The organism is Rhodoplanes sp. (assembly GCF_013377085.1).
In the GTDB taxonomy this organism is placed as follows: Bacteria; Pseudomonadota; Alphaproteobacteria; order Rhizobiales; family Xanthobacteraceae; genus Rhodoplanes.
Genome location: NZ_JACAAX010000017.1, coordinates 1 through 114,399, shown reverse-complemented (window position 1 = coordinate 114,399; position 114,399 = coordinate 1). Strand labels below are relative to the sequence as shown.

The window sequence follows — 114,399 nt, the reverse complement described above, 5'->3', positions numbered from 1 at the left end:
GTCGTCGGGCCGGGCGAAGTGGTCGAGGCCGATCGGCACGTAGCCATAGCTCGCCAGCGTGCGCGAGGCGGCCCGCGCCTGCTCGATGCGCTCGCCCGGGCCGGCCAGGGCGGCGACGTCGATGAGCTTCTGGTTGCCCTTGAACCACGGCACATGGGCGTAGCCGAACAGCGCCAGGCGGCCCGGATCGAGCGAGGCGGCGAGGCTGGCGCTGCGCTCCACATCGGCGATGGTCTGGCGCGGCAGGCCGTACATCAGGTCGATATTGATGCGGTCGATGCCGGCCTTGCGCAGCATCGCGGCGGCGTCATGCACCACCTCGAAGGGCTGGTTGCGGCCGATCGCCTCCTGGACATGGGGCGAGAAGTCCTGGACGCCGAGGCTCGCCCGGCTGACGCCGATCGCGACGAGCGCATTGGCGAGCTCCTGGTCGAGGCGGCGCGGATCGAGCTCGATGGCGTGCTCGACCAGCGACGCGAGGTCGAACTGCTCCTTGATGGCGCCGACGATGCGGGCGAGGCGGTCCTTGCCCAGGATCGACGGCGTGCCGCCGCCCCAGTGGATGTGCACCACCTTGCGGGTGCCGACCGAGGCGGACACCAGGCCGATCTCCTGGATCAGCCGCTCCGTGTAGGCGTCGAGCGGCTCCGCCCGCCGGACCGCCTTGGTGTGGCAGCCGCAATACAGGCAGATGTCCGTGCAGAAGGGCACGTGCAGGTAGAGCGAAAGCGTGGAGCCTGACGGCATGGCGGCGAGCCATCCGGCATAGGTCTTGGCATCGACGACCGGCGTGAAGTGCGGCGCGGTCGGATACGAGGTGTACCGGGGAACGTTTCGTTCGGCGAGCGCGATGACACTGTTCATGGGATCGAAGTGTAAAGTAAGATTGACGTTCGGAACCTTGATCAAGGTCAAACTGCGGGACGATGACGGCGCCCGAGTGGCCTGGCCGGGACCGTGGGTCGGAATCCCCTCGTGCCTGCGCGGTTGGTCCGACGCGCCGCGACCCGGTGTCCGGGGCCGGCACCCGGCGAGAGGTCCGGCGCAGCCGCGGCATCGCCCGGCCCCGTTTCCGCTCCCAACCCAGCCGCCACAGGACGACGACGGATGGGCATTTTCTCCAAGGACATCCGCACGATGGACGATCTCTTCGTGCACATGCTGCGAGACATCCGGTGCGCCGAGAACCGCATCGTGAAGGCAGGTCCGGAGATGATCGACAAGGCCGGCGACCCGCAGCTCGAACAGGCCGTCAAGGCGCATCTCGGCGAGACCGAGGACCACATCGCCTGCCTCCAGGAGATGTTCCGGATGCATAGCGTCGAGGTGCGCGGGATCTACGGCCCGGCGATCGATGGCCTCATCGAGGAAAGCGACGGCGTGGCCGGCGAGATGGACGACCCGATGGTGCTGGATGCTGTCCCGATCGCCGCCGCCCGGGCGGTCGAGCATGACGAGATGACCCGCTACGGCACCCTGGTGGCGTGGGACAAGCAGCTCGGCCGCAACGACTCGCCCAGGTGATGGAGAAGACCCTCGATGAGGAGAGGGCGGCCGACCGCAAGCTCACCGCGATGGCCGAGGGCGGCCTCGACACCAAGGCCCGCGCGGCCGGGTGATCTCGTGCGGGCTCCGGATGATCAATTCCTGGTCATCCCGGGGGGCAACGGAGGTGCAAACCCGGACTCCAGCCGTGAACCGGGAGGCCCCGGCTGGAGTCTTGTGTCTCGGGTCGGTCACCGGCCAGCGGTGGGAGAACGGGGGTCGCTCAGGTCACGGGTGCCGGATTGAACAGGGCCAGGCTGTTGTGGAGGCCCCAACGGTCGGACCAGGGCTTCTTCTCGCCCGAGGCGACGTCGAGGATCAGGCGGAAGAGCTCCCAGCCGACCTCCTCCACGGTCGCCTCGCCGGTGGCGATGCGGCCGGCGTCGAGGTCCATCAGGTCGTGCCAGCGGGCCGCGAGATTGCTGCGCGTCGCCACCTTGATCACCGGCGCCGCGGCGAGCCCGTAGGGCGTGCCGCGGCCCGTGGTGAAGACCTGCAACGTCATGCCGGAGGCGAGCTGCAGCGTGCCGCAGACGAAGTCGGAGGCTGGCGTCGCAGCGAAGATGAGGCCCTTGGTCGTCGCCTTCTCGCCCGGCGCCAGCACGGCGGAGATCGGGCTGCGGCCCGACTTGGCGATCGAGCCGAGCGCCTTCTCGACGACGTTGGCGAGCCCGCCCTTCTTGTTGCCGGGCGAGGGATTGGCCGAGCGGTCGGTCTCGCCTTCGGCGAGATAGCGGTCGTACCAGGCCATCTCGCGCAGGATCGCCCGCCCGACATCGGCGTTTACGGCACGCGGCGTCATCAGATGGACGGCGTCGCGGACCTCGGTCACTTCCGAGAACATCACGGTGCCGCCGGCCCTGACGATGAGGTCCGTCGCGAAGCCGACCGCCGGATTGGCGGTGACGCCGGAAAACGCGTCGGAGCCGCCGCACTGGACGCCGACCACCAGATCGGAGGCCGGGCAGGTCTCGCGGCGGCGCGCGTTCAGACGCTTCAGCCGCTCTTCCGCCATCTCCAGGATGCCGTCGACCATCGCCTGGAAGCCGACGAACCGCTCGTCCTGCAGGCTCAGAATGTCGCGGGACACCTCGGCGGCGGGCCTGCCGGCGAGGAGGCGATCCGGCTGGAGCTTCTCGCAGCCGAGGCCGATCACCAGGATCTCGCCGCCGAAGTTCGGGTTCAGCGTCAGGTTCTGGACGGTGCGGATCGGCACGATCGCGGCGGGTGCATTGATGGCGACGCCGCAGCCGTAAATGTGCTCGAGGCCGACGACGTCGTCGACGTTCGGGTAGTTCGGCAGGAGGCGGTCCTTGACGATGCGGACGACGTGGTCGACGACCCCGGCGACGCATTGGACGCTCGTCGATATTGCGAGGATGTTCCGGGTGCCGACCGAGCCGTCGGCGTTGCGGTAGCCCTGGAAGGTGTAACCGTCGAGCGGCGGCAGGTCGGGGGCCGGCCGGGTGGCGAGCGGCAGGCTGTCGAGCGCCGGCGGCGCCGGCAGGTCGACGAGGAACTCGCTGATCCAGGAGCCGCGCGGCAGCTCTTTGACGGCGAGGCCGATGACCTCGCCATAGCGGATCACCTCGCCGCCCTTCGGAATGTCGACGAGCGCCACCTTGTGGCCCTGCGGCACAGCGTCGACGAGAGCGAGGCCATCGTCGAAGACGGTGCCGGCCGGCAGACCACCGGAATTGGCGACGATGGCGACGTTGTCGCGCTCGTCGAGCTGGATGCGGAGCGGCCTGGTGGCCGTGACAGTGTTCATCGGTTCGTCCTCTCTGACCCGAGGCTCTCGGCGGATCACGGTGTGTCGCGGAGCGCCGGAGGCGGTCACGCGGTGGTCTTCTCGGGAGACGGGCGAGGGGCCGGGCCGGCCGCGGCGTGCCCGGGATCGGGGCAGGCCATCGCCGGCGCAGCGCAGGCACCGACGAGGCCGGGAAGCTCGAACCGTTCGATCTTGCCGACGATCAGCCAATAGCTGAGGACCGCCATGATCCCGTGCAGTCCGACGAACAGCAGAGCGTATTCGAAGGAATTGGTTCCGGCGAGGATGTAGCCGATCACCAACGGGGTGACGATGCCGGCGGAATTGCCGATCGCGCTGAAGACACCGCCGGTCAGGCCGATGACCTGCTTCGGCGCCGTGTCGGCGACCACGGTCCATCCGAGCGAGCCGAAGCCTTTGCCGAAGAAGGCCGCCGACATCAGGAAGATGACCAGCGTTTCCGAGCGCGTGTAGTTGCAGCCGATCATCAGCGCGCTCATGAAGAGACCGATCGTGATCGGTACCTTGCGCGCGATGCTGAGGGAGCCGGTCTTCTTCAGGAGATAGTCGGAGAAGAAGCCGGAGATCACGGCACCGACGACCCCGCATACCGCCGGAAGGGCGGCGAGGAAGCCGGCCTGGAGTATGGTGAAGCCGAGTCCCTTGACCAGATAGGTCGGAAACCAGGAGACGAAGAACCAGGTGATCGCGTTGATGCCGTACTGGGCGATGAAGATGCCGACCAGCATTCGGCTCCCGAAGAGGGCGGCGAGCGCCTGCAGCACCGGGACGTGTGCCGTCTTCTCGGCGCCGCCGGTCGCAGCCGTTCGGCCGGTGTCTGCGTCGACATCGATCAGCGCTCCGCCGGCCGCGATATAGGAGATTTCCGCGGGATTGGGGCGGGGATGCCGGGCGGGCACGAAGAACCCGAGATTCCAGACGAAGGCGAGCAGTAGCCCGATCGACCCCATGACGGTGAAGACCGATTCCCATCCGAAGCGATGCGAAAGCCATCCCATCAACGGGCTGAACAGGACGAGCGCGATATACTGGGCCGAGTTGAAGATGGAGCCAGCCATTCCGCGCTCGCCGGACGGGAACCAAGCCGCGAGGACGCGGGCCGATCCGGGCGTGACCGGCGATTCGCAGATGCCGAGAACGAACCGCATGATCATCAGCATTACGAACGGGGCGGCGAACCAGGGTGCGAACCCCATCCCGAAGGTGACCAGCGACCACAGGATCAGGCCCCACATGAGGGAGCGCTTGACGCCGAGGCGATCGACGATCCAACCGCCCGGAATCTGGCCCAGGGCATAGGCCCAGGCGAATGACGAGAACAACCAGCCCATCCCGATCGGGCTGATCCCCAAAGCCTTGGACATTTCAGGGCCGGCGACCGAAAGGGTCGCGCGGTCTCCGACGCTCAGCGCCAGGACGATCGTGATGAATGCGAGAGCGATGTATCGATAGGAACCCGCCCGCGGTGGCGTCGGTGTCATCATGGCATTCTCTCGTCTATCTGTTCTTCTCGCGGGTATCGGTCGTGATCGAGCGCGACCGCCTGCCTTTGGGGAGTTTTCTTGTAGACGGGGACGGCGGAGTGCCGGCCCAATTCCGATCTCGAGCGCCTTCGGGCGATCCGGCGCCGCGTCGGCGACCGATGGTGAACGCATGGGTTCTCAAAGGAGCGACATGACGAGAGCCGAAGCGTCTGACGCGGTAGTCTCGACCGATCCCTACTGGAGTCGGGCGTCGTCGCGGATGGCCGGCCGCAGATCGGAGGCGCGGCCTCGCAGCCAAGTCAGGCCCTCCAGCGTCGAATTTTTCGGCTTGTACTCGCAGCCGACCCAGCCGTCGTATCCGATCCGGTCGAGCAACCGGAACAGGAAATCGAAATTGATCTCTCCGGTCCCCGGTTCGCCGCGCCCTGGATTGTCTGCGACCTGGATGTGGCCGATCCGGTCGATGTTCTTCTCGATGGTGCTGGACAGCTCGCCCTCGCTCCTCTGCATGTGGTAGATGTCGTATTGAAGCTTCAGATTGTCGCTGCCGACCTCGTCGATCAGAGCCAGGGCATCGGCCGATCCACTCAGTTGAAAGCCGGCCATATCGAAGCGGTTGATCGGTTCGACGAGCAGGAGCACGCCGTCGCCTTGCAGCGCTTCGGCCGCGTGGCGCAGATTGTCGACCAGGGTGCGATGGGCCGTTTCGGCGGCGACCCCGACCGGCGGAAAGCCGACGAGACAATTCACGCGCGGACATTCCAGTGCATGCGCAAAGGTCGCTGCCGCCCGAACGCCGTTCCGGAACTCCGCAACCCTGTCGGGGTGACCGGCGATGCCGCGTTCGCCCCGCGCCCAGTCACCGGCCGGCAGGTTGAACAGAATCTGACTCAAGTGATTTCTGCGGAGAGCCGCGGCCAACTGATCCGGCGTGTAGTCGTACGGGAACATGTATTCGACCGCCTCGAAGCCGGCGCTCGCGGCAGCGGCGAACCGGTCGAGGAAGGGCAGCTCGGTGAATAGCATTGAGAGATTGGCAGAAAATCTCGGCATGGTGACCTCGCGAGGATCGAAGCACGGGCGTCGGGAGCGGGTCGTTCAGGCCGCGGGCTTGAACTTGCGGACCAGGAGATCGCTGCCCTGCGTCAACAGGCCGATGTCGGAGCCGACGGCGACGAATGTGCAGCCTCGATCGATGACGTGCCGAGCCAGGTCGGAATTGCCGGTGAGGAAGCCGGCCGGAACACCGCAGGCCCGGATGCGATCGATCGTCTCGTCGAACACCGCGAGCACGTCCGGATGAGAGGGGTTGCCCAGGTATCCGAGGTCGGCCGAGAGGTCGCCGGGGCCGATGAAGAGTCCGTCGACGCCGTCCACCGCGGCAATTCGCTCCAGATTGGCGAGCGCCTGCCGAGTCTCGATCTGGACGAGGACGCAGATCTCCGAGCCGCACAGGTTGAAGTAGTCGGCGATGCGGCCGAAGCCGGAAGCCCGGGCCGAGGTGGAGAAGCCGCGCACACCGACCGGCGGATAGTGCGCGGCGGCGACCGCTCGTCGGGCTTCCTCTTCGTTCTGAACCATGGGCACGAGCAGCGTCTGTGCCCCGGCGTCGAGGAACCGCTTGATCATCACCGTGTCGTTCCAAGGCGGTCGCACGACGGGATGCGCAGTGCCGCCGACACTCGCCTGCAACTGGCGGCAGACCATCGGCAATTCGTTGGGGGCGTGCTCGGTGTCGATGAGGATCCAGTCGAAGCCGGCGCCAGCCAGGATCTCGACCGACAGGCCGTCGGAGAGACTGCTCCACAGCCCGATCTGCAGCTTCTTTTCTGCAAGGGCGCGTTTGAACTTGTTCACACGCAATTCCACCGCTCACATCCCCCGCTGTGGTGTCGCCGACGTTCCGCAATCGCTTCGCCCTGCCGGGCGTCGCGGTTGCCAACCTAGCTCGATAAGTAAAAATTAGTCTATACCGGTAAATACGGGTATCCCGACGCAGGGTGGCCGGCCACAACGTTCCGGGGGGTCTTCGAGTGGCAAAAGCATCGGTTGAGGTCCCGCCGCCCCCGGCGACCGTGCCGCTGCTCCGGTAGGGGGAACGCGCCGACCGTGTCACCGTCGATGACAGCCGGGTGTCGCTGGCGCTACAGTTCGCCACAACGCGGTCGGCGGCCGACTGCTTCTTCCTCGAAGTCGCTGGCATGGCAGAAGAAAATTCAAAGAACGACGACTATTCGCTGAGCGACGTGGCCTATGAAAGGTTGATGTCGGCGATCATCGAGGGGCGATACCCGATCAACTCGAGATTGCCGCCGGAAGTCGAATTGGCGCGGCAGGTCGGCGTATCGCGTCCGGTGTTGCGAACCGCCTTGCAGCGGCTGCGGACCGACGGCGTCCTCAAGTCGCGGCGCGGTTCCGGCAACTTCCTGATCCGCCAGCCTCACCAGACGGTGTTGCGCATGGTTCGGCTCAGCCAGATCGCCGACATTCAGAACTGCTTCAAGTTCCGCATCGGGGTGGAAGGAGAAGCGGCCTATTACGCAGCCTTGAACCGAGATCATGTGTCGATCGAGGAGATCAAGAAATCACTCGATCTTCTGACGTCTGCTTCAGCGAGCAATTCGCTCGGCGTGGACGCCGATTTCGATTTTCACCTGAACATCGCGAAGGCCAGTCGGAATCCGTATTTCATATCGAGCTTGGAGGAGATCAAATCACATTTCTTGTTCGGGATTTCCGTGACTCACAATTTGTCCCTTCACCGATCGCGAGAACGGCTTGCGGTCGTCCAAGCCGAACACCGAGCAATTTGCGAATACATCGTGGGGTCCGAACCGGATGCCGCTCGGACGGCGATGCGGTCGCATCTCGAAAACGCGAGGCGGAGACTGTTCGAGGGAGATCTGGTCGCGGAGCTCGACGTTTGACGGCCGGCGTCCGACCGAGAAACCGGCGGTGACTATGGCGGCTTGTGGGAAACAGCGGCGAATGTCGGCCCCCACTCGGTCCCGTCCCTGGTGGTGTATCGGGTGGTGATGGCGCCGCTCGGGAGCGCTCCCCACAACGCCGTGGCGGCCGAGCGGCGTTCGTAAGCGGTCATCGGCGGTCCGCCGGGGCCGGATCGGGTTGTGACCCACGACCCTGACCAGGGAGCCACCGATGGGCAACGACATGTTGTCCCTTTGCGCCCTCGTCGAGACGAGCGAGAACGCGGCTTTCTGCGCGAGACGATCGGCAAGCCCGGGCCGGTGATGGTGCAGACGAGCAGCCGCGACATGGTCTACGCTTCCGCCGCCACCCCGTTCGTCCGCCAGCCGAAAGCCGCCGTGACCGCTCCGACGCATTCCGCCGCCGCGCCGTCCCTGTTGCGGCAGTCTGCCTTCGCCTGCTTCCTCGGCTCGCGGGTGCTCAGCGTCACGGCCTACCAGATGCAGACCGTGGCGATCGGCTGGCAGATCTACGAGATCACCGGCAGCGCGCTCGATCTCGGCCTGGTCGGCCTCGTCCAGTTCGTGCCCTTCGTGCTGCTGTCTCTCCTGGTCGGGCACTTCGCCGACGGCTACGACCGCCGCAGCGTGGTGCGCCTGTGCCAGGCCGGCATGGGCATTCTGGGCTTGGCGCTGGCGCTCGGCACCGCCTCGGGCGTCATCGGCCGCAGCCTGATGTTCACGGTGCTGCTGATGATCGGCACGGCCCGGACCTTCGAGATCCCGACCATGCATTCGCTGCTGCCGGGGCTGGTGCCGACAGACATCCTGCCCCGCGCCATCGCGGCCTCGGCGAGCGCCAACCAGGCCGCGACCATCTGCGGGCCGGCGCTGGGCGGGCTGATCTACGCGCTCGGGCCGACCACGGTCTACGCCACCTGCGCGGTGCTGTTCGCCACCGCGACGACGCTCTCCAGCCTGATCCCGAAAGCCATGCGCACGACGGCGCGCCAAAAGCTCACGCTGGACTCGCTCACCGCCGGCCTCGTCTATCTGCGCGGCCAGCCGGTGCTGCTCGGCGTCGTCACGCTCGATCTGTTCGTGGTGCTGTTCGGCGGCGTCACGGCGCTGCTGCCGATTTTTGCCCGCGACATTCTGGAGACGGGTCCGTGGGGCCTCGGCCTGCTGCGCGCTGCGCCGGCCGTCGGGGCACTCGCCGTGACGGCCGTGCTGGCCCGCCGGGCGCCGGACGGTCGGTTGGGCGTAAAGCTGTTCGCCGCGACAGCCGTGTTCGGCGCCGCGACCATCGTGTTCGCGCTGTCGACCTCGCTCGCTCTGTCGCTCGCCGCGCTCGCCGTCTACGGCGCCGCCGACGCCGTCAGCGTGGTGATCCGCATGGGGCTGATCCAGACCCGCACGCCCAACGAGGTTTTGGGCCGGGTGCTGGCCGTGAACTCGATGTTCACGGGCACCACCGGGACCTTGGGAGATTTCCGCGCCGGCGTGGTCGCGGCGGCGACCGGTCCGGTCGCCTCGGTCGTGATCGGCGGCATCGGGGCGATCGCCGTGACGCTCGCCTGGATACGACTCGTCCCGCCGCTCGCCAGGATCGAGCGGTTCTCGCCGGACGGCGACGGATCAGACGCGTGATACGATATTCGGCTGATCGGTTTCTCTGTCATTCCGGGGCGCACCGAAGGTGCGAGCCCGGAATCCAGCGACATACGCGGCGTCATCGGCTGGATTCCGGGTCCTGCGCTTTGCGCCGTCCCGGAATGAACACCGAAGGAACAACCGGATCTGGAATGCGGATCGGCGATCGGGCGGTCAGCGGCGCTCGGCGGTCCACCGGCCGGAGCACTGGCCCGCCGAGCCGTTGCCGGCCCAGGTGCCGCCACCATAGGCCTGGCTGAGGCGGCCGCGCCCATCGGCGCGCGAGCCGCCGGACGCCACGCTGACGGCAACGGCACCGTTGCGGGCCACCCGGCCGCGGAAATCCAGGCCCATCTCGCCGGTGTAGCGCACGATGCCGTCGGTGATCTGGATGCTGTAGCGATAGGCGCGATCGCAGGTTCCGCGATCCGTGATGATCACGACGCTCCAGGCGCCGTCATAGGGTGTCCGTGCCGACGCCGGCTGGGACGAGAAAGCGGCGAGAGCGAGCAGCACCGCGGCCGACGTCATTGCGAACCGAGTCATGGGAACCTCGTGGCTGAAAGAGCTTCGAGCGGGAAGCCTTGCGACGATGAGTCCAAACACCGAAAACCCGACAACAAATCGGCGGCCGCCAAGGACGTCCGCCGCACAGCAATCACGATGTCTGGAGTTTTAGCCGATTCGACCGGAGCGCGCGACCATCGCCACGATTCGCGCCCGGAGCAGGCCATGCGGTCACGAGCGGTCCACCACCCACCACGGCCGGTAGGGCGGATCGTCGTCGGTCGGCTGCGGCAGCTTGTCGAGCTCGCGCGTGTCGAACGGCATCGAGACCGGCCGCGGCACGTCGCTGCACTCCAGCTCGCGGCTCTCCTCGAAGGGGGGATGGTCCATCTTTAGGGTCATATCGCAGCAGCCACCGGAACGGTTTGAGCACGGAGACAACGCGGTCGAGGCGCCGTGGTTCCATCGTTGCGCCCGGAGCGCCTCGAAATAGCCGCGCCGGGCTTTGCCACGCGCGATCACTCCGACATGGTGGTCTGAACGTCGCCTTGCCAGGGCGGGTTCCGGTTGCCGGAAGCCGTTCGGTCAAATCTGAGCAATCTCGCTTAACGAGCGGTAAATATTGGCTTCTGTCGCTTGCCGGGATCGGCGGCGCGGAACCGGCGCGGGGGGCGCCTCAGGTCACGCTGTGTCGTCCTCGAGGCTGCGAGGGCTGACGAACCGGTCGAGCCGGCCGCCCTGCGGATGCACCCCGTCCCAGGCGTCGACGGCGAAATCGATCACCACCAAGCCGCCGGTCGGCAGTTTTTCGCGCAGCCGCTCGCGCTGCTCGACGTCGCCGGCGGCGATCAGCAGGGTGGCGAGGTAGTGCAGTCCGGGATTGTGCCCGACGACCATGACGGAATGCGACTCCTCGGGTGCATCCTTCACGGCCGCCAGGATTTTCTCGGCCGATGCGTCGTAGAGGCGGCGCTCGAAGGCGGCCGCCGGCGGGTCGGTGAGCTGCTGGGCCACCCGAGCCCAGGTGTCGCGGGTGCGCTGGGCCGTCGAGCACACCACCGTGTCGGGAACCAGATGGTGCTTGGCCATATAGGCGCCGATCCGCTCCGCCGCCGTGGTGCCACGGGCGTTGAGCGGGCGGGCATGGTCGGACATCCCGGCTCCGGCGGGATCGGACTTGGTGTGGCGGAGCAGAATGAGGCGGCGCATGGGTTGCCAATTCGATGTGGCGGCGCACAAAGTCTAGGCTGCATCCGGCGGCGGGGGAAGCCGGACGTCGTCCGACTTTGGACGTGGCGGGGTGAACGGCTGGTATCGCGTCCGGTTCCCTCGTAGGACGGCGCGGTCGGGTGGCGGCACGGCCGGGGCGGCGAGACCGAAAAGCACCGGCCGGGCGGCGAGCGAGGCGGAATGGACGAGGCGGTGGCGGACGACTACGGACGGAGCTGGTACGCGGCGACCTCGGTCGCGGCGCCCGAGCGGTCGCCTTTGACCATCGATGTGGACGTCGATGTCTGCGTCATCGGGGCGGGCCTCGCCGGGCTCACCACGGCGCTCGAGGTCGCGCGACTCGGCTGGTCCGTGGTGGTGCTGGAGGCGAAGCGGGTCGCCTGGAGCGCCTCGGGGCGCAATTGCGGCTTCGTGCTGCCGGGCTTCGCCTGTGATCCGCGAAAGATCGTCGAGCGGGTCGGGCTCGAGCGGGCGCGCCGGCTGTGGGCGCTGTCCGAGGCCGGCGGCGCCTATGTGCGCACCCTAATCCGCGAGAACGACCTCGCCGCCGTGCATCCGAGCCGCGGCTGGCTCGACGTCTCCAAGACCGACGACGGCGACGACATGCAGGAGACCCTGGCGCTGATCGGCCAGGAGTTCGGCGCCGCCGTCGAGGGCTGGCCGACCGAGCAGGTGCGCGAGCTGTTGCGCACCGACGCCTATTTCCATGCGCTGCATTATCCCAATGCCTTCCACATCCACCCGCTCAACTACGCGCTCGGGCTCGCCGCCGTGGCCGAGGCGGCGGGCGTGCGCATCTTCGAGGGCACGCCCGCCCGCGAGATCGATCCGGCCGGGGTGCGCAAGCGGGTGGCGACCCCGCTGGCGATGGTGCGGGCCGGAAACGTGATCCTGGCCGGCAACGTCCACATGGGCGAGCTGATGCCGAAGCTCGCCGAGACGGTTCTGCCGGTGACGAGCTACACGGCCGTGACGGCGCCGCTCGGCGACCGCCTGCGGGAGGCGATCGGCTACACGGGCGCGGTCAGCGATTCGCGCTTCGCCAACCACCACTATCGGGTGGTAAACGGCGATCGGCTGATGTGGTGCGGGGCCGGGACCGCGTTCGAGCGCAACCCGCGAAAGGTCGCCGAGGGCTTCAAGGCGGCGATCGCCGCCGTCTATCCGCAGCTCGGGCCGGTCGAGTTCACCCATGCCTGGGCCGGCACCACGGCGTTCGCGGTCCACCGCATGCCGCAGATCGGCGAGATCTCGCCCGGCCTGTGGGTCGCCGGCGCGTTCGGCGGGCACGGCCTCAACACCACGGCGATCGCCGGCAACCTGATCGCCCGCGCCGTCGTCGAGGGCGACGACAACTGGCGGATGTTCGAGCCCTGGGATCTGGTCTGGGCCGGCGGGACCGCCGGCCGCATCGTCCACGGGGCGCGCGCCTTCGTGCGAAATCGCCGCGAGACCGTCGAGGCGCAGATCGCGCGGCGGCGGGACCGCAAGCGGCGCGCCATGGAGCCGCCGCTCTACGAACGCGCCGACGACGGTGCCGACGCGCCGCCGCCGCCCGACTGGGCGCAGGTGCGGGCCGTCGCGGCCGGGTCGCCGCGTGGGCCTCGTCGTGGCGCGGAACCGGGTTACGAGGACGAGCCGCCGATGCCGCCGGCCGTCTATGGACGGCGCGCCTATGCGGATCCCTCGTTCGGCGACGTCGCGGCGCCGGAGCCGCCCAATGCGCTCGACTGGCGCCGCGCCAAGGCGGTCGAGGCGCATCCGGACGACGTGCCGCAGCCGGCTCCGTCCAGCCGTCCCGAGCGGCCACCCGGCCGCGACGGCCGCCCGTCCGGGCGGTGAGGTCATACGAAGTCCGGCGGATCAGTTGACCGTCATTCCGGGACGGCGCGCAGCGCCGGACCCGGAATGACCACCGAAGAGATCGACCGGAGCCGGGATCACTCGTCCGGCGGGTCGTCCTCCGGGCCGGGGCGATACTCCAGTATGTCGCCGGGCTGGCAGTCGAGCACGGCGCAGATGCGCGCCAGCGTGTCGAAGCGCACGCCCTTCACCTTGCCGGACTTCAGCAGCGAGACGTTCTGCTCGGTGATGCGGATGCGCTCGGCGAGCTCCTTCGAGCGCATCTTCCGCCGCGCCAGCATGACGTCGAGATTGACCACGATCGCCATCACGGGCCTCACACGAACGCGGCGTTCTCGTCGGCGATCTGCACCGCCTCGCGCATGACGGCGGCGACCGCGACCAGCACACCGCCGACCACCAGCGCCACGTAGTCGTTGATCGAGACCGTGAGCACCAGGAGCCGTTGGCCCGGCGGGTTGGCGAGCGAGAGGGCGAGCGCCAGTGCCGTCGCGGTCAAAGGTCCGAGCGGGCCCTGCAGCATCACCGAGACGCCGAAGACCCGCAGGTGATGCGCCGCTGCCGCCGTGAACACGGCGCCGCGGGCGTAGTCGCGAAACAGCGCGCGCACGTGAAAGAGGCCCCACACCAGCACGCCGACCGGCACGGCCGTGATCAGCCCCGCGACGGCCTGCGCGACAGGGTCGAGCGGCAGCCGGGCGCCGGTTTCGCCGAGCCGCGCCATCAGGAGGTTGCGGGTCCAGCCCGGGATCACGAAGGCGAGCCCCATCAACGCCACGATCAGCACGATGCCGATGGTGGTGACCCACTCCATCCGCCACGACAGCCGGGCGAGCTTTTCGCGCCCCGGGGCCGGCGTTGCGCTTGCGTCGTCGGGACGAAGGGACTCGGACATAGGAGACCTCGTATTGATCGAAATGCGATGATGAATTATCGTAAAACAATAAGTCATTCTCGTCAATCGGGGTTATGTCATGCGTCGCAGCCGGTCCGTTCCGTTGTTTCGAAGCCTCCTCGCGGGGGCCATGCTCGCGTGTCTCGCCGGGTGCACGGCGATGCCGCTGACCTCGATGGTCAAGCTCGCCCGCACCGATTTCACCACGGTCGATCCCGCCGCCCTGCGGGTCGCCGTGCGGCTGCCGACCAGCGTGCGGCCGCGCCCGCGCAGCGTGACGCTGCGCCTGACCGTCTCGGTCGGGAGCGCCGCGCCGGTCGTGCAGGAGTTCGTGCTCGCCGATCTCGCCGACCTCTCCGAGCTGGTCGGGCGGCGCAGCGACGTGAAGGGCGGCACCGCGATCTACGCCTACCGGCTCGACCCGGCCGACGCGGCGCGCCTCGTCGCGCTGCGCAGCGACCTGATGGCGCGGAAAGGCCGCGGCGAGCGCGGCTCTCTCACGCTGGGGGTCGGGGCGGAGGCCTGCCGGGTCGGCGACGCGCCCGCGCGCGTGCTGCTGACGACCTATCTCAGGACCGAGGCGGGCGGCGACTTCTTCCCGCTGGTGCGCGACGTCGATCTGCGCGAGGTCGCCGGCCAGGCCGTCCCGGCCGAGCTGCCGCCTTGCGGTTAGGGCGCTGGACGTTTTCATCGGCGCGATCTAGAGCGCGTTCAATCGAACGCCTGGACCATGGTCATGCATGTTTCGATCGATCCCGCCGTCAAAGCCGCCTGTCCCGGGCTCGCGCTCGGGCTCATCGAGGCCGCCGTGACCAACGGGTCCGACAATCCCGGCCTGTGGGCCGAGATCGACGCCTGCGCCGAGGCGGTCCGCCGCACCATGGCGATCGAGGACATCGCCAAGCTGCCGGCCGTGCAGGCGCTGCGCCGCGCCTACCGGGCGCTCGGCAAGGACCCGACCCGCTATCGCGGCTCGCAGGAGGCGCTGCTCCGGCGCATTCTCAGAGGGCTCGGCCTCTACCGCATCAACACCGTGGTCGACATCAACAACCTGGTGTCGATCGAGAGCCGGCAGTCGCTCGGCGTCTTCGACCGCGACCGGATCGCGGACGACGTGGTGCTGCGGGTCGCCGGCCCGGGCGAGACCTACCGGGGCATCGGCAAGGATCTGCTGAATCTCGAAGGCCTGCCCGTCTATGCCGACGCGGCCGGCGCGTTCGGCAGCCCGACCAGCGATTCCGAGCGCGCCATGGTGACGGTCGCGACGCGGCGGATTTTTCTGGTGGTGACGGCCTTCGGCGGTGCCGGCGACTTGCAGGCGACGCTCGACCGCACCGCCGCGCTGCTGGAGCGTCATGCGCAGGCGGACGGGATCGAGATCGCGATCGCCGGATAGGCGCGCTGTTCTCGCTTGCAAGTTGCCCCCGCAGGGGATAACGGACAACAAACTAGATTAATTGCCTAAAGGGTCCGGAGAGGCCCGAGAGGAATACGCCGCGAACGAGCATCCGACGAGCTGATGTCGTGTCCCTCGACTGGGAAGCCTTCCCGGCTCGCCAGTCCGAGCGTCACGCACGGCTCGGGATGCACCGACGTTCGTGCCCATCGCCCGGCCGGAGCAGTGCGCTTCCGTCGCGGCGGCGGTGCCGCGAACTCGTCGGGACGTCCGATACGAGGAGGAAACGCTCATGCTGACGCGAAGGACCGCCCTGGGCATCGTCACGCTCGTCCCATTGGCCTCGGCTGCGCTGTCGCAGGACCGCTACCCGAGCCAGCCGGTCAAGCTGATCGTCCCGTTCCCGGCCGGCGGCCCGACCGACCTGATCGGCCGGCTGGTGGCGCGGCTGCTGCAGGACCGACTGAACGTGTCGTTCATCGTCGAGAACCGGACTGGCGCGGCCGGGACCATCGGGCTCGGCGCATTGGCGCAATCCCAGCCGGACGGCTACACGCTCGCGATCAGCGCCAGCGGCGCACTCGTCATGCTGCCGCACCTGATGCCGAAGATGCCGTTCGACTCGGAGAAGGACTTCACGCCCGTCACGGTGATCACCGCGGTGCCGCAGGTCCTGACGGTCAGGAAGAATCTCGGTGTCGGCACGGTGGGCGAGCTGGTCGCCATGGCGAAGGCGCGGCCCGGCAAGGTCAGCTTCGGCACGTCGGGCCACGGGACGTCGCTGCATCTCGCCGCCGAGCTGTTCCGGCTGCGCGCCGGCAAGATCGACATCGTCCACATTCCGTACCGGGGCGTGGCGCCGGCCCTCACCGACCTGATGGGCGGCCAGATCGACATGCTGTTCGGCGACATTCCGGTGATGCTGCCGCAGATCAGGGCCGGCACCATCGTGCCGCTCGCCGTGACGGCGCGCGAGCGCTCGCCGGTGCTGCCCGACGTTCCGACCATGGCGGAGGCCGGCGTGGCGGACGCCGAGGCCGAGACCATCTATGCCCTGCTGGCACCGGCGGGCCTTTCGGCCGATCGCGTCGGCCTGCTGCACGCGACCCTGGTGAAGGCGCTGCGCGAGCCGGACGCGGCCCGGGTGATCGCCGAACAGGGCGGCATCCTGGTTGCCAACACGCCCGAGGAGAGCCGCACCTTCATCGCCGCCGAATCCCGCAAATGGGCCGAGGTGGTTCGCCTCGCCGACGTGAAGATGCAGTAGGCCAGCGCCGGGCCGGCTGCGTGCGACGGCCCGACCTTCGGTCGTCGGCGGGGGACGGGATCGAGGTCTGTGGGGTCGGCGGTCAATCTCCGCCGCCGCCGCCACCACCGTCGCCTCCGCCGCAGCTTCCGCCGTCACTGCCGGAACTGTCGCTGCAACCGTCGGACGATCCGAACCAGGAGAAGAACCCGTCGTCGTTACCGCCGGCTCCGCCGCCGCTCGACCCTCCGTCGGAGCTGCCGGCCCGCGCCCGGCGTGCCTTGCGGGCCTCCGTCCAGCCAACCCACAGGGCACCGATCCCGAACGAGGCGGCGAGCACGAGAAATCCGGTCATGCAGCGTCCTTTCGTCCCGCAGGTCGGCTGGCAATTCTTCTTCGTGCGCCGAGGAGGGCGGGTGGTTCGGAACGCGGCCCATACGGCGACCGCCTCTCGCGTCGGGCCATGCGCAGGCCTGATCGGCCACTCGCCACTCGCTATCGTCACCGCCCGTCGCGTCTCGCCATGAAGGCGAGGCGCTCGAACAGGTGGACGTCCTGCTCGTTCTTGAGGAGGGCGCCGTGCAGCGGCGGGATGAGCTTCTTCGGATCGCGCTCGCGCAAAAGCTCGGGGCCGATGTCCTCGACCATCAGCAGCTTGAGCCAATCCAGGAGCTCCGACGTCGACGGCTTCTTCTTCATGCCCGGCACGTCGCGGATCTCGTAGAACAGCCGCATCGCCTCGGCCACCAGCCGCGGCTTGATGCCGGGGAAGTGCACGTCGACGATCGCCCGCATGGTGTCGGGGTCGGGGAAGCGGATGTAGTGGAAGAAGCAGCGGCGCAAAAAGGCGTCCGGCAGCTCTTTCTCGTTGTTGGAGGTGATGACCACGATGGGGCGGCGTCGCGCCCGAACCGTCTCGCCCGTCTCGTAGACGAAGAACTCCATCCGATCGAGCTCCTGCAGGAGGTCGTTCGGGAACTCGATGTCGGCCTTGTCGATCTCGTCGATCAGCAGCACCGGCCGCTCGTCGGCGACGAAGGCTTCCCACAGCTTGCCGCGCTTGATGTAGTTGCGGATGTCCTTGACCCGCTCGTCGCCGAGCTGGCTGTCGCGCAGGCGCGACACCGCGTCGTACTCGTAGAGGCCCTGCAGCGCCTTGGTGGTCGACTTGACGTGCCACTCGATCAGCGGTGCGCCGACGGCCTTGGCGATCTCGATCGCCAGCACGGTCTTGCCGGTGCCGGGCTCGCCCTTGACCAGCAGCGGCCGCTCGAGCGCGATGGCGGCATTGACGGCGACCTTGAGGTCGTCGGTGGCGACATAGCCGCTGGTGCCTTCGAAGCGCATGTCGGTCCTCTCGATGTCCGGATCACCGAAACAGTAGGGGGTCGCCGGAGGCTCGGCAAGCGAGGCGCCCGGGCGGCGTCGAGGGGCGTCCAGGCGCACCCGGGCACTCCCGGGCGGGCCGTCCGAAAAAAATCGCGGACACCCCAAAAAAATCCGCCTGGTTCCCGCCACACCGTCGTTCAAGGGACATGCGGCCGGAGGAGAGGCCTCCGCCCGCCTCGCGGACGCGCACTCGGGCAGCCGAGCGTGGCCGCGATTTCGCGTGGCCGAGACCGGAATCTTTTGCCGGACGGGGCCGGAATTGCCCCCTCGGGGCGGTGTCATGATCGCCCCGCCGAGACCTAAGTTATTGAAATTACGAGTCTCCAATCGCCGGCACGGGCCTTGCTGAAGATCCCGTGATGGTGCGGTGGCGCATGTGTACAGCGCCGGCCGCTCGGCCGAGTGGAGACGACCATGGGTATCTTTGGTGCGCTGACGACCGCAGTGACCGGCATGCAGGCGCAGTCCTTCGCGCTGCAGAACATCTCCGGCAACATCGCCAACTCGCAGACCACGGCCTACAAGCGCACCGACACCAGCTTCTCCGACCTGATCCAGGACAATCAGCCGGCCAAGCAGGTCTCGGGCAGCGTGATGGCCTCCTCGCGCGCCACCAACACGGTGTCGGGCGACATCCAGGGCACCTCGATCGGCACCTTCATGGCGGTCAACGGCGACGGCTTCTTCGTCGTCATGAAGCCGACCGGCATGACCGACAACAATCCGGTGTTCTCGGGCGTCAACCAGTTCACCCGGCGCGGCGACTTCCAGCCCAACAAGGACGGCTATCTGGTCAACGGCGCCGGCTACTATCTGATGGGCATCCCGGTCGACTCGACCACCGGCAACCTCGCCGGCAGCGTGCCGACGCTCTTGAAGTTCCAGAACGACTTCCTGCCGGCCCAGGCGACCACCCAGATCGACTACCGGGCCAACCTGGCGCGCTATCCGCTGACGCCCTCGCACGACACCTCGGTCGCCGGCTCCGAGCTGCTCAATCCGGTCGACTTCACGGCCAATCCGCTCGCCATCTCGCCGCAGCCGGCGAAGATCACCGGCTCGGGCGCGACCCTGAAGCCGGACGCCAACGCGACCCTGACCGGCACGGCCGTGATCCCGGGCTCGCTGACCAACAGCGGCACCTTCACGATCGACGGCACGATCATCACGATTCCGGCGGGCTGCACGCAGGCACAGCTCCTCACCGCCATCAACGCACCGATGACGCTCAACGGCGCCAGTGGCTTCACGGGCGGCAGCGGCACGGTGGGCGGCACGCCGGCCGCCATCACGATCCAGGCGCCGGGGCTCAACGGCGGCGTCGCCGTCTCGATCGGCACCATCACGTCGACCGACACGGCCGCGACGGTGGCCACCAAGATCAACGCGGCGCTGGCCGCGGCGCCCGGCGGCACCGGCGGCGTCACGGTGTCGGGCGCCTCCGGCCAGCTCGTGTTCAACTCCGCCAACGGCTCGGTGGTGACGCTCGCGGGCGACACCACCACCCTCGATTCGCTCGGCTTCGCCGCCGCCAACCGGGTCGGCATCATCGGCACGCCGCCGACCGGCCTGCAGGCCGCCAGCTTCGACGCGTCGAATCACCTCGTCCTGAAGGGCACCGACGCACGCACCCCGATCGTCGTCGGCGGTTCCAACGCCTCGCTGCTCACCGAGCTGGGCGTCTCGGTCGGCACCACCAACCCGACCAACCTGCTGACCCAGTCGGCGGCCGCCGCCGGCCAGACCCTGACCATCAAGGTCGGATCCAACCCCACCCTGACCGTGACGTTCGGCACCGGCGGTCCGCCAAATGTACAGACGCTCGCCGACCTCAACACCCAGCTCGCGACGCTCACGGGCGGCATCGCCTCGGTCAACTCGCTCAATGGCAACGTCACCATCACGGCGTCGAGCCCGACCGACACCATCGCGGTCGCCGGCACGGCCAATGCGCTGACCTTCGGCATGCACACCACCTCGGCGCTGCCGTCGAGCCAGACCGTGGTGGCCAACGACCTCTCGACCTTCGTGTCGCAGTCGATCGGCGGCGGCGCCATCACGGCCTACGACGTCTCCGGCTCGCCCGTGAACATGCAGGTCCGCTGGGCCAAGGTCGACAGCGCCTCGCTCGGCACCGGTCACACCGACACCTGGAACATGTTCTACCAGACGAGCTCGACGGCGACCGGCACGGCACCGGCCTGGAAGAACGTCGGCGCGACCTTCACGTTCGACGCCAACGGGCAGATGAACCCGCTGATCTCCACCCTGACGCTCAGCGGCGTGACGATCGACGGCGCCTCGCTCGGCAACGTCACCATGAGCTTCGGCTCGGGCGGCATCACCCAGTTCTCCGACCCGAACGGCAACGTGCAAGTCAATCTGCTCAAGCAGAACGGCTACGCCGCCGGCGCCCTGCAGACCATCGCGGTCAACGACAAGGGCCGGGTGGTCGGCTCCTACTCGAACGGCCGCACCATCGATCTCGCCCAGGTGACGCTCGCCAAGTTCTCGGGCGCCAACTACCTGAAACGGATGGACGGTGGTGCCTTCGAGGCGACCGACGAGTCCGGTGTCGCCATCTATGGCGCGTCCGGCAAGATCGTCGGGTCGTCGCTCGAGGGGTCGAACAGCGACATCGCCGATGAGTTCACCAAGCTGATCGTCACCCAGCAGGCCTATTCGGCCAACACGCGAGTGATCACGACCAGCAACCAGATGGTCCAGGATCTCCTGAACATGCTGCGTTGAGGACTGACCGCGCCAGAAAGGCGGAGGGCACGTCATGAGTCTCACCCAGTCGCTCGGAACAGCCGCCGCCGGTCTGCGGGTCGCGCAGAGCGGGCTGTCGGTCGTATCGGCCAATGTCGCCAACGCGCAGACGCCAGGCTACACCCGCAAGCGGGTCGAGACCTCGACCATCGCGGCCGGCGGCGACCTCGTCAGCGTGCGGGAAGCCGGCGTCAACCGCATCGTCGACACGTATGTGCAGCGCCAGCTCCGCACCGAGGCGTCGGGCGGCGCCTATGCGGATCTGCGCACCCAGTTCTACGACCGGCTGCAGAACATCTATGCGGACCCTAACTCGAAGACGTCGATCGAGACGGTCTACAACCAGTTCACCACGGCGCTGCAGTCGCTCACCACCAATTCGTCGGACTACTCGACGCGCGCCAATGTGCTGAGCACCGCCCAGGCGGTGACGCAGCAGCTCAACAACATGACGTCCGACATCCAGGCGCTGCGCGAGAATGCCGAGCAGGGCCTGAGCGACAGCGTGCGGACGGCCAACACCTATCTGCAGGGCCTCGCCCAGCTCAACTCGCAGCTCTCCGCCTCGCACAGCGACGACGCCTCCCGGGCCTCGCTGCTCGACCAGCGCGATTACTACCTCGACCAGCTCTCCAACCTGATGGACATCCGCGTCAACGAGGACGCCTACAACACCGTGTCGGTGTTCACCAGCTCGGGCATTCAGCTCGTCGGCACGTCGGCCTCGACGCTCTCCTTCGACGCCCAGGGCATGGTCACGCCCGGTTCGCAGTGGAGCGCGGACCCGACCAAGCGGCAGGTCGGCACCATCGCGGTCACCAACTCGACCGGCGCCAGCATCGACCTCATCAGCACCAAGTCGTTCCGCTCCGGCAAGATCGCCGCCTATCTGGAGATGCGCGACCAGATCCTGCCGCAGGCGCAGACGCAGCTCGACGAGCTCGCCGCCGCGATGTCCCGCTCGCTCTCCGACACGACGACGGCCGGCACGCCGGTGACGTCGGGCGCCCAATCCGGCTTCGACCTCGACATTTCGGGCCTGCAGGCCGGCAACTCCGTCAAGGTGAGCTGGACCGACACCCTCACGGGCAAGACCCGCTCGGCCACCATCGTCCGGGTCGACGATCCGAGTGCGCTGCCGCTGCCGAACACCCTGACGGCCGATCCCAACGACCGCGTCGTCGGGATCGACTTCTCGAAGGGGCTCACCGCCGCGCTCCAGCAGATGAACGATTCGTTCAACGGCCAGCTCCAGTTCTCCAATCCGTCCGGCACCACGCTTCGCGTGCTCGACGACGGCGCCGCCAGCACGTCCGACATCTCGTCCGCCTCGGTGACCAAGACGACCACGTCGCTCACCGGCGGCTCCGCCGAGCTGCCGTTCTTCATGGACGGCACGCAGTACTACACGGGCGCCAGCGCCGGCAGCTACAATCAGTCGGTCGGCTTCGCCGGGCGCATCACGGTCAATCCGGCGCTGCTCGCCAATCCGAGCAAGCTGGTCGCCTACACGGCCACCACGCCGTCCGCCGACCAGACGCGGCCGAACTTCCTCTACGCCAAGCTGAACACTGCGACCCAGACCTTCGCGCCGCAGACCGGGATCGGCTCGGAGACGGCGCCCTATACGGGAACGATCTCGTCCTATCTGCGCCAGGCGATGAGCCAGCAGGGCGAGAACGCCAGCGCCGCGACCAAGCTGTCCGAAGGCCAGAAGATGGTCGTCGATGCCCTGCAGCAGCGCCTCAACGAGGGCGCGGCCGTCAACATCGACGAGGAGATGACGACCCTGCTGACGCTGCAGACCGCCTACGGCGCCAATGCCCGGGTGTTCTCGGTCGTCAACGAGATGCTCAAGACCCTGCTGCAGATGATGTGAGTGACAGCCATGGCGATCTCCGGAATAGGAAGCCAGAGCATGCTCCAGGTCGAGCGGCTGGTGTCCATGCGTCACCAGCTCGACGACCTGCAGCGCCAGCTCGGCACGCAGAAGCGGTCGGATACCTATGCCGGCATCGGGCTCGATCGGGGCCTCACCATCGGGCTGCGCACCAAGCTGTCGACCGTGGCGGCCTTCGACGGCTCGATCGGCCAGCTCGGCACCCGCCTGAACCTCGCCCAGAACGCGCTCACCGACCTCGATGCCGCCGCCCGCACGGTCAAGAACTCGATCCCGAAGGCGACCTATGTGATCGATCAGACCGGCCGCACCCAGGACCAGATGACGGCCAAGGGTCAGCTCGACCGCATGCTGGGTGCGCTCAACACCCAGTATGGCGACCAGTACATCTTCTCCGGCCAGAGCCCCGACCTCGCCGCCGTCGAGACCACCGACCACATCCTCAACGGCCTCGGGCCGCTCGCCGGGCTGAACCAGCTCATCACCGAGCGCAACCAGGCCGACCTCGGGACCACCGGCCTCGGCCGTCTGGTCATCCCGGCGACGACCTCGACCACCTCGGGCCTCACCGGCACCACGGCGACGCTGCTGCCCGACGCGCCCGGTCTCACCACCGGCACGGCGGATCTCAGCGGACCCTACGCGTCGGCGGGCGGCACGCTCGACATCAACGGCGTCACGGTCACGATCAATCCGGGCGACAGCGGCACCGCGGTGCGCGACGCCATCAACACGGCCATGGCGGCGGCTGCGGCCCCCGCGACGCCGGCCGTGACGGCCTCGCTCGACGCCGGCAACCATCTGGTGCTGACCGGGGCGAATGCGGACACCTCGGTCACCATCGGGGCCGGCAGCACCGGGACGCTGCTGACCGAGCTCGGGGTCGCCGCCGGCACGGCGGCGCCGACCAATCTGCTCAACCAGGCGGGCGGCGTCACCGGGGGCCAGACGCTGACGGTGGCGATCGGCACGAGCAGCGTCTCGGTGACGTTCGGCAACGGCGTCGGCCAGGTCTCGACCATCGCCGAGCTGAACACGGCGCTTTCCGCGATCACGGGTGGCACCGCCAGCGTCAACCCCGCCAACGGCAATCTCACGGTCACGCCGTCGGGCAGCACCGGCGTCGTCACGGTCGGTGGCACCGTGCCGGCGGCGAAGTTCGGCCTCGCCACGACCACCGCGTCGCCCACCAATGTCACGTCGATCCAGGAGGACATCGCCGGCTCGGTGTTCGGCTTCAAGCTGTCGGCGATCGCCACCAACATCGCCGGCGCCAGCGTCACCCAGCCGGCCGGCACGCCGAAGTCCATGTCGGTCGATCTCGGCGGCACGCTGCCCAAGAACGGCGACACCGTCACGTTCAGCTTCACGTTGCCGGACGGCACCTCGGAGAACCTGGTGCTGACCGGCGTCGTCACGGCGAAGAGCCTGGTCGGCACCGGCGGCTTCGCGGCCCCCGGGTCGACGCTCGGCGGCACCCCCGGCAGCATCACGATCCAGGCGCCCAGCCTCAACGGCGGCACCGCCGTGACGATCTCGGGCCTGACGGCGAGCGACAGCGCCAGCACGGCCGTCAACAAGATCAGTGCCGCGCTCGGTGCGCTGCCGGGCGGCAATGCCGGCATCACGGTGTCGAACGTCGGGGGGCAGCTCGTCATCAAGTCAGCCAGCGGCGAGCAGGTGACCATGGGCGGCGATTCGCCGACCCTCGACGGGCTCGGCTTCGCCACCGGCAACCGCGTTGCAGCGGTGGTCAGCCCGCCGACCGGGACGAACCAGTTCGCCATCGGCGCGACCGAGGCCGAGACGCTGTCCAACCTGCACGCGCTGCTGACCTCCTCGGTCGGCACGCTGGCGAAGACGTCGCTCGCCGCCGCCTCGGCCGTGCAGGCCTCGAACGAGTTCTTCAATGCCGACGACGCCCATCCGGTGCAGCGGGTCAATGGCCCGCCCTTCGACACGGCGACGTCGCTTGTCGCCGGCACCAGCGCCAACACGCTGAAATGGTACACGGGCGAGGCCGGGTCGACGAGCGCGCGCGGCACCGCGGCGGCCCGCATCGATTCGGAGATCAACGTGTCCTACGGCATGCGGGCGAACGAGCAGGCGTTCCGCATCCCGCTCGCCAACATCGCCGTCATGGCGGCCGTGCAGTTCTCGTCGAGCGACGCCAACGGGCAGGGCCGGTTCACGGCGCTGATGCAGCGGGTCCAGTCCAATCTCGGCAACCAGCAGGGCGTGCAGAAGATCTCCGACGTCGCCACCGATCTCGGTGCGACCCAGTCGGCGATCGGCACCGCCAAGGATCGCCACACCCAGACTACCGCGGCGCTCACCGACATGCTGGACAGCGTCGAGGGCGTGCCGATGGAGGAATCGGCAGCGACCATCCTGGCACTGCAGACCAGCCTCCAGGCCTCGCTGCAGACGACGGCGCTGCTCTCCAAGCTCAACCTGGTGAACTTCCTGTAGCGTCGGCTGCGCTCAGCCGCACGCGACATACCGGCCGTCGACGGCCGCCACGCCGGTCAGCCCGAGCTGCGCCAGCGTGCCGCTCGCCTCGGCGATCAGGATGGCGATCGCATCGGCCGCCCCGGTCGGGCCCGACGCGGCGCCGTAGAGGAGCGGCCGCCCGACGAAGGTGAAGTCGGCGCCGAGCGCCAGCGCCTTGACGATGTCCTCGCCGGACCGGATGCCGCCGTCGAGCGCGAGCGGATAGTCCGGTCCGACCGCAGCGCGGATCTCCGGCAGCACGTCGAGGGTCGCCGGCGCGCCGTCGAGCTGCCGGCCGCCGTGGTTCGACACCATGATCGCATCGATGCCGGCGTTCTTCGCCAGCACGGCGTCGTCGGCGGACAGGATGCCCTTGAGAACCAGCCGGCGCGGCCAGCGCCGGCGGATTGTCTCGAGGAGCGACCAGTCGAGCCGTCCCGAGCTCTGCTCGGCCATCAGGGCGGCGAGCGACCGCGCCCCGGCGCCGGGCGGCGCGTATTTTTCGAGATTGGCGAAGCGCGGCGCGCCGTGCCGAAGCGTCGCCAGCGACCAGGCCGGATGCAGCGCGAGGTCGAGCGCCAACGAAAGGCTCGGCCGGAACGGCAGCGCAAAGCCGTTGCGCAGGTCGCGCCGCCGGCGGCCCGGGGCCGGCACGTCGACGGTGACGACCAGGACGTCGAACCCGGCCGCCTCGGCGCGGTCGATCAGGTCGTCGACGATCGCCTGCGAGCGGCCGACATAGAGCTGGAACCAGGCGTGGTGCGGCGCCAGCGCGGCGATCTCCTCGAGCGACGTGGTCGCCGGGGTCGACAGGACATAGGGGATGTCGGCGGCGACCGCCGCGGTGGCGGTGGCGCGCTCGGCCCCGGGCCAGACCAGGTTGCCGAGACCGACCGGCGCGGCGCCGACGGGAGCGGCCCAGGTTCGGCCCAGGAACGCGGTCGCGAGCGAGCGTGGCTCGACGTCGACCAGGGCACGCGGCCGGAACAGGACGCGGTCGAAGGCGGCTTGGTTCCGGGCGAGACCGGCTTCGCGGCCGGCGCCGCCGTCCAGAAAGTCGAACACGAACCGCGGCAGGCGGCGACGCGCGCTGTCGCGCAGATCCTCGATCGATGCGGCGGGCAAGTCGGGCTCCGTGAGATGGGAGGCGGTCTCGGGCCGATCCTCACGTCCCGCGAAACCCCGCGTCGCGCAAGTCGGAGAAGTGCGACATGGAAGGGCGCTGCGGCAGCGCGTCGAGGCCTCCTCGTCGACCGGCGGGCCGACGGCCGGCCTTCGCGGGATGAGACGGGGCCTCCCAAGAGGCCGGGAATCAGCCTTCGCCGAGCAGGCCGGCGGCGATCTCGCGGTTGATGCCGATCAGGGCGGTGAGGCGCTCGGGGCGCGGGTCGGCCGCGATGGCGCTGGTCTGGTTGGCGACGAACAGGCCGAGTGTCGCGATGGTCTGCCGGACCTCGTTCGGCAGCGCCGGCCGGTGCTCGCAGACCGAATCGAGGAAGTCGCTCCACAGGCGGCGGTTGTAGGACAGCGCCTCGTCGACGTCGCCCTTGCTGTTGTCCCAGGTCGCCTGGACGGCCTGCAGCCGCAGGGCGGCCTCGAGCAGGAGATGGGCTTCGAGCTCACGCGGAGCGGGCGGAGGGCTCGTCGGCGGGTTGCCCGTGGCTGCGCTTTGCATGGTCCACCAGCTCCTTCTCGTAGGCGATCAGCTTCTTGGCCTCTTTCAAGGCCTTGTACATCTCGCCTGCCAGGATGTGGTTGTTCACGCTTTCGATCAGCGGCGACGTGCTCGGGGCCGCATTGAGGATCTCGCTCAGGAGCCTGAAGTAGATCTCGTGATAGGCGCGCGCGTCCTTCGACGTGTACATGAGCTGGACGGCGAGATAGATGCGCTTGGCCGGCGTGTCGGCCGTCTCGGCCGTCAGGATGTCCTTCTCCCGCAGGATCGGCACCTCGCCGTCGATCAGCAGGCGGGCCCGCTGGTCCGAGTTGGTGATGACGCAATCCCCGAGGATGATGCGTTCGCCGGGCTTGAGTTCGACCTTCAGGGCCATGGACGCTCTCCGCGTGAGTCTCCATCAATCGTTAACCATACGCTTTAACGAACCGTTAAGGGCCTGAAATGACTCCAGGCCAGTTCGGACAGCGCAGGTCGGAGGGCCACGGGCGGGACGCCGGACGGGCAGGCGGGGGTGAAGAGTCGAGTCCGCGCGCGGCTCAGGCGAGCGCCCGGGTGGTCTCGTCGAACAGGGCGTCGACCGGCACCCGCTCCGGGATCAGCTTCTGGCGGAACGCGTAGTCGATCACCAGCTCGAGCGAGCGCCGATTCGGCTCGACGCCGAAGCGCAGCGCTGCGGTGGGGCCGGTCACGCCGGCGGCCGCCGCGCTGTCGCGGGCCAGGCGGAACAGCTCGCGCACCACGTCGGGCCGCGCCGCGGCGATCTCGTCGCGGATCACCAGCATGTGGTTGATCGGCACGCCGCCATGCGTCTCGGCCCAGCGGCGGTTCGCCGCCTCGGGATCGGGCACCAGCGGGGCGAGGCGCGGGTCGGGGAACTTGTCGCCGACGATCGCGGCATCGAGCTCGCCGGCGAGCAGCATCGGCACCAGCTCCTGGCCGGCTGCCGCCCGGGTCACGAAGGGCGGGTCCTGGTAGCCGGCCACATGGGCGTCCTCGAAGGTCGTCCAGCGGATGCTCGAAGGGTCGACACCGTAGAGCTCCTGCAGCATGCCGCGCAGCCAGACGCCGGTGGTCTGGCTGTAGGCCCGCACGCCGACCCGCTTGCCGTTGAGGTCGCCGGGGGCGAGGGGGCCGCGCTCGGGCGCATAGGCGATGGTGTGGAGCTGGCCGCGGCCCATCACGGTCGCCGGGATCAGGCGGTAGGGCGCGCCGGCGGCGCGGGCCATCAGGAAGGTGCCGATGGCGAGCTCGCCGAAGTCGTAGACGTGCTGGCGGACCATCGGCTTGAAGCCGCGGTTCGGCACCGGCACGTCGGCGAAGTCGAAATCGATCAGGGCGGAGGCGATCTCGCCGGACTTCAAGGCCTTGGTGGTGGGGTAGTTGCCCAGCAGCGTGTGAAGCCGGACTTTCGCGTCGTTGGCCATGGTGTCCTCCCGCGGCAGCCGGCCGGTAATGCCGAAATCGCCGCACGAAAGCAAATCCGCCCGGGGCGGGGCTGGGTTGCGGGCGGCTCGGGCCAGGCTCGTCCGACGTCGGCGAAGCCAGCGGGCGTGTCACGGCCGGGCGGGAGCGCATCCTGTCCGCAGCCGATTCGGACCGATACTCGGTCGGCGCGGGATACGCGTCATGAGGACAGCGTCGACTCAGGGCTGGCCGAGCAGGCCGGCCGCGATCTCGCGGTTGATATTGATCAGCGCGCCGAGGGCTTCGGGGCGCGGGTCGCGCGAGATCTCGATCGTGTGGTTCATCACGAAAAGACCGAGATTGGCGATGTTCTGCCGGATGGCGGCGGGCATCTCGTGGTCCGCGCTGGTGACCGAGGTGAGGAAGACGGTCCACAGCTTGCGATTATAGAGGAGCGCATCGGCGAGGTCGGAGCGGTCTTTTTCCCAGTCTTCGCGGACGTGCTGCAGGCGGGCCGCCGCCTTGAGCAACAGTCGGGCCTCGAGCTCGCGGGGATTCGCGATCTGTTGGGCCACCTGTCCGTAGGCTTTCGCCGCGCTGTGCATCTCGAGGAGCTCCCGCTGCCGCTATCCTGGGCACACTGTCGATCGGTTGTAGCGTCCTACCGTTAAGACATGCTTATTTTGGCCATCAGGAAGGATGCGGACCCCGCCCGATTTTGCAGGCTCGTGCGTAGCCGCGCCGGGCTGCGGGCGGCGATGCGGTGCCTCGTCGGACATGGCTGGCGTCTCGTGATGCTTCGGTGTCGCGGCGCGGCCGGGCGGCGACGGATCGGGCGCGCCGGCGGAGCCGCGGCTCCGCCGGCGACTCGGTCGTTCGGGGGGCGTGATCAGAACAGCTTGAGGACCGCCTGGTTCGCCTGGTTGGCGAGCGAGAGGGCCGTGGTGGAGAGCTGCTGGCGGGTCTGCAGGGCCAGCATGTTGGCGCCTTCCTCGTTCGAGTCGGCGAGCACGAGGCTGTCGGCGCCGGTCTGCAGGGTGTTGACCATCACCTTGGTGAAGTCCTGTCGCACCTGCACGGTGGAGAGGTTGGAGCCGAACTTCGAGGCCTGGGTCCGCAGCGTGGTCAGCGCCGTGTTGATCGAGTCGATGGCCTGATCGACCAGGGTGTTGTCCTGGAAGGCCGTGCCGTTCTGCTTGTTCAGGCCGAGATTCGAGGCGTTGTAGGTCACGCCCATGATGGTCAGCGTGCTGGTGCCCCGCTCGTTGAACGTGATCTTGAGGTCGTCGCCGTTGAGCAGGTTGATGCCGTTGTAGGAGGCGTCCTTGGACAGCCCGTCGATCTGGCTGAGGACGTCGTTGAAGTCCTTCTGCAGGCTCTCGCGGGTCGAGTTCGCCGTGCCCTCGTGCTTGACGCCCGTCTTGGTCTGGGCGCTGGTGCCGATCGCCGCCAGCGTGTTGGTGGCGCCCCCGATCGTCATCGTGGTCTGGCTCGATCCGGCGGCGACGCCGATCGTGTAGGCCGAGCCCGTGACGGTCGCGGTGACGCCCGACAGGCTGCCGATCGCCGCCGTGAACTCGGCGATCGTCGAGATCTTGCCGGAGCCGTTGCCGAAGGTCAGGGTCTGGGCCGCGCCGCCGTTGGCCGCCACCGTCATGGTGTCGTTGAGCGCGCCGCCGCCGACGATGAGCTGGTCCATCAGGCTGGTCGAGTTGTAGGAGCCGGCCGTCATGTTGAGGGCCGTGGTCGTCGAGCCGGCCGCGATCGAGAAGTCGACGTCGGCCGTCTTGGCGACCAGCTTCAGCTTGCCGGCCTGGTTGGAGATGTCGAGATTGGCGCCGAGCGTCGCATTGGCCTTCAGCTTGGTGATCACGTTGTTGAGATTGTCGGTGCCGGCCAGGCCGACCGTCTGGGTCTGCGCCCCGTTGCCGTCGTTGGCGTCGACCGTGATCGAGATGTTGGTGCCGTTGGCGAGGCTGGTGTCGAGCTCGCCCAGCGTCAGGTCGCTGTTGAACGACTTCGACAGCGCCGTGCCCATGCCGCCGCGCGCGCCGGTGCCGTAATTGTAGTTGGCCGTCGCCGCGTCCAGGCCGAGCGCCTTGGCGACGCCGACATCGGTGACGTTGAAGCCGACCGCGTTGCCGGTGCCGGCGGCCAGCCCGAGGCTGAAGGTGGTGCCGGCGATCGAGGCGGTGGCGGCGCCGCGGTTCGAGTTGATCCAGGTGTTGAGCTCGGCGATGGTCGAGACCTGGCCGCCGCTGTTGCCGAACGTGACGGTCTTGTCCGTCTGTCCGGAGACGCTGAGGATCAGGTTCGACGAGCCGAGCGAGCCGCCGTTGGCGACGACGTTGTCGAGCAGGCTGGTCGAGTTGGCGGTGACGCCGGCATTGCTGACGCCGAGTGCCGTCAGGGTGGCGGCGGTCGAGCCGGAGCCGGCGGCGCTGATCTGGATGTCGCTGTCGGCCGAGTTTGCCGTGAAGGTGAGGTGGTTGCCGGCGTCGTAGGTGGCCGTCACGCCGTAGCCGGCGAGCGTGTGGCCGTTACCGTCGCTGGCGGAGTTGAACGCGGCCAGCAGGCCTGCCTTCGTGGTGATGGCGGACGACAGCGCTACGTTGAACGTCTGTGCGACGCCGCTGGTCGTCACCCGGATCTGGACCGTCCCGTCGTTCGCGCCGCCGCCCGGCAGCGCGGCGGCCACGGCCGCATCGTTGGCGAACGCCGCCGTGCCGGACGTGGTGCCGATCGTCTCGGCCAGGTTGGTGAACGACAGGTTGACGGCCTTGGGGGAGAGATCGTTGGCGCCGCCCGCGATCGCCGAGCCGATCGTCTCGGTCGGCAGCGTGCCGGTGACGTTCAGGGCGTCGTAGGTGGCGGCCGAGGAGGTGGCCGAGCGGGCCTGCTGGGCGATCGACTTGGCCGACTGCACCAGCTTGGTCAGCGAGGTGATGCCGTTGTTGGCCGCCTCGATGGTCTTCACCGCCTGGCCGATCGAGTCGAGCAGCGAGTTGAGGTCGCCGGCCCGGTCGCCGAGCGATTGCGAGGCGAAGAAGTTCGACGGGTTGTCGAGCGCCGAGTTGACCTTCTTGCCGGTGGCGAGCCGGTTCTGGGTGGTCGCCATCATTTCGGCGGTGTTCTGCAGCGACAGCAGGTTCTGGCGGACGCCTGCAGACAACGTGATGTTGGAAGACATGGAAGCCTCTCCGTCGAGTCCCCGTGGCGCTGCAGCGTGATCCTGAATTGCGCCGATTCGAGCCCTGTGAGTTCGAGGCTAGGTTCAGTGTGTTAACGTTCTGATAACGACGTTGGAAGAATTCGCCCCCGGGGCCGGAATCTTCATTGTTTGTCAACCGACCGCGAGATGGGTTGCGGCGCCGCGAGCAGGGTCCGGCACGGCCTTTAGACGTGTCCCGCAACACATTGGAAATGTTCGGAAATGGGGCCTCGCTTGCGGGCGCGATGCGGGCGGTTTCAGGCGGGTCGGAGGGGTCAGCCGGCGGCGTGCCGACGGGCGGGCCGACGCGGTCGGCCTCGCGTAAATACTTAACGGCCGAATAAGGGCCGGTGACGGCCGGGCCCGGGTGGTCGCGTCGGCCACGACCGTTGCGCCGGGATCGCCCGGCGCGGGGCACGGGGCGCGGGACTCGCCCCGGCGTTGCGCCTTCGGCGGCGTCCCGAAACGAAAACGGCGGGGCCATTCTGGCCCCGCCGCTCGAAGACCCGGCCCGAAGGCCGGGGTGGTAGATCGATCAGAACAACCGCAGCACTGCCTGGTTGGCCTGGTTGGCCATCGACAGGGCCGTGGTGGAGAGCTGCTGGCGGGTCTGCAGGGCCAGCAGGTTGGCGCCTTCCTCGTTCGAGTCGGCGAGAACCAGGGCGTCGGCGCCGGTCTGCAGGGTGTTCACCATGCTCTTGGTGAAGTCCTGGCGGGTCTGCACCGTCGTCAGGTTCGAGCCGAACTTGGAGGCCTGGGTCCGCAGCGTCGTCAGGGCATTGTTGATCGAGTCGATGGTCGAGTCGATCTTCGTGTTGTCCTGGAAGGTCGAGCCGTTCTGCTTGTTCAGGCCGAGGTTCGACGCGCCGTAGGTGACGCCCGAGATGGTCAGCGAGGAGGTGCTCTTCTCGTTGAAGGAGACCTTGAGGTCGTCGCCGTTGAGCAGGTTGATGCCGTTGTAGGAGGCATCCTTGGACAGCGTGTCGATCTGGGCGAGGACGTTGTTGTAGTCGGTCTGCAGGCTGGAGCGGGTGGCGTTGTCCGTTCCCTCGTGCTTGACGCCCGTCTTGGTCTGGGCGCTGGTGCCGATGGCGGCCAGCGTGTTGGTGGCGCCGCCGATGGCCAGCGAGGTCTGGCTGGTGCCGGAGGCCACGCCGATCGTGAACGCCGACCCGGTGACGTTCGCCGTCACGCCGGACACGTTGTTCAGGGCCGTCGTGAACTCGGCGATCGTCGAGATCTGGCCCGTGCCCTTGCCGAAGGTCAGGGTCTGGGCCGCGCCGCCGTTGGCCGCCACCGTCATGGTGTCGCCGATGGCGCCGCCGCCGGCCACGACCTGGTCGAGCAGGCTGGTCGAGTTGTAGGACCCCGACGTCATGTTGAGGGCCGTGGTGGCGGAGCCGGCGGCGATCGAGAAGTCGACGTCGGCGGTCTTGGCGACCATCTTCAGCTTGCCGGCCTGATTGGAGATGTTCAGGTTGGCACTCAGGGTCGCGTTGCCCTGCAGCTTGGTGACGACCGAGCCCAGATTGTCGGTTCCGGACAGGCCGACCGTCTGGGTCTGCGAGCCGTTGCCGTCGTTGGCATCGACCGTGATCGAGATGCTGGTGCCGCTGGAGAGGGTCTTGTCGATCTCGCCGAGCGTCAGGTCGCTGTTGAACGACTTCGACAGCGCCGTGCCCATGCCGCCACGGGCGCCGGTGCCGAAGTTGTAGTTCGCGGTCGTCGCGTCGAGGCCGAGCGCCTTGGTGACGCCGGTATCGGTCGCGTTGAAGCCGATCGCATTGCCGCTGCCGGCCGCCAGGCTCATGGAGAACGTGGTGCCGGAGATCGAGCCGGTGGCGGCGCCACGGTTCGAGTTGACCCAGGTGTTGAGCTCGGCGACGGTCGAGACTTGGCCGCCCGAGTTGCCGAACGTGACGGTCTTGTCCGTCTGGCCGGAAACGCTGAGAACCAGGCTGGAGGTGCCGGCCGTGCCGCCGTTGGCGACCACTTGGTCGAGCAGGCTGGTCGAGTTGGCGGTGACGCCGGAGGTCGAAACGCCGAGCGCCGTCAGGGTGGCGGAGGTCGAGCCGGAGCCGCCGGCGCTGACCTGGATGTCGGTGTCGGCCGTGTTCGCCGTCAGGGTGAGGTGGTTGCCGCCGTCGAACGTGGCCGTCACGCCCTGCGCGGTGAGGGTATTGCCGCCGGAGTCGGTGGCGGTGTTGAAAGCGGCCAGCAGGCCGGCCTTCGTGGTGATGGCGGAGGACAGCGCGACGTTGAAGGTCGACGCGGTGCCGCCGGTGGTGACGCGAAGCTGGACGGTGCCGTCGTTCGTGCCGGCGCCCGGCAGTGCGGCGACCACGGCCGCGTCGTTGGCGAACGCCGCCGTGCCGGACGTGGTGCCGACCGTCTCGGCCAGGTTGGTGAACGACAGGTTGACGGCCTTGGCCGACAGGTCGTTGGCGCCGCCGGCGATGGTCGAGGCGACGGTCTCGGTCGGAAGCGTGCCGGTGACGTTGAGGGCGTCGTAGGTGGCTGTCGGCGCCGTCGCCGAACGGGCCTGCTGGGCGATCGACTTCGCCGACTGGACGAGCTGAGTCAGCGAGGTGATGCCGTTGTTGGCCGCGTCCAGGGTCTTCACCGCCTGGCCGATCGAGTCGAGCAGCGAGTTGAGGTCGCCGGCACGGTCGCTGAGCGAGGAGGAGGTGAAGAAGTTCGACGGATTGTCGAGAGCGGAGTTGACCTTCTTGCCAGTGGCAAGGCGGCTCTGGGTCGTCGCCATCATCGAAGCGGTGCTCTGCAGCGAGAGCAGGTTCTGGCGGACGCCGGCGGAAAGCGTGATACCGGAAGACATGGAATTCAACCTTTCTGGTTGTGAGCCGTACTGGCCTGACAATCGATCGTTCTCGACCGACGCCCTCCAGTTCGCATGGAGGACCGTAAAGGACCGTAAAAAACTCCGGTTAACATCCGGCTAACGGCAATTCCCGCCGGGTATTCCGGTGGATGATTAAAGTTTACTTCCCGTTTACCAGCCGCCGGCAGCCGTGCCGGCGGCGGCGTTTCACGATCTTTTAACGATCGTTCCGTCCCCACGAGCGTCGCTCGGCGGGGTGTCTGCAAAGCTGCATCATCGTGGTAAAGCGTTGTTAACCTGTGGCGTCCTACGGTCGCGCCAGAGCTGGCGCCAGAATGGATGCGGCCATGAGTACGATCAGCAGCACGTCGGCCTGGGCGAGCGCTCAGGACTGGCACACGAAGCAGAAGGCTTTGAACACCCAGGCGGTCAGCGACAGCGCGGACCTCAGTGACAGCGTCGGCAGCGCGATGGTCGTCGCCGGCCAGAGCTACAATACGATTGTCGGGCAGAAGGCGCTGGCGCGGGTCAAGGCCGAGGTCGCCGCGCAGAAGGCGAAGGCGAGCGCATCGACCTCGACGATCGGGGTGAGCGCCGAGGCGACCCGCAAGAGGCTCAACAGCATCGTCAACGGCACCCGCGACATGTCGCGGGTCGGCACCGGAACGCCGACCAGCGCGGCCGACATCAACAAGCAGATCTCGAATATCATCAGCGGTTTGCCGGCGGTGCCGAAAGCATCCAAATACACCCCGGAGATGGCGATGGCGCGCGCCGCTTACGGGCTCGATAAGCTGCCGAAGGCGAACATGGATTTGTCGGCGTAGGCGGGACGGTCCGGCCTGGATGGCCGACCTTAACGTCACAACGTCACACGAAATCCCGCTGATCAGTTCCGCGTCATTCCGGGGCGCACCGAAGATGCGTACCCGGAATCCAGCGACGGGCTCGGCTTTCGGGGCGGGATTCCGGGTTCGCAGCTCCGCGGCGCCCCGGAATGACCACCGTGGGGTTCAATCGGATTCGTCATCAGACCTGCATGTCGGCCCTGCTCATCACGTCGGCCGGCGTCTGTCCGTCCTGCACGGCCTTGTTGTAGGCGCGCATGCGCAGCAGCGCCTCGTCGGGCACCTGGCGGAGCACCTGGCGGGAGCGCGAGTCGACCACCCGGAAGATGACCTCGCGGGTCGCGGGGTCGAGCACGACCATCCGCATCGTCGTGTCGGCGGCCTGCTTGGCCTGGTACTGGGCGGGCTGGTCCTGGGCGGGCGGGTTGGCGTTGCGTGAGAGGTCGGGGTCCGTGCTCGTCGACGATCCGGCGCCGGGCGCCGACACGGTCTGGGTCGCGGGCAGGACCGTCGGGACGGCCGGGACCTCGATCGCCGCAGGCCGGGCATAGTCGGCGCTCGGAGCACCGGTTTGCGGCCTTATGGTGAGGCTCGTGTCCATATGAAATCCTGGCCCTTTACGGTCAGCCCCTCCGTGTCGATGTCCCGTTTCCACCTTCCGAACCTAGAGTCATAAAGGACACGCGTTAAGGCCTTGTTAGGAAAGATGGTTATCGAGAAATACTGTCTTTCGGACAATTTTAACGATTGCTTCGGCCCGGTGCCCGGTCTGCTGCCCGGACCGGCGGCGAGGTGGCGGGTGCCGGCCCTCAGGCGGCGGTCGCCTTGTCGGTCGTGGCGGCACCGCGTTGCGCCGCGGTCTCGTGCAGCGCCGTGTGCATGCGCGCCAGAACGCTCGTCCAGTCGCCGCGCCGGGGCTGCCGGAACAACCGCATGGTCGGGTACCAGGGGCTGTCGTCGCGGCCGGTGAGCCAGCGCCAGTCCGGCACGAAGGGCACCAGCGTCCACACCGGGCGGGCCAGCGCGCCGGCCAGATGCACGATCGCGGTGTCGACCGAGATCACCAGGTCGAGGGCCGCGACCGCCGCCGCCGTGTCGTGAAAGTCGCCGAGCTGCGGGGCGAGGTCGACGACGGCGCCGAACCGCCCCGCCAGCACGGCCCGGTCCGCCGGCCGCACGGCCTTCTGCAGGCTGTAGACGGCGACGCCGGGCACCTGCAGCGCGGCGAGGATAGGCTCGGCGGGAATCGAGCGCTGGCCGTCGTACTGGTGGTCGGGATTGCCGGACCACGCCAGGCCGACCGTGAAGGCGTCCGGATCGAGGCGCTCGCGCCACGCCGCGACAGCCGCCGGATCGACCGACAGATAGGGCACCTCGGCCGGAATGGTGTCGAGGCGGATGCCGAGCACGCGCGGCAGGCTCATCAGCGGCAAATGGACGTCGAAGGCGGGCAGCGGCGCGTCGTTCGGCAGGACGGTCACGCCGGGCAACGGCCGCAGCAGCCGTGCGAGCGGGCCCGGCACCACCAGGATCACGCGGCCGTTCATCCGTCCGGCGCGATCGAGATGGCGGACGAACTGCAGCGTGTCGCCGAAACCCTGCTCGGCATGGACCAGCAGGGTGCGCCCGGCGAGATCGTCGCCCTGCCACTGCGGCTGCGGGAAGCCCGGCGGCACCAGGGTCCGCACGCCGCCGCGCCAGCGCCACTCGTACTCGTCCCAGCCGGCCGCGAGATCGCCCTTGCGCAGCAGGTTGACGGCCAGATTGAAATGGATCGGGCCGGACTTCGGGGATTTCTCGACCGCGTCCCGCAGCACCCCGATGGCCGCCTCGGTGTCGCCCTGCTGCTCCAGCACCAAGGCCAGGTTGGACAAAGCCTGCGCCGACTCCGGCCGGATCGCCAGCGTGTGCCGGCACATCGCCAGCGCGGCGTCGAGGTCGTCGAGCCTGGTCAGCGCCACGGCGAGGTTGTTGTAGGACTCGACATGGTCGGGATCGAGGGCCAGCGCCCGGCAATAGGCCGCGACCGCCTCGTCGGTGTGCCCGAGCTCCTGGCAGGCCACGCCGAGATTGTTGTGCGCCTCGACCGACTGCGGGGAGAGCGTGATCGCGTATTTGAACGCGATTTTCGCGTCGGCGAAGCGCTGCATCGCCAGCAGGAGATTGCCGAAGGCGAGCGGCGCCTGCGGGTCGTCGGGATGGCGCCGCATCACGTCGCGCAGCACCGCGAGCGCGCGGTCGAGCTCGCCGACGCCCTGGTGACAGACCGCGAGCGCGATCCGCGCGGGGGGCTCTGCCCCGCTGATGCGGGCGGCGGTCTCGAAGGCGGCTTCGGCGCGCTCGCGTCGCCCGGTGCGGACGAGGGCGGCGCCGAGCCGGACATGGGCGATCGGATCGCGCGGGCGCCGGGCGATCGCAGCCTCGAAGGCCGCCGCGGCCGCCGCGTGATCGCCGGCGTCGCTCAGCACCACGCCGAGGTTGAAGTGCAGTCGCGCCGCGTCCGGGTCGCAGGCGACCGCCTTGCGCAAGGCGGCGATCGCCTCGTCGTGGCGGCCGCTGTCGTTGAAGGCGATGCCGAGCTTCGAATGCAGCCGCGCATCGGCGGGCGCATGCCCGATCGCCGTGCGGTAGGCGTCGATCGCCTCGTCGAGCCGGGCCTCGGCCGTCAGCGCATCGCCGAGGATGTCGAGCGCCTGGACGTCGCCGGGACGCAAGGCGAGGACCCGCCGCAGCAGATCGATCGCCTCGACGCGCCCGTCGTGCCGTTCGGACCGGCACAGCACGACGGCGAGCAGCGTCGTCGCGCCGGTGTGGCCGGGATCGTCGCCCAGCACGGAGCGGCACAGCGCCTCGGTCTCGGCCTGCCGACCGGCCTCGTAATGGCGGATGGCGGCGGCGAACCGATCCGCAGGACACGTGGCCGATGTCATGGAACGTCCTCGTCGATGATGGCTCTCGTCGATTCTGGAACGGTCCGGCCGAGGATTTCGGGCGGCCGCGCGGCGGCGGCCGTCATGGGCGGTTGGTCGCCGGCGGTTGGTCGCCGGGAGGCTCGGCGGCGGATCGGGACGGCGCCGTCGGCGCGCCACCGCTCATCCCGGTCTTCACAAACTCCGACTCGTCATGCGCGGGCTCGACCCGCGAATCCATCGCAAAATGGAGCTTCTTTCCAAGATCGCTGGAGGGCCGGGTCGAGCCCCACGGGCGCTCACTTGACGAGTGAGCCGATCCGGTCGACCCGACGTTATGAGTTCCTGGTGGCTGGAACCACGTAGGTCAGCGGCGTGTGCGGAAGCGGCGGCACTTCAATGGAGATCGCATCATCCGGCCTCACCTCACCGCCCTTGATCACGATGCTCATCACGCCGCACTTGCGTACCAAGCCCGTGGGCCTGCGTTCGACGAGATGTTCGATAAGCCCTCGTCGGAAATTCTCGATCTGCACGCAAGGGTTACGCAGGCCAGTCAGTTCGATCACGGCTTCAGGCCCAAGGTTCAATCGCGTGCCGGTCGGCAGCGCCAGCAAGTCCACGTTGCGGGTGCTGATGTTCTCTCCCAATTCGCCGGGTCGGACGATATGACCTTTGTTGCCCAACTCGTCCAGCGTCTCCGACTGGATCAGGTGCACCTGCCGCAGGTTCGGCGTCTGGCCAAAGCGCCTGATGTGATAGAGGTGCTGGTCGGTGAGGCCGGCGTGGGCGTCGCCCTCGACGCCCCAGTTCTCGATCAAGCGAATGGATTTGGCGTGGCCTTTGCTGAATGCATGCTCGTCGCCGACATGCACGGACAAGACGATTGGTCGAGCGGTCGCTTCAGTCATCACCGATAAGCTTCTGGTTGTTGGCCCACGCCACCATATCCTGGGCGCAACCCAACAGCTTCAGGAACCTGAAGCAGGACATCGCATACCGGCCATCTGGCCTGCTTGCCGCAGTGTTTTCCGTGTTGGTGGCCGGTCGTATCGGCGACCGGCGTCGTCTCACAGCGAGCGGCACACCGCGAGCGGGCGGGTATGGCGGGGGTCGGCCGCGGCGGTGCGGCCGGAGGCGCCGTAGGTCTGTGGCGCGGCGGTGCGGTTCATCTCGCCCGCGACCCCGCGCACGATCCCTTCCGAGACCGCGTGCGCCGTCGCCAGCGCCGTCAGGTTGCGCTGCAGCCGGTCCTGGAAGGCGGAATGGCGCGCCTTGACGCTGCCGAGGTCGCTGCCGAGCTCGCCGCGCAGGCGGGGCAGGCTGTCGCGCAGCCGCTGGCTGTCGGTGAGATAGGCGCGGGCATGGCTGGTCTTGGTCGCCGCGAGGCGGACCACCTCGGAGAGACGACCGGCGCGCACCAGCCGGTCTTCCTCCTCGATCACCTCGGCGAGCGCCGCGATGGTCTGGTCGAGCATGCGGATGACGTCGCGGGCCTCCTGGGCGGAAGCGATCGGGCGGGCCGGCGATTCGGCCGGGGACTCGGACGCGGGGACCGGGGCGGCGTGTGTCATTGGATGCTCGTTTTGGTGGGAGCGGCGGAGCGGGCTTCCTGCTGGCCGAGCAGCGTGCCGTAGACCTGGTTGGCGAGGCCGACGCCGCCGGCCTTGGCGAAGCTCTTGGCGTACTCGTCGATCATGAAGGAGCGCCACACGCCGGTGCTCGGCGAGTTGCCCATCGGGCCCTCGCTGCCGATGCCGGTGAACATGCTCTGCATCATGGTGTTGAGGAACATCGCCTCGAAGTCCTGCGCCTGCGCGCGGGCTTTCTCGGCGGCCGTCTTGGTGGAGGCATGGCTGCCGATCGGCGTGCCGGTGCTGGGCCGCGTGGTGCCGCGGGCGGCGTCGAGCGCCATGCTGGCGCTGGCCGGCAGGCCCGGCATGGTGCTGATGGTGCTCATCACATCACCTCCAGGTCGGCCTGGATGGCGCCCGCCGCCTTGACGGCTTGCAGGATGGCGATCAGGTCGCGCGGGCCGATGCCGAGCGCGTTGAGGCCGTCGACGAGTTGCTGCAGCGACACGCCTTCGCGCACCACGGCGAGCTTGTGGCCGTCCTCGGAGACGCCGACCGAGCTGCGCGGCACCGTCCTGGTCCGTCCGCGGGAAAACGGCGCCGGCTGGCTGACCTGCGGGGCCTCCGAGATGGTGACGGTGAGATTGCCCTGCGCCACCGCCACCATGGAGACGCGCACGTCGCGGCCCATCACGATGATGCCCGAGCGTTCGTCGACGATGATGCGGGCGAGCTGGTCGGGCTCGATCTGGAGTTGCTCGATCTCGGTGAGCATGCCGACCACGTTGCCGGTGTACTCCTTCGGCACGCTGAGCTGGACGGTCGCCGGATCGAGCGGCTCGGACACCGGCACGCCGAGGAAATCGTTGATGGCGGCGGCGATCCGCTTCGCCGTGGTGAAGTCGGGATTGCGCAGCGCCAGCCGCACCTGGGTCAGCCGGTTCAGCGCGAACTCGATCTCGCGCTCGATGATGGCGCCGTTGGCGATGCGGCCGACGGTCGGCACGCCGCGGGTGATCTTCGCGGCCTCGCCCTCGGCCATGAAGCCGCCGATGGCGAGCGAGCCCTGCGCCACCGCATAGACATTGCCGTCGGCGGCGAGCAGCGGGGTGATGACCAGGACGCCGCCCTGCAGGCTCTTGGCGTCGCCGAGCGCCGACACGGTGACGTCCATCCGGGTGCCCTGGGTCGAGAAGGGCGGCAGGTTCGCCGTCACCATCACGGCGGCGACGTTGCCGGTGCGCAGCGTCTGGCCGCGGATGTTGACGCCGAGGCGCTCGAGCATGGCCTGCAGCGATTGCTTGGTGAACGGCGAGTTGTTGATGGTGTCGCCGGTGCCGTTGAGGCCGACCACCAGGCCGTAGCCGATGAGCTGGTTCTGGCGCACGCCCTCGACATTGGCGAGATCCTTGATGCGCGACGTGGTCGCTCCGGCCGGCAGCCCTGCGAACAGGGTCGCGGCGACGGCGATCGCGGAAAGAGCGGTAGTGAAGATCGCCCGCATCTCGGACTCCCAGGACGGCGTGACGCGATCCCCACTGCGAGGACCGTGCCAGTCGGGCGAGCCCTGCACGGAGTTGCTTTTTCTGCATTATTTCCGCCGGGCGGCGGCCGGCTCGGGCAGGAAAGGGCCGTCCGGGGGCGCTACCCGGCAGACTTTGCCGGGTGTTTACGACTTGTTAACCGTCGCGGGTCTCAACTCCGGCACAGGGCGCCCGAAGGATTCCTCGCCATGCGCATCTACGGACCGAACGGAACCGCTGCGGCCGGCCCCGGGCCGAGCGCGCGGCGCACCAGCTCCGGCACCTTCGTGCTTCCCGAGGCCTCCAGCTCGCAACAGCCCGCCGCCACGTCCGCGCCGCGCTCGCTCACCGGCATCGACGCGCTGCTCGCCCTGCAGGGGGTGGAGGATCCGACCGAGCGGCGGAAGCGGGCCGTCACCCGCGGCCGCTCCGCCCTCGATATTCTGGACGAGATGAAGATGGCGCTGCTCGCCGGCGATCTCGACCCGGCGATCCTCGGCCGGCTCGCCGCTATCGCGGCCGGCCTCAAGGAGACGACCGGCGACCCCGGCCTCGACGGCGTGCTGGCCGAGATCGAGCTGCGGGTCGAGGTCGAGCTCGCCAAGATGAAGCCGCTCGGCACCGTCTGAGCGACACCATCGGGCACCTCCGCGCCGACGCCGCAGTCACCTGCGCGATTCGCACTCGGCTACCGTCAGCGCGATCCGGACCGGTAGCTCGATCCCGTCCCGCACCTGCGTTCGTCGGGCTGTCGACAGCCTCCAATGCTACCGCCAAATGGCCCAGTGCTCGGCCGGATCTGTGTATACTTTGATCATCGATAGGCGCCGGGATTAATCCATTCTGTTGTTGTCGTTATGTCGCAACGCTTGTATATAGCGTCCGCATCAAACGATGAATCGACCATAGAAGTCGATGCGGAATGAAACGGGACGGCCGCGTGGGAGTGAGCGTGTCATGCGCCTGGAGACCAACAGGATATATCGGCCAACGGACAAAGAACCCTTCATGAACGAGCGGCAGCGCGAGTATTTCCGTAACAAACTGCTTGCTTGGAAGGAGGACATCTTGCGGGAAGCGAAGGAAACACTTCAGCACCTGCAAGACGAGAACCAGAATCACCCAGACCTCGCCGACCGCGCCTCGTCGGAGACGGAGCGTGCCATCGAGCTTCGGGCCCGCGACCGCCAGCGCAAGCTGATCGCCAAGATCGATGCGGCGCTGCAGCGGATCGAGGACGGGACCTACGGCTACTGCGAGGAGACCGGCGAGCCGATCTCCATCAAGCGGCTCGAGGCCCGACCGATCGCCACCCTGTCGCTGGAAGCGCAGGAGCGGCACGAGCGGCGCGAGCGGGTCTACCGCGACAACTGAGGCGACCCGCGGTTCCGGCCTCCGGGACCGCGACGCCGACCAGACGCCACGCGATCGAAGCGCCTCGCCGGCCGGCGGGGCGCTTTTTGATTCGGGACGAGGCCGGCCGTCGGCAGCGGCCTCAGTTCTGCGGTCGGTACGGACGCACGCGCACGACCGGGGGTCGCGCGGCCCGCCGGACGACGACCGCGCCCGGTGTCGCGATGCTCGGGTCGTAGAACGTCGCGGTCGCCGAGGTCGCGACCGTGGGGGCCGTCCGCACGCAGTTCTTCACCGGCGCGCAGGTGCCGTCGGGTGCGCACACCGGGTAGCAATAGGTGCCGGGACGCGCATAGGTGTAGTCGTAGGCGCCGTAATAGTGCTGGTAGTCGCAGAACGGCGCGCAGCCGACGGCCGTCTGGGCCGAGGCCGTCCCGGGCAGGGCTGCCGGGACCAGCAGGCCGAGCAGGGCGGCGGCCAAGAATCTCGACATCGAAACCTCGCTGATTCGCATTGGCGGCGGACGCGCCGCAGACGTTAGCACGCCGCGTGCGGAGCGTAGAGCAGTGGCACGTGCCTCACCTCCGACGTCATCGCCGGGCTTGACCCGGCGATCCATCATACTGCGAACAAGACGCCTTTTCGAAGCGTGATGGATGCGCGGGTCGAGCCCGCGCATGACGGCCTGCCTGATGGCGTGCCGCGTGCAGCCGAAGAATCAGATCGTCAGCGTGCCGGCGGTCGCGGCGGCGTAGCGCTCGCCGACCTTGGGCCAGCTCACCACGTTCCACCAGGCGGCCAGGTAGTCGGGCCGGCGGTTCTGGTAGGTGAGGTAATAGGCGTGCTCCCACACGTCGTTGCCGAACAGCACGCGCTTGCCCTCCATCAGCGGCGTGTCCTGGTTGGGCTTCGATTCGATCGCCAGCTTGCCGTCGCGCGTCACCGTGACGAACACCCAGCCGGAGCCGAACACGCGGGTGCCGGCGCCGTTGAAGTCGGTCTTGAGCTTGTCGAGGCCGCCGAGGTCGCGGGTGATCGCCTCGGCGAGCGCCCCTGCCGGCGCGCTCCCGGGCGAGCCCGCGCCACCGGGACCCATCACCTGCCAGAACATCGTGTGGTTGGCGTGGCCGCCGCCATTGTTGCGGATCGCCGTGCGCACCGATTCCGGTACCTCGCCGAGCTTTGCGAGAATGTCCTGCAGCGGCATGGCAGCGACTTGGCCGTGGTCCTTCACGGCGGCGTTGAGGTTGTTGACGTAGGCCTGGTGGTGGCGGTCGTGGTGGATCTCCATGGTCTTGGCGTCGATATGCGGCTCCAGCGCGTTGGCCGCGTAGGGCAGCGGCGCGAGCGTGAACGGACCGGCGGCTGCCTGGGCGAAGGCGGCGCGGGGCGCCAGCGCGGCCGCGGCGAGGGCGGCGCTGCCGCGCATCAGGGTCCGGCGATCGAGGGGCATGAGAGTCTCCTGCTTGGGGGTACCGGCGATCGTCGCCGGCCGGGTGGCGCCGGCGACCGGCGCAGTGCTTCGATGGCGGCGGCAGGCTACCGGTTCGAACCGTCGTTCGCGAGGGCCGCCGCCATCCGAACACCGAAGCTTGATCGGCTCCGGTGAACGGGTTTCGGGAGAGGGTGCGATGGCGTCGTGACCCGATTGCGTCAGCGGCCGGAGAACGCCTGGAGCGCTTCGCCGAGCCGCGCGACGACGCTTCGCCAGTCGCCGGTCCGCGGCTGCCGGAACAGCCGGGCGGTCGGGTACCAGGGCGAGTCCTCGCGGTCGAGCATCCAGCGCCAGTCGGGCGAATAGGGCAGCAGGATCCACACCGGCTTGCCGAGCGCGCCGGCCAGATGCGCGACCGCGGTATCGACCGAGATCACCAGATCCAGCGCCGCGATCACGGCCGCCGTGTCGGCGAAGTCGCGCAGCTCCTCGCCGAGCTGAACCAGATTGGGAAGTCGTTGAAGCGCGGTCTCGTCACCGTGGCGCAGGTCGCGCTGGAGGCTGACGAATTGCACGCCGTCCGCGGCCAGCAGCGGGGCCAGGGTCGACAGCGGGATCGAGCGGTGGCGGTCGTTGGCGAAGCCCGGATTGCCGGCCCAGGCGATACCGACGCGCGGCCGCGGCAGTGCCGCGAGTCGGCCCTCCCAGGCGTTCACGCGGTCCGGCGGCGCAGCCAGATAGGGAACAGTGGCCGGAATGGTCTCGAGCGTCGTGCCGAAAGCCCGCGGCAGGCTGAGATACGGACAATGGAGGTCGTGCGCAGGCGGCGCGCTGCGGTCCCACACCACGGCCTCGATGTCGGGCATGCCGGCGAGGAGCGGCAGCAGCGGCGCCGTGACGGCGGCGATCACCCGGGCGCCCTGGGCGGCCAGCAGCGGGCCATAACGCATGCACTGGATAACGTCGCCCATGCCCTGCTCGGGATGCAGCAGCACGGTGCGGCCGGCGACCGGCGCTTCGCCGGTCCAGGCCGGCGTCGGAAAGCGGCCGCGCAGCTCGGCGAACTCCGGCTTGTCGAGGCGATGGTCGTAGCCGGCAAAGCCTTCGCGCAATGCTCCGGTCAGAAGCTGCGTCAGGGCGATGTTGAAGCGCACGTCGGAGCGCCCGGGCGCCAGCTCCAGCGCGCGCCGATAGGCGGCGAGCGCCTCGTCGTGACGGCGCAGCTCGCGCAGCGCATTGCCGAGGCCGTAGAGGCTCTCGGCGTCGTCCGGCTGAAGCGCCACGGCGCGGCCATGGGCGGCGGCGGCCTCCGCGTGGCGGTCGAGGTCGGCCAGCGCGTTGCCGCGATTGTGGTGGGCGGCGGCGTGGTTCGGGGCGATGGCGAGCGCCGCGTCGCAGGCCGCCACCGCCTCCTCGTGGCGCGTCAGCCCGTGCAGGGCGAGGCCGAGATTGCACAGCGCCTCCGCGGCGCGCGGCCGCACCTCGACCGCGGTCGCCAGGAGCAGCACGGCCTCGGCGTACTGCTTGCGGCCGCAGCAGATCAGGCCGAGCTGGTGGAGCGCGTAATAGTCGCGCCGGTCGCGGCGCAGCAGCGCCATGAAGACCTGCTCGGCCTCGGCGATGCGGCCGGCCTCCTGCAGGCCGTAGCCGCGCAGCACCTCGGGGCTGGGCGGCGGATAGCGGGTCTTGGACGTTGCTGTCGCCATGGTGTTCCGGGCGGTCGGCCGCGCGAGGAGCCTCCCGGCGCTGCCGGGGCTTCGATGGATGCCGGCGCAGGGCCGACGAATCATTGCCGGCCGGCACGGACCAGCTTGGCACGCGGGCGTGCCGGGATCATGCTGGCGTTTTATTGCCGACCCGCCACGCGCGCCGATCCCGTCCCTCCGCGCGCCGTCCATCTGCCCAGGGAGTGCCCATGTCGAAGCCCATGCTCCGCGGCCTTCTCGTCGCGGCCGGCGTGCTGTGTGCCGCCACGCTCGCGACCGCCCAGACGTTTCCGTCCCGCCCCGTCACCTTCGTGGTGCCGTTCGCGCCCGGCGGCTCGACCGACATGGTCGCCCGCATCGTCGCCCAGGCGGCGAGCCCCGGGCTCGGCGTGCCGACCGTGGTGGAGAACCGCACCGGCGGCGCCGGCGTGGTCGGCTGGAGCTCGGCGGCGCGCGCCGCGCCGGACGGCCAGACGCTGCTGACGCTGGAAATGTCCTACACGATCGCGGCCGGCCTGATCCCGACCCTGCCGTTCGATCCGGTGAAGGGTTTTGTCCAGGTGACGACCGCGGTCGAGAACCCGCACGTGATGGTGGTCAACCCCAACCTGCCGGCCAAGACCTTGGCCGAGCTGATCGCGCTCCTGAAGGCCAACCCCGGAAAATACTTCTTCGGCTCGGGCGGCACCGGCACCAACACCCATATGGGCGGCGAGCTGTTCAAGAGCCTGGCCGGCGTCGACCTGGTCCACGTGCCGTATCGCGGCGCCGGCGCCGTGCTGCAGGATCTGGTCGGCGGCCAGGTGCAGGTCCTGGTGACGTCGCTGCCGACCGCGCTGCCGCTGATCCAGTCGGGCCAGCTCCGGCCCCTGATGGTCGCGGCCGAGAAGCGCTCGCCGGTGCTGCCGGACGTGCCGGCGGCCGCCGAGGCCGGGCTGCCCGGCATGGTGATGAAGTTCTGGGTCGGCTTCGCGGCGCCGGCCGGCACGCCGCCGGCCGTGGTCGAGCGCCTCAACCGCGACATCGTCGCCGCGCTCGCTTTGCCGGACACCAAGAAGCGCCTCGCCGAGCTCGGCATGGACCCGGTCGGCAACACGCCGGCCGAGGCCCAGAAGCTGATCGAGAGCGAGATCGCCCGCTGGAGCGCGGTCGCCAAGGCGGCGGACATCAAGATGCAGTAGGGGGAGGCGGTAGGGGAAAAGGGCTGCGGCGGGGCGTGGCCCGTAGCCCGCATTGAGCGCGAGCGAAATGCGGGGCCGCGCTGCGCCGACGACGATCGTAGGGTAGGTAAAACCGCGCCGCCGGCGCGGCGTGCCCACGCGGGCGGTTTGTTCGGGAGGAGGAAGGGCGCGGGCGTCTGCGCGCGCCTACAGCCTCTACACATCGAGTGCACCATCCGCGTGATTCCGAAATTGAGTGCACTGTCACCGTAATCCGAAATTGCAGTTTAGTGCACTGTCACCGTAATTGCCAGTTTAGTGCACTGTCACCGTAATTGCCGCGCCGCCGCCTATGTGCAATGTCGTACTGCTGACGGCCGCGTGGCTTTCGGCGTGGGCATCGACACCAACGTTGCTACGGCATCGGTGCACGCGGTGCTTAGCGCGGCGAACCGTTTGGGATGACCATTCTCGCGGCCGAGCACCCCTGCCTCGGCGTAGGTAATGCCGGGGCAAGGGCGGGATTACGGTGACAGTGCACTAAACTCGCACCCCTGCCTCGGCGTAGGTAATGCCGGGGATTACGGTGACAGTGCACTTAACTCGGTTCGTTCCAGCGCGATCTGCTTTGCGTGCTGGAGGGTCGACGGGCGTGCTTCAATTCAGGGGGCTGTCACGCCGCAACGCGAAAATCCATTCGCCCGTCAGTTTAGTGCACTGTCACCGTAATTTCCGTAATTTCCCGTAATTTCCCGGAGACCAAGAAGCGCCTCGCCGAGCTCGGCATGGACCCGGTCGGCAACACCCCGGCAGAGGCCCAGAAGCTGATCGACAGCGAGATCGCCCGCTGGAGCGCCGTGGCCAAGGCGGCGGACATCAAGATGCAGTAGGGGGCCGGGACGGACCGCTCGGCGTACCCCTTTCGGGACGATCGCGCGCGGCCGTCTACAGCACAGCTTCGATCAGCCGCGGTCCGCGTGCCGCGACCGCGGCGGCAAACGCGTCCTCGAAGCCGCGGGTGTCGTCGACCCGCACCGCCTCGACCCCCATGCCCTCGGCGAGCCGCACCCAGTCGAGGGTCGGGTCGCCGAGATCGAACAACGCCCGCGCCTGGCCGCGCTCGACGGCGCCGACGAGGTGCAGCTCGTCCATCAGCACCTTGTAGGCGCGGTTGGCATAGATGATCGTCACCACGTCGAGCTTTTCGCGCGCCTGGGTCCACAGGGCCTGCAGCGTGTACATCGCGCTGCCGTCGGCCTGCAGCACCACGGTCTTGCGGTCCGGGCAGGCGAGCGCCGCGCCGGTCGCGACCGGCAGGCCGTCGCCGATGGCGCCGCCGGCGAGGTTGAGATAGTCGTGCGGCGCCGCGGTATCGAGCACCGTGTAGTGCAGGAAGCCGCCCGTGATGCTCTCGTCGCTGACGATCCCGTGGTCGGGCAGGTGGCGGCCGACGATGCGCATCAGCGAGCCGGGATCGAGCGCGCCGGCCGGCGGTCGCTCCGGCGTTCTGCGCGGGGCCGGCGCCGGCGGCGTGGTGGCGCCGAGGGCGTCGGCGACGGCTTCGAGCGCCGCGACGCCGTCCTCGTGCGGATGCGCCAGGACGAGCGGCGTGCAGCCTTCCGGCACCAGCTCGCTCGGCTGGTCCGGATAACCGAAGAATGCGATCGGCGTCTGGGCGCCGACCAGGATCAGCGTTGCGGTTCCGCTCAGCATCTCGACCGCCGGCCCGGGTCGATACGTCAGGCGCTCGACCACGACGCGGCCGGCACCGCGCTCGATGCGCGGCGCGAACGTGTCGCAGACGAGCCGCGCCCCGGTCGCCGCCGCGATCCGGCCGGCCGCCGCGAGTCCGGCGCCGCGCAGCACGTCGCCGCGCAACAGCAGCGCCGTCTTGCCGGCCCGCAGCGCCTTCACGGCGCGGCCGACCGCATCGGCCGACACCGGCGCCGGACCGTGCGCCGGCAACCGCGGCGCGGCGCCTTCGGCGGGAGACCAGGCGGTGTCGGCCGGCAGGATCAGGCTGGCGATCTGGCCGGGCGCCGCCGCGGCCGCCTGCACGGCGCGCGCCGCCGCCGCCGCCACGGTGCGGGCGTCGCGGCACGACTCGATCCAGTGCGACACCGGCCGCGCCAGTCCGGCGACGTCCGAGGTCAGCGGTGCGTCGAACCGCAGGTGCGTGGTCGCGTGGTCGCCGATCACGTTGACGATCGGCACCCGCGCCTTGCGGGCGTTGTGCAGGTTGGCGATGCCGTTGGCGAATCCCGGCCCGAGATGCAGCAGCGTCGCGGCGGGCTTTCCGGCCATCCGGGCCCAGCCGTCGGCGGCGCCGGTGGCGACACCCTCGAACAGGCACAGCACGGCCCGCATCCCCGCCACCGTGTCGAGCGCGGCGACGAAGTGCATCTCGGACGTGCCGGGATTGGCGAAACACACCTCCACGCCGCTCGCCACCAGCGTGCGAACCAGACTTTCGGCACCATTCATGGACGGGATCCTCACGGGCCCCGAAGCGGACAGGAGAACGACGAACGCTTCGGCAGCGGCTTCGGCGAGGGACATACTCCGGCGGCCCGGAATCGGGCAAAATTTTGCGTCACGTTCGACGAACGGCTTGGACACGGCGAAGGCGGCTGGTTGCTCGATCTGCTTCGATTTGACCGGCACCCGGCCCTGGAGAACAATCAGTCGGCCCGCCTTTGGCGGGCTTCGTCTTTTTCGGTTTGGTGATGCGACAGGAAACGAGAGTGCCGCGCAAGCGGTCGCCGGGCGTCCGGCGTCGGGCGGTCGATCGCCACGTCTGCGTCCGCGTCAGACGCTTCCTCGCCAAGCGGCACAAGGTCGACGGACGCGGCACGCGCGGCTTCTCCATGAAGGCCGTCTTCGGAGAGCTCGGCGTGTACCGACTCACCCGCATTCGATCGCGCGCCACCGCCGTGAGCCTGCCGTGAAATCTGTCGGAAAGCCGGATGCGGGAAATCCGCACGTCCGGTTTGATGAGCGGGGAAGGGAGACGGAGCGTTGCCGAATGGCTCGAGCCACCGCGCCCTTCTTCGACTCTACAATCCCCGTCTCATGCTCCGAAAGCTCTGTAATCCCGCCAAATGTCTCCGGACAGACTCTAAGTGCTCGCGGGCGATTGGGGTCCACATACGAATCTCCAAACAGATTTCAGCAACCGCTTGGAAACACTCGGAAGGCGAGTACGCAATCGGCTTTCGAAGAGGCCTCGAAGCCGCACGGCAACGGCTTCTCTCTTTTTTAGAGACGATTCTTGCCTTCGCCATTAAGTTGCAATAATCTAATTTTCAGGATCGCCGTTGCCAGCGATCCTGTCAGGATTGAGTGGAGCACCTAAGAAAGTTCGCCTGTATGAACAACTATGGGCTTTATTTCCATGCTCTATTTGAAAAAACGAATGAGAACTTTAAAGGATATAAGCCTTTTTATGCTTACTTTTTGGAAAACCGCCATTGCAGCGGGGTATCTACTTATTTTACTTAAATATAAATTGAACTTTTCTTACTATTTTCAGTCGTGGCGTGATTTTGTTGATCTTCAAAAGCTTGTAGAATTTTTGGTTAATAATTCTGGCGCGCTATCATTAAGTATTCTAATATTAAGTGTATTTGTCCTGATAAACAAAGATGGAGAAAAATGGATCCCACAAGCAGAGCAATGCTTTTCGACGAACAAAATCCCGACGAATTGGGCTAATGTTCGAGCAAGATGGATTATACCGTTCGTAATCGTTACAAACATAATTATATTCATTGCAGCCGCCTATTTTGTGGATGACGTTGTGGTGTTTTGTGCACTTTTTATGATGCATCACTTGAATGCTGTACTGTGGCTGGTGGCCTTCCAGGCCAACATAAGATATTACTTTACAGCACCCGCGTACCTCCCGAGCAGCGGCCCGCGTAAAAAACTAATTCTCGAACGCAGGGATGTGATGCGCAGATTTATGTTCGAAACCTATAATGTTTATCGCGAAGGGATAACAGCGATAGCTTATGGAATTGCACTCTTAACCGCGATTTTGCTACAAACGCAGAATGCGCATTTCCGCCCTGCGCCCTATCTCATTGTCTTAACCGCAGAATTAGCAAATCAGTTGATTTCCTATCGCGAGCGGAAAGAACGGGATGCTGCCCTTAGCCAAATCACTGAGAGAGAGATCGAAATTTCGGATGCAGATGCTGATCGTATCTCTAAAGCAGCCGTTGAGAGGCAATAATCTGAAATTTTCACGAATTACGGTGACAGTGCACTTAACTCGAATTACGCGAATTACGGTGACAGTGCACTTAACTCGGGGAATTACGGTGACAGTGCACTTAACTCGGTTCGTTCCAGCGCGATCTGCTTTGCGTGCTGGAGGGTCGACGGGCGTGCTTCAATTCAGGGGGCTGTCACGCCGCAACGCGAAAATCCATTCGCCCGTCAGTTTAGTGCACTGTCACCGTAATTTCGTAATTTCCTGTCACCGTAATTTCCGTAGTTTCGTAATTTACCGTAATTTGAGCGCTCCGGCGCGGCTCAGCCGGTCCGCCGCATCAGGACCGCCGGGAAGACCACGCCCGGCGCCAGCGTCACGGCGAGCGGGCCGAGCGCGACGAAGCCGGAGCGGGCGTAGAACGGCACCGCGTTGAGGGTCGAGAAGCAGGTGAGGGTGGTCAGGTCGCGCGCCGTCGTCTCGGCGATGCAGCGGGCCAGCACCGCCGTGCCGATGCCGCGGCCCGTGAAGGCCGGCAGGGCGGCGAAGTGACGGATGTGCGCCTCGCCGGCCGCCACCGTGCCGGTGCCGGGCTGCTCGGCCGTCCAGCCGCCGCAGGCGACGATGCGGCCCGCCGTCGCCGCCACGTAGTACGTGCCGGCCGCGAGCAGGCCCGGATTGGCGCGCGTCATCGGCGGCAGCGCGCGGGCGAGCGTCTCGGCGTCGTAGTGGCCGGCCAGCAGCGTCGGGTAGCTCTCGGCCAGCAGCGCGTCGAGCGCCGCCGCGTCGGCGGGCGTCGCCGGCCGGAGGGTGACGGGATCGGCGGGCACGGAATCGGCATCGGGATCGGGGGGCATGCGGGGGCTCCCGTACGGAACGGCGAGGCGGCGGATGGCTCGCGCTCCGTCGCACCCCACTGTGGCGTCCCGGCGGCCGGCCGCTCAGTGCGCGGCGGCGCTCGCGGCCGCGCCCTCGGCGTCGCGGCCGTGGAGCTGCAGCCAGGTCTGCACCAGGGCGCGGTCCTCGCGGCCGAGATTGGCCTGCTCGACCATCGAGCGGAACTGGCCGAGCCATTCGTTGGCGCTGAACTCGTCGACATGCGGGGCGGCGTGGCACATGGCGCAGTTCACCGCATAGAGAGTCGACGCGTAGGCCCACAGCGCGTCTGAGTCGGCCGTGATGTCGGCGACCGGCAGCCAGGCCTCGAGCGAGGCCGGGCTCCAGGTCTGCCCGGTGTCGGGAAGCGTCACCGCCTCGCCCGTGGTGTCGAGGCGATCCAGCATGGCGGGCACCAGCGAGGCCACCAGGATCCGCTTGCCGACGGCCGCGTAGATCACCCGCTCGGCCCCCTCCTGCCGCCAGCCGGCGATCCGCACCCGCGCCATCGGGCCCTCGATGCCGACGAGCGCCAGCGGCGCCCCGGGCAGGACCCGGGCCGCCGTCGTCTCGCCGTCGGCGGCCGTGAACACCGGCTTGATCTCCAGCGTGCGCACCACCGTGCTGCCGGCCGGGATGCTGCCGACCATCCGGTCCAGCGCCGCCTTGGCGCGCTCGGTGATCGGCCCCATGTCCGGATAGGCGTGCACCAGCCCCTTGTGGCAGGCGATGCAGGTCTCGCCCTTGCTGATCGCCCGCGGATGCTGGGCCTTGGCGTCCTTGCGCTGGGCGTCGACCGTCATCGCGTCGTAGGCGTGGCAGGCGCGGCATTCGCGCGAATCCGACGCCGCCATGGCGTCCCAGACGCGCTGCGCCATCGCCAGCTTGGCGGCCGCGAATTTTTGCGGCGTGTCGAGCACGCCGGTCAGCTCGCCCCAAAGATCCTTGGTGGCAGCGAGCTTGGCGGCGACGAAGGCCAGCGGCGCGCGTGGCACGTGACAGTCGGCGCAGCCGACCCGCACGCCCGACTTGTTGGAGAAATGCGCCGACTTCCGATACTCCGCATACGGAGTCTGCATGGAATGGCAGGACACGCAGAACGCCGTCGTGCCGGTGTGGACGGCGCCGAACCAGGCGATGCCGGCCGCGGCCGCAGCCAGCGCCAGGCCGGCAACCAGGCCGAGCAGGATCGAAGCCCGTGTCGCGGAGGAAGGCATCAGAGGGAACCGCTGCGCCAAAAGATTTTCTTATGCGCTGACCATGAGATAAACGCCTAAGCACTTGTGAATTCAATAGGTATTCAGCGGTATGTACACGCTCGTCGGCGAGGCGTGTGCTGGAATCTGGACCGATGGGTCCGCTCTATCCGCATGCGCTGCCGGTCGCCGATGGGCGATGCCCGGCGCCAGGAGATCGTCATGACAATCCATCTCGAAACCGCACGTCGCCGTGGCGTCTCTCGCCGCACCTTCATGGAAGGCACCGCAGCCATCGGGCTCGGCGTCGCAGTCGGGTCCGCGCCCTTCGCCGGTCGTGCCGTCGCCGCGAGCGCGCCCGGGGTGCTCACCGCCACCCATTGGGGCGTGATGCGGGCCGTGGTCGAGAACGGTCGCTTCGTCAAGGCGCTGCCGTTCGAGAAGGATCCCCACCCGGTGCTGCCGATGATCGAGGCGACGCCCTCGCTCGTCTACTCGCCGAGCCGTGTGCAGTATCCGATGGTGCGCAAGGGCTTTTTGGAGAAGGGCCACAAGAGTGACACCGCCGAGCGCGGCACCGGGGCGTTCGTGCGCGTCTCCTGGGACCAGGCGCTCGACCTCGTCGCCCGCGAGCTCAAGCGCGTGAAGGCCGAGTTCGGGCCGGCCAGCTTCTTCGTCGGCGATCTCGGCTGGAAGAGCTCCGGCCGCATGCAGAACCCGCGCGCCGCGCTGGCCGCGCTGATGAACCTGCACGGCGGCTACTCGGCTCCGCTCGGCGACTACTCGACCGGCGCCGCCCAGGCGATCCTGCCGCGCGTGCTCGGCAACATGGAGGTCTACGCCCCGCAATCGGCCTGGCCCGGCATGGTGCAGGCCGCCGAGATGCTGGTGGTGTGGGGCGCCGACCCGATGGTGACGCTCAACATCGGCTACTCCCCGCCGGACCACCAGGGCTTCCAGGCCTTCGAGGCGTTCAAGAAGAAGGGCACCCCGACCGTCGTGATCGACCCGAAGAAGACCGAGACGGCGTCGTATCTGAACGCCCAATGGGTGGCGCCGCGGCCGGGCTCCGACACGGCGATCGCGCTGGCGCTCGCCCACACGGTCTACAGCGAGAAGCTGCACGACGAAAAATTCCTGAAGGACTACACGGTCGGCTTCGACAAGTTCGTGCCCTATCTCACCGGTGCCAGCGACGGCCAGCCGAAGGACGCCGCCTGGGCGGCCAAGATCGCCGGCATCGAACCGGACACCATCCGCGACCTCGCCCGCCAGATGGCCAAGAAGCGCACCTTCATCGTCGCCGGCTGGTCGATCCAGCGCACCGAGAACGGCGAGCAGACCTACTGGGCGCTGGTGACGCTCGCCGCCATGCTGGGCCAGATCGGCCTGCCGGGCGGCGGCATCAGCTTCGGCTATCATTACTCGAGCTCGTGCGCGCCGCAGGCCACCGCCGGCGGGCTGACGGCGCTGACGGCCGGCAAGCCGCCCGAGAAGATGCCGCCGCGCATTCCCTGCGCGCGGCTCGCCGACATGCTGCTCAATCCCGGTCAGGAGCTCGACTTCAACGGCCGCAAGCTGACCTATCCGGACATCCGCATGATCCTGTGGGGCGGCGGCAATCCGTTGAGCCATCACCAGGACCGCAACAAGCTGATCGCGGCGTGGCGCAAGCCCGAGGTGATCGTCATCCAGGAGCCGTTCTGGACGACGACGGCCCGCTTCGCCGACATCGTGCTGCCGGCGACGACGCCGTTCGAGCGTAACGACATCGAGTGGGGCGGCGAGTACTCGCGGCAGTACATCGTGCCGATGCACAAGGTGATCGAGCCGGTCGGCGAGGCCCGCAACGACTACGAGATCTCCGCGGCGCTCGCCGAAAAGCTCGGCTACGGGGCCGAGTTCGGCCGCAAGGACGATATGGAGCTGATCCGCAGCTACTACACGGCGGCCGTCGTCGACGCCAAGAAGAAGGGCGTCGACATGCCCGACTTCGACACGTTCTGGAAGAGCGGCGACGCGGTCGAGTTCCCGGTTTCCGACAAGGCGAAGTCGTGGGTGCGCCACGGCGCGTTCCGCGACGACCCGGCGGTCGAGCCGCTCGGCACGCCGTCCGGCAAGATCGAGATCTTCTCCACCGCGATCGAGAAGATGGGCTACGAGGGCCTGCCCGGCCACGCCGTGTGGATCGCCCCGAAGGAGTGGCTCGGCACCACCGCCGCCACGGCCAAATGGCCGCTGCACATGATCAGCCCGCATCCGAAATATCGTCTGCACTCGCAGATGGACAATTCGGACATCCGCAAGATCTCCACGGTGCAGGGCCGCGAGCCGATCGAGATCGCGCGGGCCGACGCCGAGAGGCGCGGCATCAAGGACGGCGACGTCGTGCGGGTGTTCAACGCGCGCGGCCAGTCGCTCGCCGGCGCCCGGGTGGTCGACGACCTGCTGCCGGGCGTGGTGCGGTTCTGCGAGGGCTCCTGGTACGATCCGATGGAGCCGGGCAAGCTCGGCACGCTCGACAAGTACGGCTCGGCCAACCAGCTCACCCAGGACGTGCCGAGCTCGAAGCTCGGGCAGGCCTGCGCGGCCCATACGGCCCTGGTCGAGATCGAGAGGTTCACCGGGCCGCTGCCGGCCGTGACGGCCTTCGACGCGCCCAAGGCGTGAGGCGGCAGCGCGTCGGGCAGGCGGAGGCGAGCCGCGCCGTCGCCAAGGGCGCCGGCACGGAGATGCAGTCGTGGCCGCGGCGGGGTGGGCCACCCCCGAGACGCATCCATTGAGTGTGCGTGGGGTTCGCGGCTGATCGGCTCGGTGATCCGGGACCGGTGCGAGCGGGGGCGCAACCGCTCGCGATGTGCCGGTGCCGGCTTCGCCCGCGTCACATCCTGTCACGGTAATTTGACGCGCGTCGCGCACGGCCGTCCGACGCCGGCGCAGCCGTTATCCGGGATCTCACGAGAAACCGAGGCGCCTTCGGCCCGGCTTGCATCCGGCTTTGTTTCCCATCGTGAGTTGAAGGTTTCTCGTCGGCCGTGTATAATGGGCGGCAGAAACATCGAGCGCTGCCGCCTGAATTCGCGGCAGGACGGCGAACACGAAGCCACACTCGTTTACACCGACGAAATTTACGTACACCGACGAAATTTACGACGTGACAACCAGTTTCTGACGGTCGCGACTTCGGGCGTCTGAACAGACGCTCCGACGGTGCGGCCCGAGAAGGGGGTGCGTTTCCACGTCCGAACATTCCGATCCACACCACGACTGTCATTGCGCGTTCCGATGGAGGGCGGGTGAAGGTATTGGCATCGGCGTTTGAGCTTTGCGGCTATTTAACGCCGGCTATCTCGGCCGACTGACGACCTTTTGACGCATACGGCACGCTCGATCTTATCCGAGGGCAACGGCGGTGACGCCGACATGCATGGCTTTCGCATGCCCGCGGTCGAGGGGCCGCCCGTGGACGTCCACCTGCAGACGATCGGAGGACAACCGTGTGGAAGGATTTCGAAGGCGTCGCGCGCACCCGAGCGGAGACGCTCGAGCGCATCAACTCGCTCAAATGGATCGACTGGCAGCCGCGCGGCATCACGCTCCACAACACCGCGGCGCCGACGCTCGCGCAATGGGCCGAGAGCGGCCCGGCCCACGACGCCCGGATCCGCAACCTGCAATCCTACTACGAGGACGAGAAGGGCTGGCATTCCGGCCCGCACTGGTTCGTGTCGCGCAACTTCATCAACTGGTTCTCCAATCCGCTGCTGTCCGGCGTCCATTCGCGTTGCTTCAACCGCACCCATTTCGGCATCGAGATGGTCGGGGACTACGACACCGAGGACTTCAACACCGGCGACGGCGCGCTTGTCCGTGACAACGCCGTCTTCTTGATCGCGGCGCTCAATCTCAAGTTCGGCTTCAATCCGGACGACCTGACCTTCCACGTCGAATGCACGCGCGACAACCATGCTTGCCCGGGCCGCAAGGTGGTCAAGGCGGACGTGATCGCCCGTGTCCGCACCGCCATGGAGGCGATCCGAGCGGACGTCCCCAGAGTCGCGAGCGCGCCCGCGAACCGCTTCCTGAACATCACCGCGACGGAATTCGGCGGCGCAGGCGACGAGCAGAACGTCGCCTACAGGGACGTGCAGGGCGGCTGGCCGAGCCGGCCCGGCGTCGCGTTGCCGTCGCGCTTCGCGAGCCCGCGCCCGAAGGTCCGGATCTTCAAGGGCGGCAAGTCGATCTTGTGCGACATCGTCGACGTGGGGCCGTGGTACCCGAGCGCGCGCGGGCCGGAAGACCGCTATTGGGAAACGGGGGCCCGCCCGCGTGCCGAAAACGATCCGGTGACCAACCGGGCCGCCATCGATCTCACCCCGGCCGCCGCGCGCATGATCGGCCTCGACGGAAAAGGGCTGGTCGACTGGGAATTCGTCGGCGCGGCGCCGCGTGAGCCGTCGACCGAGGGGCCGAGACGCGACTCCTCCCTGGCGGAGATCGCGGATCGGCTGGCCCGCCTGGAGGATCTGTTCCTCAACCGGCCGGTCCCTCCCGTGACGTCGCCGCCCGTGACGCTGCCGCAGAACGATCTGACCCAGTTGCTTCGGCAGGTGACGGAGCTTCTCCAGGCGTTCCGGAACCGGTCGGCGCCGACGCCCGGAACCGCCGCGGCCCCGCAGCCGGAGGACCAGTTGAAGAGGATCATCGAGATCCTGAACATGCTGGCGCCGGGCGGTATCGACAAGCCACTCGGCGACGTGATCGGCAAGCTCGGCCCGGTCAACGGGGCTCTCGGTCAGACGATCGGGAAGCTGCTCGACGGCCGCAAGAGCGCGTTCGGCATCATCGGCACGCTGCTGGCGGCGCTGGCGCAGAATCCGGAGATCCTCAAGCTCGTCGGTCTCGGCGGCCTCGGCGGTCTGTCGTCGGTCGGCGGCGTCGCCTTGCCGATCTTCCTCGCGCTGACCGGGTGGGGCGTTCTCGGAAAGATGGAGAAGTGGGCCGGCGCCTCGCCGACGCCACCGGCCAAAGAGACCGTGACCAAGCCGAGCTAGAACCGCGCCGCCGCGGCCCGGCCGCGGCGGATATCGTCCGGGGCGCCGGCTGTCGCCCGGCGTCGGAAGAAGTGGGTCGGAGATAGCGATGCCTACCAAACCCGAGTTTCAGATCGGCCTCGTGATGGCGGGCGCGATCTCGGCCGGCGCTTATACGGCCGGCGTCATGGACTTCTTCGTCGAGGCGCTCGACGCGTATTACGCCGCCAGGTCGTCGCCGGATTGGACCGGCCCCACCCACGACGTGCGCATCCCGGTGATGGCGGGCTCGTCGGCCGGCGGCATGACGGCGGCGATCGCCGCCTTGCATGCCTTCCACGACCTCGTCGCGGCCCAGCCCGCGGCTGCGCCGCCGCCGAAGCCGGCGAACCGGCTGTATTCCAGTTGGGTGACCGACATCTCGATCGAGAGGCTGCTCGAGACCACCGACCTGGACGATCCGACGGCGCATGTCCGCTCGCTGCTCTGCAGCGACGTGCTTCTCAGGATCGTCCAGGACGCTTTCGACCTTCAGGGCGCGCCGCGGCAGCGCGACTGGATCGGTTGCGGGGCCGACCGCTCGCTGCGCGTGATGCTGACCGCCACCAACATGCGGGGCGTGCCCTATTCCTTCCCGGTCTTCGGCTCCGGGCGGAAAGATCTCTATGGAACGCTGAACCACGGCGACTATCTCGACTTCTCGATCGGGATGCCCGGTCGGCCTGCGGACGGCGTCCACGCGCTCGATATCCGCGACACCTCGACTCCCGAGTGGTCACTGTTCAAGACCGCGGCGTTGGCGACAGGCGCCTTCCCGTTCGGCCTCGCACCGCGCCGCATCGATCGCGCGCCGACGGACTACCGGTACGCGCAGCTCGTCGGCTTCGACGATCCCGCCAGCCGATGCTTCAAGACCATCGGCCCGGATGCGGCCGTCCTTGAAGAGGCCTCCTATCCGTTCGTGGCGGTCGACGGCGGCACCATCAACAACGAGCCGCTGGAGATCGCCCGCCGCCATCTGGCGAACCAGGGCCGCAATGACCAGGACGGCAAATCCGCGCTGCGTGCGGTGGTTCTGGTCGCGCCGTTCCCGAATTTCGTCCACCTGCCCGAGAAGGACGACAACGACAGCCTGATCCATGTCGGTCCTCGGCTTCTGTCCACGCTGATCGCGCAGGCCCGCTTCAAGCCGGACGAGCTGGCCAAGGCGGCGGACGACAAGATCTTCTCGCGCTTCATGATCTCGCCGATCCGTCCGTCCGCGGGCAACCGCGACGCGGAGAAATACCCGATCGCGAGCGGGGTGCTCGACGGTTTCGGCGGCTTTCTGCACGAGTCGTTTCGGCGGCACGATTATCTGCTCGGGCGCCGTAACGCGCAGGCGTTTCTGCGGTGGAGCTTCGCCCTGCCGGACACCAATCCGCTGTTCGCCGAATACCACGCGTCGGCCGCGTGGGAACGGCGCGACGCGTGGCATGTCCGGGATGTCGTCCGCGCCACGCACTCGGTCCTGCGAAGCGAGGAGAAGGATTACAATAAGAAGCAGTACGCCGAGGCCGTCAACGGTCCGGAAGACAAGGATGGTCTGCCCATCATCCCGCTGACGGACGCGATGACGCGGCCGATCGACATCAAGGACGGCGACCTGCCGAAACCGCTCGGCGCTCGGCGCGATGCCATCGAGAAGCTGATCGATACACGCACCTCGACCGTCGTCGGGCGGATGATCGATCTCGATCTTCTTCCGCTGACCGATGGCATGTTCCTGGGCGGCGCGCTGCGCTGGGCGGCGCACCGCTATGCGTCGGAGCTCGCCAGCCGCAAGGCGAAGAGCATCGTCCGGTCGGCTCTCGAGTCGGTCGGGAAGGCTTTCCCGTAGCGCAGCGACGGTTCTGGTGGGGGCCGACGCGGCGACCACGATGGCCGGGCGGCGGCCACTCCTAAGGCGTGCCCACTAGTGCGCCGGGTACTTGGCCGGGTCCGCCATCTTGTCGGTGAGCTAGGCGAGCTCGGCCGCCGACGCTTTGTCGTCGCCGACGCTTTGTCGTCGTAGACGCTGGCCGCCACCTGGATGCCGGTCGCAAACGCGATGTCGGCGCCGAGCGCGCAGGAGATTTTTCGCGAGACGCTGCTCACCCATCCAGGCCACAGACTTGAATCTCGATGATATCCAGCCCAAAATATACAATTCTCGACGGATATCACGGAGGCTGCGATGCAGGTGTCCAGATGGGGCAACAGCCTCGCCGTCCGGCTGCCCAAGGCGCTGGTCGACCAGCTCGGGCTCAAGGAAGGCGACGAGTTGAACGTGGTCGCCGCCAAGGACGGCGTCATCGAGGTCGAGACGCAGGACCAACGGCGTCGCCGGGCGCTCGACCGGATGGCGGCGCGCAACTGGACGCTGCCCGAGGGCTATCGGTTCGATCGCGACGAGGCCAACGAGCGGTGAGCGCCTTCTTCGACACCAACATTCTCGTCTATGCCCAGGAACGCGGCGCGAAGGCCGATCGGGCGCGCGCAGTTCTGGCGGACGGCGGCAAGATCAGCGTGCAGGTGCTCAACGAGTTCACCGCCGTCGCGCGCCGCAAGCTCGGCCAGGACTGGCGCGAGATCGCCGATGCGATCGATGATGCGCTGGTGTTGGCCGGGCCGCCGCTGCCGCTCACGCTCGACCTGCAAGCCGCCGCCCGGGCGCTCGCCGAACAGCATCGCCTCTCGTTCTACGACGCGCTGATCGTCGCGGCCGCCCTCGAAGCGGGCTGCGACACGCTGTTCAGCGAGGACATGCAGCACGGCCGGACCATCGGCACGCTGCGCATCGAAAACCCCTTCGTCGACGGCCCGCCGTGACCGCGTCCCGGGAATTACGCTGACAGTGCCCTCGATCAACGTGCCCTGCCGTGTCGAAAAGGTCCCGGATGCGCTTCGCGCATCCGGGCTGCGGGCCGAGGTCGATCGCGCGGCCGTACCCCGCGTGGAGCGCGAGCGAAATGTGGGGGTGCGCGCAGCCGGTGGAGCTCTCGGATGTAGCTCACGTCGCCGTTGTGAACGACGCGAGCCGATGCGCGCAGCCTGGTCGATCGCCGTTGGGCGGTTTTGCCGAGCCGGCGCGGAACTCTTTCCGCTTGAACACGTTGTCTCGACTGGGCTCGGGGCGCGCCGCACCCGTCTGCATGTCACGGGCGCGCGGCCTCGGAGTCACCGCGAGAGCGATCGAGTATTCTTCGAACGCTCGTGACAACGGGGCACTGACGGCATGGTGACGTCACGCGACGGCGAAGACGAGACCATGATGGCGCGTTGCGTCGAGCTTTCCCGGATTGCGGTCAGCAAAGGCGAGTACCCGTTCGGGGCCGTCGTTGCCCGGGATGGACACATCGTTTCGGAAGCGATCAACCGCACGATCCGGGACGGTGACGTGTCCCGACACGCCGAGGTCATCGCCCTCGCACGGGCCCAAAAGGCGATCGGACGCCGGCAGTTGCGAGAGTGCTCGCTTTATACGAACGTGGAGCCATGTGCGATGTGCTCCTACTGCATTCGCGAAGCCTGGGTCGGGCGCGTCGTCTACGCGCTCGGATCGCCCGTGATGGGCGGCCTCTCGAAATGGAATATCTTGCGGGATGACGGGTTGTCCGGCCGCCTGCCGCAGGTGTTCGACGCCGTGCCGGAGGTGGTGAGCGGCGTGCTGGTCGAGCAGGCACAACGAGCCTGGCGGGACTGGAGCCCGGCGGCCTGGGAGATGATCAAGCTGCGCGGCCTAATGACGGATCCGAGTGCGCAGGCGGAGTCCCGGACCAAGTCTGCTCGCCGTCGCTCGCTCTGGCACCACATGGTCGCTCTGCTCGAGCGACCGTACCGAGCATATGCCGACCCGGAATCGGCCGGCGACAGACAGGCCGACCTGTGACCGGTCGGCGACGCTGTTTCGACGACACCGTCGAATGAAGCACATACAGGAAAACCCGGATGGACTCATATGTCGGCGACACCGCGAGCGCCCTGGATCGTCGCGGCACTCCACATGGCCCCTTTCGTCGGTTCCTTCGGCGTTTCATCCATTTCTTTTCGTACCATCTCATCCTGTCCCGGAAGAGTGCGCGGATCGCGAAGGCCGCGGGCTTCCGTCTCACGGTGCGGCCGACCGTGTTTCATCCTCGTTACTTCCTGAGCAGCGAGTGCTTCGCCGGCTTCATCGATCGGATGGACCTGACCGGCAAACGCGTTCTCGATGTCGGGACCGGGTCGGGCATTCTCGCGCTCGCGGCCGCACGCGCCGGCGCCGAGTATGTCGTCGCGGCCGACATCAATCCCAACGCGGCCCTGTCGGCCGGCGAGAATGCGGTGGCGAACGGCCTCGGTGGCCGGGTCGGCGGCCTCTGCTCCGACCTTCTTTCGGCAATTGCAGCTCGGCCGCTCTTCGACGTGATCCTGTCGAGCCCGCCGAAGCATGCCGGCGAACCGAGTGACCTGGCGGATCGCGGTTGGCATGCCGGTCCGAAGTATCGCGACGTCGCCGATCTTTTCGCCCAGGCGCGGGACCGGCTGAAGCCGGACGGACGACTGTTCGTCATGGTTTCGTCGGATTCGGACCTCGATCTGTTCGGTGCGCTGATCAAGAAGGCCGGGTTTCAGGCGCACCTCGCACACGAGCACTCGATCGTCATCGAGTCCCTGATCATTTACGAGTTGTCCGTGTCACACGACGCGTGAGTGCGAGGGATCGCGGGTCGAGCCCGGGAATGACGAGTCGCGAGCTCGCCCCGCCCCCTCAATGCGCCGGGTATTTCGCCGGATCCGCCATCTTGTCGGTGAGCTTGGCGAGATCGGCGGCCGAGGCCTTGTCGTCGTAGACGCCGGCCGCCACCTGGATGCCGGTGGAAAACGCGATGTCGGCGCCGAGCGCGTAGGAGATCTTTCGCGACACGCTGCCGGCGCCCGGCTTGGTCCACAGATACTCGACCCAGCCGCCGCGCTTCCCGCCGCCCGCCTTGCACAGATCCTTGAAGATCAGCTTGCCGTTGTTGTCGGTGATCTGCATCACGGGCCGGCCGACGAGGTCCGGGCGCAGCGGGTGCGCCACCATCCGGTCGAGCCGGCAGTCGTAGACGAACACGTAGGAGTCCTTCCACACCCACGGCCCGTCCTTGCTGTTGAACGAGGCGATACCCGACGCGCCCTTCTCGTTGAGAAAGCGCGAGGCCGCCCACACTTTCGAGACGACCTCCTCGGGCGAGGCGACGTCGTCGGCGGCGGCCGAAGCGATGCGGCCGGGCGAAAGGCCGGCCGCGCCGGCCAGCGCCGCCACGGTCGCGGCCACGATCAGGGTCTTTGCACGCATGATGGTTCTCCGATTCTTCGCGGGTCGGCGACGACGCGACGCTCAGGCCTTGGCGCCGGCGACTTTCAGGGCCGAAACCGGCGCGGCGGGGGCGCGCAGCCACGGCTTGCCGACAGGCAGGACGTCGCGGCCGAACACGTCGGCGAAGATCAGATGCGCCATGATGTACCAGGCCATGGCGGCGCAGGCCATCAGCTCGTAGCCGGCCACGACGGTGAGCTCCGGGAAGCCGAAATGGGCGAGGTCGAGCAGGATGAAGCCGCCGAGCAGCAGCGTGAAGGTCAGCGCCAGCGCGCTCGAGATGCGCATCGCCCCGACCCACAGGATCGCCGTGAACAGCGTCCAGGCGATCAGGAACCAGCCGATGTCGCTCTTGCTGGAGACGTAGAGATTGTAGTGGTTGCCGATCAGGAGCAGCGCCAGCGCGATCCAGAAGCAGCCATAGGCCGTGAAGGCGCAGTAGCCGAAATTGTTGCCGGTCTTCATCTCCTGCAGGCCGGCGACCATCTGGGCGAAGCCGCCGAAGATGAGGCCGAGCCACACCACCGGGCCGATGCCCATCCATCCGACATTGTGGAACTGCAGCACCATCGTGGTGAGGCCGAAGCCGGCCAGCCCGACGACGGCGGGATTTCCGAGTTTCTGATCTGCCATGCTGACGCACTCCCCCTGGGCGGATCGCGGCGATACGCGGCCGCGATCTAGACACGAGGAACTATGCCGGCCCGCCTGTGGCCTCGCAAGCCGCGGGAGCGACATCGCGTTAGTGCGTAGTTTTGGTTGTAGTCTCAGATAGTGGAAAATCCGGTGTCCGCGATGGGGGCCAGGTGACGGGCGGTCGACAGTCGCACACCGACCGCGTGCATTTTTGCGCGCGGTCGGTCGAGTCGCGCGGTCCTGTGGGAGCCGACGCGCCAGCCACGAAGCCCGCGCGGCGCCGCGCTGCCCGTGGCCGTGTGCGATCCGTCACAGAGCCCTCCCGTCGCCGGCGCTAATCGTCCGGGCGTCACGGTCGAGACGTTGATCATCGGGTCTCGCCGCCGGCATCACGGTCGCGCCAGCCTCGGCCGCGCGCGTCGAGCCACGCAAGGAAACGCGTCATGAGCGACGAGCCGACTGTCGGTCCCCGGCGAACCGTCTGGATCTGGGTGATCTTCCTCTGGTTCCTGTTCTCGGTCGGGTGGACGCTGCTGTCGTTCTATCTGATCAGGTCGGGCGTGGTGCCGGTCGAACCGGTCCAGCAGGCTTATTTCGACCGGCTGACGATCGTCGACTACGCCTCGACCGTGCTGGTCGCGGCGCTGAATCTCGCCGGCGCGCTCGCCCTGTTCATGCTGCGCAAGGCGGCGCTACCGATCTTTCTGACCGGCATCGTCCTGAGCGTCGGACTGATCGCCTGGCAGACCTACTCCAAGGGCTGGGCCGAGGCGCTGGGCGGCTCCGGCCTGGTCGGCGCGGTGATCGGCTACGGCCTGATCCTGGCCATCTGCACCTACACGTGGCGGCTCGCCCGGCGCGGTGTGCTGCAGTGAGCCTGGTCGAGCCGGAGGCCGGAGACGACAAGGGCGTGCCGCCCCACCGGCATTTCACCTCTCGGGCCCGCGTGCCCCGCGTGCCGAGCGTCGGACGATTAGACATCAGATCTGTTTCAACAGGTGGACACATGCAAAAAGCTCGGCGTTTCGCAACGACGTTCGGTTCCGCCATCGCGGTGCTTGCTCTCTATCCGGCGCTGGCGCTCGCGGCGGATCGCGTGCCGGACCTGAAAGGCAAATGGGTCGGGAAGGCTCACGCCATCGTCGCCGGCAGCGGCACCTCCGCCGAGCCGGTGCTGCTGGAGAAGGATCTGGTGATCGAGGTCCGAGGCCAGGAGGGTCGCCGGTTCTGGGCCGTGGCGACCCTCTCGGGTAATGGCGAGAAGAAAAATGCGTCGTTCATCGGCGCGCTCACCGGCCGCGGCAATCGCACCATCGTCAGCACCGACGCCAGCGGCTATTTGACCGGCCAGCTCGTCGGCCCCGGCAAGATCTCGTTCTGCTACGCGGAGCCCGTCGCCGTGAGCTGCAGCGAGGTCACCCGCACGCGCTGAGCCGGGAGCGACGCCGCAGACGAGCGGCCGTTCCTAGGCGCCCAGTCCCGGGGACGGCGACAACGTCGTCTCGGGCGCCCGATAGGCGAAGAATCCGTCCTCGGTGAGCTTGAGCACGGTCGGCGACGGCAACGCGATCCAGTGATGTCGGCTCGCATACTGCAGGCCGTTGACAAAATCATGGATATGCCAGTCGCCCTCCGCCAGGAACTGGATGCGGGCCGATCCTCGCGAGAGGATCTGGCCGATCCGCAGCGTGTGCGCCTGGAAGATATCGAGGATATGTCGGGCCGAGTCTTCGGCCGTCGGTTCCATGGTCATGGTGCTCTCCTGGCTTTGCCGGGGGGACAACGCACCCGGGCGCCGTATCGTTCGGACGGACGTCAACCCTGCGATCTGTGCAGGAAGCGGGCGACCTGCCCCTTGAGCTCGGCCGTCTCTTGGTGATCCGCCAGAGACGTCGCGTGCGCGAACAGGTCGCGCTGGATTCCGGTCGGAAGCGCGCTCCACCGTCGCACGACGGCGGCCCCCAGGCGTTCGAGAATAGGTCCGTGGTCGGCGCAAACTTGTTCGGCGTCGAGAGAGACCGGCATCGAGACCATCCGCTTCAGCGCCCGCTGGCGGCACCGCGTGACGAGGCCTGTCCGTGACCGCGACCTGATACTCGACCGTGAAGCCGACCGGCTCGTCATCCCACCTTGCGATGCCAGGGGCGCGGTGGCTCGCCTCGGTTCGAGGATGAACGCAGGGGTCGTCATCTAGATGTGGGGTGCCCGACCGCCATTCGCCAGTGGCGCGCGCGCGTCGAGGGACGGGCGAGGGCGTGACCGGTCGCCACGGGCACGGCGGCCTGCGCGGGCGACGATCCTGGGCCGTGGCCGTGTGGCGAGCCGTCGTGTCCCGCCTGCAGGGCAGGCGGCTACGGGTCGTCGGGTCGTGAAAAAAGTAATCCCCGGTCTCGCGAGCGGCCGTAAGATTCGTCCGTCTCGCTCGTCGAGGGACGTCGACCGGTGACGTCGGGCGGCGGAGCGAGCCGGTGCAGGGCAGGGCGCCGCCTCATGGTGGCGCCTGCCCAAAAACCGGCCGCCGGAACTCCCGGGAAATCCGGCCGGCGGATGCGGCGCCTGCGGGTCCGGCCTCGTCCGCCGGACTCCCGGGGGCTTTTGGGGCTCCGCCCTCCGGGCAAGACGACCCGGGCGCGAGGAGCATCGCTGGAGAGGTCCGTCACCCCGGTCGGGCCGGATCCCAAGCGCGGCCCGAAAGCCAAAAATCGCCGCGGCGGAGCGCCGGGAGGCGTGCGCATCGACGCTTCGATGCGCGCTGCGCTCTCGAGCGCAGATGATGTCAGGTGTAGCGCCTCCCGGCGCTCCGCCTCCCTCGGCCTTTCCTCGGAAAGGCGAGGACACGGGTCATGGGCACACCCCGGGCGCGAAGGGCGTCGCGGGACAGTGAGGGGTTTTGTCGTGAACGATCGTTCCATCCGCGGCGTCACGCGCGGGCTCGACCCCATGGGCGCTAAGATAAGGTCCTGCCGAGCCACCAACTCTCCGTCATTCCGGGGCGCCGCGCAGCGGCGAGCCCGGAATCCATACACGCAGACCGGGGTTATGGGTTCCGGGCTCGCGGCCTGCCGGCCGCGCCCCGGAACGACCAAGACCGGGGGCAGCGCCATTCTTGTTAAGCTTGCGCCTATGGGGCTCGACCCGCGCGTCCGTCCTCTTCGAAAGACAAGCCTTGCGAAACGATGGATGGCCGGGTCACGGCGCGTCGCACCGGCCCGGCCATGACGGCGAGAGCCTGGAGGATCGGTTGAGCGGAGCAAGCGTAGGGTGGGCAAAGGCGCGCCCGCCGGCGCGCCGTGCCCACGCGGTTTTTTCGAGGACGCGGTCGTCTCACGGAAGGAGAACGTGGGCACGGCGCCGTGCGCCTTTGCCCACCCGATGGGATCGCGATTTACGGCCCGCGCCTCTACACGTCCAGCATCTCGTCCGAGGCGAACTCGGCGCGTTCCTGGATGAAGGCGAAGCGGGTCTCGGCCTTGGTGCCCATCAGGCGCTCCACGGCGCTCGCCGTCTCGGCGCGATCGTCGGTCAACAGCATCACCCGCAGGAGCGTGCGGCTCTTGCGGTCCATGGTGGTCTCCTTGAGCTGCGCCGGCATCATCTCGCCCAGGCCCTTGAAGCGGCCGATCTCGACCTTGGCGTTGGAGCGGAATTCTTTCGCGAGAATCTCGTCCTTGTGCTTGTCGTCGCGCGCGTAAAACGTCTTGGCGCCGTGCGACAGGCGGTAGAGCGGCGGCACCGCGAGATAGAGGTGGCCGTCCTCGATCAGCTTCGGCATCTGCCGGTAGAAGAAGGTGATCAAGAGCGAGGCGATATGGGCGCCGTCGACGTCGGCGTCCGTCATCACGATCACCTTCTCGTAGCGCAGGTCCTCGTCGCGATAGCTCGGCCCGGTGCCGCAGCCGAGCGCCTGCACCAGGTCGGCGAGTTGCTGGTTCTGGGCGAGCTTGTCCTTGGTGGCGCTCGCCACGTTGAGGATCTTTCCGCGCAACGGCAGGATCGCCTGGCGGGCGCGGTCGCGCGCCTGCTTGGCCGAGCCGCCGGCCGAGTCGCCCTCGACGATGAAGAGCTCCGAGCCCTCGGTCGCCGTCAGGGTGCAGTCGGCGAGCTTGCCGGGCAGCCGCAGCTTCTTCACCGCGGTCTTGCGCGCCGTCTCCTTCTCCTGGCGGCGGCGCAGCCGTTCCTCGGCGCGCTCCACCACCCAGTCGAGCAGCTTGTTGGCCTGGTTGGGATTGCCGGCCAGCCAATGGTCGAACTGGTCCTTGACGGCGCTCTCGACGATGCGCTGTGCCTCGGCCGTCGCCAGCCGGTCCTTGGTCTGGCCCTGGAACTCGGGCTCGCGCACGAACACCGACAGCATCGCGGCGGCGCCGTTCATCACGTCGTCGCTGGTCGTGCCGGTGGCCCGCTTGCCCTGGCCGACCCGCTCGGCATGGTCCTTCAGCGCGCGCAACAGGGCGGTGCGCAGGCCGGACTCGTGGGTGCCGCCCTCGGGCGTCGGGATGGTGTTGCAGTAGGACGTGAGGAAGCCGTCGCCGTCGGCCGTCCAGGCGATCGCCCATTCGACCGCGCCGTTCTGGCCCGGCTTGCCGGACTGGCCGGTAAAAAGATCCGGATGCACCAGCGTCTGGCCCTCGACCGCGTTGGCGAGGTAGTCCTTCAGGCCGCCGGCGAAGTGGAACGTCTCCTCGGTCGGCACGCCCTCGATGCCGGCCAGGAGGCTGGCGTCGCAGCGCCAGCGGATTTCCACGCCGGCGAACAGATAGGCTTTGGCGCGCGCCATCTTGAACAGGCGCTGCGGGTTGAACCGCGGCTTTGGAAAAATCGTCGCGTCGGGCTTGAAGCGGATTCGCGTGCCGCGGCGGTTGTTGACCTTGCCGAGCGCCTCCAGCCCGCTCACCGGCTTGCCGCGGGAAAAAACCTGGCGGTAGAGCTGGCCCTGGCGGGCGACCTCGACCTCCAGCCGCTCGGACAGCGCGTTGACGACCGAGATGCCGACGCCGTGCAGGCCGCCCGAGGTCTCGTAGACCTTGGAGTCGAACTTGCCGCCCGCATGCAGCATGCACATGATCACTTCGAGCGCCGACTTCTTCGGGAACTTCGGATGCGGGTCGACCGGGATGCCGCGGCCGTTGTCGCTCACCATCAGCCAGCCGTCGGGCTCGAACGACACCTCGATGAAGGTCGCGTGGCCGGCCAGCGCCTCGTCCATGCAGTTGTCGATCACCTCGGCGAACAGGTGGTGGAGCGCGCGCTCGTCGGTGCCGCCGATATACATGCCGGGGCGGCGGCGCACCGGCTCGAGGCCTTCGAGGACCTCGATGTCCTGCGCCGTGTAGGTGCCCTCGGCGGCGTTCCGGCGAACGTCCACCTTGACCGGCTCGGTCGGGCGGCGGACGGCCGGAGCGGCTCCGGCGGCCGGAGGAGTTCCGGCGAAAAGGTCGGCAGGGTCTTTCTTGGACACGGATTTGGCCATCGGAGTGTCGGTCGGACTGTCTGTTCAGGATGCGTTCGAATCGGTGGCCGCACTATGCCATGCAGGGGGGCGAAGATGTGGCTCGATAGCCGCGGGAGGCTCGGTTCCAATGCAATCGGGCCGTGTCGTAGCTGGGCTACGCCGCCGCGTGACAAGCCGGGCCGGGCGTGAAATCATCAAAACCATCGGTGAGGCGCCGCCGACCGGGCCCGAGCGGGCGCGGGGTGGGCGGCGCGTCACGCTGCCGCGCCCCGCGGCGCCGCGCCGGACCTGTCCCCGTCCATGCTCGGTTCCCATCTGTTTCCGGACATGATCGAACAGTACACGCAGGCGCTGATCGAGTTCGTGCGCGACAACCAGGTCTGGGGCGCCCCGGTCGTGGGGGCGCTGGCCTTTGCCGAATCGCTCGCTTTCCTCTCGCTGCTCGTGCCGGCCTGGGCGGCGCTGATCGGCATCGGCGCGCTGATCGGTCTCGGCGGCCTCGAGTTCTGGCCGATCTGGATCGCGGCCGCCATCGGGGCCGCGCTCGGCGACTGGCTGTCCTATTGGCTCGGCGTCACCTTCAAGGACAAGGTCGCCCATGTCTGGCCCCTGTCGCGCCATCCCGACCTGCTGCCCAAGGGCGAGGCCTTCGTCAAGAAATTCGGCGTGGCGGCGATCTTCATCGGCCGCTTCTTCGGGCCGTTGCGGGCCTCGGTGCCGTTGGTCGCCGGCATCTTCCTGATGCCCTGGTGGCATTTCCAGGTGGCGAACTTCTCCTCGGCCTTCGTCTGGGCGGCCGTCCTGCTGGTCCCCGGCACGCTCGGGCTGAAATGGTTCACCGGAGCGTGACCGGAGGTGACGTGCAGCCGTCGCGGCGCCGTCGTATGGGTGCCCACCGAGGTGTCTCGCCCACGCCTGAGCGGCGTGGCCGTCACTATCCAGCCCGACCCCGTTCCTGAACGACCCGGCCATTTCCCCAAAACAATCCCCTGAGAGCAGAGGCATGACCATGGACGAGAGGATGACCGAGATGTCCCGCCGCACCGTGCTGGCCGCAGCCGCGATCGGCGCGGCCGGCGGCGGTGTGTCGCTCGGCGGCGGACCGGCCGGCGCGGCCGCACCGCCGGCCAGCGGCCAGGCTCCCGGTGTCTACCGCTACAAGATCGGCAGCCTCGAGGTGACGGTGGCGACCGACGGAGCCCGCACGTTCCCGATGCCCGACAATTTCGTCGCCAACGCCAAGAAGGACGAGATCGACGCCGCGCTCAGGGCCGCCTACATGGAGCCCGGCAAGATGACCATCGTGTTCAACCCGGTGGTGGTGAACACGGGCGGCAAGCTGGTGGCGATCGACACCGGCAACGGTGCGGCGGCCTTCGAGCAGTCGAAGGGCGCGGTCGGCCAGTTCCAGACCAACCTCAAGGCCGGCGGCATCGATCCTGCGACGGTCGATGCCGTGCTGATCTCCCATTTCCATGGCGACCACATCAACGGCCTCTTGACGGCCGACGGCAAGAAGGCCTTCCCCAACGCCGAGATCCTGGTGCCGCAGGCCGAATGGGCCTTCTGGTCGGACGACGGCAACATGAGCAAGGCCGCCGGCGGCCCGATCGAGGGCAACTTCAAGAACGCCCGCCGGGTGTTCGGCGCGCTCGGCAACAAGGTCACGCCCTACGCCCACGACAAGGAGGTGGTGGCCGGCATCACCCCGATCGCCACGCCGGGCCATACGCCGGGCCACACCTCGTTCATCCTCGCCTCCGGCAATGCCAAGGTGCTGCTGCAGTCGGACGTCACCAACCATCCGGCCCTGTTCGTGCGCAATCCCGGCTGGCACGCCATGTTCGACATGGACGGCGACCAGGCCGAGAAGACCCGCCGGCGGATGTTCGACATGGCCTCGGCCGAGAAGCTGCAGGTGCAGGGCTTCCACTTCCCGTTCCCGGCGGCCGGCTATGTCGAGAAGGACGGCACCGGCTATCGGCTGGTGCCGGTCGCCTGGAGCCCGACGCTCTGAGCTTTTCTGGTCATTCCGGGGCGCGGGCCAAAGGCCCGCGAACCCGCCCGCCCGCAGTCTGCATTCCGGCTCGGCGGCGGCCGGACTTTCGTCCGGGCCGTTCAGGGGTTATGTGTGCGCCGCGATCTTCGATCGGGAAGGACACGTCATGGCGGACAGGGCGACTATCGGCATTCTCGGCGCCTCGGGCTACACCGGCTCGGAGCTGCTGCGGCTGCTGCTGCGCCATCCGCGCGTCGACGTCGGGCTGCTGACCGCCGACCGGCGGGCCGGGCAGGCGATGCGGGACGTGTTTCCGCAGTTCTCGCCCTATGCGCTGCCGCGGCTCGTCTCGATCGACGATCTCGACTGGCCGAGCACCGGCGTCGACCTGGTCTTCTGCGCGCTGCCGCACGGCACCACCCAGATCGTGATCGAAAACCTGCTGACCAAGGCGCCGGCCATAAAAGTGGTCGACCTCTCGGCCGACTTCCGGCTGTTCGATTCCGACGCCTATGCGCGCTGGTACGGCCATGCCCACCGGGCCGAGGCGCTGCAGCGCGAGGCCGTCTACGGCCTGGTCGAGGTCTATCGGGAGGCGATCAAGGGCGCGCGGCTGGTGGCCAATCCGGGCTGCTACACCACCTGCGGGCAACTGCCGCTGCTGCCGCTGATCCGCGCCAAGGCGATCGATCTCGACGAGATCGTCATCGACGCCAAGTCGGGCATGACCGGCGCCGGCCGGGCTGCCAAGGAGGCGATGCTGTTCTCTGAGGTGTCGGAAGGCTTCCACGCCTACGGGGTGGGGCATCACCGGCACATGGCCGAGCTCGACCAGGAGTTTTCCAAGGCGGCGGGGCGCGAGGTCGTCCCCACCTTCACGCCGCACCTGGTGCCGATGAACCGCGGCATCCTCTCGACCATCTATGTGCGCGGCACCGAGGGGCGGGGGCCGGAGGAGCTCTACGCCATCCTGGTCGACGCCTATGCGGACGAGCCCTTCGTCCATGTGCTGCCGTTCGGCGAGATGCCGCAGACGCGCCATGTGCGCGGCTCCAACATGACCTTCATCGGGGTCGCCAAGGACCGCGTGCCGGGCCGCGCCATCATCGGGGCTGCGCTCGACAACCTGGTCAAGGGCGCCTCGGGCCAAGCCGTGCAGAACATGAACCTGATGCTCGGCTTCCCCGAGGCCATGGGCCTGGAGCAGGTCGCGCTGTTCCCGTGAGGAGAGCACTGCGCCGAATCTGCCCTCGTGGTGAGCAGCGCTCGGCTGGAGCGCATCTCGAACCATGTGGCCACCGACGTGGCCGTCCTCAGAGCTCGCCGGCCCACCCCTTCGCCGCGATGCCGTTGATCTCCTCAGTCGTCAGAACCGGGCCGCCTTTCCTTTTCAGGAGCCCGAACACATCGGAAATCGATCCGGCGGGCTTCGCCTCCGCAAACGCGTCGTCGCGGTCGGGGAGCTTGTCGGTTCCGTTCCGGTCGGTCTCACGAGTGCCCATTTTCACCCGCCCGGCTTGAAGTAGAATTCGCCGATCAGCGAGGAGTGGTCCCACGGCACCTGCTGCTCGTTGGTGGTGCGCACCACGTCGGCGCGCACGCGCTTGAGCATGGAGCCGACCTCGAGCGACGGCGTCTTGATGTGGCGTAAGAGCGCCGCCGTGAACGGGCTGTTGCGACCGGTGCCGTCGAGCGCGACCTTGTCGGGGCTGGTCGCATAGGCGATCAGCGTGCCGATGCCGGCGTCGATCTGGGCGAGGCCGCGGCTGACCATGCTGGAGCGCGACGCCCCGAAGGACTGGGCGAGGCTGCGCGACAACGGGTTGTCGCGGCAGGCGTCGAGGAACACCAGATTGGTGCGGCGCTCCGATTCCATGTCGGCCAGGATGGTGCCGACCTCGATGGTCTCGACGCCGAGCGAGGAGGGCCGCTCGAGCTTGGCGTCGATCGGCACGATGTAGTTCTTGCCGGCGACCTGCAGCCCGTGGCCGGCGTAGAACAGCAGCGCCACCTTGGCGCCTCCGATGGCGACGCCGAAATCGGCGATCTTGCGGCGGATCGTCATGTTGTCGAGGTCGTAGCCCTCGATCACCTTGAAGCCGAGGTCGCGCAGCGCCGCGGCGACGTCGCGGGCGTCGTTGGCCGGATTGGGCAGCGTCGTCGCGTTGACATAGGCGCCGTTGCCGATCACCAGCGCCACCCGCGAGCCGAGCTCGACCGGGGCCACAGGAGCGGGCGCGGGGGCCGGCTGTGGCCGCGGCGGCGGTGCGACGGCGACCTGGCTGGGCGGCGCCGGCGGGGGGCTCGCCGAGGCCGGTGCGCCGGAGGCGAGTGCCGCGCTGCGCTCGCGTGCCGTCTTCAAATCCTCGGCGCTGGCCGACGAGGCGCGGGCGATGACGGCGTCGTAATCGGCCTTCGCCCGGGCGTAGTCGCCGAGCTTCTCATAGGCCGTTCCGCGCCCCGCATAGGAGGCTGTCGATGTCGGCGCGAGGCGGATCACCTCGCTGAAGTCGCGGATCGCCGCATCGGCCTCGCCGGTCTGCAGATAGGCGTTGCCGCGGTTGACCATCGCGCGGGTGTAGCGCGGGTCGAGGCGGATCGCCTCGCCGTAGTCGCGGATCGCCTGCGCCCAGGCGCTCTTGCCGGAATAGGCATAGCCGCGATTGTTGAAGGCCGCGACATAGCTCGGATCGATGCGGACGGCCTCGTCATAGGCCCGGATGGCGCCGTCGAAGTCGCCGCGGTTGCGCAGGATGATGCCCCGGTTGTTGTGGGGCAGGGCGTATTTCGGATTGAGCCGGATCGCCTCGTCGTAGTCGCGCAGCGCGAGGTCGTCCTCGTTGCGGTTGCGGTGCGCGACGCCACGATTGTTGTAGGCGATCACGTAGCGAGGATCGCGTCGGATCGCCTCGTCGTAATCGAGGATGGCGCGGCCATAGTCGCCCTTGTTGGCGTAGGTGTAGCCGCGATTGTGATAGGCGACCGTGTAGTCCGGATCGAGCCGGATCGCCTCGTCGTAGTCGCGGATGGCGCGGTCGTACTCGCCCTTGTCGTCGAGCGCATAGCCGCGGTTGTTGTAGGCCTGCGCATAGCGCGGCGAGATCCGGATGGCCTCGTCGTAGTCGCGGATGGCGCGATCGTACTCGCCCTTGGTCCGGTAGACGAGCCCGCGGTTGTTGTAGGCGAGCGCATAGTTCGGATCGATCCGGATCGCCTCGTCGTAATCGCGGATGGCGCGGTCGTAGTCGCGCTTGTTGCGCCAGGTGACGCCGCGATTGTTGTAGGCGGCCGCGTAGCGCGGATTGAGGCGGATCGCTTCGTCGTAGTCGCGGATGGCGCGATCGTACTCGCCCTTGTCATCGTAGACATTGCCGCGGTTGTTGTAGGCGAGCGCGTGCTTGGGATCGAGCCAGATCGTCTCGTCGTAATCGCGCAGCGCGCGGTCGTATTCGCGCTTGTTGCGCCACGCATTGCCGCGGTTGTTGTAGGCCGAGGTGTAGCGCGGGTCGAGCCTTATCGCCTCGTCGTAGTCGAGGATGGCGGCATCCCAGTCGCGCTTGTTGAAATGGGCGTTGCCGCGATTGTAGTGGGCGATCGAGCGGTTCTTGACGGTCTCGCGGCTGCCCTTGGCGAGCACCTCGCTGCAACCGATGAGGCTGATGTCCGGGTCGTTGTTCTCGCAGTTCTTCCACTCGCGGCTCTTGGCGGCGTCGGCCGGACCGGCCGGCATGGCAGCCAGCAGCGCGGCCAGGAGGGTCGAAGCGAGCACGGCGACCAGCTTGGACATCGGATCACCCGTCGGATTCTGCGATCGGCGGGGATTATAGAGATCTACGCCGGCGGCCGAAAGGCCTCGCCGGCCCGACGGCTCACGCGGGTTGGTGCCGCGGAGCAGCGGAGCGGTTCACCGGCTCGATTGCCGCACCGCACCGCACGGGCGGGCGGGGGAGCGGCTTGGCCGTCCGGCGCCGTCCGCCCGCCGCCGGCCGGACTCACACGCCGGCGACTACCGGGCGAATCACCAGATTGTCGTTCACGGCCTTGACGCCGGGCGTCGCCTCGATGGCCACCCGCAGGGCCTGCCGCTCGGCCGCCGTGTCGACGATGCCCCAGGTGTCGACGATGCCGTCCGTCACCGTGACGTTGATCAGGCTGGTGGCGAGCCACGGTTCGGACTCGAGGCTGTCCATGATCCGCTTGCGCAGGTCGGCGTCGGCGACCGGGCTCGACGGGGCCTGCCGGCGCTGCGTCGCCAGCGCATGCAGCAGGTTGGCGCGGCTGACGATGCCGACGAGCTTGCCGGCCTGGACGATCGGCACCCGCTTGATGCGGTTGCGCTCCAAAAGGGTCGCGATCTCGGCGACCGGCGTGTCGGGGCTCGCCGTGATGAGGTCGCGGGTCATCACGTCGGCGACCTTGCGGGCATGCTCCTTGACGTATTCGGCTGCGAGCACCTCGCGGCCCATCAGCAGCTTGAGCCACCACGAGCGCTCGTGCCCGGTGCCCGCTTCGGCGCGTCGCAGGAGATCGCCCTCGCTGACGATGCCGATCAGACGGCCGGCGGGGTCGACCACCGGGACGGCGCTGATGCGGTGCTTCAGCAGCAGCTCGGCCACGTCCTGCACGGTGGACTCGGGCGTCACCGTGATGACGTTGGTGGCCATGATGTCGGAGGCATTCATGACGGGACTCCTGGTTATCGGAGGCTTCTTGTCCGACCTCGCCGGGTGGGCGGGAGCCGGAGAGCAGAACCGTCGATTGCATAAGTCTCGGCCCGAAACGGCGGCCGACATTGACGCGGCGCAAGTCTGCGCTGCGCAATTCTGACGCGGCGCAGCACAGGGCGGGGGGCCTGTTCAGCCCCTGCGAGAGCCGGCCGGCACGGAGGAGCCGGCCGTGCGGGTCAGGACCGCACCTTCACGTAGCTCCCCGGCGCGTCCTCGATGGCCGGGAAGTCGGCCGTGCCCGGTACCCGGGCCGGCACCTCGGTCGGATCGAAATGCCGGATCCAGTCCAGCCAGTTCGGCCACCACGAGCCGGGATGCTCGGTCGACCGCTTGATCCAGGCCTCGACGTTCTCGCCCTCCGGCCGCGCTCCGGTCCAGTACTGGTACTTCTTGCCCGCCGGCGGGTTGATGATGCCGGCGATGTGGCCGGACCCGGCGCACACGAACTCGACCGGGCCGCCGAACATGGAGGCGCCGATATAGACCGACTCGGCCGGGGCGATGTGGTCCTCGCGGGTCGCCACCGTGTAGATCGGCACCTGGATCTTCTTCAGGTCGAGGAAGATCCCGTCGATCTCCATCTTGCCCTGGCTGAGATTGTTCTCGAGGTAGCAGTTGCGCAGGTAGTAGGAGTGGTTGGCGGCCGGCATCCGGGTCGAGTCGGAGTTCCAGTACAGGAGATCGAACGGGAACGGCTGCTCGCCCTTGAGATAGTTCGAGATGATGTAGGGCCAGACCAGGTCGTTGGAACGCATGAAGTTGAAGATCATGGCCATCTTCTCGCCCTCGAGATAGCCGATCTCCGCCATCCGCCGCTCGATCGCCTCGATCTGTCCCTCGTCGGAGGTGAACAGCTTGAGGTCGCCGCCCTTCTCGAAGTCGACCTGGGCCGTGAACATGGTGGCCGACCGGATCCGCTCGGCCGTGCTGGTCGCCGACAGATACGCCATCGTCACCGACAGCATGGTGCCGCCGACGCAATAGCCGAGCGTGTGGGTGGAGGGCTCGCCCGTGATCTTCAGCACGATGTCGAGCGCCTCGAGCGGACCCTGGCGCATGTAGTCGGCGAAGGTCTTGGCGCCGAGGTGCTCGTCCGGGTTCACCCAACTGATGATGAACACCGTCACGCCGTTGTCGACGCAGAACTTGATGAACGATTTCTCGGCGTTGAGGTCGAGGATGTAGTACTTGTTGATCCAGGGCGGCACCATCAGCAGCGGCGTCTTCAGCACGCTCGGCGTGGTCGGCGTGTACTGGATGAGCTGCATCAGCTCGTTCTGGTAGACCACCTTGCCGGGCGTCACCGCGAGATTGCGGCCGACCTCGAACTGCGAGTTGTCCGACTGGCGGATCTTCAGCTCGCCGTGGCCGGCCTCGATGTCCTCGGCCAGCATGGTCATGCCGCGCACCAGGTTGTCGGCATTGGACTTGAGCGTCAGGCGCAGGAGCTCGGGATTGGTGAAGACGAAATTGGACGGCGCGATCGCGTTGATCATCTGCTTCATGTAGAAGTCGGCCTTGCGCCGCGTCACCGGATCGAGCCCCTCGGCATCCTCGACCATGTGGTTGGCCAGCCGGCTGGTGACCAGATAGGCCTGCTTGAGGAAGTCGAAATAGGTGTTGCTCGACCATTCGGGGTCGGAGAAGCGGCGGTCGCGCGGGTCGGGCGTGGCGATCGGCGGATGGGTCTCGCCGGCCATCCGCCGCATCGTGTTGGCCCACAGGTCCAGATAGGCGTGGCCGATGCTGGTCTGCAGCTCGATGGTGCGCGTGGCGTCGCGCATCCAGTACTCCATCACCTTGCCGAAGGTCGTCACGATGTCGACCACCTGCTGCGGCGGCTCGTCGTGGATCTTGCCCTCCTCGCGCGGCTTCATGAACGCCGCGATCGCCCGGCCGCCCTGTTCCATCATGCGCGCCACATTGGTGGCGAGCTTTTCGATGTCGACATGCGGCGGCTCCTGCCGCGCGTCGGCGGCGGGCTTGGCCGGCTTGGCGGGTTTTTCGACCTTCGGGGCCGGCTTGGCCTCCTGCTTCGGCGTCTCGGCCTTCGGCGTCTCAGGCTTCGGCGTTTCGGGCCTCGATTCGACCACGGGTGGCGGTGGCGTCGGAGCGGCCGCCTGCACGGCCGCCTGCACGGGCGCCGGCGCCGGCTCGACCGCCGGAGCGGGCGCCGCCATCGCCTCGCCGCCGAACCCGTTGCCGTCGAGATGCGGGGCAGGGGCCGGCTCGGCCATGGGCGCGCCCTCGACGGCCGGTTGGCAGGTGTCGGCTTCCGGCGGGGTGTAGGTCAGCGTCGGCAGGCCGTCGTCGGCCGGCATGGTGGCCCCGCCGTTTTCCTCGTGCTGCGGCGCGCCGCTCTCCTCGTGCCGGGGCAGCGGCGGGGCGAGGTCGTGCGGGGCTGCGGAATCGGGCGTCACAGGGGTGTCCTGCGCGGTGTCCATCGGGTGGCGCTCCTTGGTTTGGACATATTATGCCGGTACCGCAACCGTCAGCCCAGCTTTTCAATTCGTCCACGCGTAAAGATGTTGGTCACCAGGCGCGATGTCTAGAACCATCCCCGGGCGTCGGCGCGATCGGTGGTCGGTGGTGGTGCTGTTGCTCGGCGCCGCGGCCGCGTTGTCGGCATGCTCCTCCGTGCTGTCGGAGATGCCCCAGCAGGTCGGCGGACTGTCGCCGGCGGCGCCCGAGCGGCCGGCCGTCCAGCCGGACTATCCGGCCGTCAACGACTTCCCGCGTGCCCGCACCGAGGCCACCCCGATGAGCGAAGCCGAGCGCAAGAAGGTTCAGGCCGACCTCGACGCGGCCCGCGCCACCGCCGCCAAGCGCGCCGGGTCCGCCGCCCAGACGCAGGAGCGCTGACCCGAGCGCGCAGCGCCAAGCGCGCCGACCGGACCCCCCGATCCGAACCCGGCGCCAATCTTTACTGATCCGGCCATCGTCGTGTTAAAACGCCCCGCACGAGCCGGTCAGGGACCGATCTCGCAGCGGAGCTTTTGACATCATGGAAGAATTTCACCGGATCCGCCGACTCCCGCCCTACGTCTTCGAGCAGGTGAATCGCGCCAAGGCCGCGGCCCGCAACGCCGGCGCCGACATCATCGATCTCGGCATGGGTAATCCCGACCTGCCGGCACCGGCCCATGTGGTCGAGAAGCTCAAGGAGACGGCGGGCAAGTTCCGCACCGACCGCTACTCGGCCTCAAAGGGCATCGCCGGGCTGCGCCGGGCGCAGGCCGCCTATTACGGCCGGCGCTTCTCGGTGAAGCTCAACCCCGACACCCAGGTGGTGGCGACCCTCGGCTCCAAGGAGGGCTTCGCCAATGTGGCGCAGGCCATCACGGCGCCCGGCGACGTCGTCCTGGTGCCCAATCCGAGCTACCCGATCCATGCCTTCGGCTTCCTGATGGCTGGCGGGGTCATCCGCTCGGTGCCGTGCGAGCCGGGCCCGGAGCTGTTCCACGCGCTCGAGCGCGCCGTCATGCACTCGATCCCGAAGCCGACCGCACTGGTGGTCTGCTACCCGTCCAACCCGACCGCGGCGGTGGCCGACCTCGACTTCTACAAGGACGTCGTCGCCTTTGCGAAGAAGCACGACCTCATCGTGCTGTCCGACCTCGCCTATGCCGAGGTCTATTTCGACGACAACCCGCCGCCCTCGATCCTGCAGGTGCCGGGCGCCAACGACATCGCGGTGGAGTTCACCTCGATGTCCAAGACCTTCTCGATGCCGGGCTGGCGCATGGGCTTCGCGGTCGGCAACGAGCGCATCATCGCGGCGCTGGCGCGGGTGAAGTCCTATCTCGACTACGGCGCCTTCACGCCCGTGCAGGTGGCCGCCACGGCCGCCCTCAACGGGCCGGAGGACTGCATCCGCGAGATGCGGGAGACCTACAAGCGCCGCCGCGACGTGCTGGTCGAGAGCTTCGGCCGGGCCGGCTGGGAGATCCCGCCGCCGCGTGCCTCGATGTTCGCCTGGTGCCCGATCCCGAAGCCGTTCGACACGCTGGGGTCGATCGACTTCGCCACCATGCTGGTCGAGAAGGCCGAGGTGGCGGTGGCGCCCGGCCTCGGCTTCGGCGAGCACGGCGACGGCTATGTGCGCATCGCCCTGGTGGAAAACGAGCAGCGGATCCGTCAGGCTGCCCGCAACTTGCGCCGCTTTCTTGAAACCGGGCCTGAAAAGTTGCACAACGTCGTTCCGCTGGCGCAGTCGCGCTGAAACGGACCCCTGCCGGGCCATCGTCCTCCGCCGCGGCAGGGTTCCGACGTGTTTTCGGTGGGATCCTTCATCGAACCGAAATCCGTCTCTGCTTGACGTTACTTCGGAACCCACCGTGAGGTCTTCTCGACAATGGTTGCGCCACTCAAAGTAGGCCTTGCCGGACTTGGCACTGTCGGCGGGGCGGTCGCACGCCTGCTCCAGCAGCAGGACTCCAACGCCCTCGCGAACACCCTGGCGGTGCGCTGCGGCCGGCCGATCGAGCTGGTGGCCGTGACGGCGCGCGCGAAAAGCGAGATGGACGCCCTCGGCATTCGGCCGGTGCGCTTCGTGAGCAGCCCGGCCGCCCTCGCGACCGACCCCGAGATCGACGCCTTCGTCGAGCTGATGGGCGGGGAGGGTGATCCCGCCAAGTCCGCCATCGAGGCGGCGCTCGGCGCCGGCAAGTCCGTCGTCACCGCCAACAAGGCGCTGCTCGCCCGCCACGGGGTGGCGCTCGCGGCGCTCGCCGAGCGGAGCGGGTGCGCGCTCAATTTCGAGGCCGCCGTCGCCGGCGCGATTCCGGTGGTGAAGACGCTGCGCGAAGGCTTCGCCGGCAACACCTTCGAGCGCGTCTACGGCATCCTCAACGGCACCTGCAACTACATTCTCTCCCGCATGGAGGGGGAGAAGCTCTCCTTCGCCGACTGTCTTCGCGAGGCTCAAAAGCTCGGATACGCCGAGGCCGACCCGACCTTCGACGTCGAGGGATTCGACACCGCCCAGAAGCTCGCCATCCTGGCCAGCCTCGCCTTCGGCGTGCAGGTCGATCCTGACGCCGTCTATGTCGAGGGCATCTCCTCGCTCGCCCCGGAGGACCTCGAGGCGGCGGCCGAGCTCGGCTACCGCATCAAGCTGCTCGGCGTGGCGGTCCGCACCGAGCAGGGCATCGAGCAGCGGGTTCACCCCACCATGGTGCCACTCGATTCGCCGATCGCCCGGGTGATGGGCGTCACCAATGCGGTGTCGCTGGACGGCGCCGGCTTTCCGCCCATCACCCTGGTGGGACCGGGCGCCGGCGGCGCCGCGACCGCCTCGGCGGTCGTCACCGACCTCGCCGATATCGCCCGTGGCGTTCGCGCCATGCCGTTCGGACGGTCCGTCGCGCAACTCGCCGGCAGCCGCCGTGCACCCATGCAGCGGCACGAGGGCGGCTATTACATTCGCCTGCAGGCGGTCGACCGGCCCGGCACCTTCGCCACCATCGCGCGCCACCTCGCCGACGAGCAGATTTCGCTGGAATCCATCGTCCAGCGCCGCCGCAACGGTGCCCCGCACGGCGGCTCCGATCCGGACGGCGCCCAGTCGCCGGCGCCCGTCATCCTCATCACCTATGCGACGACCGAGGATGCCGTTCGCAAAGCCTTGCGCGAGATCAAAAACCGGGGCGTGATCGCGGGTAACCCTCAGGTCATCCGTATCGAAAAGAATTGACCGGAGGGCCCTCGCGTTCCGGTCGCTGCGAAAGGAAGTATCGTGAGCATGAGCGAGGTCGTCAAAGGCGATCGCAACGTGATCGCCGCCACCCGACAGCGCGAGACCCTCGACCGCGTGCTCTCCATCGAGATCGTGCGTGTGACCGAACGGGCCGCCGTCGCCGCCGCCCAGTGGCGCGGACGCGGCAACGAGAAGGCGGCCGACCAGGCCGCCGTGGATGCGATGCGGCGCGAGCTCAACCGGCTGCCGATCGCCGGCACCGTGGTGATCGGCGAGGGCGAGCGCGACGAGGCGCCGATGCTCTTCATCGGCGAGAACATCGGCAACGGCAAAGGCCCCAAGGTCGACATCGCGGTCGATCCGCTGGAAGGCACGACGCTGTGCGCCAAGGCGATGCCCGGCGCGATCGCCACCATGGCGATGGCCGAGGGCGGCGCGCTGCTCAACGCGCCCGACGTGTACATGGACAAGATCGCCATCGGCCCCGGCTACTCGAAGGGCGTCGTCGATCTCGACGCGCCGCCCGAGCTGAACATCCGGGCGCTCGCCATGGCCAAGGGCGTCAAGCCCGAGGAGATCACGGCCCTGATCCTCGACCGGCCGCGCCATGCCGATCTGATCGCCGCGGTGCGCCGCACGGGCGCCTCGGTGCAGCTCATCATGGACGGCGACGTCGCCGGCGTGATCCACACGGCCGACCCCGAGACGACCGGCGTCGACATCTATCTCGGCATCGGCGGCGCTCCCGAGGGCGTGCTGGCGGCCGCCGCGTTGAGCTGCATCGGCGGCCAGTTCCAGGGCCGGCTGATCCTCGACAACGAGGAGAAGCGCGAGCGCGCCCGGCGCATGGGCATCCGGGATCCGCGCAAGAAGTATCAGCTCGAGGATCTGGTTCAGGGCGACTGCGTGTTCGCCGCGACCGGCGTCGTCTCGGGCTCGCTCCTGCGCGGCGTGCGCTTCCGCCCCGGCCTGATCGAGACCGAGACCGTGGTGATGCGCTCCACCACCGGCACGGTGCGCTGGATCCGCGCCGAGCACCGCCACTTCCAGAAATTCCAGATGGGGTGAGGGCGGTCATCGGCGACCTCACGCCTCTCCTTCGTCGTCATGGCCGGGCTCGTCCCGGCCATCTCCGTCTTTTGTGTCTCGTCGAAGTCAGTCGACTTGGGGGGCCGTGCATCCTTCGAGGCTCGCTGCGCTCGCACCTCAGGATGACGGGTCGGGTGCCGGTGCCGCTCTTGTTCGCGGCGCTCAGATGAGCCCGGAACCCTTCCTCGGCGTCGAGAGGTCGGCCACCGGGCGCGTCTGGCGCGACCGGCTGGACGAGCGGGCCAGCCAGCGCGCGCTCGCAATCGTGCAGCGGACCGGGACGCCCGAGCTGCTCGCCCGCGTGCTGGCCGGCCGCGGCGTCGAGCCCGACGACGTCGAGCAGCATCTCGATCCGACCATCCGCCGGCTGCTGCCGGACCCGCACGTGCTCACCGCCATGGAGGCGGCGGCGCACCGCATCGCCGATGCGGTGCAGCGCGGCGAGCGCGTCATCGTGTTCGGCGACTACGACGTCGACGGTGCGACCTCGAGCGCGCTGATGACCCTGCTGCTGCGCCAGGCCGGGCTCGACCCCGACATCTACATTCCGGACCGCATCTTCGAAGGCTACGGCCCCAATGTCGAGGCGATCCGCACGATCGCGGCGCGCGGAACGACGTTGATCATCGCGGTCGACTGCGGCACCTCGAGCGTCGAGCCGCTCGCCGAGGCCCAGAAGCTCGGCGTCGATGTCGTCGTGATCGACCACCACATGGCCGACGAGACGCTGCCGCCCGCCGTCGCGCTGGTCAATCCGAACCGGCAGGACGATCTCTCCAAGCTGGGCCATCTCTGCGCCGCCGGGCTGGTGTTCATGAGCCTTGTTGCGCTGAACCGCGAGCTGCGCCGCCGCGGATTCTGGACCGAGGCGCGGCCGGAGCCCGATCTGCTGGCCTATGTGGATCTGGTCGCGCTCGGCACGGTCGCCGACGTGGTGCCGCTGATCGGCCTCAACCGCGCCTTCGTTGCCAAGGGCCTTCTGGGCATGCGGCGACGCGAGCGCGTCGGCCTCACGGCGCTGATGGACGTGTCACGGCTGGCGGGACCGCCCGAGGCGTGGCACCTCGGCTTTCTGCTCGGCCCGCGGATCAACGCGGGCGGGCGGATCGGGCGGGCCGATCTCGGCGCGCGCCTGCTCACGCTCGACGATCCGGTCGAGGCGGCGACGCTGGCGGCCGAGCTCGACCGGCTCAACCGCGAGCGCCAGGTGATCGAGCAGGCCGCGGTCGCCGAGGCGGAGGCCGAGGCGATGGCGGCGCTCGGGCTGGAGGAGAAGGGTGCCGTGGTGGTGGTCGCGGCGCCGGGCTGGCATCCCGGCGTGGTCGGCCTGGTCGCGGCGCGCCTGAAGGAACGCTTCGGCCGCCCCGCCTTTGCGATCGCGCTCGGGCCCGGCGACACCGGCACCGGCTCGGGCCGCTCGATCCCGGGCGTCGATCTCGGCCGCACCGTCAAGCGTGCCGTCCACGAGGGCGTGATCGAGAAGGGCGGCGGCCACGCCATGGCGGCCGGCATCACGCTGAAGAAGACGGCGCTGGCCGCCTTCCGGGCGTTTCTGGAAGAGGCGCTGGCGCCCGCCGTCGAGGTGGCGCGTCGCGACCATGCCCTGAAGATCGACGGCGCCGTCTCGGCCGCCGCCGTGACGCCCGAGCTCGTCCGCACGCTTGCGCAAGCCGGGCCTTACGGGGCCGGTAATCCCGAGCCCGTGCTGGCGCTGCCGTCGCACACCGTCGCCTATGCGGACGAGGTCGGGCAGGCGCATGTGCGGCTGCGGCTGAAGGGCGGCGACGGCGCCTTCGTCGAGGCGATCGCTTTCCGGGTCGCCGGCCAGCCGCTCGGCCGCGCGCTCCTGGAGAGCCGCGGCCGACGAGTCCATGTCGCCGGCAGCCTCGCGGTCGACCGCTGGCAGGGCGTCGAGCGCGCCCAGCTCCGCGTGCTCGATATCGCCGGTGCGGATCCGACCGGACTGCGGTGATAGGGCGGGCGTCCTGCGCGACCGCGTCAGGCCACCGCGCGGGTGTCCGCGATATCGATGACCGGCACGCCGGTGCGTGAGAGCAGGCGGTGCAGCGTCTCGATCTCGACCCGGTTCGGCTTCGGCATCGGGGCCCGCATGAACGGGTTCGGGATCAGGCCGGTGAGCCACGTCGCGGTCTTGTAGCGGATGTGCAGGCGGCCCATGTCGGCCACGTAGTCGTGCAGCTCGGAGAGGCCGCCGTCCCAGATCTCGCGGGCCGCCACGACGTCGTTGCGGTCCCACGCATCGAGGTGGTCCATCATCGGCTCGAGCGCGAAATTCCAGAAGCCCGAGAGCGTGCCGTCGAACATGCCCGTCGCCTTGTACTCGTGCCAGCGCGACGCCAGCGCGCCCATGATGGCGACGTGGCGGTCGAGCGAGCGCAGGCCCTTCGCGATCAGCCGGAAGCCGTCATACATGTAGGTCATCTTCCAGCCGACGATGTTCGGCACCTCGCGGCAGATGCGCAGCGTCGCGCCGAGCGGCAGGCCGGGATAGAAGGGCGGCTTGGCGCCGCCGACCGGATGGGTGACGATCGGCAGGTCGACGACGCGGTCCTGGGCGATGATCTGGTCGAGCCAGATCTCCGGATAGCCGTCGGCGTCCCAGCACGAGGTCACGTCCTGGGCGCCGCCGGGCGGCGTGACGAAGATGCCGTCGACGCCGAGCGCCTTGCAGTCCTTGGCGGTCTCGACGGTCTCCTCGGTCGTCAGCGCCCAGGTGCCGGCGATCAGCGGCACCTTGCCGTTGTTCTCCTCCTGGGCGATCTCCAGCACGCGGCGCTTCTCGGCGCGGGTGAGATAGAAGATCTCGCCGGCCTCGGGATTGATGCACAGGCCGCCGCCCATCTTCACGAAGCGCTCGTTGTCGAGGAAGTGGCGCAGGAAGCGGCGATACGCGGCCTCGTCGATCTTCATGTGCTGATCGTATGGGAGCAGCGTGGCGACGTAGAGGTGGTCTCCGATGGTCTTCTCGGTCGTCATCTGTCTGAAGTCCTGATGGTCGTGTCGGGTCTCGGGTGGAGGCTCGGGTCCGGCCGCCGAGGGAGCGCTGGCCGGACGAGGCGCTGTCGGTGTTGGGTCGCGGTCGGTTAGGGCGAGATCTCCTCCAGCACGCGGCCTTTGGTCTCGACGGCGAAGACAGCCGTGATCACGGCCGCGATCGCGGCGACGATGCCGAAGGCGAGGAAGACGGCATCCAGCCCGATGCCGATCATGGCGCCGACGATGCTGGGGCCGATCATGGAGGCGAAGCGGAGCCACGCCGTCGCGGTGCTGACCGCGATGGCGCGAGTCCGGGTCGGATAGAGCTCGGGCGTGTAGAGATAGACGCCGATCGACAGCACCGACGAGAAGAAGAACGCCGTGCTGACGAAGACCAGAACGCGGGTCGGGGTACCGGCGCCGAGCAGCCAGAGGGCGCACAACGCCGCGGCCGCGCCGGCGAAGGCGAGGGCGAACCACGGCCGGCGGCCGAGGCGATCGATGCTGAGCGCGCAGGTGAGCGTGCCGCACAGGCCGACCACCTGGGTGATCAGGCCGTACTGGAGCGCGTCCTCGAGCGGCAGATGGAACACGGTCCGGTAGATCGTCGGCAGCCAGACCGTCAGTCCGTACGTGATCAGGTACGCGGAGAACCAGATCGTCCAGACCACCAGGGTCCGCCGCAGATAGTGCGGTCCGAACAGATCGGCCCAGGAGGCCGGCCTGTCGTGCGACTCCACCACCGGTTCGGGCTGCGGGAGCGGCCGCCCGGTGGCCTTCTCGGTCTCGCGCTCGATGAACGACAGCGCCTTTTCAGCCTCGACGTAGCGCCCTCGCGTCGCCAGCCAGCGCGGCGATTCGGGCAGGATGCGCTGCATGAACACGACCAGGATCGCCGGGATCGCGCCGATCAGGAACATGTAATGCCAGCCGAGATGCGGCACCACCCAGCGGCCGAGAAGCCCCGACGCGACGAGGCCGACCGGGAAGATGACCTCGTAAAGCAGGACGAAGCGGCCGCGGCCCTTCGCCCGCGCGATCTCGCTGATGTAGACGGCGGCGATCGGCACCTCGCCGCCGAGGCCGAGGCCCTGGAGGGTGCGGAACACCAGGAGCGAGTTGTAGTCCCAGGCGAACGCGCAGCCGAGGCTCATGGTCGCGAACAGCAGCACGGCCCAGATCATAGTCCGCACGCGGCCGTGGCGTTGCGCCAGCCACCCGAACGCGAGCGCGCCGACGAGCTGGCCGAGATAGCCGACCGAGATCATCAGGCCGATCTGGGGCGAGGTGAGCTTCCACAGGGGCGCCAGCACCGGCAGCACGAAGGCGATCGCCAGCGCATCGAAAGCGTCGAAGAAGGTGGCGGTGCCGATGATGACCCGCGCCTTGACGTGCCAGGTCGAGATAGGCAGGCGTTCGATGCGGGCGACGATGTCGTCGAGTCGAGTCCGGTCGTCGCCGGACGGGGCGTGCGTGAGCATGGTCTACTCCGGAAGCAGTCTTGTTGGCCGGGGAGGCGCAGCGTTCGGGGGTAGGCGTTGAGGCTTGGAAGGCGTTTCCAGGTCGAACGCTAGACCTGCTTTGCCAGGACAGGAATTCATGTAATTGTCATGCCGTCATGAATTCAATTCATACCAGGACAGTCCGGTGAACCTCAAATCCGTCGACCTGAACCTGCTGGTCGCCTTCGATGCGTTGGTGTCGGAGCGCAACGTGACGCGCGCCGCCGACAAGCTCGGCGTGACCCAGTCGGCGCTCAGCCACGCGCTCCGCCGGCTGCGGGCGACTTTCTCCGATCCGCTGCTGACCCGTGGGCCCAACGGGATGGAGCCGACCGACCTGGCCCTGGAGCTCGTCCAGCCGATCCGCGCGGTCCTGTCGGAGGTGCACTCCATCATGACGACGCGGGTGGCGTTCGACCCGGCGACGACGACCAGGACCTTCAGCCTGTCGATGAGCGATGCGATGAGCATCGAGGTTCTTCCGGCGATCGTCCGGCGGCTTCGCAAGTCTGCGCCGAACGTCGACCTCGTGGTCACGACGGCTGGACCGCGCTCGACCTGCTCGCGCATCGTCGACGACGAGGTCGACCTCGCGGTCGGCGTCTTCCCGGAGCGGCCGTCGGACATCTGCTCCCGCGAGCTGTTTCGCGACACGATCGTCTGCGTCGCCGATCGTCATCATCCGAAACTTCGCCGCGGCCGGATGGACGAGACGTCCTATCTCGCGTGCCCGCACGTCACGGTCGCCCCCAATCTCGATTCCGGCGTCCAGATCGACGACATCATGGCCGCCATGGGCCTCGACCGCCGCGTGATGGCGACGGTGTCGCATTACATCGCGGTTCCGGGGCTGGTGCGCGGCACCGACCTCGTCGCCCACACGCGGCGGCGATTGATCGGGCTCCTGCGCGACAGCGCCGATCTCGTCGCTTTCCCGATTCCCGTGCCGGTCCGGGTGCCGGACCTCTCCTTCGTCCAGATGTGGCACCGCCGTTACGACCGCGATTCCGGACACCGCTGGCTGCGCGATCTCGTCCGCGCCGCCATCGCCGAGGCGTGAGCGAGGCGTTGTTCGGTCTCGCAGGTGCTGATCGGACCGAACTGCGCTGACGACCGGACGCACGCGCCTCCACCACGTGGGGTAGAAGCGCGCGACTCTCACATGCGACCAAAACTTGCTCGCGAAAAGATGATCAGCCGAGGGTTGCCGCGGTCGGTCGCTTCGGACACCATCCTGGCCGCTGAATGCTGGAGGGCCACGATGCGCCGAGACCTGAAGGTCGCCACGCTCGCTTTCGCCACGCTCGCTTTCACCCTGGCCTTCGGCACAAGAGGCATGGCGGCCGCCGCCGACTTCCCGCGGCCGTTGTCGCCAGATCTCCCCTACGACGTCGACGTCGCCGCACTCGGCCGGCTCGACCGCGACCGCGAGGTGCCGGAGGCGCAACGCCTGTTCGACATCTTCGCCTGGCAGGCTTTCCTGGCGCTCAACTGGCCGGCCGCGCCGGACGGCTCGCCCGATCGCACCAAGACGCTGGCCGACGCGACGTCGCCGCGCGTCTGGATGGGCTGGCGCGGCAACGACAGCATCTATCTGCCCGACGGCGGCCGGCCGGCGGCGTGGGATGCGGCCGCGGTTCTGCGGCAGCCCGAGCATTTCCTGTGGCGGTTCTCCAAGATGCTCAACGAGAGCCGCCAGCCGGTCAACGAGCTGAGCGCGAGCACGCAGGCCTTCACCGGGCCGCTGATCGATCAGAACGGCGTGTTCGTGCGCTACGAGTCCTACGTGAACCGACCGCAGTTCGACTACATCGTCGAGAACGAGCTGTACAATCAGGAAGGCCAGGTGGCGTTCGCCAAGAAAGGCCGCCGCATCGAGTTCCCGGCCAATGTCACGGGTCCGCAGCCGCGCTACGGCAGCATGGGCATCAAGCTCGCCTGGAAGCAGCTCGGGCCGACCGACATCCCGTCGCGCTTCTTCACCCGCGAGTTCACCGTGGTGAGCACGTCGTTCGACCCGCAGGGCAACATGGTGAAGACGCGCTCCCGCCAGCTCATGGGCCTGGTCGGCATGCATGTGACGGCGCTGACCAGATCGTCGCCGACCTGGGTGTGGGCGACCTTCGAGCACGTCGACAACGTCACCAGCAACGACCTGGAGACCGGGGCCTCGCTCGCAGGGCCGCGCGTTAGAGTGCGGCCGAACTTCAACAATCCCGACCAGCCCGCCAAGCCCGTGAACGTGCTGCCGAAGCCTAATGCGGAGAAGGACGCGAAGGGCAATTTCACGAGCTGGGACGAGAAGACCACCACCAACCCGGTGCAGCTCACCCGCCTCGTTCCCGTCCCGCCGGCGACCGCGGAGCTGAACCGCCAGGTGCGCACTCTGCTCGCCGAGCAGAACTCGGTGTTCCGCTACTACGAGCTGATCGGTGCCCAGTGGCCGGTGCAGCCCGGCTTCCCGGCCTTCGGCGGCGGCGCCGACAGCGCGCCGGAGAGTATCTACTTCAAGATCCCGGGTCGCGTCGTACCGGTCTATGTCCTGAACACGACGATGGAATCGTACTTCCAATCCGGCAACACGACGGCCGGGCCGCTCGAGGAGGACGACCGCCTGCCGGCCGGCAACTTCGCCGACAAGCCGACCGAGCGGATCACGCCCGACCGAACCATCGTGTTCGGCACCGAGAGCTGCGCCGGCTGTCACTTCTCGGCGGGCGCCGCCGTCGCCTTCAAGCAGGACGAGAACGGAAAGCCGCTGAAGGACGCGCAGGGCCGGCCGGTGCCGATCTACGGCAAGAATGCCAGCTTCGGCGACACCGGCAATGCGAATTACGTCTGGCAGCTCCAGCTCAAGGCGCGCTCCAAGGCCGCCGCGCCGCCGCCGCCGACAATGCCGCCGCCGACGCCGCGATAGCCGGATCGCGAGAGCGATACGGACGAACAGCCGTGTCGCACGAAGGCCGGCGACGGATGTGATCCGCATTGATGCGCCTGAGACGCCACCGCGGCCACGCGGCGGCTCGGACCGGTCCGGTCTCTGCAGGGGAAGAGGACTCCATGGACATCCAGTTCCAGCCGACCAACGGCTTTACGCCGAACCATGGGGACTGGACCCCGGTCGGCCGCATCGAGAAGGCCGTTCAGGCCGGGCAGCCCGGCCAGAGCGGTGACGTGTTCACGCTGGTGCTGGAGGGCGGCGCCCGCACGCTGCAGCTCTCGGTGCTGTCGCCGACCTGCTTTCGCCTCCGCTTCAATCCGGCCGTCGGCGCGACCTATGGCGCGGTCGGCTCGCCCGCCGTGGTCCAGCGCGCGCTCGGCACCGTCCACCTGACCGTGGTCGAGAACAGCGCCCAGCGTCTCCTGCTCGACACCGGGCGCATGCGCATCGAGATCGGCTTCCAGCCCTACCGGCTGCGCGTGTTCCGCGGCGCCCAGCTCATCTCGGCCGACGAGCCGAGCTACAATCTCGTCTACATCCCGGGCCAGCGCGTCATCGCCAACTTCAAGGCCCGGGCGCCGGACGCCCGCTATTCCGGCTTCGGCGAGAAGCCCGGCTCGCAGGTGCTGAAGAACCAGTTCACGATGACGCAGTTCAACTACGACAACTACATCTACAACAGCGCGCCGGCCCCCAAGGACGCCAACCCGCTCAACCCGAGCGGCCCGCTCTACATCTCGATCCCGTTCATGATGGAGGTCAGCCCGCATCCGGCCGGCGACTTCGCCGGCGCGCCCTACGCATACGGGCTGTTCCTCGACAACGTCTCGCAGTCCTATTTCAACATGGGCTCGAACGACTACTCGAACATGGACGGCAAGTTCTATTTCGGCGCGCTGTTCGGCGAGCTCGACACCTATTTCATGCTCGGCGACGGCGCCGGCGACGTGTTGGCGCAATACACGACTCTCACGGGCCGCGCCCCGATGCCGCCCAAATACGTGCTCGGCCTGCACCAGGGTGCCTATGGCTATTACGACCGCGACCGGCTCGAGGCGGTGGCCGATGCCTACCGGACCGCCCGCATTCCCTGCGACGGTTTGCACATCGACGTCGACTTCCAGGACAACTACCGCACATTCACGCACAGCGAGCTGAAGTTCCCGAACGCCGCGCAGATGTTCCAGACCCTGCATGCGCGCGGCTTCAAATGCTCGACCAACGTCACGCCGCTGCTGACCAGCAACAGCAAGGACGAGACCGGCAACGACTCGACCTATGTGCAGCGCAAGGCATTCCTGGACATGGGCGGGCTCATCTACGACACGCGGGCGGGCGAGGGGCCGAGCTCCAATCTGTTCGGCGGCGGCGTCAACTACGGATACAATCGCAACTTCTTCAACCCGTTTCCCTATCCGGGACTGCCGACCACGCCGGACGGCATTCCGCTGACCGCCGACGGCAACTATCCGGATCTCGGGCGCGCCGACGTGCGCGCGGTGTGGGGCCACCAGTACCAGCACCTCGTCCACGATCTCGGCATGGACATGATCTGGCAGGACATGATGTGTCCGGCCCTCAACGCCGACAAGTTCGTCAACCGCACCTTTCCGCTCGATCTGATGATGAACGACGGCGTCACCTATGTCCCCAACGGCGTCACCCACAACGCCTACGCGCTGTTCATCGCCATGGGCACCTGGGAAGGCTTGGCGAAGCTGCGGCCCGACACCCGCAACTTCATCGTCGCGCGCGGCGGCTATGCCGGCATCCAGCGTTACGCCGCAGTGTGGACCGGCGACTCCGCGTCGAGCTGGGACTTCTTGCGCATCAACGTGCCGGAGGTGCTCAATCTCGGCCTCTCCGGCGTGCCGCTGTCGGGCTGCGACATCGGCGGCTTCGCGGCCGGCTCCGCCAGCGTCGGCCAGGTCGTCTACAATCGCGGCGAGGTCTTGGGCAACATCACATATTATGAGCTGCTGACGCGCTGGATGCATGTCGGCGCCTTCCTGCCCTGGTACCGCAATCATTACGACGGCTACAACAAGCAGTTCCAGGAGCCGTATCGCTACGGCGAGCCGGTGCCGACCAACTGCCGAAAATATGTCGAGCTGCGCTACCGCATGCTCCAGATCTGGTACGACGCGCTCTACGAATGGACCCAGACCGGCATGCCGCCGGCCCGCGCGCTGTTCCTCAACGACGCCTCCGACCCGAACGTCTACGATCATCTCGACGATCAGTTCTTCGTCGGCCGCGATTTTCTGGTGGCGCCGATCCTGTTCGGCGGGCAAGGCTCGCCGCCGGTGGCGACGCGATCGATCTACCTGCCGGCCGGCAGCGACTGGTACGCCTTCATGGACGGCGCAGCCCCGCTCGACCCGCCGGTCGGCGGCGGCACCACGATTCCCGACTACCGGGCCGGGCTCGATCTGGTGCCGATCTACATCCGGGCCGGCGCCATCCTGCCGATGCGCTCGAAGGTCGAGCAACATGTCGGCGAGCTCGCGCAAAACCCGCTCGCCATCGATCTCTATCCGGGGCCCGACTCCGCCTATCTCATGTACCAGGATGACGGGATCAGCACGAAGGCCGAGAAGAACGGCGCCTTCCGCACCACCCGGATCACCCAGCGGCGGGCCGGCGCGGGCCGCGAAGCGCGGCTGCAGCGGCTCACCGACGCCTATGCGCCGCCCGAGCCGTTCGTCATGCTACGCTTCCTCGACAGCGGGCCGCCGGCCGCCGTGACGGTCGCAGGCGGCGCGGTGCCGAATGCCGGCTCCGCCGCCGGACTCGATGGCACCGCCGGAGACGCGTATTATTACGACGGTCGCCTGCAGACGACCGTCGTCAAGGTGATGGACACACGCCCCGACGTCGTCGTCGCGGTCGGCTGATCGCCGGCCGAGCCAAGCCCTTCGACAACGAGCCACGACATCACGTCACGACATCGAGCTACGACATCGCGTCACGAGAGGAACGGACCATGGCAACATCGGCGAAACGACGCGAGCCGCCGCGCATCACCTTCACGCACGATTTTCACGAGCTGGTGCGCGGCGATCTCCGGCCCGGCGCGGTGTTGACGCTGCGCTACGATCCGATCCGCATCGTCCGTCCCGAGGACGACTACGTGTTCGGCGATCCCGGCCGGCCGGTGGTCGCCCATCTGGTGTTCCGCTCCGGCGAGGCGCCGCTCGATCGCACGCTTCAGTCCAGGCTCGGAATGTTGACGACGCCGGACATCGACCGCACCGGCAACGGCAGCATGCTGACCACGCAGGTGACGATTCCGGACGACGCCGACCGGCTGGAAATCTGGTTCACCTATGCGAGCCGCCGCGGCCTCGAATACGACAACGACCAAGGCCGGAATTTTTGGTTCGGCTTCACCGAGGCCGAGTTCCGGGTGCTCGGCGCCGACGTGACGGAGCGGGAGGGCGGGGCGGAGTTCTGGGTGCGGGTCGCCGCGGCGAAGGACATCGATCACGTGACGGCGCGGCTGCGGCCCGTCACCGAGGCGGAGTTCGAGAAGACCGAGCTCGATCTCGCCCGGACCGACGAGGCCGACGGTGACTGGCCGGTCTGGGCGCTCACCGGCGTGCCGTTGCCGGCCGGCGCCCACGTGCTGTTCAAGCTGTACTATTGGCGCGCCGGCGTCCGCTACAAGGACGACAACGAGGGCCGTTACTACCCGGCGCCGCCGCCACCGGTGGAGACGGTGCCGCCGCCGCCGCCCGAGCTGGCCGCTGCCGCCAAGGCGTGGAGCTGACGGCCAAGGCGTCCTACCGTCGCTGATCAGGCATCGGGGGGGACGGCGGCCGTCGCCACCTCGTGGCGAAGCCAGGCGAGGCCGGCGTCTGTCCCCAGCCGCCGCGGCCAGGCCTGCACAACCTCGAATCCCGGCAGCGGGAGCGGCGTCGCCGCCGTGGCGAGGCCGAGCCGCGCGGCGGCCGGCGCCAGCAGGCGGGCCGGCTCGGTCGCGATCAGGTCGGTCGCAGCGAGGATCTCCGGCGCCACCAGAAAGTGACCGACCGTGAGCACGACCTTGCGGCTCGTGCCGTGCCGGCGCAGCGCCGCGTCGACCATGCCGGACGGCTCGCCCGACAGCGACACCTGCAGGTGGTCGAGCCCGGCATAGCGGCGCAGCGTCAGCTTTTGCGCGAAAGCCGGATGGCCGCTCCGAGCCGCGCACAAGAAGCGCTCGTCGAAAAGCTTTTCGCGGATGATCCGCGCCGGGGCTTTCGGAAAGCTGCCGACGATCAGCTCGGCGCCGCCGTCCTCCAGCAGGGCGAAGCCCTGCGCGTGGCTGGTGTGGCGCACCACCATCTCGACGCCGGGCGCCGTGGCGCGCAGCCGCGCCGAAAGCCGCGGCAGGATCACGAAGGCGGCATAGTCCGACATGCCGACCGTGAATCGACGCCGCGACGTCGCCGGGTCGAAACCGTCGCCCGGCGCCAGCACGTCGCCGATCTCGGCCAGCACGGCAGCGACCCGCTCGGCGAGCCGCAGCGCCCGCGCGGTCGGCTCGAGTCCGCCGGGGGTGCGCACGAACAGCGGATCGTCGAACAAGGCGCGCAGGCGGCCGAGCGCGTGGCTGACGGCCGGCTGGGTGAGGTGCAACCGCTCGGCCGCGCGGGTGACGCTGCGCTCCGCCGCGACGGCGTCGAGCACCACCAGCAGATTGAGGTCGACGGCCCGCAGATGAATCTGCTGCATGAGGCTTTTATACAATATGAATTGGGCGGATGTAACCGGGTCGGCTATGTGTCTCCCCGTACACGGAGCGGTTTTACAATTCGCCGGTCGTCCCGGGGCGGCCCCAACGGGTCCGGCCTTCGGCCGGCCCGATGACAGGCTCCGGGCCGAGCCCGGGACCCATACGCCCTGTGGTGCGAGAGCAATCAGCACCGGGATTATGGATTCCGGGCTCGCGAACCTACGGTTCGCGCCCCGGAATGACGGACTCTGTCAGCAGGAGAGACACCATGGATGCCGCCGGACCCGACACCCGTTTCGAGCGCGGCCTGAAGAACCTCGCGGCCATCGACGGCAGCGCCGGCCAGCGGGTGCTCGATGCGCTCGCCGGCATCGCGCCCGATTTCGGCCGCCTGCTGGTCGAGTTTCCGTTCGGCGACATCTACGACCGCCCGGGCCTCGACCTGAAATCGCGCGAGATCGCCACGGTGGCATCGCTCGCCACCCTCGGCCACGCGCGGCCGCAGCTCGAGGTGCATCTGCACGCGGCGCTCAATGTCGGCTGCACCCGCACCGAGCTGGTCGAGATCCTGATGCAGATGGCCGTCTATGCGGGATTTCCGGCGGCCCTGAACGCGCTGTTCGCGGCCGAGAAGGTGTTTGCCGAGCGTGATGCGGAGGAGGGCCATGCCGATGCCGCACCACGGAGGTCGTCATGAGCCCGTCCCGACGATTGCTGATCGGCGTGTGTGCCGCCGCCGTGCTGTCGCTGGCGGGCGGCCGGCCGGGCGTGGGCGAGCCGCCCGCTCCGCCCTCGGGCGAGGTGCTCCATCGCGGCTTCCGATCGCCGGTCGGCATGGCGTTTGGGCCCGACGGCAGTCTCTATGTGGCGAATTGGGGCGGCGGCACCGTCGAGCGCATCGCTCCGAGTGGAGACCGCAGCGTCGTCGCGACGCTGCGCAGCCCGGCCGGCCTCGCCTTCGATTCGGACGGGCGGCTGCACGTCGCCCTGTACGGCGACGACGAGGTCGTGCGCATCGACGCCTCCGGACGGCACACAGTGGTGAGCGGGCTAAATACCCCGGTCGGGATCGTGTTCGACGGCCGCGGCCGTCTGGTGATCGCCAACCGCAGCAGCGGCGAGATCGTCGCGGTCGCGGCGGATGGGGCCCGGACCGTGCTGGCGCGCGGCGTGCCGACGCCCGCCGGCGTGGTGGCGACCGCCGACGGCGGCTTCGTCCTTGCGAACTATGGTGGCGGCATCGTGCGGCTCGCCCCCGACGGACATCGCCACGATCTTGCCGGCGACTTCGCCCGGCCCGCGGCTGGCATCGTGGTCGATCGGGCGGGCCGGTTGTTCGCGGTCGACTACGCCGGCGACGCGGTGCGCGAGGTGCTGCCGGGGGGCGGGTCGGTCGTGCTGGCGGCCGGCATCCCGAGTCCGGTCGGACTCGCCCTCGGTCCGGACGACGCCCTTTATGTCGGGGCGTGGGGCGACGGCACAGTCCGCCGGATAGCGCCGCCGGATTCTCGCCCGGCGCAGTTGCGCCCGACGCGCTGATCGGGCCACCCCCGGAGCTGGAGTGGGATGGCCGACGGCCGGCGTCCGCGACCGTTGTTGCTGCCATCATGCAAGAAAACGCCCGGGCCATGGGCCCGGGCGTCGAGGGGATCGCGTCGGTGGTGGGGCCGGTCCGTCCCGTGATCCGCCTTGCTGGTGGCGAGCCGGCTTGCGCCGCCCGCCCGTCCGCGGCCCGCCGCTAGGCGGCCCGGATGGTGTTCAGGAACTTGCCGACCTCGAGCTTGAGGCGGTTGCTCTCGCTCGACAGGGACTGGGCCGAGGACAGCACCTGCGAGGAGGCCGAGCCGGTCTCGGTGGCGCCGCGGTCGACCTCGGTGATGTTGGTGGCGACCTCGGTGGTGCCGGCCGAGGCCTGCGCGACATTGCGGGCGATCTCGGCGGTCGCCGCGCCCTGCTCCTCGATCGCGGCCGCGATCGAGGACGAGATCTCGGCGATGCGGCCGATGGTGCCGCCGATCTCCTTGATGGCCGTCACCGAGTCCTGGGTCGCCTGCTGCATGCCGGCGATCTGGGCGCCGATCTCGCCGGTCGCCTTTCCGGTCTGGGCAGCGAGCGCCTTGACCTCGTTCGCCACCACGGCGAAGCCGCGGCCGGCCTCGCCGGCGCGGGCCGCCTCGATGGTCGCGTTGAGCGCCAGGAGGTTGGTCTGCTCGGCGATCGCCGTGATCAGCTTGACGACGTCGCCGATCCGGCTCGCCGCCTGCGACAGCTCGGTGATGCGGCCGTCGGTCTTCTCGGCCTGCTTGACCGCCTCGTTGGCGATCCGGCTCGACTCCTGCACCTGGCGCGCGATCTCGTGCACCGAGGATGCCATCTCGTTGGTGGCCGAGGCGACGCTCTGCACGTTGCTCGAGGCGTTTTCGGAGGCGGAGGCCACCTTGGTGGACAGCCGCTGGGTCGTCTCGGCCGTGCGGGTGAGGGTGCCGGCGGCGCGCTCGAGCTCGCCCGAGGCCGACGACACCGTCTCGACGATCTCGCCGACCGCGGCTTCGAAGCCGTCGGCGAGGTTGCGCATGTCGGCCTTGCGCTGCGTCTCGGCCTTCGCCTGGTCCTCGGCGCGCTGGGCGATCATCTGCCGGAGATCCCGCATCATCTTGCGCAGGGTCTCGGCGAGCGTGCCGACCTCGTCGGTCTGCTGGACGTCGAGCGTCTGGTCGAAATTGCCGGCCGCGATGCCCTCGGCGAAGCGGACGCTCTGCTGGATCGGCCGCGAGATGGTGCGGGCGACGACCCACATCAACGCGATGGCCGCCATCGCGACCAGGAGGCCGACGACGATCTGCCACAGGGTCGTCGCGTTGCCGCGGGCGCTCAGATTGGCGGACAGGGCGTGCGCCTCGGCCAGCACCACGTCCTGCGGCACCTGGATCAGCACGGACCACGACATGCCGGTGCGTCCGAACGGGATCGGCGAGAAGGCGCGCATCAGCTTGGTCTGCGGATCGGTCTCGACCGACGGCTCGCCCTTCGAGATGTGCTCGAGATCGGCCTTCCAGCCCTGGTTGAAGGCGGACATCGGCTGGCCGATCAGGTCGGCGCGGCCGCTGTGGGCGGCGATCAGGCCCTTGTCGCTGAGGATGACCACCTCGCTCTTGCCGGCGAAGACGCTTCGGCTGAGATCGGTCGCGAGCTTCTGGACGAAGTCGAGGTTGAAGTCGGTTCCGGCGAGGCCGCGGAACTTGCCGTCGATCATCACCGGCACCGACAAGGTGGCGAGGTAGACGCTCTTGCCCTGCACGATGTAGGGCAGCGGGCCGAGCACGCTCTCCTTGGCGCCTTCCTGCAGGCTGATGTACCAGCCGCCCTTCATCACGCCGTTCGGATGGAGGTCGCGGCTGTCGTATTCGACCAACGGCTGCAGCGCGACCTTGCCGTCCTGTCCGCGGGTCCAGTAGGGCAGGAACCGGCCGGTGCCGTCCGAGCCGGCGTCCTTGCGATTGCGGAACTCGCTGTCGCGGTTGTCGACCGCGTTCGGCTCCCAGGCCGAGTAGGTGCCGTTGAGCTGCGGATTCTTGTTGAGCACGTCGAGCAGGATGCGGTTGAGCTGATCGCGACGGATCTCGGTGGGCGTCGCCTCGCCGGCCTTGCCGGCCAGCACGCCGAAGCTGTCTGCCATGGTGCGGGCCGCGACGAGCGCAACCGTGAATTCGCGTTGAATGGCCCGCGCCTCGCGCGCCGACAGAGCGCTGAGCGACTCGCGGCCGTTGCGCTCCAACAGCTCGGTCACGGTCGTGTCGACGAACTGGTTGTTCCAGCTCGACGACAGGACGCCGTAGCCGACCAGGGCGCCGGCGGTGCCGACGAGACAGAGCCCGGCCAAGGCCGCGATCTTCGCCTGGATGGATTTTGCGATGATGGAAGGCAACTTCATGATGCGACCTCTGGATCGAACAGTGTTGGCCGAATCAGCGAAGGCTCGATGGTCAGGTCGCCTGTCAGAAAGCGCGAGGGTCGAGTGTGCCGCTGGAATACGCCGGCCGAATGATGAAAGAGAGATTATCGATGAACTTATAAGTATGCGTATATGCCCCGCCCGATGGACGAGTCCAATGATCGGTTCGAATACGTAGTATCTTTGTATTGATCGTGACTGGTTCAGTCTTTGGCTCGGAAGCTCGGTAGACGACTGATCCGAAAAAAGCCCGGGCTGTTCTGGCCCGGGCTGCAGGGGGGGGCTGCATCGGCGGGAACAGTGTCCCGCTCTCGTGATCAGCTCGCGTGACGCGATATCGTCGTCACGCGGCCCGGATGGTGGTGAGAAACTTGCCCACCTCGAGCTTCAGCCGGTTGCTCTCGCTCGACAGGGACTGGGCCGAGGACAGCACCTGCGAGGAGGCCGAGCCGGTCTCGGCGGCGCCGCGGTCGACCTCGGTGATGTTGTTCGCGACCTCGGTCGTGCCGGTCGAGGCCTGCTGGACGTTGCGGGCGATCTCGCCGGTTGCCGCGCCCTGCTCCTCGACGGCGGCCGCGATGGTCGCGGCGATCTCGGCGATCTTGCCGATGGTGCCGCCGATCTCCTTGATGGCCGACACCGAGTCCTGGGTCGCCGCCTGCATGCCGGCGATTTGCGCCGAGATGTCGCCGGTCGCCTTGCCGGTCTGGGCGGCCAGTGCCTTGACCTCCTGGGCGACCACGGCGAAGCCCTTGCCGGCCTCGCCGGCGCGCGCCGCCTCGATGGTCGCATTCAGGGCCAGCAGGTTGGTCTGCTCGGCGATGGCGGTGATCAGCTTGACGACGTCGCCGATGCGGCTGGCCGCCTGCGACAGCTCGGTGATCCGACCGTCGGTCTTCTCGGCCTGCTTGACGGCCTCGTTGGCGATGCGGCTCGACTCCTGCACCTGGCGGGAGATCTCGTGCACCGACGAGGCCATCTCGGTGGTGGCCGAGGCGACGCTCTGCACGTTGGTCGAGGCGGTCTCGGAGGCGGCGGCGACCCGGGTGGCGAGGGTCTGCGTCGTCTCCGCCGTGCGGGTGAGGGTGCCGGCGGCGGCCTCGAGCTCGGTGGAGGCGGACGACACCGTCTCGATGATCTCGCCGACGGCGCCCTCGAACGTGTCGGCGAGCGTGCGCATGTCACGCTTGCGCTGCTCGGCGGCACGATGCTCCGCCTCTTGCTGCGCGGCCGCCTCCTCGCGCGCCTTCTCGGCGGCCTTGATCTTGAACGCCTCGACCGCATCGGCGATCTGGCCGATCTCGTCCTTGCGGCCGACACCGGCCAGCACCACGTCGAAGTTGCCCTCCGCCAACTGCCGCATGCCGTCCGTCAGCAATCGGAGCGGACGTGAAATGCCGAACTGGGCGATCGCGAAGGCGACAGCCAGCGCGATGCCGACGCCAGCCCCGATGATCGTGTAGGTCGCCGTGATCGAGCTCTCGCTCGCCTCCGTCAGCCCTTTTGAACCGTTGGTGATGGCTCTCTCGATCTCGGCGGCGACCTCGGTCGACATGCTCACGGTCTTGGTGATCAGCGGGTCGACGGTGCGGCGCAGCAGCTCGGTGGCTTCGGCGTTCTTGTTTGCGAGCCCGAGCTCCATCACCGGCTTGCCGGCCGTGCCGACGGCGCGGAGGGTCTGCTCGATCTCGGTGATGCGGGCGGCGACGGCGGGCATCTTGGCCTTGGCCGTCGCGGCCTGCTCGAGCGTGAAGGCGAGAGACTTCTCGAGTTGCGGCGGCAGCTTGGCCATCTCGGTGTCGTCGGTCTCGGCGATCACTCTGTAGAGATACATCTCGTATTGATAGATGCCCCGGTTCAGGCGTGCCGTTGCCGTCCGCGCCGCCGCTTCGCTGTCGAGGAAGTGGGAGTATCCGGCGTCGATCGAATGCATCTGAGAGCCGGCATACCATGCTCCGAACCCGGCGATCGCCGCGAGCAGGACGACGACCGCGAGGATCTTCGGAAGAATGGGGATACGAGACAGCAGCGACATCGGGGTTCTCCAGCAGGGCGGTAGGCTACGTAGCTTCGGGCTCCAGGCGACGAGGCGCGGCGGTGCCGTCTCGTCGCGGACGCCGGAACAGGGACGGGATGATCGAGCTGCTTCCGGAACGACAGGCCCGATGGAAGCAGGGCACGTGGGGCATGGTGGCGTCCGCGTCGACCGGCACGGCGAGGTCGACAGCAAGATCGCTCTCTCGATTTGTGAAGGACATGAATTAAAATTTGTTTTCTTTGAACACATACGGGAATTCAGAAGGTTGGGCTGCAGATGAGCAGTTTTCAATACTTTCGTATTAGCCGGGATATGGCGCATTTCCTAAGAAGGTCATCGCAGCCAGCATCGGGAAAGCCCTGCGCGGCCCTTGTGACGGGTGGTCGAATCCTCGGCGCTCGGTGTTTCCGCGGGGACGGGGATGCCGGTTTCGCTCTGCAGACCGGACGGCCCGGCAAGGTTGTTGCCCCATCCCGGACGGCCGGCTTCCTCATCTCGCGACACACGAAAAAGGCCCGGGCTTTTCTGGCCCGGGCCGGGAGTGTCGTGACGTCGGCGGACTGGATGCCGCTCTGGTGATCAGGTCGCGTGACGCGATATGGTCGTCACGCGGCCCGGATGGTGGTGAGGAACTTGCCGACCTCGAGCTTGAGGCGGTTGCTCTCGCTCGACAGGGACTGGGCCGAGGACAGCACCTGCGAGGAGGCCGAGCCGGTCTCGGCGGCGCCGCGGTCGACCTCGGTGATGTTGCTCGCGACCTCGGTGGTGCCGGTCGAGGCCTGCTGGACATTGCGGGCGATCTCGCTGGTCGCCGCGCCCTGCTCCTCGACGGCGGCCGCGATGGTCGCGGTGATCTCGGCGATGCGGCCGATGGTGCCGCCGATCTCCTTGATGGCCGTGACCGAGTCCTGGGTCGCGGCCTGCATGCCGGCGATCTGGGCCGCGATGTCGCCGGTCGCCTTGCCGGTCTGGCCGGCCAGCGCCTTGACCTCGCTCGCCACCACGGCAAAGCCCCGCCCGGCCTCGCCGGCCCGCGCCGCCTCGATGGTGGCGTTGAGCGCCAGCAGGTTGGTCTGCTCGGCGATCGCCGTGATCAGCTTGACCACGTCGCCGATGCGGCTCGCGGCCTGCGACAGCTCGTTGATGCGGCCGTCGGTCTTCTCGGCCTGCTTGACGGCCTCGTTGGCGATGCGGCTCGACTCCTGCACCTGGCGCGAAATCTCGTGCACCGAGGAGGTCATCTCCTGGGTCGCGGAGGCGACGCTCTGCACATTGGTCGAGGCCTGCTCGGAGGCGGCGGCCACGCGGGTGGAGAGCCGCTGGGTGTTCTCCGCCGTCGTGGTGAGGGTCCCGGCCGCAGCCTCGAGCTCGGTCGAGGCCGACGACACCGTCTCGATGATCTCGCCCACCGCGGCCTCGAAGCCGTCGGCGATCTTGGTCATCTCCGCCTTGCGCTGTGCGACGGCGCGCCGGTCGATCTCCTGCTGCTCCTGCTGCAGCTTGATCTTCTCGATCCCGTTCTGCTTGAACACCACGGCCGCCTTGGCGATGTCGCCGACCTCGTCGCCGCGGTCCATGCCGGTGATGTCGATCTTGAAGTCGTCCTTGGCGAGCGCCTGCAGGCTCCGCACCGAGGCGGCGATCGGCCGGGCGATGCCGAACTGGCCGATGAAGAAGCCGAGCGCCAATGCGCCGAGAATGCCGCCGGCGGCCACCATGATGATGAGGGTCGAGCCGCGGCTGGCGGTCGTCGCGGCCAGCGCGGCGAGCTCCTTCACCTGGTTGGCGACGATCGTATTGTAATCGCGGGTGCGGGTGCGGGCCTTTTCCTGGGCTTCCCGGCTGGCAGCGGCCTCGTCGTTGAGCTTCTCCATCTCGGCCGCGGTCGGCGGATTGGACAGCTTGTCGATGACCGTGTTGGTGGAATCGAGCTCCTTGCGGTAGGCGGCATAGAGCGGCTCCATCTCGGCGATGTAACGACGGTCCTCGGCGTCCGAGGCGATCGCCTTGAGCTGCGCGAAGCGGTCGTCGAATTGCTTGATCTCCCGTGCGATGCGCTCGCGCGCGTCCTTGATCACGTCGGCTCGCGGCCGCGCCGCCATCCGGAATTCTCCGCGGTTCATCGCCAGCAGGTTGATGTTGAGCTGCGACGACAGCGTATTCTTGGCGCCGGCGGCCTCGGCCTGATGGTTGACCTCGCTCAGCGACGACATCGCCTCGAGCGCGATGACGCTGATGGCGACGGCGGCGACGCCGAGCAGGGCGATGACGGCGAGGATCTTCGGCAGGATGCGGATGCGGGACAGAATCGACATCGAGGTTCTCCAGCAGAACGATAAGCTTCGCCCCCTTCGCGCGGCGGGCGACAAGACTCGGCGACACCCCTTCGTTGCGGATGCCGGAACAGGTGAGGGATGTTGGACTGCCCCCGGGGGCGACTGGGCCGGTGGAAGCAGGGCACGCAGGGCACGGTGCCGTCCGTTTCGGCCGATCTGGCCGAATCGATGGAGGGACTGCACTCTTCTTGTTTGGAACAAATCGATTAAAATTTGTTTTCTTCGAGCAAATACGAATACTGCGAAACCAGCTCGTTACGCCGCATTTTTCAATACTTTTATACTATTCGCGCGGTCGCTGCTTCGTAGGAAGGTCGTGATAACGGAGGCTTCTGGGCCGACGGTGGCTCGGTTGATCTGAATCCGCCAGTCACGACGCTGAATTTATTTTCGGCGCTGCGGCGGTAATTTCGATTTGCGAACCGAAGTCCACAGGGCGGCCGCCTCTCACGGCGCTCTCGGCGGCTCGCCGGGACAGTTCGCCGGCGGCGCGGCGAGAGTGCTTTCCGGCGAAGCCGGAACCTGCTCACTGTCGAAAATGCGACCGCGTCGAAAATGTCAGGGCTCGACCGGCCACAGCCAGGCGGCGCCGCGCACGCCGCTCGAATCGCCGTGGCGGTTCTTCACGATCGCGGTGTCGAGACGGTCCGTGAAGGCATGGCGCTCGACCAGCGCCGGCAGCACCGCGTACAGCGCGTCGATGTTGGACAGGCCGCCGCCCAGCACGACGGCGTCCGGATCGAGCACGTCGACCACCATGGCGAGGCCGCGCGCCAGCCGGTCCATGTAGGCGTCGAGGCATCTCCGCGCCGCCTCGTCGCCGGTCGCCGCGGCGGCGACGATCGCGTCAGGCGTCGCCTCGCGTCGCGTCATCGCGTGAAAATCGCGGGCGAAGCCGGGTCCGGACAGAAAGGTCTCGATGCAGCCGCGCCGGCCGCAATAGCAGGCCGGGCCTGGTCGCTCGTCGTCGCGCGGCCAGGGCAGGGGCGCATGGCCCCATTCGCCGGCGATGCGGTTGCGGCCCGAGACGACGCGGCCGTCCACCACCAGGCCGCCGCCGACTCCGGTGCCGAGGATGACGCCGAACACCACGCGGGCGCCGGCGGCGGCGCCGTCGGCGGCCTCCGACACGGCGAAGCAGTTGGCGTCGTTTTCGAGCCGCACGGCGCGTCCGAGCGTTTCGGCGAGGTCGCGGTCGAGCGGCCGGCCGTTGAGCACCACGCTGTTGGAGTTTTTCAACAGCCCGGTCGCCGGCGATATGGCCCCGGGTGTCGCGATGCCGACGCTGCCGCGGCCGAACGACTGCTCGGCCGCGGCGACCAGATCCCGAATCGCCGCGAGCGTGCCGTCATAGTCGCCGGCCGGCGTCGCGACGCGCCGTCGCCACAGGTCCTCGCCGTCGTCACCGAGCGCGATGCCCTCGATCTTGGTGCCGCCGAGATCGATGCCGATGCGCATGCTTCACCGCCGCTGCCGTGGGATCGCTCCCGCCGGCAGCGATGCCATCCCGGCGCCTCCGGCGCAACCACCCGCAGGGCAAGCGCCGGCGGTGTGCTCAGCTCGCGCGCTGCCGCAAGGCGCTGGCGATCTCGCCGACCCCGAGAGTCGTCCCGTCGTCGCCTTCGATCAGCAGGACGGAATGGCCGGTGCGGCTCATATGGGCAGCCCAGCCGATCGCCTCGTCCATGTCGGCGACGTCCTTGTGGAGAAGCCGGTCCCTCTCCAGGGGCGAGATGTCGTCTGCGCCGGCCGGCGCGCTGTAGACCCTGTACATGCGACGCTCCATCGCTGATGGACCCGACAAGGGCGAAGCCAATCAGATCCATGGTCCGACCGGTTGAGCGAGATCAAGATCCCTCCGACCGGGTGATGCGGCCCGGCAACGCAGTGCGTCGATCGGGCCGGCCGATGCCGGGTTAAGCTTGAGCGGCGCCCGGGGTTCCGTATCATGGCGCGGGCGTTCGGGGCGCGACGGGGGGACGGGCATGCGCGCGGTCGTGGTGCTGGTCGGGGGGATTCTGCTGGGCGTGGCCACGATTCCGGCCGCGGCGGGCGGTGTCGATCCCGCGGCCATGGCGTTCCTCGACCGGATTTCGCTGCCGACTCCGGCGCCGACCCGGGTCATCTTCTGCCACGGCTTCGGCTGCGCGTTCCGCACCGAGATCGGGCTGGGGCCGGGCGATCGCGCCCATCTGGCATCCCTGATGGCGGCTGGCCACGCCTCTCCGGCGGCCGAGCGGGCCGCCATTGCGCGCGCCGAGGTCTGGTACGAGAAGCGGGTGGCGCCGCTCACCGGCACGGCGAAGGCCAAGGCGCGCGCCGGCGGCCTCGGCCACGCCAACGACCGCACCCAGTTCGACTGCATCGACGCGACCGTCAACACCATCTCGCTGCTGATGGTGCTGGATCAGCTCGGCCTGATGAAGCACCACAACGTCGGCGAGCCGATCTCGCGTCTGCTCACCGGCGGCGGCCCGCACTATACGGCCGTGATCAGCGAGATCCGCACCAAGGCGGAGTGGACCGTCGATCCCTGGACGCACGACCACGGCGAGCTGCCCGACGTGTGGCCGGTGGCGCGCTGGAAGGCCGGCGGATAGGGGCTCGCCGTTGATTCGTCATCCCACTCCCGTCGGAGCGGGATGACGCGGCGGCGGTCGCGGCTGTGCTCTCGGGGGTGACGCGTCCTGGACTGTCGGACGTCTCCCGTCACCTCACCAACTGGCGGTAGATCGCCGGCAGGGCCGCCGGCAGCCGGGCGGCGTCGCCGACGATGGCGTAACCGCCACGGCCGAACAGGGTCGGGAAATAGGACTGCGCCGTCGCGTCGATGGTCACGCCGAACACTGTGATGCCGACCCGGCGCGCCTCGCGCACGGCGATCCGCGTGTCCTCGACGGCGAAACGACCCTCGTAATGGTCGACGTCGTTAGGCTTGCCGTCGGTGAGCACCAGCAGCAGCTTCTTGCGACTCGGCTCGTCGGCGAGCGTTGCCGTGGCATGGCGGACGGCGGCACCGATACGCGTGTAGTAGCCGGGACGTAGCGCGCCGATGCGCCGCTCGATCGTCATCGACATCGGCTCGCCGAACGCCTTGACGGTCTCGATCCGAACCCAGGAGCGGCGGCGCGACGTGAAAGTGAGGATGCAGTGGCGGTCGCCGCAGGCCGAGAGGCCGTGCGCCAGCACCAGCAGCGCCTCCTTCTCGACGTCGAGCACGCGGCGGCCGTCGACCCAAGCGTCGGTCGACAGCGACACGTCGACCAGAAGAGTCACGGCGAGATCGTGTCCCTGCGGCCGCACGGCGATATGAACGCGGTCCGAGCCGGCGCCGCCGGACCGAAGGTCGCAGCGCGACCGCACCAGCGAATCGAGATCCAGGTCGGAGCCGTCCTGCTGGGCGCGCAGCGTCTCGTGGCGCGGCCGCAGCGCCTCGAACTGCCGCCGCACGCGGTTGACGTGCTTGCGGGCGACGGCGTCCGGCTCCCAGCTCTCACCTTCCTCCGCGGCCGGCGCCGCCAGCACGCGGCAATGGTCCGGCCAATAGATGCTCCGACGATAGTCCCATTCCGGATAGGTGAGGTCGGCCGTGATCCGCGTGCCGTCGACGGCGCCCGGCGGCAGGTCGAGATCGAACTTCAGCTTCGTGGCCGGGCTGCCGTTCCGCTGCCCGACCTTCATCTCCTCGAGCTCGTCCGCGGCCTTCTGGGCGTCCTCGTCCTCGCTGTCGTCGGTCGGCCGGGCGACGTTCACCATCTCGGCCATCGCCAGGATCTTCTCGAAGCGGTTGAGGGCGAACGGGTCGCGCTGTCGGCGTTCGTCGTCCTCCTCGCGGACCGCGAAGCGCTTGCGGGTCTCCACGGCCGAGGCGGCCGCCGAGCCGGCGGGCTCGTCGGCCTCGGCGTGTGAGGCGCCGGGCGTGCGAGTCCAGGCGTCGCCCCACAAAGGACATGGCAGGACGGGCTGATAGGCGACCGGCCCGTGCGCCGGCAGCGGGCCGTCGTCGACGACGGAGTCCCACAGACGGCCGCGCGGTGGTTCCGCCGCGGCGAGCAGGGCCAGGACCACGTCCTCCATGGTGCGCTCGGCCGACGGCAACGGCCGTAGCGGACGCGCCGCCGCCATCGCCGTGCAGAGCGCGTGATAGGGTTCGGCCAAGCCGGGAAAGTCGCGGAGCACCGCGCCCACGGTGCTGCGCACCCGCCGGAGCAGCAGGATGTCGCGGCGCAGGAGATCGGGCTCCTCGATGGTGTCGAGCGGCACCACGGCGAACCACGCGGCGAGCCAGCGATAGTGCGCCCGGTTCAGATCCGGGTCGGCGAACAGGGCGATGCGGTCGGGCAGGAACAGGGTCGCGGTGTCGCGGCCCGGATGGTCGAGCCGCTCCTCGCCGAGCCCGATACGCTGCCGCCAGCCGAGACGATGGCCGAACTTCCGCGCGCCCGCACCGGCGAGCTGGACACCCGGCTCTCCGCCGAAACCGCGAAACATCACGGCGAGCGGGGACCGCATCTCGTCGAGCGTCACCGCGTGCTCCGGGAAGCTCGGATAGGTCGCGACGCCGCCGACCAACCGGTGCCAGGCGCGGCCGACCGTCTCTTCCAGTTCCAGGAAATCGAGCATGTGGTCGTCCTGTCCTCGTCGTTCCGGGGCGGCGCGCATCGGCGATCCGGGAATCCGTGTGCGCAGGCGAGGGGGTGGGGTCCGGGCGCGCGGCCTCGCGGCCGCGGCCGGAACACGGGACTTTCACCCGACCACGGCCTTGGCCACCTCGATCAAGGCTGCGCGGACGTCCGGCTCGTCGGTCAGCGGCTCGATCATGGCGGCCAGCACCGCCTCGCGCATCGTGAGCCCGGCCGCGATCAGGTTCGCGCAATAGACGACGAGGCGGGTCGAGACGCCCTCTTCGAGATCGTGGCCCTTGAGGGCACGCAGGCGCGCCGCCAGCGCGACCAGCGGGCGGACGCGCTCGATCGGCAGGCCACTCTCGGCCGTTACCACGGCGGCCTCCTGGTCGGCCGGGAGGAAGTCGAACTCGATCGCGACGAAGCGCTGGCGGGTCGACGGCTTGAGCGCCTTCAGCAGGCTCTGGTAACCGGGATTGTAGGAGACGACGAGCATGAAGCCGGGAGGCGCCGAGAGTTCCTCGCCGGTGCGCTCGAGCGGCAGGATGCGACGATCGTCGGTGAGCGGATGCAGCACGACGGCCACGTCCTTGCGGGCCTCGACGATCTCGTCGAGATAGCAGATGCCGCCCTCGCGCACGGCTCGGGTCAGCGGGCCGTCGCACCATACAGTGTCGCCGCCTTTCAGCAGGTGGCGCCCGGTGAGGTCGGCGGCCGACAGGTCGTCGTGGCAGGCGACGGTGTGGAGCGGAAGGCCGAGCCGCGCCGCCATGTGGGCGACGAAGCGCGTCTTGCCGCAGCCGGTCGGTCCTTTGAGCAGCAGCGGCAGACGACGTCGCCACGCGTGCTCGAACAGCGCACACTCGTTTCCGGTCGCCGTGTAGTGGGGAACGGCGGTCGCGGCGGCGCCGGCCGATTCGGTCGCATTGGCGAAGGGCTTCATCGTCGTCTCTCCGGGGGAGCGGAAAAGCGGCGGCCGCGGAGGACAAGCCGCGGCCGCCCGTCGACCTACTCGGCCGGTTGCATGGCACCCGACACAGGCGCCGACCTCTCGCGTCCGGGCACCAGCACGGCCCACACGAACATCAGCGCGGCGATCAGCACGGCCACGCCCGCCCCGAGCCGGACCCAGTAGAACGGCGCGATCTGATCCTGGACGTCCATGAACCCCTGGCCGAGCACCCGTTGCAGATGGACCTGCAGGACGCCCGCGAAAGTGAGCGCGAAAGTCATGACAGACATGGCGCCGCACATGATCCAGAAGCTCGCGATGCTGAGCCACTGGTTGTAGGGAGCGCGGCCCCGGAGCTGCGGGAACGCATAGGCCATCACCGAGAGGTTCAGCATCACGTAGGCGCCGAAGAAGGCGAGGTGGCCGTGTGCCGCCGTGACCTGGGTCCCGTGGGTGTAGTAGTTGACGACCGACAGCGTGTGCAGGAAACCCCATACGCCGGCGCCGAAGAAGGCCATGGCGGAGCAACCGACCGACCACAGCAGGGCGGCGCGGTTGGGGTGCTTGCGGCCGGCCTTCCAGGTCATCTGCACGGTGAAGACCATCATGGCGAAGAACGGCGCCACCTCGAGGGTCGAGAACAGCGAGCCGATCCACTGCCAGTATCCGGGCGCACCGATCCAGTAGTAGTGGTGGCCGGTGCCGAGAATGCCGGAGAACAGCGCGAGGCCGATGATGACGTAGAGCCACTTCTCGACCACCTCGCGGTCGATGCCGTTGAGCTTGATCATCAGGTAGGCCAGCACCGAGGCCATGATCAGCTCCCACACGCCCTCGACCCACAGATGCACGATGTACCACCAGTACAACTTGTCGAGCGCGAGGTTGGCCGGATTATAGAAGGAGAACAGGAAGAAGATCGCGACACCCCACAGGCCGAACAGCAGGATGTTGGTGACGACGGTCTTGCGTCCCTTCAGCGCCGTCATGGTGACGTTGAACAGGAACATCAGGCACACCACGACGATACCGACCTTGATGGCGAACGGCTGCTCCAGGAACTCGCGGCCCTCGTGGTAGTGGAACAGATAGCCGACCACGGCGATGCCGGCGGCGGCGAAGAACAGCCAGAACTGAATCTTGGCGATCAGCGTGCTGTAGAGCTCCGTCTCGGTCTCCTCGGGAAGCAGGAAATACGTCGCTCCCATGAACCCCATCAGCGACCACACCACCAGCGCGTTGGTGTGGATCATCCGGATGATGTTGAACGGCAGCAGCACCGACAGCGTGTTGGGCAGCACATAGACGGTGGCAGCCAGCACTCCGAAGACGACCTGGGCGAGGAACAGAGTCAGCGCGCCGTAGAAGTAGAGAAGCGCGATACGTTGGCTTTGGTAAGTCATGGCAGGACCTGGGTTCGAGTGGGCTCGGCGGCGAGGCGCAGCGTCAGCCGGCCTTGTTGGGCGGCCAGTTCTGGGTCTTGATGCGGCTCGTCCATTCCAGGAAGTCGGCGAGGTCGTTCAGCTCCTGGTCGGAAAGATCGAATTGCGGCATCTGCCGGCGCCCCGGCGTGCCGGACGGCTGCGACTGCATCCACGCCTTGATCAGCTCGCGGGCGGCGGCGGGGTCCTCTCGGCCGCCCCAACGGTCCCAGACATTGCCGAGCTCCGGTGCGAAATAGGCGCCTTCGCCGAGCAGCGTGTGGCAGTTGATGCAGGAGTGCTTCTCCCACAACCGCTTTCCGCGCGCGACGCCCGCGCTGAGCGTCGCCTGGTCGGTCGAGCGGTTCACCATGTACCAGTGACTGTGGGCGGTGAGCCCGATGAAGATCGCGAAGAAGAAGGCCGAGCCGCCGTAGAAGACGTTTCGGGCCGCCGACTTGGTGAGGCGTTCAGCCATCGCGGGTCCTTTCGACCTGACATGCGGAGTAAGCGAGCGGCCGCGACGCTAACAAAGGCGGCCGACCGTTCTTTGCCGAAACGCAAGCAATGCAGCTGAGCGGGCGGTGCGACCTCAGCGCAACAGCATCGCGGCGGCGCCGCCCCAGGCGATCGCCGCGATCAGGACGACCCAGCCGCAGACGAGTCCGCGCCACGGCGGTGGCGTCTTTCTCAGTCCGAGAAAATCCAACACGACGGTGCAGCCTTTCAGGACTGCGGCGCCGATCACCAGGCTGTTCGCGGCGATCGGCGGCGGCGGGACGACCGTCACGACGATGCCCGCCGTCGTCAGGGCGAGGAGAATCACGAATGCGGTATCGGACCGCCGTCGGTCGGGAAGAGTCACCTCAGCGCACCAGATAGACGATCGGGAAGATCAGCAGCCACACGAGGTCCACCATATGCCAGAACGCCGTCCCGGTTTCGATCGCGTCGACCGTCGCGCGGGGCGCGACGACGCCGAGGATGACGATCCCGAGGACGACGTGCAGGAGGTGGAAGCCCGTGATCAGCACGTAGAGAGTGGCGAACACGCTCGTCTCGGGATCGAGACCCGCCGCGAGTTCGGTCGCGTACTCGAAGAGCTTGATCGCCGCGAAGGCGACGCCGAGCGCCATCGCGCCGACGAGGAGGCGTCGCGCCGACGCACGGGCGCCCACGCGTGCGGCCGCGATTGCGCGGGCGGCGAGCCAGCCGCTCGTGATCAGCACCAGCGTGTTGGCGAAGGCAGGGCGGGGATCGAGCAGGGCCTGGACGGTCGCGACGTCGTCGGGGTGGACGAGGCGGACGACCGCGACAATGACCAGCAGGGCACCGAACACCACGAGCTCGCTCAGGATCAGCACCCACATCATCGGATGGCCGGGCAGTGTGTCGAGGACACCCCAGCCGGCCGCGTCGGTCTCGATGTCGCGTTCGACCGTCATGCACGCTCTCGTTCGTCGAGGTGCAGCGAGGTGATCCCGGTGGCCGGACAGGATCGTTGCGGGATCACAAACACGGATGCGATCTCGAGCACGGACGTCATCGCGTCGTAGTTTGCGGGCCGGCAATCACGGGCCGGGGCGGCGCGTGCTAGGAGTCGTCGCGGCGATCGCGGATCCACCGTTAGCGGAGCGATCGGTATCGGAGTATCCCGCCATGAACGACGCCCAAGTCGGCCTTCTGGTCGCGACGCCGATCGTCGTGGTGTTCGCGGTGGCGCTGCGCCGCATGGGCGCGGTCCGGACGACCGGCGCGATCGTGGCCGTTGTGGCGTCGGTCGTCATCGCCGCCGTGCTGTTCTTTTCGCAGTGAGGTCGGCGGGAGCGGGCGGGGCATCGGGCGATCACCCCGTCCGCGCCGGCTGGATTCGAGCCGATTGGCGCTTTTGCGATACCGGTCCGGCGGAGCTCACTCCCCGGCGAGCCGCAGCGGCGTCCGGGCGCCGCGCTCGGCGAGTCGCAGGCGCTGCTCCTCGCGGGCCATGTAGTCGCGCGTTATCGGCACCACACCCTGCCGCTTGGTGAGCTGGATCTGGAACACCATCATGTTCTGCTCGCGGAACGCCATCTCGGAGGCGGCGAGGTAAAACTCCCACATGCGCACGAAGCGGCCGTCGTAGAGCCGCATGGCGTCGTCGCGGTGGGCGAGGAAGCGCTCGCGCCACGCCTTCAGGGTCTCGGCATAATGCAGGCGGAGGATCTCGATGTCGGTCACCAGCAGGCCAGCCCGCTCGATCGCCGGCAGCACCTCGGAGAGGGCCGGGATGTAGCCGCCCGGAAAGATGTACTTGGCGATCCAGGGATTCGTGTAGGCCGGCCCCTCCGAGCGGCCGATCGCGTGCAGCAGCATCACGCCGTCCGGGCCGAGCGCGCCGGCGCAGGCGCGGAAGAAGGCGTCGTAGAACTTCACCCCGACATGCTCGAACATGCCGACCGAGACGATCCGGTCGAAGGTTTCGGCGACGTCGCGATAGTCCTGCAGGCGGAACCGGACGGTGTCGGCCAGGTCCTTGTCGCGGGCGCGCGCCTGCGCGACCGCGAGCTGCTCGGTCGACAGCGTCAGGCCCGTGACCATGGCGCCGCAGAGCTCTGCGAGATACAGGCCGAGCCCGCCCCAGCCGGAGCCGATGTCGAGCACCCGTTGGCCCGGGGCGAGGCGGAGCTTCGCCGCGATATGGCGCTTCTTGGCGAGCTGGGCGTCGTCGAGCGAAGCGTCGGGCGCCTCGAAATAGGCACAGGAATACTGACGGTCGGAATCGAGAAACAGGGCGTAGAGCCGACTGTCGAGATCGTAGTGATGGGCGACGTTGCGGCGCGACGTGGTCCGCCGGTTCCATTGGGCGAGCTTGCGCAGCAGGAAGCGCAGCAGCACCAGCGGTTGCACCCAGGGCAGGGGACACGAGACGGCGGCGGCCTCCCCGACCAGCCGCAGGAAGTCGGCGATCGAGCCGTCCTCGATCACGAATGTGCCGTTCATGAAGGCTTCGCCCAGGCGCAGCTCGGGGTCGAGCAGCACGGCCCACTGCGTGGTTGTCCGGGTGAACCGCACGGCCACGGCGGGGGCGCCGCCGTCCCCGAACCGGAACACCTGTCCGGACGCGGTGGTGACCCGGAGCGAGCCCCGGCGAATCAGCTTGGCGAATGTCAGGCGTAGGAGACGGTCCATCGGCGAACCTCGTGCCGTACCAGGAGGCACGGCCGCGGCTCGCTTGGCCCAGACGGGCGGATCACCGCGGTCCCGCCGAGGGATACCTCCCTCGGGCCCGTGTCTCGCGGTTCAAAACGCTAGTCCAAACGGGTTGGTCCCGGCAACACACCGGTGGTAGCAAAGCCTTCGTGAAGCCAGAATTTGCCTCGCAAGTGCGCCGGAGCTACGTAGGGGCGGCCGTGCCGTCGGGGTGTCGACAGAGGTGCGGCGGCGCCGTCCGGCAACCCGCCGGCACGCTGATGGACGGACGAGACGAGAGGTTTTTGGGGATGGCAGTCGTGGTGAGAGCATTTGCGCTGGCGGGTGGCCTGGCGCTTGGCGGGCTGGCCTGCGGGCTCGGCGCGACCGACGCGGCCGCGCAGACCGATCTCACGGCGGGCAAGAGCGCGGCCCAGATGTTCTCGTCCGACTGCTCGGCCTGCCACCGCTCGCCGTCCGGGTTGAGCCGCGGCCGCGACCCGTCGTCGGTCGCCCGCTTCCTGCGCGACCACTACACCACCAGCCCGAACAATGCGGGTGCGCTCGCCGGCTATCTGTCGGGGGCCGGTGGCACGGCCCCGGCCGAGCCGCGCGGTCGCCAGCGTCCCATCCCGGGCCAGGCCGAGGAAGGCCGTCCGGCGGAGGCCAGGACTCCGGCAGAGGGCAGGGCTCCGGCAGAGGGTCGGCCGGCCCAGACGGCAGCCCAGCCG

At 68.3% G+C, this 114,399-nt stretch carries 96 protein-coding genes and 2 pseudogenes (1 of these 98 only partly in view); 43 read left to right on the top strand and 55 right to left on the bottom strand.

The window, feature by feature from the left end; translation table 11 throughout:
• Window positions 1-864 carry the 5' portion of an oxygen-independent coproporphyrinogen III oxidase gene (gene hemN, locus HXX10_RS14050; protein ID WP_296523084.1) on the bottom strand. Its footprint begins 486 nt before the window's first position, so 864 of the gene's 1,350 nt are visible here — the first part of the coding sequence; its start codon is at window positions 862-864; the stop codon falls past the left edge of the window.
• Between the two features lie 243 nt (window positions 865-1,107).
• Between hemN and HXX10_RS14045 the strand changes: the two are divergent.
• A pseudogene (locus HXX10_RS14045) lies at window positions 1,108-1,619 on the top strand (ferritin-like domain-containing protein).
• A gap of 149 nt (window positions 1,620-1,768) precedes the next feature.
• Here HXX10_RS14045 and garD read toward each other — a convergent pair.
• From garD to HXX10_RS14025, 4 genes are all read right to left on the bottom strand, one after another.
• Window positions 1,769-3,316, bottom strand: coding sequence for a galactarate dehydratase (garD, locus tag HXX10_RS14040; RefSeq protein ID WP_296523083.1), 1,548 nt, complete (start codon window positions 3,314-3,316; stop codon window positions 1,769-1,771).
• Window positions 3,317-3,381: 65 nt separating this feature from the next.
• Complete coding sequence (locus tag HXX10_RS14035; protein WP_296523080.1) at window positions 3,382-4,821, bottom strand: MFS transporter; 1,440 nt, start codon at window positions 4,819-4,821, stop codon at window positions 3,382-3,384.
• A gap of 234 nt (window positions 4,822-5,055) precedes the next feature.
• Entirely contained in the window at window positions 5,056-5,874 is an 819-nt protein-coding gene (hyi, locus tag HXX10_RS14030; RefSeq protein ID WP_296523078.1) for a hydroxypyruvate isomerase, read from the bottom strand.
• Window positions 5,875-5,919: 45 nt separating this feature from the next.
• Window positions 5,920-6,690 carry an HpcH/HpaI aldolase/citrate lyase family protein gene (locus HXX10_RS14025; protein ID WP_296523077.1) on the bottom strand — a complete coding sequence of 257 codons (771 nt, stop codon included), beginning with the start codon at window positions 6,688-6,690 and terminating at the stop codon, window positions 5,920-5,922.
• Window positions 6,691-6,953: 263 nt separating this feature from the next.
• On the opposite strand from HXX10_RS14025, the gene HXX10_RS14020 reads away from it, so the two are divergent.
• Both HXX10_RS14020 and HXX10_RS14015 read left to right on the top strand, forming a co-directional pair.
• Complete coding sequence (locus tag HXX10_RS14020) at window positions 6,954-7,748, top strand: FadR/GntR family transcriptional regulator (RefSeq protein ID WP_296523075.1); 795 nt, start codon at window positions 6,954-6,956, stop codon at window positions 7,746-7,748.
• Window positions 7,749-8,003: 255 nt separating this feature from the next.
• Window positions 8,004-9,398: an MFS transporter gene (locus HXX10_RS14015; protein ID WP_296523072.1), complete on the top strand. Its 1,395-nt coding sequence runs from the start codon at window positions 8,004-8,006 to the stop codon at window positions 9,396-9,398.
• Window positions 9,399-9,575: 177 nt separating this feature from the next.
• Here HXX10_RS14015 and HXX10_RS14010 read toward each other — a convergent pair whose 3' ends face one another.
• The 3 genes from HXX10_RS14010 to HXX10_RS14000 form a co-directional block, all read right to left on the bottom strand.
• Complete coding sequence (locus tag HXX10_RS14010) at window positions 9,576-9,947, bottom strand: hypothetical protein (protein ID WP_296523069.1); 372 nt, start codon at window positions 9,945-9,947, stop codon at window positions 9,576-9,578.
• A gap of 192 nt (window positions 9,948-10,139) precedes the next feature.
• Window positions 10,140-10,298 carry a hypothetical protein gene (locus HXX10_RS14005; RefSeq protein WP_296523067.1) on the bottom strand — a complete coding sequence of 53 codons (159 nt, stop codon included), beginning with the start codon at window positions 10,296-10,298 and terminating at the stop codon, window positions 10,140-10,142.
• A 291-nt stretch (window positions 10,299-10,589) separates the two neighbouring features.
• Window positions 10,590-11,117: a histidine phosphatase family protein gene (locus tag HXX10_RS14000; protein WP_296523065.1), complete on the bottom strand. Its 528-nt coding sequence runs from the start codon at window positions 11,115-11,117 to the stop codon at window positions 10,590-10,592.
• Window positions 11,118-11,318: 201 nt separating this feature from the next.
• On the opposite strand from HXX10_RS14000, the gene HXX10_RS13995 reads away from it, so the two are divergent.
• Window positions 11,319-12,980 carry an FAD-binding oxidoreductase gene (locus tag HXX10_RS13995; protein WP_296523063.1) on the top strand — a complete coding sequence of 554 codons (1,662 nt, stop codon included), beginning with the start codon at window positions 11,319-11,321 and terminating at the stop codon, window positions 12,978-12,980.
• A gap of 98 nt (window positions 12,981-13,078) precedes the next feature.
• Here the strand turns inward: HXX10_RS13995 and HXX10_RS13990 are convergent, their stop codons facing one another.
• Window positions 13,079-13,309 carry a helix-turn-helix transcriptional regulator gene (locus HXX10_RS13990; RefSeq protein WP_296523061.1) on the bottom strand — a complete coding sequence of 77 codons (231 nt, stop codon included), beginning with the start codon at window positions 13,307-13,309 and terminating at the stop codon, window positions 13,079-13,081.
• Window positions 13,310-13,317: 8 nt separating this feature from the next.
• Window positions 13,318-13,896 carry a DUF2975 domain-containing protein gene (locus HXX10_RS13985; protein ID WP_296523059.1) on the bottom strand — a complete coding sequence of 193 codons (579 nt, stop codon included), beginning with the start codon at window positions 13,894-13,896 and terminating at the stop codon, window positions 13,318-13,320.
• A 160-nt stretch (window positions 13,897-14,056) separates the two neighbouring features.
• Between HXX10_RS13985 and HXX10_RS13980 the strand changes: the two genes are divergently transcribed.
• The 3 genes from HXX10_RS13980 (at window position 14,057) to HXX10_RS13970 (ending at window position 16,559) form a co-directional block, all read left to right on the top strand.
• Complete coding sequence (locus HXX10_RS13980; protein WP_296523058.1) at window positions 14,057-14,569, top strand: hypothetical protein; 513 nt, start codon at window positions 14,057-14,059, stop codon at window positions 14,567-14,569.
• A gap of 63 nt (window positions 14,570-14,632) precedes the next feature.
• Window positions 14,633-15,292, top strand: a complete 660-nt coding sequence (locus HXX10_RS13975) for a phenylalanine--tRNA ligase beta subunit-related protein (protein WP_296523056.1) — start codon at window positions 14,633-14,635, stop codon at window positions 15,290-15,292.
• A 292-nt stretch (window positions 15,293-15,584) separates the two neighbouring features.
• On the top strand, window positions 15,585-16,559 hold the full coding sequence (locus HXX10_RS13970) for a tripartite tricarboxylate transporter substrate binding protein (RefSeq protein ID WP_296523054.1): 975 nt from the start codon (window positions 15,585-15,587) through the stop codon (window positions 16,557-16,559).
• A gap of 82 nt (window positions 16,560-16,641) precedes the next feature.
• On the opposite strand, the gene HXX10_RS13965 is transcribed toward HXX10_RS13970, so the two are convergent.
• Window positions 16,642-16,893 (bottom strand): hypothetical protein, encoded by a 252-nt coding sequence (locus HXX10_RS13965; protein ID WP_296523053.1) that lies wholly within the window; start codon window positions 16,891-16,893, stop codon window positions 16,642-16,644.
• A 146-nt stretch (window positions 16,894-17,039) separates the two neighbouring features.
• The gene (locus HXX10_RS13960; protein ID WP_296523051.1) at window positions 17,040-17,885 is read right to left on the bottom strand and encodes a MoxR family ATPase; all 846 of its coding nucleotides are present in this window, start codon (window positions 17,883-17,885) and stop codon (window positions 17,040-17,042) included.
• Window positions 17,886-18,341: 456 nt separating this feature from the next.
• Between HXX10_RS13960 and HXX10_RS13955 the strand changes: the two genes are divergently transcribed.
• From HXX10_RS13955 to HXX10_RS13945, 3 genes are read left to right on the top strand one after another with little or no spacing between them, the layout of a single operon-like run.
• Window positions 18,342-20,678, top strand: a complete 2,337-nt coding sequence (locus HXX10_RS13955; RefSeq protein WP_296523049.1) for a flagellar hook-basal body complex protein — start codon at window positions 18,342-18,344, stop codon at window positions 20,676-20,678.
• A gap of 34 nt (window positions 20,679-20,712) precedes the next feature.
• Entirely contained in the window at window positions 20,713-22,578 is a 1,866-nt protein-coding gene (gene flgK, locus HXX10_RS13950) for a flagellar hook-associated protein FlgK (RefSeq protein ID WP_296523047.1), read from the top strand.
• 39 nt (window positions 22,579-22,617) lie between these two features.
• Window positions 22,618-25,071, top strand: a complete 2,454-nt coding sequence (locus tag HXX10_RS13945) for a hypothetical protein (RefSeq protein ID WP_296523046.1) — start codon at window positions 22,618-22,620, stop codon at window positions 25,069-25,071.
• Window positions 25,072-25,083: 12 nt separating this feature from the next.
• Here the strand turns inward: HXX10_RS13945 and HXX10_RS13940 are convergent, their stop codons facing one another.
• From HXX10_RS13940 to HXX10_RS13910, 7 genes are all read right to left on the bottom strand, one after another.
• A complete protein-coding gene (locus HXX10_RS13940; protein ID WP_296523044.1) occupies window positions 25,084-26,217 on the bottom strand; it encodes an alpha-hydroxy acid oxidase in 1,134 nt (377 codons plus the stop codon).
• A gap of 187 nt (window positions 26,218-26,404) precedes the next feature.
• Window positions 26,405-26,767 carry a flagellar biosynthesis regulator FlaF gene (locus HXX10_RS13935; protein ID WP_296523042.1) on the bottom strand — a complete coding sequence of 121 codons (363 nt, stop codon included), beginning with the start codon at window positions 26,765-26,767 and terminating at the stop codon, window positions 26,405-26,407.
• On the bottom strand, window positions 26,712-27,143 hold the full coding sequence (flbT, locus tag HXX10_RS13930) for a flagellar biosynthesis repressor FlbT (protein ID WP_296523040.1): 432 nt from the start codon (window positions 27,141-27,143) through the stop codon (window positions 26,712-26,714). Before flbT ends, HXX10_RS13935 begins: the two co-directional genes overlap by 56 nt.
• 163 nt (window positions 27,144-27,306) lie before the next feature.
• Window positions 27,307-28,194, bottom strand: coding sequence for a phosphate ABC transporter substrate-binding protein (locus HXX10_RS13925; RefSeq protein ID WP_296523038.1), 888 nt, complete (start codon window positions 28,192-28,194; stop codon window positions 27,307-27,309).
• Between the two features lie 219 nt (window positions 28,195-28,413).
• Window positions 28,414-28,779, bottom strand: a complete 366-nt coding sequence (gene flaF / locus HXX10_RS13920; protein ID WP_296523033.1) for a flagellar biosynthesis regulator FlaF — start codon at window positions 28,777-28,779, stop codon at window positions 28,414-28,416.
• Between the two features lie 284 nt (window positions 28,780-29,063).
• Window positions 29,064-31,364, bottom strand: a complete 2,301-nt coding sequence (locus tag HXX10_RS13915; RefSeq protein ID WP_296523030.1) for a flagellin — start codon at window positions 31,362-31,364, stop codon at window positions 29,064-29,066.
• Between the two features lie 556 nt (window positions 31,365-31,920).
• The gene (locus HXX10_RS13910; protein ID WP_296523029.1) at window positions 31,921-34,221 is read right to left on the bottom strand and encodes a flagellin; all 2,301 of its coding nucleotides are present in this window, start codon (window positions 34,219-34,221) and stop codon (window positions 31,921-31,923) included.
• Between the two features lie 338 nt (window positions 34,222-34,559).
• On the opposite strand from HXX10_RS13910, the gene HXX10_RS13905 reads away from it, so the two are divergent.
• The gene (locus HXX10_RS13905) at window positions 34,560-35,051 is read left to right on the top strand and encodes a hypothetical protein (protein ID WP_296523027.1); all 492 of its coding nucleotides are present in this window, start codon (window positions 34,560-34,562) and stop codon (window positions 35,049-35,051) included.
• Window positions 35,052-35,253: 202 nt separating this feature from the next.
• On the opposite strand, the gene HXX10_RS13900 is transcribed toward HXX10_RS13905, so the two are convergent.
• The 6 genes from HXX10_RS13900 to HXX10_RS13875 form a co-directional block, all read right to left on the bottom strand.
• Entirely contained in the window at window positions 35,254-35,673 is a 420-nt protein-coding gene (locus HXX10_RS13900; RefSeq protein WP_296523025.1) for a hypothetical protein, read from the bottom strand.
• A gap of 208 nt (window positions 35,674-35,881) precedes the next feature.
• A complete protein-coding gene (locus HXX10_RS13895; RefSeq protein ID WP_296523023.1) occupies window positions 35,882-38,002 on the bottom strand; it encodes a tetratricopeptide repeat protein in 2,121 nt (706 codons plus the stop codon).
• Between the two features lie 314 nt (window positions 38,003-38,316).
• Window positions 38,317-38,892 carry an MOSC domain-containing protein gene (locus tag HXX10_RS13890; RefSeq protein ID WP_296523020.1) on the bottom strand — a complete coding sequence of 192 codons (576 nt, stop codon included), beginning with the start codon at window positions 38,890-38,892 and terminating at the stop codon, window positions 38,317-38,319.
• 159 nt (window positions 38,893-39,051) lie between these two features.
• Window positions 39,052-39,555 carry a hypothetical protein gene (locus HXX10_RS13885; protein WP_296523017.1) on the bottom strand — a complete coding sequence of 168 codons (504 nt, stop codon included), beginning with the start codon at window positions 39,553-39,555 and terminating at the stop codon, window positions 39,052-39,054.
• Window positions 39,552-39,941, bottom strand: coding sequence for a flagellar assembly peptidoglycan hydrolase FlgJ (gene flgJ / locus HXX10_RS13880; RefSeq protein WP_296523015.1), 390 nt, complete (start codon window positions 39,939-39,941; stop codon window positions 39,552-39,554). The genes HXX10_RS13885 and flgJ overlap by 4 nt, the downstream gene beginning before the upstream one ends.
• Window positions 39,941-41,059 (bottom strand): flagellar basal body P-ring protein FlgI, encoded by a 1,119-nt coding sequence (locus tag HXX10_RS13875; RefSeq protein ID WP_296523013.1) that lies wholly within the window; start codon window positions 41,057-41,059, stop codon window positions 39,941-39,943. Before HXX10_RS13875 ends, flgJ begins: the two co-directional genes overlap by 1 nt.
• 228 nt (window positions 41,060-41,287) lie before the next feature.
• Between HXX10_RS13875 and HXX10_RS13870 the strand changes: the two genes are divergently transcribed.
• Both HXX10_RS13870 and dksA read left to right on the top strand, forming a co-directional pair.
• The gene (locus HXX10_RS13870; protein ID WP_296523011.1) at window positions 41,288-41,707 is read left to right on the top strand and encodes a flagellar assembly protein FliX; all 420 of its coding nucleotides are present in this window, start codon (window positions 41,288-41,290) and stop codon (window positions 41,705-41,707) included.
• A gap of 328 nt (window positions 41,708-42,035) precedes the next feature.
• On the top strand, window positions 42,036-42,452 hold the full coding sequence (gene dksA / locus HXX10_RS13865; RefSeq protein ID WP_296523007.1) for an RNA polymerase-binding protein DksA: 417 nt from the start codon (window positions 42,036-42,038) through the stop codon (window positions 42,450-42,452).
• A 121-nt stretch (window positions 42,453-42,573) separates the two neighbouring features.
• Here dksA and HXX10_RS13860 read toward each other — a convergent pair whose 3' ends face one another.
• The 3 genes from HXX10_RS13860 to HXX10_RS13850 form a co-directional block, all read right to left on the bottom strand.
• Window positions 42,574-42,924 (bottom strand): hypothetical protein, encoded by a 351-nt coding sequence (locus tag HXX10_RS13860; protein WP_296523005.1) that lies wholly within the window; start codon window positions 42,922-42,924, stop codon window positions 42,574-42,576.
• 225 nt (window positions 42,925-43,149) lie between these two features.
• Window positions 43,150-43,884 carry a superoxide dismutase gene (locus tag HXX10_RS13855; protein ID WP_296523002.1) on the bottom strand — a complete coding sequence of 245 codons (735 nt, stop codon included), beginning with the start codon at window positions 43,882-43,884 and terminating at the stop codon, window positions 43,150-43,152.
• A 200-nt stretch (window positions 43,885-44,084) separates the two neighbouring features.
• Window positions 44,085-45,572: a tetratricopeptide repeat-containing glycosyltransferase family protein gene (locus HXX10_RS13850; RefSeq protein WP_296523001.1), complete on the bottom strand. Its 1,488-nt coding sequence runs from the start codon at window positions 45,570-45,572 to the stop codon at window positions 44,085-44,087.
• Between the two features lie 209 nt (window positions 45,573-45,781).
• On the opposite strand from HXX10_RS13850, the gene HXX10_RS13845 reads away from it, so the two are divergent.
• Entirely contained in the window at window positions 45,782-46,753 is a 972-nt protein-coding gene (locus HXX10_RS13845; protein ID WP_296522998.1) for a tripartite tricarboxylate transporter substrate binding protein, read from the top strand.
• Window positions 46,754-47,050: 297 nt separating this feature from the next.
• Window positions 47,051-47,197, top strand: a complete 147-nt coding sequence (locus tag HXX10_RS13840) for an alpha-isopropylmalate synthase regulatory domain-containing protein (protein WP_296522995.1) — start codon at window positions 47,051-47,053, stop codon at window positions 47,195-47,197.
• Window positions 47,198-47,677: 480 nt separating this feature from the next.
• Here the strand turns inward: HXX10_RS13840 and HXX10_RS13835 are convergent, their stop codons facing one another.
• Window positions 47,678-49,216: an acetolactate synthase large subunit gene (locus tag HXX10_RS13835; protein ID WP_296522993.1), complete on the bottom strand. Its 1,539-nt coding sequence runs from the start codon at window positions 49,214-49,216 to the stop codon at window positions 47,678-47,680.
• A gap of 260 nt (window positions 49,217-49,476) precedes the next feature.
• Here HXX10_RS13835 and HXX10_RS13830 point away from each other — a divergent pair, with 260 nt between their 5' ends.
• The gene (locus HXX10_RS13830) at window positions 49,477-49,680 is read left to right on the top strand and encodes a hypothetical protein (RefSeq protein ID WP_296522991.1); all 204 of its coding nucleotides are present in this window, start codon (window positions 49,477-49,479) and stop codon (window positions 49,678-49,680) included.
• A gap of 446 nt (window positions 49,681-50,126) precedes the next feature.
• On the top strand, window positions 50,127-50,969 hold the full coding sequence (locus HXX10_RS13825; RefSeq protein ID WP_296522989.1) for a hypothetical protein: 843 nt from the start codon (window positions 50,127-50,129) through the stop codon (window positions 50,967-50,969).
• A gap of 302 nt (window positions 50,970-51,271) precedes the next feature.
• On the opposite strand, the gene HXX10_RS13820 is transcribed toward HXX10_RS13825, so the two are convergent.
• Window positions 51,272-51,805: a GNAT family N-acetyltransferase gene (locus HXX10_RS13820; protein ID WP_296522987.1), complete on the bottom strand. Its 534-nt coding sequence runs from the start codon at window positions 51,803-51,805 to the stop codon at window positions 51,272-51,274.
• Between the two features lie 84 nt (window positions 51,806-51,889).
• Window positions 51,890-53,041: a NapC/NirT family cytochrome c gene (locus tag HXX10_RS13815; RefSeq protein ID WP_296522985.1), complete on the bottom strand. Its 1,152-nt coding sequence runs from the start codon at window positions 53,039-53,041 to the stop codon at window positions 51,890-51,892.
• A gap of 201 nt (window positions 53,042-53,242) precedes the next feature.
• Here HXX10_RS13815 and torA point away from each other — a divergent pair, with 201 nt between their 5' ends.
• The 7 genes from torA (at window position 53,243) to HXX10_RS13780 (ending at window position 62,766) form a co-directional block, all read left to right on the top strand.
• Window positions 53,243-55,690 carry a trimethylamine-N-oxide reductase TorA gene (torA, locus tag HXX10_RS13810; protein ID WP_296522981.1) on the top strand — a complete coding sequence of 816 codons (2,448 nt, stop codon included), beginning with the start codon at window positions 53,243-53,245 and terminating at the stop codon, window positions 55,688-55,690.
• Window positions 55,691-56,517: 827 nt separating this feature from the next.
• Window positions 56,518-58,074, top strand: a complete 1,557-nt coding sequence (locus tag HXX10_RS13805; protein WP_296522979.1) for a peptidoglycan recognition family protein — start codon at window positions 56,518-56,520, stop codon at window positions 58,072-58,074.
• 88 nt (window positions 58,075-58,162) lie between these two features.
• Window positions 58,163-59,932 carry a patatin-like phospholipase family protein gene (locus HXX10_RS13800; protein ID WP_296522977.1) on the top strand — a complete coding sequence of 590 codons (1,770 nt, stop codon included), beginning with the start codon at window positions 58,163-58,165 and terminating at the stop codon, window positions 59,930-59,932.
• 336 nt (window positions 59,933-60,268) lie between these two features.
• Entirely contained in the window at window positions 60,269-60,502 is a 234-nt protein-coding gene (locus tag HXX10_RS13795) for an AbrB/MazE/SpoVT family DNA-binding domain-containing protein (protein ID WP_296522976.1), read from the top strand.
• A complete protein-coding gene (locus HXX10_RS13790; protein ID WP_296522974.1) occupies window positions 60,499-60,903 on the top strand; it encodes a PIN domain-containing protein in 405 nt (134 codons plus the stop codon). The genes HXX10_RS13795 and HXX10_RS13790 overlap by 4 nt, the downstream gene beginning before the upstream one ends.
• 406 nt (window positions 60,904-61,309) lie before the next feature.
• Complete coding sequence (locus HXX10_RS13785) at window positions 61,310-61,963, top strand: nucleoside deaminase (RefSeq protein WP_296522971.1); 654 nt, start codon at window positions 61,310-61,312, stop codon at window positions 61,961-61,963.
• Window positions 61,964-62,256: 293 nt separating this feature from the next.
• Window positions 62,257-62,766 (top strand): methyltransferase, encoded by a 510-nt coding sequence (locus tag HXX10_RS13780; RefSeq protein ID WP_296522969.1) that lies wholly within the window; start codon window positions 62,257-62,259, stop codon window positions 62,764-62,766.
• 58 nt (window positions 62,767-62,824) lie between these two features.
• Here the strand turns inward: HXX10_RS13780 and HXX10_RS13775 are convergent, their stop codons facing one another.
• Together HXX10_RS13775 and HXX10_RS13770 are read right to left on the bottom strand one after the other, a co-directional pair.
• Window positions 62,825-63,394 (bottom strand): cache domain-containing protein, encoded by a 570-nt coding sequence (locus HXX10_RS13775; protein ID WP_296522967.1) that lies wholly within the window; start codon window positions 63,392-63,394, stop codon window positions 62,825-62,827.
• A 42-nt stretch (window positions 63,395-63,436) separates the two neighbouring features.
• Window positions 63,437-64,048, bottom strand: coding sequence for an acetate uptake transporter (locus HXX10_RS13770; RefSeq protein WP_296522965.1), 612 nt, complete (start codon window positions 64,046-64,048; stop codon window positions 63,437-63,439).
• 446 nt (window positions 64,049-64,494) lie between these two features.
• Between HXX10_RS13770 and HXX10_RS13765 the strand changes: the two genes are divergently transcribed.
• Window positions 64,495-64,926 (top strand): hypothetical protein, encoded by a 432-nt coding sequence (locus HXX10_RS13765; protein WP_296522962.1) that lies wholly within the window; start codon window positions 64,495-64,497, stop codon window positions 64,924-64,926.
• Window positions 64,923-65,483, top strand: coding sequence for a hypothetical protein (locus HXX10_RS13760; protein ID WP_296522959.1), 561 nt, complete (start codon window positions 64,923-64,925; stop codon window positions 65,481-65,483). Before HXX10_RS13765 ends, HXX10_RS13760 begins: the two co-directional genes overlap by 4 nt.
• A 33-nt stretch (window positions 65,484-65,516) precedes the next feature.
• Here HXX10_RS13760 and HXX10_RS13755 read toward each other — a convergent pair whose 3' ends face one another.
• From HXX10_RS13755 to parE, 3 genes are all read right to left on the bottom strand, one after another.
• The gene (locus HXX10_RS13755) at window positions 65,517-65,804 is read right to left on the bottom strand and encodes a hypothetical protein (RefSeq protein ID WP_296522957.1); all 288 of its coding nucleotides are present in this window, start codon (window positions 65,802-65,804) and stop codon (window positions 65,517-65,519) included.
• Window positions 65,805-65,866: 62 nt separating this feature from the next.
• Window positions 65,867-66,076, bottom strand: coding sequence for a hypothetical protein (locus HXX10_RS13750; protein ID WP_296522955.1), 210 nt, complete (start codon window positions 66,074-66,076; stop codon window positions 65,867-65,869).
• A gap of 1,375 nt (window positions 66,077-67,451) precedes the next feature.
• Window positions 67,452-69,521 carry a DNA topoisomerase IV subunit B gene (gene parE / locus HXX10_RS13745; protein WP_296522953.1) on the bottom strand — a complete coding sequence of 690 codons (2,070 nt, stop codon included), beginning with the start codon at window positions 69,519-69,521 and terminating at the stop codon, window positions 67,452-67,454.
• 282 nt (window positions 69,522-69,803) lie between these two features.
• Between parE and HXX10_RS13740 the strand changes: the two genes are divergently transcribed.
• From HXX10_RS13740 to argC, 3 genes are all read left to right on the top strand, one after another.
• Window positions 69,804-70,352 (top strand): DedA family protein, encoded by a 549-nt coding sequence (locus HXX10_RS13740; protein WP_296522951.1) that lies wholly within the window; start codon window positions 69,804-69,806, stop codon window positions 70,350-70,352.
• A gap of 172 nt (window positions 70,353-70,524) precedes the next feature.
• Window positions 70,525-71,520, top strand: a complete 996-nt coding sequence (locus tag HXX10_RS13735; protein ID WP_296522949.1) for an MBL fold metallo-hydrolase — start codon at window positions 70,525-70,527, stop codon at window positions 71,518-71,520.
• A 148-nt stretch (window positions 71,521-71,668) separates the two neighbouring features.
• Entirely contained in the window at window positions 71,669-72,727 is a 1,059-nt protein-coding gene (gene argC, locus HXX10_RS13730) for an N-acetyl-gamma-glutamyl-phosphate reductase (protein WP_296522948.1), read from the top strand.
• 88 nt (window positions 72,728-72,815) lie between these two features.
• On the opposite strand, the gene HXX10_RS13725 is transcribed toward argC, so the two are convergent.
• From HXX10_RS13725 to phaC, 4 genes are all read right to left on the bottom strand, one after another.
• Window positions 72,816-73,004, bottom strand: a complete 189-nt coding sequence (locus tag HXX10_RS13725) for an AbrB/MazE/SpoVT family DNA-binding domain-containing protein (RefSeq protein ID WP_296522944.1) — start codon at window positions 73,002-73,004, stop codon at window positions 72,816-72,818.
• Between the two features lie 2 nt (window positions 73,005-73,006).
• Window positions 73,007-75,289 (bottom strand): tetratricopeptide repeat protein, encoded by a 2,283-nt coding sequence (locus HXX10_RS13720; protein WP_296522942.1) that lies wholly within the window; start codon window positions 75,287-75,289, stop codon window positions 73,007-73,009.
• A gap of 205 nt (window positions 75,290-75,494) precedes the next feature.
• Complete coding sequence (locus HXX10_RS13715) at window positions 75,495-76,184, bottom strand: CBS domain-containing protein (protein ID WP_296522939.1); 690 nt, start codon at window positions 76,182-76,184, stop codon at window positions 75,495-75,497.
• Between the two features lie 221 nt (window positions 76,185-76,405).
• Window positions 76,406-78,673 carry a class I poly(R)-hydroxyalkanoic acid synthase gene (gene phaC / locus HXX10_RS13710; RefSeq protein ID WP_367141976.1) on the bottom strand — a complete coding sequence of 756 codons (2,268 nt, stop codon included), beginning with the start codon at window positions 78,671-78,673 and terminating at the stop codon, window positions 76,406-76,408.
• A 100-nt stretch (window positions 78,674-78,773) separates the two neighbouring features.
• Here phaC and HXX10_RS13705 point away from each other — a divergent pair, with 100 nt between their 5' ends.
• The 5 genes from HXX10_RS13705 (at window position 78,774) to recJ (ending at window position 84,988) form a co-directional block, all read left to right on the top strand.
• Entirely contained in the window at window positions 78,774-79,091 is a 318-nt protein-coding gene (locus tag HXX10_RS13705; protein ID WP_296522936.1) for a hypothetical protein, read from the top strand.
• A 142-nt stretch (window positions 79,092-79,233) separates the two neighbouring features.
• Window positions 79,234-80,451 (top strand): LL-diaminopimelate aminotransferase, encoded by a 1,218-nt coding sequence (locus HXX10_RS13700; protein WP_296522934.1) that lies wholly within the window; start codon window positions 79,234-79,236, stop codon window positions 80,449-80,451.
• Window positions 80,452-80,583: 132 nt separating this feature from the next.
• Window positions 80,584-81,924 (top strand): homoserine dehydrogenase, encoded by a 1,341-nt coding sequence (locus tag HXX10_RS13695; RefSeq protein ID WP_296522933.1) that lies wholly within the window; start codon window positions 80,584-80,586, stop codon window positions 81,922-81,924.
• 48 nt (window positions 81,925-81,972) lie between these two features.
• On the top strand, window positions 81,973-82,995 hold the full coding sequence (gene glpX / locus HXX10_RS13690) for a class II fructose-bisphosphatase (RefSeq protein WP_296522932.1): 1,023 nt from the start codon (window positions 81,973-81,975) through the stop codon (window positions 82,993-82,995).
• A gap of 187 nt (window positions 82,996-83,182) precedes the next feature.
• Entirely contained in the window at window positions 83,183-84,988 is a 1,806-nt protein-coding gene (gene recJ, locus HXX10_RS13685) for a single-stranded-DNA-specific exonuclease RecJ (RefSeq protein WP_296522930.1), read from the top strand.
• 26 nt (window positions 84,989-85,014) lie between these two features.
• Here the strand turns inward: recJ and HXX10_RS13680 are convergent, their stop codons facing one another.
• Together HXX10_RS13680 and HXX10_RS13675 are read right to left on the bottom strand one after the other, a co-directional pair.
• On the bottom strand, window positions 85,015-86,013 hold the full coding sequence (locus HXX10_RS13680; protein WP_296522928.1) for a dihydrodipicolinate synthase family protein: 999 nt from the start codon (window positions 86,011-86,013) through the stop codon (window positions 85,015-85,017).
• Window positions 86,014-86,120: 107 nt separating this feature from the next.
• A complete protein-coding gene (locus HXX10_RS13675) occupies window positions 86,121-87,494 on the bottom strand; it encodes an MFS transporter (RefSeq protein ID WP_296522926.1) in 1,374 nt (457 codons plus the stop codon).
• A 166-nt stretch (window positions 87,495-87,660) separates the two neighbouring features.
• On the opposite strand from HXX10_RS13675, the gene HXX10_RS13670 reads away from it, so the two are divergent.
• The 4 genes from HXX10_RS13670 (at window position 87,661) to HXX10_RS13655 (ending at window position 94,228) form a co-directional block, all read left to right on the top strand.
• On the top strand, window positions 87,661-88,575 hold the full coding sequence (locus HXX10_RS13670) for a LysR family transcriptional regulator (protein ID WP_296522924.1): 915 nt from the start codon (window positions 87,661-87,663) through the stop codon (window positions 88,573-88,575).
• A gap of 201 nt (window positions 88,576-88,776) precedes the next feature.
• Window positions 88,777-90,432 carry a hypothetical protein gene (locus tag HXX10_RS13665; RefSeq protein WP_296522922.1) on the top strand — a complete coding sequence of 552 codons (1,656 nt, stop codon included), beginning with the start codon at window positions 88,777-88,779 and terminating at the stop codon, window positions 90,430-90,432.
• A 143-nt stretch (window positions 90,433-90,575) separates the two neighbouring features.
• On the top strand, window positions 90,576-93,353 hold the full coding sequence (locus HXX10_RS13660; RefSeq protein ID WP_296522921.1) for a TIM-barrel domain-containing protein: 2,778 nt from the start codon (window positions 90,576-90,578) through the stop codon (window positions 93,351-93,353).
• Window positions 93,354-93,442: 89 nt separating this feature from the next.
• Complete coding sequence (locus HXX10_RS13655) at window positions 93,443-94,228, top strand: DUF6209 family protein (RefSeq protein WP_296522919.1); 786 nt, start codon at window positions 93,443-93,445, stop codon at window positions 94,226-94,228.
• Window positions 94,229-94,254: 26 nt separating this feature from the next.
• Here the strand turns inward: HXX10_RS13655 and HXX10_RS13650 are convergent, their stop codons facing one another.
• The gene (locus HXX10_RS13650; protein ID WP_296522917.1) at window positions 94,255-95,175 is read right to left on the bottom strand and encodes a LysR family transcriptional regulator; all 921 of its coding nucleotides are present in this window, start codon (window positions 95,173-95,175) and stop codon (window positions 94,255-94,257) included.
• A 269-nt stretch (window positions 95,176-95,444) separates the two neighbouring features.
• Here HXX10_RS13650 and HXX10_RS13645 point away from each other — a divergent pair, with 269 nt between their 5' ends.
• Window positions 95,445-95,873: a carboxymuconolactone decarboxylase family protein gene (locus tag HXX10_RS13645; protein WP_296522916.1), complete on the top strand. Its 429-nt coding sequence runs from the start codon at window positions 95,445-95,447 to the stop codon at window positions 95,871-95,873.
• A complete protein-coding gene (locus HXX10_RS13640) occupies window positions 95,870-96,715 on the top strand; it encodes an NHL repeat-containing protein (RefSeq protein ID WP_296522914.1) in 846 nt (281 codons plus the stop codon). Before HXX10_RS13645 ends, HXX10_RS13640 begins: the two co-directional genes overlap by 4 nt.
• Window positions 96,716-96,914: 199 nt before the next feature.
• On the opposite strand, the gene HXX10_RS13635 is transcribed toward HXX10_RS13640, so the two are convergent.
• The 5 genes from HXX10_RS13635 to HXX10_RS13615 all read right to left on the bottom strand — a co-directional run bounded on the left by HXX10_RS13635 (window position 96,915) and on the right by HXX10_RS13615 (window position 105,276).
• On the bottom strand, window positions 96,915-99,107 hold the full coding sequence (locus tag HXX10_RS13635; protein WP_296522912.1) for a methyl-accepting chemotaxis protein: 2,193 nt from the start codon (window positions 99,105-99,107) through the stop codon (window positions 96,915-96,917).
• A gap of 364 nt (window positions 99,108-99,471) precedes the next feature.
• Entirely contained in the window at window positions 99,472-101,163 is a 1,692-nt protein-coding gene (locus HXX10_RS13630) for a methyl-accepting chemotaxis protein (protein WP_296522910.1), read from the bottom strand.
• A 608-nt stretch (window positions 101,164-101,771) separates the two neighbouring features.
• Entirely contained in the window at window positions 101,772-103,481 is a 1,710-nt protein-coding gene (locus HXX10_RS13625) for a methyl-accepting chemotaxis protein (RefSeq protein ID WP_296522909.1), read from the bottom strand.
• 579 nt (window positions 103,482-104,060) lie between these two features.
• Entirely contained in the window at window positions 104,061-104,960 is a 900-nt protein-coding gene (locus HXX10_RS13620; protein WP_296522907.1) for an ROK family protein, read from the bottom strand.
• A 97-nt stretch (window positions 104,961-105,057) separates the two neighbouring features.
• A complete protein-coding gene (locus tag HXX10_RS13615; protein ID WP_296522905.1) occupies window positions 105,058-105,276 on the bottom strand; it encodes a hypothetical protein in 219 nt (72 codons plus the stop codon).
• A 211-nt stretch (window positions 105,277-105,487) separates the two neighbouring features.
• On the opposite strand from HXX10_RS13615, the gene HXX10_RS13610 reads away from it, so the two are divergent.
• Entirely contained in the window at window positions 105,488-106,102 is a 615-nt protein-coding gene (locus HXX10_RS13610) for a hypothetical protein (protein WP_296522903.1), read from the top strand.
• Between the two features lie 109 nt (window positions 106,103-106,211).
• Here the strand turns inward: HXX10_RS13610 and HXX10_RS13605 are convergent, their stop codons facing one another.
• The 6 genes from HXX10_RS13605 to HXX10_RS13580 all read right to left on the bottom strand — a co-directional run bounded on the left by HXX10_RS13605 (window position 106,212) and on the right by HXX10_RS13580 (window position 111,945).
• Window positions 106,212-108,125 (bottom strand): nitric oxide reductase activation protein NorD, encoded by a 1,914-nt coding sequence (locus HXX10_RS13605; RefSeq protein WP_296522901.1) that lies wholly within the window; start codon window positions 108,123-108,125, stop codon window positions 106,212-106,214.
• Between the two features lie 123 nt (window positions 108,126-108,248).
• Window positions 108,249-109,070 (bottom strand): CbbQ/NirQ/NorQ/GpvN family protein, encoded by an 822-nt coding sequence (locus HXX10_RS13600; RefSeq protein WP_296522900.1) that lies wholly within the window; start codon window positions 109,068-109,070, stop codon window positions 108,249-108,251.
• Between the two features lie 65 nt (window positions 109,071-109,135).
• A complete protein-coding gene (locus HXX10_RS13595) occupies window positions 109,136-110,482 on the bottom strand; it encodes a cbb3-type cytochrome c oxidase subunit I (RefSeq protein WP_296522899.1) in 1,347 nt (448 codons plus the stop codon).
• Between the two features lie 43 nt (window positions 110,483-110,525).
• Window positions 110,526-110,978, bottom strand: coding sequence for a cytochrome c (locus HXX10_RS13590; protein WP_296522897.1), 453 nt, complete (start codon window positions 110,976-110,978; stop codon window positions 110,526-110,528).
• Between the two features lie 114 nt (window positions 110,979-111,092).
• Window positions 111,093-111,326, bottom strand: coding sequence for a cytochrome C oxidase subunit IV family protein (locus HXX10_RS13585; protein WP_296522895.1), 234 nt, complete (start codon window positions 111,324-111,326; stop codon window positions 111,093-111,095).
• Between the two features lie 40 nt (window positions 111,327-111,366).
• Window positions 111,367-111,945: a cytochrome c oxidase subunit 3 gene (locus HXX10_RS13580; RefSeq protein WP_296522892.1), complete on the bottom strand. Its 579-nt coding sequence runs from the start codon at window positions 111,943-111,945 to the stop codon at window positions 111,367-111,369.
• Between the two features lie 214 nt (window positions 111,946-112,159).
• Here HXX10_RS13580 and HXX10_RS13575 point away from each other — a divergent pair, with 214 nt between their 5' ends.
• Window positions 112,160-112,315 (top strand): hypothetical protein, encoded by a 156-nt coding sequence (locus tag HXX10_RS13575; protein ID WP_296522890.1) that lies wholly within the window; start codon window positions 112,160-112,162, stop codon window positions 112,313-112,315.
• A gap of 96 nt (window positions 112,316-112,411) precedes the next feature.
• Here the strand turns inward: HXX10_RS13575 and HXX10_RS13570 are convergent, their stop codons facing one another.
• Complete coding sequence (locus HXX10_RS13570) at window positions 112,412-113,668, bottom strand: cyclopropane-fatty-acyl-phospholipid synthase family protein (protein ID WP_296522888.1); 1,257 nt, start codon at window positions 113,666-113,668, stop codon at window positions 112,412-112,414.
• Window positions 113,669-113,988: 320 nt separating this feature from the next.
• Here HXX10_RS13570 and HXX10_RS13565 point away from each other — a divergent pair.
• Window positions 113,989-114,399 (top strand): annotated as a pseudogene (locus HXX10_RS13565) (hypothetical protein); the annotation flags it as partial.

Bases quoted from the DNA above. Each gene is read 5' to 3' on its own strand.
- HXX10_RS13575 (WP_296522890.1), top strand. From the start codon at position 112,160: ATGAACGACGCCCAAGTCGGCCTTCTGGTCGCGACGCCGATCGTCGTG.
- flgJ (WP_296523015.1), bottom strand. From the start codon at position 39,941: ATGAGCACCATCAGCACCATGCCGGGCCTGCCGGCCAGCGCCAGCATG.
- HXX10_RS13665 (WP_296522922.1), top strand. From the start codon at position 88,777: ATGCGCCGAGACCTGAAGGTCGCCACGCTCGCTTTCGCCACGCTCGCT.
- glpX (WP_296522932.1), top strand. From the start codon at position 81,973: ATGAGCGAGGTCGTCAAAGGCGATCGCAACGTGATCGCCGCCACCCGA.
- HXX10_RS13720 (WP_296522942.1), bottom strand. From the start codon at position 75,289: ATGTCCAAGCTGGTCGCCGTGCTCGCTTCGACCCTCCTGGCCGCGCTG.
- HXX10_RS13775 (WP_296522967.1), bottom strand. From the start codon at position 63,394: ATGCGTGCAAAGACCCTGATCGTGGCCGCGACCGTGGCGGCGCTGGCC.
- phaC (WP_367141976.1), bottom strand. From the start codon at position 78,673: ATGGACACCGCGCAGGACACCCCTGTGACGCCCGATTCCGCAGCCCCG.
- recJ (WP_296522930.1), top strand. From the start codon at position 83,183: ATGAGCCCGGAACCCTTCCTCGGCGTCGAGAGGTCGGCCACCGGGCGC.
- HXX10_RS13735 (WP_296522949.1), top strand. From the start codon at position 70,525: ATGACCGAGATGTCCCGCCGCACCGTGCTGGCCGCAGCCGCGATCGGC.
- HXX10_RS13605 (WP_296522901.1), bottom strand. From the start codon at position 108,125: ATGCTCGATTTCCTGGAACTGGAAGAGACGGTCGGCCGCGCCTGGCAC.
- HXX10_RS13635 (WP_296522912.1), bottom strand. From the start codon at position 99,107: ATGAAGTTGCCTTCCATCATCGCAAAATCCATCCAGGCGAAGATCGCG.
- HXX10_RS13870 (WP_296523011.1), top strand. From the start codon at position 41,288: ATGCGCATCTACGGACCGAACGGAACCGCTGCGGCCGGCCCCGGGCCG.
- HXX10_RS13850 (WP_296523001.1), bottom strand. From the start codon at position 45,572: ATGGCGACAGCAACGTCCAAGACCCGCTATCCGCCGCCCAGCCCCGAG.
- HXX10_RS13985 (WP_296523059.1), bottom strand. From the start codon at position 13,896: ATGTCCGAGTCCCTTCGTCCCGACGACGCAAGCGCAACGCCGGCCCCG.
- HXX10_RS13800 (WP_296522977.1), top strand. From the start codon at position 58,163: ATGCCTACCAAACCCGAGTTTCAGATCGGCCTCGTGATGGCGGGCGCG.
- HXX10_RS13860 (WP_296523005.1), bottom strand. From the start codon at position 42,924: ATGTCGAGATTCTTGGCCGCCGCCCTGCTCGGCCTGCTGGTCCCGGCA.
- HXX10_RS13955 (WP_296523049.1), top strand. From the start codon at position 18,342: ATGGGTATCTTTGGTGCGCTGACGACCGCAGTGACCGGCATGCAGGCG.
- HXX10_RS13640 (WP_296522914.1), top strand. From the start codon at position 95,870: ATGAGCCCGTCCCGACGATTGCTGATCGGCGTGTGTGCCGCCGCCGTG.
- HXX10_RS13610 (WP_296522903.1), top strand. From the start codon at position 105,488: ATGCGCGCGGTCGTGGTGCTGGTCGGGGGGATTCTGCTGGGCGTGGCC.
- HXX10_RS13785 (WP_296522971.1), top strand. From the start codon at position 61,310: ATGGTGACGTCACGCGACGGCGAAGACGAGACCATGATGGCGCGTTGC.
- HXX10_RS13615 (WP_296522905.1), bottom strand. From the start codon at position 105,276: ATGTACAGGGTCTACAGCGCGCCGGCCGGCGCAGACGACATCTCGCCC.
- HXX10_RS13650 (WP_296522917.1), bottom strand. From the start codon at position 95,175: ATGCAGCAGATTCATCTGCGGGCCGTCGACCTCAATCTGCTGGTGGTG.
- HXX10_RS13925 (WP_296523038.1), bottom strand. From the start codon at position 28,194: ATGGCCAACGACGCGAAAGTCCGGCTTCACACGCTGCTGGGCAACTAC.
- HXX10_RS13885 (WP_296523017.1), bottom strand. From the start codon at position 39,555: ATGACACACGCCGCCCCGGTCCCCGCGTCCGAGTCCCCGGCCGAATCG.
- garD (WP_296523083.1), bottom strand. From the start codon at position 3,316: ATGAACACTGTCACGGCCACCAGGCCGCTCCGCATCCAGCTCGACGAG.
- HXX10_RS13960 (WP_296523051.1), bottom strand. From the start codon at position 17,885: ATGCGCTTCGAAGGCACCAGCGGCTATGTCGCCACCGACGACCTCAAG.
- HXX10_RS13675 (WP_296522926.1), bottom strand. From the start codon at position 87,494: ATGCTCACGCACGCCCCGTCCGGCGACGACCGGACTCGACTCGACGAC.
- HXX10_RS13680 (WP_296522928.1), bottom strand. From the start codon at position 86,013: ATGACGACCGAGAAGACCATCGGAGACCACCTCTACGTCGCCACGCTG.
- HXX10_RS13855 (WP_296523002.1), bottom strand. From the start codon at position 43,884: ATGCCCCTCGATCGCCGGACCCTGATGCGCGGCAGCGCCGCCCTCGCC.
- flbT (WP_296523040.1), bottom strand. From the start codon at position 27,143: ATGGCCCTGAAGGTCGAACTCAAGCCCGGCGAACGCATCATCCTCGGG.
- HXX10_RS13695 (WP_296522933.1), top strand. From the start codon at position 80,584: ATGGTTGCGCCACTCAAAGTAGGCCTTGCCGGACTTGGCACTGTCGGC.
- HXX10_RS13595 (WP_296522899.1), bottom strand. From the start codon at position 110,482: ATGACTTACCAAAGCCAACGTATCGCGCTTCTCTACTTCTACGGCGCG.
- hyi (WP_296523078.1), bottom strand. From the start codon at position 5,874: ATGCCGAGATTTTCTGCCAATCTCTCAATGCTATTCACCGAGCTGCCC.
- HXX10_RS13845 (WP_296522998.1), top strand. From the start codon at position 45,782: ATGTCGAAGCCCATGCTCCGCGGCCTTCTCGTCGCGGCCGGCGTGCTG.
- HXX10_RS13770 (WP_296522965.1), bottom strand. From the start codon at position 64,048: ATGGCAGATCAGAAACTCGGAAATCCCGCCGTCGTCGGGCTGGCCGGC.
- HXX10_RS13890 (WP_296523020.1), bottom strand. From the start codon at position 38,892: ATGACTGAAGCGACCGCTCGACCAATCGTCTTGTCCGTGCATGTCGGC.
- HXX10_RS13975 (WP_296523056.1), top strand. From the start codon at position 14,633: ATGCATGTTTCGATCGATCCCGCCGTCAAAGCCGCCTGTCCCGGGCTC.
- flaF (WP_296523033.1), bottom strand. From the start codon at position 28,779: ATGCACAGCGCGGCGAAAGCCTACGGACAGGTGGCCCAACAGATCGCG.
- HXX10_RS13795 (WP_296522976.1), top strand. From the start codon at position 60,269: ATGCAGGTGTCCAGATGGGGCAACAGCCTCGCCGTCCGGCTGCCCAAG.
- HXX10_RS13725 (WP_296522944.1), bottom strand. From the start codon at position 73,004: ATGGGCACTCGTGAGACCGACCGGAACGGAACCGACAAGCTCCCCGAC.
- dksA (WP_296523007.1), top strand. From the start codon at position 42,036: ATGCGCCTGGAGACCAACAGGATATATCGGCCAACGGACAAAGAACCC.
- HXX10_RS13915 (WP_296523030.1), bottom strand. From the start codon at position 31,364: ATGTCTTCCAACATCACGTTGTCTGCAGGCGTCCGCCAGAACCTGCTG.
- HXX10_RS13990 (WP_296523061.1), bottom strand. From the start codon at position 13,309: ATGGCGATCGTGGTCAATCTCGACGTCATGCTGGCGCGGCGGAAGATG.
- flgK (WP_296523047.1), top strand. From the start codon at position 20,713: ATGAGTCTCACCCAGTCGCTCGGAACAGCCGCCGCCGGTCTGCGGGTC.
- HXX10_RS13590 (WP_296522897.1), bottom strand. From the start codon at position 110,978: ATGGCTGAACGCCTCACCAAGTCGGCGGCCCGAAACGTCTTCTACGGC.
- HXX10_RS13700 (WP_296522934.1), top strand. From the start codon at position 79,234: ATGGAAGAATTTCACCGGATCCGCCGACTCCCGCCCTACGTCTTCGAG.
- HXX10_RS14005 (WP_296523067.1), bottom strand. From the start codon at position 10,298: ATGGACCATCCCCCCTTCGAGGAGAGCCGCGAGCTGGAGTGCAGCGAC.
- HXX10_RS13875 (WP_296523013.1), bottom strand. From the start codon at position 41,059: ATGCGGGCGATCTTCACTACCGCTCTTTCCGCGATCGCCGTCGCCGCG.
- HXX10_RS13580 (WP_296522892.1), bottom strand. From the start codon at position 111,945: ATGACGGTCGAACGCGACATCGAGACCGACGCGGCCGGCTGGGGTGTC.
- argC (WP_296522948.1), top strand. From the start codon at position 71,669: ATGGCGGACAGGGCGACTATCGGCATTCTCGGCGCCTCGGGCTACACC.
- HXX10_RS13630 (WP_296522910.1), bottom strand. From the start codon at position 101,163: ATGTCGCTGCTGTCTCGTATCCCCATTCTTCCGAAGATCCTCGCGGTC.
- HXX10_RS13980 (WP_296523058.1), top strand. From the start codon at position 14,057: ATGCCGCTGACCTCGATGGTCAAGCTCGCCCGCACCGATTTCACCACG.
- HXX10_RS13750 (WP_296522955.1), bottom strand. From the start codon at position 66,076: ATGCCGGTCTCTCTCGACGCCGAACAAGTTTGCGCCGACCACGGACCT.
- HXX10_RS13825 (WP_296522989.1), top strand. From the start codon at position 50,127: ATGCTCTATTTGAAAAAACGAATGAGAACTTTAAAGGATATAAGCCTT.
- HXX10_RS13600 (WP_296522900.1), bottom strand. From the start codon at position 109,070: ATGAAGCCCTTCGCCAATGCGACCGAATCGGCCGGCGCCGCCGCGACC.
- HXX10_RS13835 (WP_296522993.1), bottom strand. From the start codon at position 49,216: ATGAATGGTGCCGAAAGTCTGGTTCGCACGCTGGTGGCGAGCGGCGTG.
- HXX10_RS13945 (WP_296523046.1), top strand. From the start codon at position 22,618: ATGCTCCAGGTCGAGCGGCTGGTGTCCATGCGTCACCAGCTCGACGAC.
- HXX10_RS13645 (WP_296522916.1), top strand. From the start codon at position 95,445: ATGGATGCCGCCGGACCCGACACCCGTTTCGAGCGCGGCCTGAAGAAC.
- HXX10_RS13705 (WP_296522936.1), top strand. From the start codon at position 78,774: ATGTCTAGAACCATCCCCGGGCGTCGGCGCGATCGGTGGTCGGTGGTG.
- HXX10_RS13715 (WP_296522939.1), bottom strand. From the start codon at position 76,184: ATGAATGCCTCCGACATCATGGCCACCAACGTCATCACGGTGACGCCC.
- HXX10_RS13755 (WP_296522957.1), bottom strand. From the start codon at position 65,804: ATGACCATGGAACCGACGGCCGAAGACTCGGCCCGACATATCCTCGAT.
- HXX10_RS13995 (WP_296523063.1), top strand. From the start codon at position 11,319: ATGGACGAGGCGGTGGCGGACGACTACGGACGGAGCTGGTACGCGGCG.
- parE (WP_296522953.1), bottom strand. From the start codon at position 69,521: ATGGCCAAATCCGTGTCCAAGAAAGACCCTGCCGACCTTTTCGCCGGA.
- HXX10_RS13655 (WP_296522919.1), top strand. From the start codon at position 93,443: ATGGCAACATCGGCGAAACGACGCGAGCCGCCGCGCATCACCTTCACG.
- HXX10_RS13780 (WP_296522969.1), top strand. From the start codon at position 62,257: ATGGACCTGACCGGCAAACGCGTTCTCGATGTCGGGACCGGGTCGGGC.
- HXX10_RS13815 (WP_296522985.1), bottom strand. From the start codon at position 53,041: ATGCCTTCCTCCGCGACACGGGCTTCGATCCTGCTCGGCCTGGTTGCC.
- HXX10_RS14010 (WP_296523069.1), bottom strand. From the start codon at position 9,947: ATGACTCGGTTCGCAATGACGTCGGCCGCGGTGCTGCTCGCTCTCGCC.
- HXX10_RS14000 (WP_296523065.1), bottom strand. From the start codon at position 11,117: ATGCGCCGCCTCATTCTGCTCCGCCACACCAAGTCCGATCCCGCCGGA.
- HXX10_RS13910 (WP_296523029.1), bottom strand. From the start codon at position 34,221: ATGTCTTCCGGTATCACGCTTTCCGCCGGCGTCCGCCAGAACCTGCTC.
- torA (WP_296522981.1), top strand. From the start codon at position 53,243: ATGACAATCCATCTCGAAACCGCACGTCGCCGTGGCGTCTCTCGCCGC.
- HXX10_RS14035 (WP_296523080.1), bottom strand. From the start codon at position 4,821: ATGATGACACCGACGCCACCGCGGGCGGGTTCCTATCGATACATCGCT.
- HXX10_RS13895 (WP_296523023.1), bottom strand. From the start codon at position 38,002: ATGACATCGGCCACGTGTCCTGCGGATCGGTTCGCCGCCGCCATCCGC.
- HXX10_RS13820 (WP_296522987.1), bottom strand. From the start codon at position 51,805: ATGCCCCCCGATCCCGATGCCGATTCCGTGCCCGCCGATCCCGTCACC.
- HXX10_RS13625 (WP_296522909.1), bottom strand. From the start codon at position 103,481: ATGTCGATTCTGTCCCGCATCCGCATCCTGCCGAAGATCCTCGCCGTC.
- HXX10_RS13935 (WP_296523042.1), bottom strand. From the start codon at position 26,767: ATGCAAAGCGCAGCCACGGGCAACCCGCCGACGAGCCCTCCGCCCGCT.
- HXX10_RS13660 (WP_296522921.1), top strand. From the start codon at position 90,576: ATGGACATCCAGTTCCAGCCGACCAACGGCTTTACGCCGAACCATGGG.
- HXX10_RS13740 (WP_296522951.1), top strand. From the start codon at position 69,804: ATGCTCGGTTCCCATCTGTTTCCGGACATGATCGAACAGTACACGCAG.
- HXX10_RS13900 (WP_296523025.1), bottom strand. From the start codon at position 35,673: ATGGACACGAGCCTCACCATAAGGCCGCAAACCGGTGCTCCGAGCGCC.
- HXX10_RS13905 (WP_296523027.1), top strand. From the start codon at position 34,560: ATGGATGCGGCCATGAGTACGATCAGCAGCACGTCGGCCTGGGCGAGC.
- HXX10_RS13765 (WP_296522962.1), top strand. From the start codon at position 64,495: ATGAGCGACGAGCCGACTGTCGGTCCCCGGCGAACCGTCTGGATCTGG.
- HXX10_RS13570 (WP_296522888.1), bottom strand. From the start codon at position 113,668: ATGGACCGTCTCCTACGCCTGACATTCGCCAAGCTGATTCGCCGGGGC.
- HXX10_RS13620 (WP_296522907.1), bottom strand. From the start codon at position 104,960: ATGCGCATCGGCATCGATCTCGGCGGCACCAAGATCGAGGGCATCGCG.
- HXX10_RS13965 (WP_296523053.1), bottom strand. From the start codon at position 16,893: ATGACCGGATTTCTCGTGCTCGCCGCCTCGTTCGGGATCGGTGCCCTG.
- HXX10_RS13970 (WP_296523054.1), top strand. From the start codon at position 15,585: ATGCTGACGCGAAGGACCGCCCTGGGCATCGTCACGCTCGTCCCATTG.